Here is a 113,006-nt window from a genome sequence, read left to right as displayed (position 1 = left end):
GGTGCCGTGACCATGACCCGGACGGGGAAGCGTGCGACCAAGGAGCAGCATGCAGCTGCTGACTACTTGGGCTCGCTCGACGACTCACTCGCGCGATGGGTGCAGTCGACTGGACCGATCGATGCCTACGACGCGCATCTGCCCGTTACGGTGGACAGTCCGCTCGAATGGTTCTCCTTCGCTGTCACCTCGCGGCAGCTCAGCAGAGCATCCAGCTTGGCGATCTACCATCGACTGGTCGCGCGATTCGGTGGCGCCATCACTGCAGAGCGTGTCGTCTCGACCGACGAGCAGACCCTGCGCGATGTCGGATTGTCTCACCAGAAAGCCAGGACGATCCGGGCACTCGCCGAACGCGTGGATGACGGTCTGCTGGAGCTGGACAAACTCGTGACCATGACGGATGCCGAAATCCACGCCAACCTCGTGGCCGTACCCGGTATCGGTCCGTCGTCCGCGCAACGGTTCATGCTGCATTACCTGCGCAGACCGGACATCTTCCCGGCCGGCGACCTTACTGTGCGCGAAGCGATCACCGCACTCGATCAACTGGACGGCCTGATCACGCCGAAGGCCGCGGAGCAGCGGGGTGAGCCGTGGCAACCGTATCGATCGTATGCCACGTCGTACCTGTGGGGCTTCGTGTGGGAGCTGCACACTGTCGTTCCTGGTGGTACGTCGTAGTGCTGCGTCATTTCACCGGCGCTGATGACGACGAGGAAATTCCTGTGCCTCGCTGACTTGGTACGCGTTACCGAGTCGATCTGACGCAGGACGCCCCCAATGGACTTTATAGTCCATATCTAGAGTCGGCCAATCATCGGGTTCCCGTGTGTGTCGCGTAGGTTGACACGTGCCGGTTCATGCCCGATGAGGTGCTTGTCGATGGCTTCGGTGATCAGCTTGTCGGCTCCCCGGACAGCGTGCTGGTAGATCATCGCGGCACGGACGGTGTCGTGTCCCATCCGTGCCATGAGGTCCTTGAGGCCCGCGCCTGAGCCCGCCACGATCATGTTGCCCGTGTGACGGAGATCATGGAAGTGCAGCCCCGGGACGCCGATCGCCCGTACGGCCTCCATCCAGCCGGACAGCTTGTCGGACCCGCTCCGGCGCATGGGGACGCCCTTGATTCCGCTGAAAATCAGCGATCCGGCTTCGGGTCTCACATAGAGCCGCAGGTGCTCTCGCAGAGCTGGGAGGATCGCCTGCGGGATGCCGACGATACGCTTGCCGGCCTTGGACTTGGGCGAGCCAAGAACCAGTTCACCAGTGGAGCGTTCCACATACGCACGCGGGCCGTCCCTGCGTCGAGATCGGGTCGGGTCAGTGCGGTGATCTCGCACCAACGCAGGCTCGCGAACGTGGCCAGGAGCACGAAGGCCCGGGAGCGTCGATCCTGCGCGCAGTCGGCCTGGCCGGTGTCGATCATCCGCCACAGCGCCCGCTCGGCTTCTGCTCGCGTCGGGAAGACCTCCGGGTAGGTCCGCGTCTCGCCATGCCGCTGAAACCGGATGCGGTTCCCCTCACCTCTCTTGAGCCCTCGAATGCTGCGGGCCGTGCCAGCCCGCCGCACCGACCACCGGCACGCCGCCGCATCAGTCCTGATGCCGACGAGCCGCGACATCGCCTCCCAGCAGCAGGCCGTTCAAGACGTCCGGCGTCAACATGACACCGGTCAACCTCGCCGCCAGCAGCAGAGCCCCATCTACCGTCGGCTGATCAAACTCCCACTCCCCGGTCTCCTCCGCCTCATCTTCGTCTTCGCCCCCCGGCTCGTACGCAGGGTCAAAGCCCACGTCCCTCATCACATTCACCAGACGACCCGGATCACTTCCAGAACGCCATGCGGGAATCATCGGGTCGAAAGCGGTCACCAGCTCTCCGTCAACGGCGTAGGCAAAGCGGTCGGTCGCATCATCATGTCGCCGCACCGACACGGCCTCGGTCCCGACTGACAGCGTCGGCAAAGCGTCCAACGCCGCCCAGCCGAACACCTCGATGAGCACAGTCCAGCCATCCAGTCGTCCCGCCAAAACCACGTCGGGGGGGAACAGCCTCGGATCCGTCAATTCCTCATATCGAAGAGGCCGGATACTCCGCTCTCCCACGCCCGCACGTCGAAGCGCCTCAGACTCGTCAAGCCCACGAACAAAGGTCAGGCACCAAATGCCAAGGAGCCCATAGTCATGGGCGATCCAAGCGACATCCTCAAAAGCGAGCTCCACGCGCCCACGCTCCCTGCCGTCCTTCGAACGGTGCTGCCAAAGTAGGGATCAACTCCCACAGCCACGTCGGGTCCACTGCGTTGTACGGCCTTGCACACCATTTGCCTCCGGCGGGGGCACTCCGGCTCCGGGATGATCGCGCGTGGGCCTGAGGTCCGTAAGTGGCTGAGGTGGAAGCCTGAGCATTTCGCCATCGACCCGGGACAAGCCCGAGCGGGCCAGGGCCACGGGTACCAGACGGGATGATCAGACACCGTGCCGGGGGGCTTTAGGCTGGGCGCTCTATCCTGCGACCACCTGGCGGTCTCTTGCTTCCGTTACCGGCGATTCCTCCTCGTTGGGGAGTGCCCCTGCTGACTCTGGCGGCTCTGGCGGCTCCCGCCTCGCGCACCATCTGGCGCCATTTCCCTAAAGAGGAGATCTACAGGACGGTGTTCATCCGCTGTCCTTTTGCTCTGGCCGAAGACGCTCCCGTATACGCTGGGCCACCTGGCTACGAGGATGTCGGCTGGCTGATGGAGATCAACTGGCAGGTCGTGTCCGCGGAGTCGTACGGCTGGCCCAGCCTGACGATGGCGCTGGGACTGAGCGCGACCCTCGCCCTTCGGAGCAGGTGGGGAACACTCGCCGGATGGCTGACGGCGGCCCTTTTCGTGGTGGTCGCCATAGTGTTCACCATCCCCGACGCCTTCGAGATCGTCTCGGACAACTGCGTGTACGCACTCCGTTTCGTCGGATGGGACCTGGTGGAGCGCGGGCCATTCCTGCATTACTTGGCCGGCGCAGTGCTGGTCCTTTTCCTGACGCAACTCCGGCGCGAGGGCGTGCACCTTAACGCCCTGTTGGAGGGAGCGTTACCGTAGCCCTGGTCCCCAGGACTTCCGATGAACAGCATGGCGCCTGGCTCTGAACTGTCCTGGTCCGTAGATCGGAGACCACGGACTGGAAGAACGCGTGCCCGTTCGGACAGCGATCAGCGGGGACTCGGTGGCACTCACCTCACGTACGCCCCGGTCAGTGTTTCCAGCTCAGGACACGTGATCTTGAAAGACTTCCCCAGCTGACAGCGCGGGTTCGATTCCCGTCACCCGCTCTCGACTCAAAAGGCCAGGTCAGGGGTGCTTTCCCGACCTGACCTTGAGCGTTTCTGAGCCTGTTGCCGATCTTGTGCAATTAGCGTGCGATTAGCCCGTAGTCTCGTCCGAGTCGTCATCGCGCTGCCTGAGCTGCTGATCGATGGCGTCCGTGATCGCTTGGTCAGCGCCCCTGACCGCGTCATCGGCAGGCGCACACCTCACCAACGGGTAGTCCAGCGATGACAACACCTTGTGATGGTCGTAGCCGCCGCTCTGATCGCGCAGCAAAACCCCAGCTCAGGGCACGGAATCGTGTTTCGAGCGGGACGCGGTACAGGCGTAGCGAATGGGAAACCGCCCAAAGATGCGGGAGTGAGGAGCTCACTGGAGCTTGGGGAGCTCCAGTGAGCACGCGCCGCCAGCGGCATCCATGTCGTTGAAGACCAGCGACTTGATCGTCACCGGCACCGTGCCCGAGGGCTGGCGGACGAGCCCGAGGTCGACGTAGTCGAAGTCGTGCAGGAGCAGGCCGTCGAGGATCAGGAGGTCGTTCTCGACCCCCAGCTCGTCGCGCAGGATCCGGCCGAGCGTCCGGGCGATGTCGCCCTCCACCACGAGGTAGAGCCGCTCACCGGCGGCGAGTCGTGACGACAGCCCCTTGACGATGCCTTCGCCGAAAGCACGCAGCCGGTGATACTCGGGGTCACCGCTCCACGACAGGGCGACGGCGAGATCGCCGTCGGCCTGCGTGAATCGGCCGAGGTGCTCCCTGAGCGCGTCGGCCATGGCTCCGGAGTCGACGGTGTCCCCGAGAACGTACGTGGGCCGCGCCACTGGGAGGTTGCGCCGGGGAAGGGTCCGCTCGGCCGAGTCGAGGTGACTGGTGATGCCGCTGAGCTGCACGGTGTACTGCGAGGCGCCGAGCACCGTCGCGCGGATGCGCTCGGCAGCGGGTAGCACGGGTGCGGGGAGGAGCCCGCCTTCCGCGCTGCGTCGCAGCTCACCGCCGAGTCGACGGCCGAGGTCGCCGAAGTCGGCGGTCTGGGTGCCGTAGAGGTACTCGGCCACGCCGCCCGAGAAGACGATGCCGTCGAGCCGCTCCGGGATGCTGAGCGGCTCCGTGAGCCACAGTCCCTCCGTGGCCTCGGTGTGCTGCCCATTGAGAACTTCCAGCAGCTCACCTGCCATGAGCACGGCCACGTCATCGAGCTGGTCGTCGGTCACCGGTGAGCTGAGCGCCAGGTCGTGCCCGGCCCGCAGAGCGTGTCGGCGGCCGCCGGGCTCGATCCGGGTGACCACGCCGTCGGTGACCGCGATGAGACGGCCGCCGACGTGGAACGCCGCCGTCTCGACGATCCGCCCGTCCTCCACCAGGGCAAGTTTGGTGGTGCCACCGCCGATGTCGATGTTGAGCAGGCGGCCGTGCTCCCGGCTCGACGCCCTGACGGCACCTGAGCCGTAGGCGGCGAGCATGGCTTCCATGTGATGACCGGCCATCGCGCAGACCAGGTCGCCCGCACGCTCGCTGACCACCTCGGCGATCGCCTCGGAGTTGCGGCGGCGGAGCGCCTCGCCGGTGAGGATGACCGCACCGGTGTCGATCATCTCGGGCGTGACCCGCGCCTCGGCGTACGCCTCGTCGAGGAGCACGCCGAGGTGGGCCGCGTCGATCTGCAGGTCCGCGCCGAACGGCGTCAAGTGGACCGGCGACTCGTAGAGCGACTCACGCCGGACCACGATGTACCGGCTGGTGAGGTCCTCGCTCAGCCGCCGGAGATGGAGCCGCGAGAACGCGAGCTGGGTGCCTGAGGAGCCGATGTCCACGCCGACGCTGTGCAGCGTGACGTTGTCCTGCTGCCAGATCGGGTTCTCGTCCAGCGGGACGTCGGGCTCGTGGTCGTGGTCGCGCCCAGCGCCGTCGACGTAATCATGGTGCCCGTGCCCGTGCCCGGCGCTCATGCGGTGGCGGTGCTCTCGCCCGGCATCGGCGGCAGGTCCTCGAGCTCGGCCGCGTAGGCGGCGTCCATCTGGGGGGTCAGCCCCTTCTGGGCGAGCGCCTTGGCGAAGGTGTCGCGGACGATGGGGGATTCATCGGCGTAGTCGATCTGATCACCGCCGATCCGCCGGCTGATCCAGGCCTTCGGCACGCCCTGGGCGTTGCGGATCGAGACCACCTCGTGCTTGAACGCCAGGTACCGGGCAGGACTGTCGCCGGTGTTGAAGTGCTGGTGGAACCACATGTTGGGTGGGACGATGAGCGTGCCCGGCTTCCAGTCGTAGCGCTTCGGCTCCTCGCCCTCAGGCCACATCAGGCTGAAGCCCTCACCGCTCATGATGATGACGTGCGCGCCCGGGCCGTGGCGGTGACCCTTCTTGTACGTCGCGATGGGGAACTGCGAGATGTGGCTGTTCATGGAGCCCTTGGCCATCATGAAGCGGATGTGGCCTCCGCCCGCACCGCGCTCCTTGGCGTGGATGAGCGGGAGGTTCACGGCGTCGGCGACGAAGTTCGTCTTGAGGAGCAGGCCCTCGACCTCATCCTTGTCGGCGAAGTAGTCGGGCTCGCCGTTGAAACGGCCGACGAAGTCGTGTGCGGTGCCGAAGACGAACTCCGGCTCGTCGTACATGTTCAGCACCGGGGGCATGTTCGTCGAGGAGACGAAGCGGGCGGCGGTGGTCCCCGAGCCGTTGAAGTGCTGGTGCCAGGTGTTGAGCGGAATCGCGAAGAGGGAGCCCGGGCCCCACTCGAAGGTGACCTTCTTGCCGGCGTCGTTCCATACGCTGGTCGAGCCGTTGCCGGAGAGCACCATGATCATCTCTTCGAAGAGCTGGCGCTGCGGGGCCAGCTTGCCGCCGGCGGGGATCTCGCACACATAGCAGTCGTTGGACGTGCGGGAGGCTTCGTGGTTGATGAAGACACCGCGCCCGCCGCGGCGATCCCAGGGTTTCAGCTCGACCGTGTTGAGGTCAGGGATGTAGTGGGCGGAGATGATGTCCAGACCCTCGTTGCGGACCCATGAGGCATACGGGGTGTTCTTCTCGCGGGCGAAGTTCTTCGCCATGCTGTCCGAAACGTGCGCATCTTTTGTCACCGAAACCTCCATTTTCATGTGGTACAACGGTAAGACCAATGTCTGCGTCACGTCAACAAACGCCCCGATCGAACGGGCAGGTGGGGCATCGCCGTCTGGGTGCGCCTGCTCCGGGTGTCGCCCGTCGAGCCGCTCGGCGCACACGCCGCGCAGGTTACCGCCCCGAAGTGCAAGGGACATACCATTAGCCCTGAATGCCCTACCATCGGCTACAACCTGCATGGGGTGCCTGGCAACGTCTTGCCCCACGATGGCCTTGAGGAGTGCGCAAATGGGGACAACGAGATCCGGGAGCAGCGCCGAGCCGTCGGAACTCTTCAGCCGTGTCAACGTCGACCGTGTCTCGCAGGTCATCGTCGACCAGATCAAACATCTCATCCGTGACGGGCGGCTGAGCTCTGGCGATCGCCTGCCCAGCGAACGCGAGTTGTGTCAGCGTTTCGGCGTCAGCCGGGTGACCGTGCGTGAGGCCCTGCGCGTGCTGGAGGCCAGCGGGCTCGTCACGATCAAAGTCGGTTCGCACGGCGGCGCCTTCCTGACCTCGCCTTCAGCGGAGCGCCTCGGTGCCGGACTCGCCGACCTCATCTCACTGACGCCCCTGACGGCGGCGAACGTCACCGAGGCGCGCATCGTCGTGGAACTGGGCATCCTTCCCCTGGTCGTCGAACGAGCGACCGAGGAGGACGTCGCCGATCTGCTCACCATGGTCGAGGAGAGCCGGCAGGCCGTCGAGAAGGGCGAATACGCGATCGAGATGTCGGCCGCGTTCCACACCCGGGTGGCGGCGTGCACGCACAACCCCGCCATCGAGATGCTGGTCCAGAGCTTCCACGGTCCCCTGCTGATGTCATTGCAGGAGTCGCACGTCGACGCGCCGATGGGACACCAAGGGACCGACGAGCACCGGGCGCTCACCTACGCCATCAAGGATCGCGACCAGGCGGCGGCTCGCGAGGTGATGACCAGCCACCTTGAGCGAACGGCTCACCGTGTGCGGCGCGACGGGTGACCAGCCCCTAGCGCGGCGAAACGGGGCCGGCACCGGCGGCCGTTGGTAATCATGAGAGGACGGGGCAATGACCGGGGTCGTCCAGCCGACCGATCGCATGGACGAGCAGGGCGTCTCGACGCCCCCTGATGCTGCCGATGGAGCGGCTCGGGGCGTCGCTGGCAGCCCACCCTGACTTCTTGCTGGTCGCGAGCTACAACCCGAGCTGCCAGGCCGTCGGCACCCGACTCGAGCCGCCCCACTACGGGCCGTCCCCGATCCCAAGCGGATCGTCGACCTGAACGTACGCCGACGAGACCGGCCCGGCGGAGTCCTCCACCGAGTACTCGCATGCCGCCTGAACTGCATGGATGGGATTCGGCAGAGACGCGAGGCTGCGGCCGGCGGATCTCACGATCGACTGACCGCGGGTCACTCCTCGCGCACGGCGCGTACCTTCCGCAACCACGGCAACACCACGAGGGCTGCGAGCCCCGCCGGGATCCCGGCCAGCAGGAGTCCGGCGCGTGCTCCCCACTGCTCGCACACCCACCCCGTGACGGGGGCTCCCAGAGGAGTGCTGCCGAGAAATACCAGGCTGTGCAGGGCGATCACCCGCCCCTGCATCGTAGGATCCGCCCTGATCTGCAACAGCGTGCGGGCGAGCGTGTTGAAGCAGATGTTCGCGATGCCGAGGGCGACGACCGCCGCCATCGCCAGGCCGAGTGCGGGAGCGGCCGCGACGGCGACGTTCACGCCGGCGAAGGCGAACGTCCACAACAGCAGGGACCACGCGGTGGCGTCCACGCGCGCGGCGCTCGCGAGGGCACCGAGCACCGCGCCCACTCCGAGGGCGGAGGTGAGCCAGCCGTAGATCTCGGCGCCTCCGCCGAAGGTCTCGCGGGCGAGCAGAGGGAACACAACCCGAAAGTTCTGGCCGAGCAGCGCGACCACGGCCACGAGAAACAGGCACGCGCGTAGCTCCGGGTGCTCCCATACATATCGCAGGCTCTGCCTGGCCTGGCCCTTGGCTCGGGGAAGGGCCGGGACCCGGTGTAACTCCCGAGGATTTATGCGCGCGAGCCCGAGCAGGACCGCCACGAACGACAGCGCGTTGACCGCGAACGCCGCTCCGACGTCGACGGTCGCGATCAGGACTCCGGCGATGGCCGGGCCGACGAGGCGGCCGGCGTTGTGCACCGCCGAGTTCAGGGCCTGCGCGTTCACATAGTTCTCCGGGGTGACCATCTCGGTGACGAAGGCCTGCCGCGCGGGCACGTCGAGGACGGTGACCAGGCCGAGCCCGAGGGCGAGTGCGTAGACCATCCAGAGCTGCACCAGGTTGCCCAGCACGAGCACCGCGAGGGCGGCCGCGAGGATGGCGCTGGCCGCCTGCGTCGCCATGATCGTGCGGCGCCGGTCGAGCCGGTCGACGAGGACACCTCCCCACAGGCCGAACATGAGGGTGGGCAGGAACTGCAGCGCGGTCGAGATGCCGAGCGCGACGGGTGAGTCCGTCAGTTCGAGCACGAGCCAGTCCTGTGCCACCCGCTGCATCCAGGTTCCGATCACGCTCACCGCGTGACCGGTGAAGAAGCGTCGGTAGTTGGGCACGGTGAGCGACCGGAAGACACGCCGGTGCGCGGTGCGGACGCGGGCGAGGAACATGTCATCTGCCGAACCCATGGCACCCCTTCCCTAGATCAGGCTAATGGTATTACCTTAGATCCTCACCAAAGAGTTTCAGGGCCTGGGGCCTGAAGGGCTATTCCAGTCTCACGGCCCTCGCAGACGCGGGTCGCCTGGCAACGAAGGGCCCGAATGTCGACGACACTCGTCGCGGTCGGCTTGGAGCGACGCGATTCCGGTGGTGCATGACCTCCGCGCGGCCGGGATCGAGGTCGTCGGGAATGATGAGCGAGGCTCTGGCGCTCGCCCGCAGATCCCGAGTCCTGGTCGCCGTGGCACCTCGCGTACCCCGAGCGGCCTGACCGGCGCAGTCGCGCCGGCCGGGGGCGACACGGCGTCCCGCTGGTCTGAGCGGCCCGCGATATGAGAGACGGCCGGACCTCTATCAAGAAAACCGCTCCGGGGCTTGTCCGCTGTGTAACGGTCCGGTAAAAGTATGGCTAAAGGGTTAGACCTTTAGTCCGACCGAGGTGTGTACTCGGGTAATTCGCTCAAAGGAGGCAAAAATGTGCGATGACCATCTGGCTGGAGCTCTCACCGGCGAGACGGGGAACTGGGACGGGCCGGAGATCGCCGCACGTGATCCGTGGCGCCAGCACTGCAATCTGGGCCAGATCGAGACGGGCGTCATCTGAGCACTATTTCTCGCGGGGGAAACAAAGTGCACCATCGCCGGGCCGGTGCTCGCACCGCCCAGTCGAGCTCGCGGGAGAGCATCCATGCATCACCAGAAATTCTTCGGATCGGTGGCGGTGGCCGCCGCTGTCCTCCTCCTAGGAGCCTGTGGCGCCTCGCCGACAGCCGGAGGGCCCATGCCGGCCGACGGGGCCGACAAGTCCAGCGCGAGGGCCCAGGAGGTTTACCACCGAATCAACGGGCTCACGGGTGACGAACGGACCAAGGCCCTCGTCGACCTCGCAAAGCAAGAGGGCACCCTCACGATCTACACCTCGAACACCGACCTGGACAAGGTCATCAAGGGATTCGAGAAGACCTACCCGATCGAGGTGAAGGTCTACCGCGGGAACTCAGAGTCGGTGCTTCAGCGCGTGCTCCAGGAGCAGCAGGCGAACTACAACGGCAACGATCTGGCTGAGACGAACTCCGGCGAGCTCAACGTCATGGCCAACCAGAACATGCTCTACCCGTACGAAGGCGCGCTGCGCGCCGCCGTACGCAAGGAGGGCCAGGCAGACGGCTGGACCGCTACCCGGTTCAACGTGTTCGTGGTGGGCTGGAACACCACCAGGGTGAAGCCCGGCGAGGAACCGAAGACGTTCGAGGAGTTCGCCGACCCGAAGTGGAAGGGACGCGTCTCCCTGGAGGTCGGCGACGTCGACTGGTTCGCCGCCATGTACAAGTACTACCTCGACCAGGGCAAGACGGACGCCGAGGTCCGTGACCTGTTCAACCGGGTCGTCGCCAACGCGAAGATCGCCAAGGGGCACACGGCGCAGGGTGAGCTGCTCTCGGCCGGGCAGTTCGCGGTGACTGCCTCCTCCTACAGCCACACGATCGACAAGGCCGCCGCCCAGGGCGCTCCGGTGAGCTGGCATCCGGCCTCGGGGACTCCGGTGCAGCCCATCGTGATACGGCCCAACGGCGTGGCACTGATGAAGACGGCGCAACACCCGGCAGCGGCGGTGCTGTTCGTCGACTACGAGCTCAGTGAGGGACAGAAGATCATGCACGAGTCCTTCCGGGTCGGGTCGATCCCCACGGCGAACGATCCTCTGGCCGGACTCACGACGATCTCCGTGCCCGAGAAGGAAATGCTCGACAACCCCAAGAAGTGGGACGCGCTCTACGAAGAGATCGTCCAGTCAGGCCGGGAGGTCAAGTGAACACCGCTCCCCAGTCGGGCCACCGTGGAGGCAGGCCCGCGAAGCGCGCGCTGGCCTCAGGGTCCGCACTCGTACTCCTGCTCTCAGGCTGCGGAGGCTCGCCCACGGCCACCGCACCACTGGCCGCGTCCGGCGGCGGGCCCACTGCGGCGGAGAAGCTCTACACCGAGGTCAACGGAATGACCGGCCAGCAGCGGCGCGACAAGCTCGTCCCGCTCGCCGAGAAGGAAGGCACCCTCGACCTCTACACGTCCATGACGAGCGATGTGGCCGACGCGGTTCTGAAGGCGTTCGAGGCCCAGTTCAACGTCAAGGTGAGCATGTACCGCGCCGGGTCGGAGACGGTGCTCCAGCGGGTCGTGCAGGAGCAGAAGGCCGGCTACCAGGGCAACGACGTGGTGGAGACCAACGCGACCGAGCTGTTCGACCTGAACACCGAGGGCGTTCTCGCCGATTACGACAGTGAGCGGCGCCGCATGGTCCCGGAGGCCGGTCGGCAGCAAGGATGGACGGCGACGCGGTTCAACCTGTTCGCGCCGAGCTGGAATACTGGGCTGGTCACCCCAGAGCAGGCGCCGAAGACCTGGGAGGATCTTGCCGACCCCAAGTGGGACGGCAAGCTGGCCATGGAGATCAGCGACTCCGACTGGTACCTGACCCTCTTCAAGTACTGGGAGAAGCAGGGCAAGACCGACGAGGAGATCAACAAGATCTTCGAGGGCATGGCCAGCGGCGCGAAGATCGTCAAGGGCCACACCGTGCAGGGCCAGTTGTTGTCCGCCGGCCAGTTCTCGCTCGCCGCCTCCAACTACTCCTACATCGTCGAGCAGGCCAAGGCCAAGGGCGCGCCCGTCGACTACCTGCCCTTCGTCCAGCCGGTCATCGCCCGGCCCAACGGCATCGGGCTGATGAAGACGGCCAAGCATCCGGCCGCGGCCATGCTGTTCACGGACTGGCTGCTCCAGGAGGGCCAGGCGCTTCTGGTGAAGCAGGGGCTCACCCCGGCCATCGTCGAGGGAGACGACCCACTCAAGGATGTGGAGATCATCCCGATCGACGTCGAAGAGCTGACGAAGAACGGCGACGAGTGGAACAAGCGCTATGACCAGGTCATCTCCAACGGTGAGCAGGTCGACGGAAATTGAGTCACCAATCGCGCGGCGGCACCGGTATCGGTGGTGCCGCCGCGCCCTTGATCATCGCAGACTGGTTCAGAAAGAGGTGAGGCATGACCACGGCATCTCCCGCCGTCGCTGCCCGCAAGGGGGCCACGCTCGGATGGCTGCGCCGGTTGGGGACCCCTAAAGTAATCATCATTGTCGTGGTCGCCGGCTTGATCGGCTATCTCGCGCTCGTGCCCCTCTATTACCTGATCTGGGGCACCTTCTTCGATGCCAACGGCTTCACCCTCGGCGGTTTCGCGCGTGCCTACGGTGACCCGCGCGTCGGCGACATGATTGGGAACTCGCTGTGGTTCGCGGTAGGAGCGGCCGTGCTGTCGCTGTGCGTCGGCACCGCGCTTGCCTACCTCAACGTGCGGACGGATGTCCCGTTCAAGGGGCTTTTCTTCGCGGCCTCGATCATTCCATTGATCATTCCGGGGATTCTGTACACCATCGCGTGGATCTTCCTGGCGAGCCCGGACATCGGCCTGCTCAACAAGGTTGTTGAACCGATCTTCGGCCCAGGTTTCTTCGATATCTTCACCGTGTGGGGGATGGTCTGGGTCGAGGGCCTGCACCTTTCTCCCATCGTGTTCCTCCTCATGGTCGCCGCCTTCCGGTCGATGGACCCCTCCCTTGAGGAGTCGGCCCTGATGTCCGGCGCCAGCAGGTGGCAGGTCTTCCGCAGGGTCACCATGCCGCTGACACGCCCGGCGATCGTCGCCGCGGTGCTCATCATGGTCGTGCGCAGCCTGGAAAGCTTCGAAGTTCCCGCCCTGCTCGGCCTGCAGAACGGGATCTACGTCTTCACCAGTCGCATCTACTTCGTTCTGCGCTCCTACCCGCCGGACCTCGCCGCGGCCGGCGCGCTGGCGGTGGGCCTTCTGGTGTTGGCGTTGATCGGCGTTACGATCTCCAACCTCGTCGGCAGGTCGGGCAAGACCTACCAGACCGTGACCGGCAAGGGGTTCCGTCCTCGTCCGATGGAGCTCGGCAAGTGGCGGCCGGTCATGGGAGGCGCCATCGTGCTGTACTTCTTCCTCACCGTCGTCGGGCCGCTGCTCGTGCTGCTCTACACGTCCCTGCTGAAGTTCTACCAGGCGCCGTCGGCCGCCGCCTTCGCGTCGATGTCCCTGGACAACTATCGCCAGCTCTTCGACATGTCCGACGCGATGACAGCATTGAAGAACTCCCTCGCCCTCGGTCTGGGGTCGGCAACGCTCGTCATGATCCTGATGGCGGTCGGCGCCTGGATAGTCGTGCGCTCGCGCATTCCCGGGCGGCAACTCGTGGACCACTTCTCGTTCGTCCCGCTCGTGATCCCCGGTCTGGTACTCGGGCTCGCGCTTTCGTTCGTGTACCTGCGCAGCCCTGTCCCGATCTACGGCACGATCTTCATCCTGCTGATCGCCTACTGCACCCGCTACATGCCGTACGGCATGCGTTACGCGGTCACGTCGATGCACCAGATCTCGGCTGAGCTGGAGGAGTCCGCACAGGTGAGCGGCGCGAGCTGGTGGCAGACGTTCCGCAGGGTGCTCCTGCCGCTCCTGTCGCCCGGCCTGCTGGCCGGGTGGATCTACATCCTCGTCGTCTCGTTCCGCGAACTGTCGAGCTCGATCCTGCTCTACAGCCCCGGCAACGAGGTCCTTTCCATTCTCATCTTCGAGCAGTACGAGAACGGCCAGTTCACCGTCCTTGCGGCACTCGGTGTCGTCATGGTGCTGACCCTCGCCGTGCTCGTCGTCATCGCCTACAAGCTCGGCGCCAAAGTCGGGCTCCGGCAGGACTGAACAACGCGCTCTTATCAGGAGGACAGGTGCTCCGCATCAACAACCTCGTCAAGACCTTCGACGGAGAGCGCCGCCGCCGGCGTGACTCGCGCGCGTCCTCGGCACAGGACGCCCGGGTGTTCGCGGTCAACGACGTCAGCTTCAACGTCGAGAACGGTCAGCTCTTCACCTTGCTCGGACCCTCGGGTTGCGGCAAGACGACGACGCTGCGCTCGATCGCCGGGCTGGAACGCCCCGACTCGGGGACCATCGAAGTCGGCGATCGTGTCCTCTTCTCCACCGACGAGGGGAAGAAATCGGTGAACGTCCCCGCGAACGAGCGGGGACTGGGCATGGTCTTCCAGTCCTATGCCATCTGGCCGCACATGTCGGTCTTCGACAACGTCGCCTTCCCCCTGCAGGTGAAGAAGCGCGGCGACCGGCTGGGCCGTAAGCAGATCTCCGACCGGGTGATGCGCGTGCTCGAGACGATGGAGCTCGCCCACCTGGCCGACCGCCAGGCCACCAAGCTGTCCGGCGGTCAGCAGCAACGGCTCGCCCTCGCCCGGGCGCTCGTCATCGAACCCCCGCTCCTGCTGCTCGACGAACCGCTGTCCAACCTCGACGCGAAACTGCGGGAGTCGCTGCGGTACGAGCTGAAGAGGGTGCAGCGCGAGCTCGGCATCACCTCGGTGTACGTGACGCATGACCAGGTCGAGGCCCTGGCCCTCAGCAACGCGATCGCGGTGATGCAGAACGGCAACATCGTGCAGCTCGGCCGTCCCCGCGACATCTACGAGAACCCCAACTGCAGGTTCGTCGCCGAGTTCATCGGTACGTCGAACTTCCTGACCGGCAACGTAGTGGCCAAGGATGGTGATCGATACACCGTCAACACCATCGACGGGCAGCTCGCACTCGACTCCGCCATGACCCTGCCCCTGGGCACCGACGTGATCGTGTCCGTGCGGCCGGAAGCGTTGGAGGTCAGCACCACCTCCCGGGCGGGCGAGGTGCCCAACGAGTGGAAGGGTACGGTCCTGACCCGTGCCTACCTCGGAGACAGCCTCGATCACGTGGTGGGTGTCGGCAAGCATGAGCTGCGGACTCGCGGGAACCCCTCGACCTCGATAGAACCCGGGACCGAGGTCTATCTGCGGATGGATCCCGCCAAGCTCGTGCTCGTCCCCGTCGACTGACCGTACCTCCGATCAGTGAATCGGCGGGCCCTGCGCTCTCCGGGCCTTCGGGCGTGAACAGGAGTGCGTGATCAGAAAGGTGGGAGACACCGCGTGATACCCGCGATCATGCGGAACCGCGACTTCACGCTGTACTGGGCAGGGGTCGTCCTGTCCCAGATCGGCACCCGCGGCACCGTGGCGGCGAATTTCTACCAGGTCTACCAGCTCACCGGCTCTGTCGCCTACACCGGGCTGGTCGGCGCCGCGCAGGCGGTCGCGCTGCTTGTCCTCAGTCCGCTGGGCGGGGCGCTCGCCGACCGCCTGGACCGGCGCCGCCTGCTCCAGGTCGCGCAGGCCGTCGCGTTGCTCGTCGCCGTTGCGCTCTCCTGGCTGACGCTGATCGGCGAGGCCGAGGCCTGGCACGTCGTGATCTCCGTGGTGCTCACCACAGCCGCGGCGACCTTCGACCAGCCGGCCAGGCAGGCGCTGATCCCCGCTCTGGTGCCGAAGAACCAGATCGGGCAGGCGGTCGCGCTGCTCAACCCGTCGCGGGAGCTGGCCGTGCTGGTAGGCCCGCTCCTGTCCGGCGTGCTCATCAGCCTGGCCGGGCCTGGACTGATGTACGTCATCGACGCGGTGACCTACGCGGTGCTGGTCGGAGTGCTCGCCACGCTCCGGATCTCCAAGCTGGAGTCGGCTGCGGAGCGCCGCTCGATACTGGGATCGATCGCCGAGGGCGCCAAGTACATCGCCCACCGGCCGCTCATCTACAACCTCATGCTGCTCGACCTGTCGGCGACCGTGTTCAGCGCCTATCGCGTCCTGCTGCCGGCGCTCGCGCTGGATGTGTTGCACGTCGGCGCGACCGGATACGGAGTGCTGTCCGGTGCCCCGTCCGCCGGTGCGTTGATCGCGACATATGCGGTCTTCCGTACGGTGCAGCGAAGTCAGAGGCAGGGCCGGGTCCTGTTGGTTTCCACGGTCCTCTACGGCATCTCCGCCATTCTCCTGGCGCACTCGCCGGGCTTCCTCCTGGCTGTGCTCGCCGCCCTGCTCCTCGGCGCCTTTGACGCCATGGCGACCACGATCCGGCATGCCGCGGTCCAGATCGACACCCCGGATGAGATCCGGGGCCGGGTGACCGCCTTCTACCAGATGTCTTCGCGGGGAGGCCCGGCGATCGGGGACGTCGTCGTCGGGGCGGTGGCCGGTGCGATCGGACCTGTGGCGGCACTCACCATCGGAGGGCTGGGTCCGATGGTCGTCGCGGGGTGGTCATGGCTGCGGGGCGGCGTGGTGCGGTCCTACACCGGACTCGTCAAGGCCGATGGGGAGCGAGTGGCGGAGTCGTTCGACGAGAACCCCGAAGAGAAGCGGCGCTCCACGCCGGGGACATGACCGTCAAGGTGGAGAGCGGACGCCTCGCGTGGCCGCGGTGCAAGCGCCCGGTGTCGTGCGACGCCTTCGCCGCGCCTGAGCCGTAGGCGGCGGGCATCGCCTCCATGGTGTGGCTCGCGATCGCATCGCCCGGCTCGCCCCCGCGCTCGGCTCAACGCCCTTGGTCCGCCACCGCCAGGGCACCCACAGCGGCCGCCTCCGGGTCAAGGTAGCGGCCACCGCGCAGGACCGGCTTCAGATCGTCGTCGAGGTCATAGCGCAGGGGAATGCCGGTCGGGATGTTCAGCGCCATGACCTCCTCACGGTCGAGGCGGTCGAGGTGCGCGACGAGTGCCCGCAGCGAGTTGCTGTGCGCCACGACAAGCACCGTATGACCGGCGCGTAGGTCAGGAGCGATGACGTCGTACCAGTAGGGCAGCAGGCGGGCGACGACGTCAGCGAGTGACTCGGCCCGGGGCACGAGGTCGCGGGGTAGCCCGGCGTAGCGCGGGTCGCTTCGCACGTGCCACTCGTCGTCCGGGTCGCCCGGCGGCGGCACGTCGTACGACCGGCGCCAGAGTCGGAACCGCTCCTCGCCGTATTCTTGGAGAATCGCCCTTTTCTCCTTGCCCTGCAGTGCACCGTAATGCCGCTCGTTGAGCCGCCAATGCCTGCGGGCCGGGATCCAGACCCGACCGGCCGCCTCCAGCGCAAGATTCCCGGTGCGCACCGCGCGTGTGAGCAGGGAGGTGTGCACCACGGTCGGCAACAGTCCGGCCTGGTGCAGTAGTCGCCCACCCTGCCGTGCCTGCTCCTCACCGAACGGCGTCAGGTCGACATCGACCCACCCCGTGAACAGGTTCTTGGAGTTCCACTCGCTCTCGCCGTGCCGAAGGAGGGCCAGTCTCATCGTGGCTTGCGCACTCTGCGCCGGTGCGTCATCAGACGACCGCCGACTCCAACGGGAGCGAACAGCTCCTTGGGTGGCCGCTTCGGCTCGGCGCGGGTGCACGCGTGCGGTCGTAGTCGCCGCAGGCGGAGGTGAGATGCGGCCGGGACATGGGTCTACCTGCCTTCCGCGGTCAGTCGCGCGTGCCGACGGGGGGAGACGCGCCGGGTGGTCGCCACAGGAACAGTTACAGCCGCATTCCGCGACGACCCCGGGACGCCGTGCTTGGCCGCGGTCGCCATGACCGTGTCGCCGACAGTCGCGTCTACGGCGTACTCGCGACCGGCGCTGTCGATGGAGATACAGGTCGAGAATGCGCCGGCGCAGCTCAGGGTGCGATATCCGCTGCACCTGACGCTGCCCGAGCCGACGGCCGTCAGGCCCGGCTCCGCGACCGTCCGCCACGCACAACTCGGGGCGTCGCGGAACAGGGGCCGGGCCGACAGCACGATCAACTCAGCTCACACGGTGATCCGTTAACCAGCCGGCCACCTGGTCGAAGGTCGTCTTCACTGTGTCGCCGTACTGCCCCGGGAGCCTGCGGTAGTGACCGGTCATCGCCGTCATGAGCGGCGGCACCGTCCCGCCTTCGATGTTCGCGGGCATGGAGAGGGGGACGGCTCCCCAGTCGATGCCCTTGAGCGTTGGAGCGAGGCGCCCTTCGTCCGCGAGGTCACTACATCGTAGGCGAGGCCGGCTCGAGGTAGTGGACGGTGTCGTAGCCGAGGTGCTTGAAGACGCGGTTCTGCGCGTTGAACAGACGCAACGGAGTCCCGTCCGCCGCGAAGATCTGACAGACGTGATTCTGCGGGACATAGAGCGTGTCGCCCCGCCTGATGTCATAGCGCTTCGGCTCAAGGGCGATCCTCGCGTAGTACTTCTCCGCAATCTCCGCCTCGACCTCCCACTGAAGCGCGTACCCGTCGCCGTCGAGCACGTAGTAGACCTCGTCGGCCATCTTCCAGTACTTTCCGCTGTGGCCGCCTGCGGGGATGTCGAGCTCGAAGGCGTCCACGCTGAAGATCCGGGCGTCCGTGCGCTCTGGTGACGACATGACGCGGACCCGCCCGAGCGGGGTCTGCTCCCAGGTCGTGTCCGCAGGAGAGATCACCTTCTTACGGTCGAGCACCCCCGGCGTCCAGATGCGCGACCAGTCCTCACGGGGACCGAAACGCTCCTCCTGCTCGACCGGTCCCGACCGGCCCTGCTGGATCAGCCCCATGAACATCCACGTGCACTTCGCCTTCACCACCAGCGCGACGGCCCGCTCCTGGTACGGGTTGAAGTGCCGGTGCACGGAGTCGGTGTGCACGAAGACCAGGTCGTCCTTGTTCCAGTCATAGCGCTGGTCGTCGTGGATCTCATAGCCCCGGCCCTCCAAGATGTAGAAGGCGGCCTCGTTCTGGTGGCCGTGGCCGTGATTCGACGACTCCGGCGGCAGCTCCACGAAGTGCACCTGGATCGTCTGGGTGAGGAAGTCCTCGTCACCCGGACCGATCCGCCACCAGGTCCGGCTCTTCGCGCTGTCGCCCGAGTGCCCGACCTTCGCGTCGTCCACGACGACGCTGTCGTCACGTACCCGCTCGACTGCCAATTGGCGGCGGCGGAACTCTCCGAGGCCGTATGTCTGCGAGATCAGTCCGCGCACGAACACTCGTCCGCTCTTGCCCATGGGTCCTCCTGTTTTCGGTCATCGTCCTGCTCGGGCGCCGGTGTGCCACCGGTACCCGTGTCACGGTTGCTTCGATTCGGCCAGTCGAATGGTCTCCGTGTCCACGCCTGCCCGTCCCTCTTCGAGACTCCGCCGGGATTCCCCCAGCGGATTCAGACGGTCAGGCAGGAGGCCGCCGAAGAGACGCGCGTTGTCCTGTACGTGCTCGTCTGCCCCTTCGGGCTCCGGTCACCGACTATCGCGTCGACGGGGCAGAGCGGGTCAAGTGTCCGGGGAACAGGTCGAATGACCACGGCCGCTTCGTCGACCGAAGTGGCCGCCTCGCCCGGCGCGAAGTGCTCCAGCCCACGACCGAGGAGCTCTTGCCCGGGGGGTCGGCCCGAGGAGGTCCGCGATGATGTGGCTCATGTTCTCCGGGTAGATCGCGCTGATCCGCTCTCCGGGCTCCTTCAACGAGTCCGGGATCCCCGTTGCCGGGCCACGGAAGCCGGCGTAGTACGCGCCGGAACGCCTCACGGGGCCGCCGCCTACGACCGAACCCTTGACTTCGAACGCGTGCGTATCCATCTCCTCATCTCATGGGATCTGACGCATTAGGGTCAATGGTATTACCTTCCTACCGGAGCCGCAATGGCCGTCCGGACTGCAGCCATCGCCCATCTGCCACTCCAAGGATGGGCGCGGTGCTCCTCGCGATCCGCCACCACACCCGCTTTCTAGCGGAGTCGCCGGAGCGGGCGGAGTTGTCAGGTGTCGACGACGATCGAGTCGTCGCGTACTCGTGCGCCAACCTGGAGGTTGAGCGCCGGAAGGTAATAAGGTATAAATGTTAGACCTTTAAGGAGGTGCGGCGGTGAACTCCAGTGACCCGGAACGCGTTGGCACGCTGATCGTGGGCGCCAGTCAGGCTGGGCTGCAGGTGGCGACCAGTCTTCGGGAGCTTGGCGCGACCGATCCGATCACGCTGATCGGCGGCGAGGCGCGCCCGCCCTACCAGCGGCCACCGCTGTCCAAGCGGTTCCTCCAAGGCGATCTCCCCGAGGACCGTCTCGCGCTGCGCGGCGAGGGCTTTTACGCGAGCAACGCGATCGAGCTGATCTGTGGGGAATGGGTCGAGACCATCCGTCTCACCGATCCCGTCACCGGTTCGGGTGAGGCGCTGACGCGCGGTGGCCGGCGGCTCGCCTTCACCGGGCTCGCCCTGACCGTCGGTGGCACCCCACGGCGCATGCGCGTACCCGGTCACGGTCTGGCCGGCATCCACTACCTCCGAGACGTCGACGACGCGCTCGCGCTGCGCCACGACCTGGAGGCCGCCGAGCGCGTCGTGGTCGTCGGCGGCGGATTCGTCGGCCTCGAAGCCGCTGCCGCTGCGCGAGCCGCGGGCAAGGACGTCACCGTGGTGGAGGCCGCCGACCGGCTGATGGCGCGTGCGGTCGCGCCCGCAGTCTCCGGCTTCTATGCCGACGCGCACCGGCGCCGTGGCACGGCGGTGCGCCTCGGCGCGACGGTGACCGCGTTCACCGGTGACGAGCACGTACAGGGCGTGGAGCTGAGCGATGGCGCCACCCTTCCGGCGGACGTGGTGGTCGTGGGCATCGGCCTGGAGCCTCGCACCGAGCTCGCCGAGCAGCTGGGACTGCGGGTGGACCGCGGTATCGTCGTCGACGCCGACGCGAGGACCAGCAACCCGGCGATCGTCGCCGCCGGCGACTGCACCGTTCTTCCCCATCCGCTGACCGGGCAGGGCCAGGTGCGGATCGAGTCGGTGCAGAACGCCGTGTCGCAGGCGCAGGTCGCCGCCGCCTCGCTGCTCGGGCTCAGCAGAGAGACACGTTCCGTGCCCTGGTTCTGGTCGGATCAGGCCGATCTGAAGCTGCAGATCGCCGGCCTGTCCGCGGGCTACGACTACTGCGTCGTGCGTGGCGATCCGGCGACCGAGCAGTTCTCGGTGTTCTACTACAAGACCGGCCGACTCATTGCGTCGGACTCCGTCAACGCGCCCCGTGACTACATGGTCGTGCGCAAGGTGCTCGGTGATGGGGGCACGCTGCCACCCGACCGGGTCGGTGACGAGTTGGTCTCCCTCAAGGACCTGATGAGCCCCTCGACCTCGACCGCGGTCGCCTGAAGGCCCGCGCGTCAGCCGACGTCCGCGAGACCCTGCAGCTCCAGGAGCCCCACGTGGTGGCGCCACAGCAACTGTTCGTTGAACGCTGCACCGAGATCGGGCAGGTGCTCACGGTCCTGTTCGGTCACCGCGGACGGCGCGGCACCCAGCTGGGCCAGCTCGACGCTGACCCGCAGCAGTTCGTCGAGCGCGAGCAAATGGCTCAGCACCTGTGGTACATCCTGGCCGACCGTTGCGACACCGTGGCCACGGAGCAGAACGACAGCGGACCCGCCGAGGACGCGGGCGAGCTCTCCGCCCGCGGCGGCGGTGCGGACCAGGCCGGCATGGGGGTAGACGGGCACGCCGCCGTCGGCCAGCCGGAACGCCGGGATGTCGTAGGCGCCGAAGATCGGGCGGATCGGCACCTCCGCGAGCCCGCCGAGAAGGGCCGAGCGGGGATGGGCGTGCAGCACGGAGGCGATGTCCGGGCGTGCGCGCAGGATCTCGGCGTGGATCCGATACTCGTTGGGCAGCCGGTAGCCGTCGCCGACGTCGCCCTCGTCGTCGAGGGAGACGAGCCGGACGTCGGACACGGTGGTGAAGAGCAGGCCGCGCTCCTGAGGGCCGCGGCAGCGGACCAGGACCCGGTCCGGGCCGACGCGCAGGCTGATGTGTCCGAGCAGCGGCGTGGTCAGCCCGGCCGCCGCCACGATGCGGCAGCCGAGGGCCACTGTCCTGCGCAGCTCGTCGAGTTCGTCGGCCATCATATGACGAACGCTTCCAGGCTCTCCGGGGCGAAGATCGCCTCCGGCTCGCGAAGCCGGCGGGACAGGCCCTGCTCATGGTGATAGCGCAGGAACGTAGCCAGCACGTGCTGGTTCGCCTGCACGCCGTACGACCAGTAGTCGGCGCCGAGCAGGTCACGGGCCTGCTCGATCTCCTGGATCAGCCACGGCGTCATGAAGCGCAGCGCGGAGGAATCGTAGATGCGTCCGTAGGCGTCGTCGCGCGCGGCCACGAAGGCCTTGTAGAGCGACTGCGCCACCCAGCGGTGCTGTTCGTAGACGTCGCGGCGGATGACGACGACGTGCATGATCGGGAAGATCCCCGTCGCGGCGAAGTAGGCACGTTCCGCCCCGACGACGTCGGGGAAGAGCCGCTTGACACGAGGGTCCCGCCGCTGGAACGGGCTCGGCACGCGAGGGGTGTAGAGGGCGTCGATCTCGCCGTTCGCGAGCATGTCGGCCAGGGTCCGGCCGGGCGGCGCCGTCTCCGTCCGGAACGGTGTCTCGACCCGGCCCTTCTCGATGCGTCCCGGCGACTCCTGGCCGCCGGAGACGTAGGTGACCGAGTCGAGGGGCACGCCGTGATGCTCGGCGAGGATGCCGCGGATCCACACCCCCGCGGTCAGCTGGAACTCTGGGTTGCCGATGCGCTTGCCGCGCAGGTCGGACGGCTTGTCGATGCCGGCGTCGGCGTTGAGGTAGATGCCGCCGTGCCGGAACATCCGTGAGGTGAAGACGGGCAGCGCCACGAACGGCGGTGTCTCCGCGTCGAGCGTGGCGACGTACGTCGACAGCGACATCTCCGCCACGTCGAACTCGCGGTGCCGCAGCATCCGGAAGAAGGTCTCCTCGACTGGAAGCCGCAAGTAGGTCAGATCGATGCCGTCAGGGCGGATGCTGCCGTCCTCGAGGGCACGGGTGCGGTCGTAGTCGCCACAGGCGAGTGTCAGCGCCAGCCGGCCCATGTCAGGCTCCCATCGCGACGCGCTCGAGCCGGGTCGCCAGCCGCGGGTAGACCCGCCGCGCGTTCGCCTCACAGACGGCCGCCAGTTCGGCGGGGGACAGGCCCGCGGCCTCGACGTACCTCAGTGTGTCGTCCCACGCGATGCCGGTCTCGGGGTCCGCGCCGCGTACCGCGCCGAGCATCTCCGAGGCGAAGAGCACGTTCGCCACCGGTACGACGCGGGTCAGCAAGTCGATCCCGGCCTGGTGGTAGACCGCGGTGTCGAAGAAGATATTGCCGAGCAGCTCGGCGGGATCCTGCCAGCCGTAGCGGATCGCCAGTCCCCGGTAGCGGCCCCAGTGGTAGGGGACCGCGCCTCCGCCGTGCGGGATGACGAAGCGCAGGCCGGGGAACCGCCGGAAGAGCTCGCTCTGCAGCAGCTGGACGAAGACGCTCGTGTCGGCGTTGAGGTAGTGCGCGCCGAGGGTGTGGAAGTTCGGGTTGCACGCGGTCGAGACGTGCACCATGGCAGGGACGTCGAGCTCCTGCAGCACCTCGTAGACCGGGAACCACGACTCGTCGGTCAACGGCAGCCCGGACCAGGTGCCGGACGGGTCGGGGTTGAGGTTGCAGCCGACGAAGCCCAGCTCCTCGACCACACGGCGGAGCTCCGCGATCACGCCGTCGAGGTTGCCGTCGGGCGTCTGCGGCAGCTGCGCGACCGGGGCGAAGTGCTGGGGATAGAGCTCGGAGACCCGGTGGACCAGGTCGTTGGACACGCGTGCCCAGGCATCGGCCACCGCGGGGTCGGGAACGTGGTGCTCCATGCCGGAGGCCCTGGGAGACAACAGCATCACGTCCCCGCCGCGTTCACCCAGGATGCGCAGCTGGTTGCCCTCGACGCTCTCCCGCAGCCGGTCGTCGGAGATCGGGGCCGGTACGGCGTCGCCGCCGGCGAGCTGGGCGTTGCGGAAGGCCTGGAGCGCGGGCGGGGCGGTGGTGTAGTGGCCGTGGACGTCGATGATCACGCTTCTTGCTCCCTGCGGTAGGTCTCGTAGCCGACGTAGCGCAGCCCCTTGCGCTCGAGCCGCTCGCGCATGGCGTTCACGTCCAGCCCGAGCTCGCCGGCGGCGTACCGCCGGTGCGAGTGCGCCTCCTTCTCCTCGCGCGCCTTCGAGGCCGCGAGCACGGTCGCCGCCTCAGCCCGGCGGACGACCACCACGCCGTCGTCGTCGGCGACGATCACGTCACCGGGCTCGACCAGTCGTCCGGCGCAGACGACCGGCACGTTCACCGCGCCGAGGGTCTCCTTGACGGTGCCCTCGGCCGAGACGCACTTCGACCACGTCGGGAAGCCCATCGCCTCGAGCTCGGCGACGTCGCGCACACCGGCGTCGATCACCAGGCCTCGCACCCCGCGGGCCTTGAGCGAGGTCGCGAGCAGCTCGCCGAAGTAGCCGGCATCCGATGGCGAGGTCGGGGCCACCACGACGACGTCGCCGGGCCGGCACTGCTCGACGGCGACGTGGATCATCCAGTTGTCGCAGGGCGGCACGCTGACCGTGACCGCCGTGCCGGAGATGCGGGTGCCGCGGTAGACCGGGGAGATGGAGGACGCCAGCAGCCCGGTGCGGCCCTGCGCCTCATGGACCGTGGCGACGCCGTACTTGCCGAGGCCGTCGCGCAGGTCGGCCGGCGTGCGCGGCGGATCGGTGACGACGATGCCGTTCAACGCGTCACCGCCCCGCCGGCCTGGCCGATCAGCTCGGGCATGAGCGAGATGTGGATCGCGTCCTCCTCGGTCTCTCCGGCCAGCACGCGGATGGCGTGGTCGACCTGGTCGATGCCGTAACGGTGGGTGGCCAGCTTCTCCAGCGGGAAGCGGCGGGCGGCGAGCTGGTCGAGGGCGAGCTCGCAGGCCTTGAACGAGTGACCGCGAGCGCTCTTGACGGTGATCGCCTTCTCGGTCAGCTTCTTGACCGGGAAGTCGGGGAAGGCGGCCAGCTCGCCCTGGATGAGGAGCGTGCCCTCCCGCCGTACCAGCGCGTCGATCCCGAGCAGCACGGGTCCGGTCCCGGCGCGCGAGGTGCAGTCAAGCACGAAGTCGACCCCACGGCCGCCGGTGAGGTCCATGACCTTCTCCAGCGGGTCCTGCTGCAGGATGTCGATGACGTCGTCGGCGCCGAGCTCGCGGGCCAGGTCGAGCCGCGTCTTGTCGCGGGTGGTGCCGCTGACGATGATCCGCGAGGCGCCGGCCTGCTTGCAGGCCACCACCTGTGAGAGGCCCTGCTGGCCCGGGCCCTGGATCAGCACGGTGTCGCTGTAGCCCACTCCGGCCGCTCGCAGCGCCCACTCGATCCCGTTCGACAGCGGAGTGACGAGACCGGCGAGCTCGGCGGTGACGGTTTCGGGCACACGGTGGAGCACGGCGTTCCAGGGCAGGTACATGTACTCACCGAAACCGCCCCACAGGGTGCCCGGGTTCTCCGCCGAGGTGTAGCCGTAGCGGCGCGCGTCGGGGTTGGTGCGCCAGTCGGTGGCCTCGCAGTGGCGGTATTCGCCGATGCGACACCACTCGCAGGTGAAACAGCCGACATAGTGCTCGACGAAGACGCGGTCGCCCTCGGTCAGGCCGTGTCGCTCCTTGAACCGGGCGCCGGCCTGGGCGATCACGCCGACGTTCTCGTGGCCCATGATCACCCGGCCGTGGATCATGCTCGGCGGGCTGGCGTACATCTTCACGTCGGTGCCGCAGATGCCTGCGACCTCCACCTGCAACAGGGCCGAATCCGCGTCGATCGCCGGGAGAGGGAACTCCTGCATCTCGGTCGTGCCAGGCGCGACGCGCACCGCCGCGTGCACCGTGTCGCTCATGTTTCTCCTTATGGCCAAATGGTAATGCCATTAGTACCATAGGCCGGTGCGTTATGTAACTCTCACCCGAGCCCAGGGCAACAACCGAGCCGTCATCGACGGGAGCGTCGTCCCCCAGGGCTTCCCGCTCGAGTTCGCCCAGGAGGCGGTCCTCGTCCACGGCTTCCGCAAGATGGTCCGCAACCTGGCGTACGACGTCAGCGAGATGGCGCTGACGACCTACCTGTGCGCCCGCGAGCACGGCGTCCGCTTCACCGCGCTGCCGGTCTTCCTGGTCCGTGGCTTCCACCACGGCGCGATCCTGGTGCGCCGCGACGGCTTGATCACCGGTGCCAAGCAGCTGACCGGCAGGCGGGTCGGCGTCAACCGCGGCTACACGGTCACCACGGGCGTCTGGGGCCGGGCGATCTTGGACGCCGAGGGCGGGCTCGACCTCGACTCGGTCACGTGGGTGCGCTCCGGTGACGAACACGTCGCCGGCTACCGCCCGCCCGCGAACGTCGTCTCGGCCCCCCCGGGCCGCACCCTGATCGACCTGCTGAAGGCGGGTGAGCTCGACGCGGTGATCGGCGTCGACCCGGACGACCCGGACGTCACGCCGCTCATCGCCAACCCCGGGGAGGCCGGCTTCGCCGCCCTGCGCGAGCGCGGCCTCTACCCGATCAACCATCTCGTCGTCGTCAAGGACGACGTCCTGGCCTCCGAGCCCGGGATCGCCGCCGCCGTCTTCGAGGCCTTCGCCGAGTCCAAGCGACGCTACGTCGAGCGGCTCCGCTCCGGGACGGTGGAGAACGCCACCGACCGGATGTACGCCCGTGTGCTGGCCGAGACCGGCGCGGACCCGTTGCCGTACGGGCTCGAGCCCAACCGGGCCGTCCTGGAGGAGCTCATGGGCCACGCCGTGCGGCAGCACATCCTCGCCGCGCCGGTCCGGCTCGAAGACCTCTTCGCGCCCTCCACCCTCGACCTGGCGGGCTGAGACATGCGAGTCGCGATCGCGGCTGACCACAACGGCGTCCTGCTCAAGAGCCGACTGGCCGACTGGCTCATGGCGCGCGGCCACCTGGTCGACGACCTCGGTGCCCACACGACCGACATCGTCGACTATCCGCCACTGTGCGCCGAGGTCGGGCGGCGGGTGGCCACGGGGCACGACGACCTCGGCATCGTCATCGGCGGAAGCGGCCAGGGCGAGGTGATCGCCTGCAACAAGATGCGCGGCGTGCGCGCCGGGCTGGCCTACAGCCGCTTCGCGGTCGAGATCTCCCGTGGCAACAACGATGCCAACGTGATGGTGCTCGGCACCAAGGTCCTCGGCGACGACGAAGCCGAGGAACTGCTCGCGCTCTGGCTGGGCACGCCCTTCAAGGGCGGTGTGCACGCGGCCCGCGTGGCGCAGATCAGCGCACTCGAACAGCAGGGCTGATCATCACCTGTCGTGGGACCGGAGGAACTCCAGGATGCGGGCCGGTGCCGTCTCCGCCGTCTGCTCGGCCACCGGGACGTCCCAGTACTCATGGACGGGCAGGCACTCCTCTAGGTAGCGCGCGGCCGAGGGCGCGTGCGAGGCGTCCTGGCCGGGCACGATCAGCGCCGGCACGTCGAGCGCCATCAGCTCCTCCGGCTCCACACCCGGGACGGTGTCGCGGTCGAAAAGCCCGCGCATGCTGCCCGTCACGATCAAGTCGTACCGGGCCTGGTCAAGGGCGGCGTAGGCCGCGGCGAACACCTCGTCGGTGCGCAGCGGAGCCGCCCACGGACCGACGCGCGGGTCCTTGCTGAAGCCGGCCGTCGTGACGCGGGCCAGCTCGACGACCGCGCCCAGCCCATGCTCGGCGACGAACGCGAGGTGCCGCACGAAGCGGCGGTGCTGGGCCATCCGGTAGCGGGGCCCGCCGGCGGGGGAGAAGAGCACCATGCCGCGGACCCGGTCCGGGGCCTCGACGGCGAGCGCGGCAGCCGTCGAGCAGCCCACGCAGCCCCCCATCGTGTGGGCGGAGTCGATGCCGAGGTGGTCGAGCAGGCCGAGAGCCTGGCCGACGTACTTCTCCCAGGTGAGCCGCTCGACCTTGCCGCCCGACTGGGCGGCCTCCCGCCGGTCGAAGACCACGCAGGTGTAGTGTGGCGCGAACGCGTCGACGAAGCCCAGGTCCCGGTAGCGGCCGAAGCTGGTCCAGTTCTCCAGGCCGGAGTCGAAGCCGCCCGGGCTGAACATCAGCAGCGCCGGACCCTCGCCCACCGTCTCGTAGCGGGTACGGATGCCGTCGAGGTCGACGAAGGGCATGGAGGCTCCTAGATCTTGATGCCGCCGCGGATCTGCCGACCGGCGCGGATGTCGGCCGCGCACTGGCTGAGCGCGTCGTAGGCGAGCCGGGCGACGTTGAGGTAGGTGTCCGGCTCCCTGTCGAGGTTGTCGGCCGAGTATCCGAGCGCCGCGGTCGTCATCCTGATCCGGCCGTCGAGCCACGGCCCGCCGCCGAAGCCGCCCAGCACGGGGATCGACACCGCCTCGACCACGGCGGGCCCGACGACGGGACCGGAGTTGGTGAAGTTGAGCGCGACGGCGCCGGCCGACTCCAGCCGCCTCGCCTCGCCGACCAGCTCGTCCAACATCTCCTCGGGAACTTGCACGGAACTGGCCGCCGAGTACTCGATGCCGTACTTGAGCGCGGTCTGCGGAGTGATCCCGAACTGCGCGAAGACGGGGATGCCGGCGCGGGTCACCGCTTCCACGGCCTCGGGGAAATCCGCGGCGCCGTCGAGCTTGACCAGGTCCACGCCGGCCTCCTTGACCAGCCGGATGGCGGCGCGGACGGCGTCGGCCAGGCCCTGCTGAAGCGGGCCGAACGGGAAGTCGCAGCTCAGCAGCGCGCGGCTGACGCCTCGCCGCACCGCCTTCGCGACGACGAGCATCTCCTCCATCGTGATCTCCAGCGGATGCGGCTGACCCCAGAGGTTAACTCCGACGGTGTCGCCGACGGAGACCATCTCGACGCCGACCCGGTCGGCGATGCGCGCCATCTGGTAGTCCCAGGCGACGAGGCACACGCTCTTCTCGCCGGCGGCCTTCATCGCCTGCAGCGACGGAACGGTCACCTTGCCGGGAGCGGCCGCGGCGCTCATGCGCGGGTCGCCCTGAGCAGCTCGAAGAGGTCGTCCTCCTCGGCGGGGACCAGCAGGATGCGGGCATAGGGCCGGAGCGCGAACAGCGCCTCACTGGTCAACTGCCCCGGCGTGACGGCCAGGCCCGCCGTCATGATGCCGCGAACCTTGCAGGCCGCACCGATGGTCGCGGCAGCCTCGGTGTTCTCACCAGTGGTGGAGACGAGTACGAGGGTGTTGCTGTCCTCCAGCTCCCCGATGAGCGGCACCCTCTCCCCGGACATGGTGACGAGGCTGTGCCCTGGGTCGACGGCCGAGTAGAACCTCGCCTGCGCCCACTGCATCTGCGCCGCCTGGCGCACGATCTCCCCGGCCGCGGCGTCCAGTGCCACCACCCGGGTGTTCCGGGCGGCAGCCAGGGGATAGTCGATCCGGAAGGCCGCCTCCTCGGCGGTCGCCGCGCGAGCGCAGCTACTGACCAGGCGGGATTGTGTCATCGGTGTACTCCTCGGGATGTCAGACAGTGGTCTGCGGGACGCCAGGCTTGGCGACCATGGCCTCGCCGATGCCTTCGACGAACGACTGGTCGGCCGGCAGCACGATGGCGACGGAGCGCACCTTCTGGTCCTGCGTGCGGTTGCCGACCGGCTCGGCGCCCTCCTGCGCGAGCGCCAGCGCCGCCTTGCGGAGCTTCTGACGTGCCTTGATGATGCCGGCGTCGGTGGCGACCAGGCGCTCCTTGGTGCGGTCGACGATCGGGCCCATCGACTCCTGCAGCGAGGCGTCCTGGAGGGCGATGCCCTTGATTCCGGAGTACGTCTCGCCGCGGCGCTGGGCCTCGCGGTCCATCAGGTAGTCGTTGTCCTTGTTGGCGAGCGGACGGTAGTTCTCGTCGTTCGCGCTGTGGACGCCCATGCCGGCGCGCATGGCCGCGACCTCGGCCTCGGTGAGTGGGCGGGTCGGGTGGTAGTCGAAGCTCCAGGCCCAGCAGTTCTCGTCGTCGATCGGCACCCAGAAGTGGCCGTGCATCGGGTGGTCGCCGCGCGGCGGCACCATCGTGAAGTTGGGCAGCACCCACGGCGTCACCCGCCAGTAGTAGTGGCCCTCCTCGGCGTTGCGCCGGGCGCCGATCAGCAGGCCGCCCTCGTAGTCGACGACCTCGAAGAACGGCTTGAGGTCGCCCTTGTTGTAGGCGTTGCCCCTCGACCCCTTGAACAGCGGGTCGCTGTCGAGGCTGCCGGAGTGCAGGAAGGTGACGTGGCTGGAGTCGATGCCGCCCTCGAGGGCCTGCAGCCAGTTGCACTCCTGAAACCGCTTCGAGGTGTACGCCTGCCCCTCCGGCACGGTGATGAACTCCCACTCGGGCAGCGGCGGCCGCTTGTCCGGGTCGCCGAGGTAGGCCCAGAGCACGTCACCGCGCTTGATCATGGGATAGGACTTCAGCTTCACGTTGGCGCAGAAGTTGCTGCTCTCGGGCTCGCTGGGCACCTCGATGGCCTGGCCGGTGTAGTCATACTTCCAGCCGTGGTAGGGGCAGCGCAGGCCCCCTTCCTCGTTGCGGCCGAACCAGAGCGAGACACCGCGGTGGGCACAGAACTCGTCCATCAGGCCGTAGCGGCCCTCGGAGTCGCGGAAGGCGATCAGCCGCTCCGAGAGGACCTTGACACGGACCGGCGGACAGTTGTTCGCCGGGAGCTCCTCCGCCAGCAACACCGGCTGCCAGTAGCGGCGGAACAGATCGCCCATCGGGGTGCCCGGTCCGGTCTGGGTCAGCAGCTCGTTGATCTCGGTGCGCAGCATCCTATGGTCCTTTCACGTTAACGGAATAACTATCAGACCATTCACGGTAATGGTCAAGAGGAAGCTAGGCCTGGCTGGGCGGCACTTCGACGACGAGGCCATCGAGATCGTCGGTGATCTCGATCTGGCAGCCGAGCCGGCTGGTGGCGCGTCGGTCCTCGACACCGAGGTCGAGCAGATCGTCCTCGAGGTCGCCGGGGCCTGCGACTTGATCGGCGAAGTCGTCGCGCACCCAGACGTGGCACGTGGCGCAGGAGTTGTTACCCCCGCACTCGCCGATGATCCCCGGCACGCCGTTGCGGACCGCGGCGGACATCACCGTCTCTCCGACTGCGGCATCGACGACGCGCTCGTCGCCCTTGGCGTTGACGTAGACGACCTTCGGCACGTACGACTCCTTCCGGGATAATGGCCTAACCAATATACCGAGGTTGGTATCGGGTAGGTCAACCTGTGCCACGCGCGAGAGCTGACGTGCCGAGGTGGGCTGCCTACGGCTGTTCCGCCGGGACCTGGGCGGCGGAATATCGGCGGACCTGCTGCCGCGCAGGTAGTGGAGGCCCGCATAGGCGATCGAGACGAAGCTGTCCAAGGACGACGCGGCGACCGGACCCAGGAAACCGGCGACCCGGCCGATGTCGATATCGCCCAACGCGGGCCCGCCACGCGAGGCCATCTGGTAGATCGCCGACACCCGGCTCCGCATCGCATCCGGAGCCACCAGCTGCACCGCCGCCTGGCGTATCGTCGTCGCCAGCGCGTCGAAAGCGCCTCAGCAGGCGGGACGTGAGTGCGAGCGGCAACCAGGGCGATCGGGCCGGCGCCAGGGTGGCGACGCCGTAGCCGGCCGAGGCCGGCACCGCCAGAGCGGCGACGACGACACCGACCAGTAGAGGGTGAAGTCGCCATGACGCAGGGCCGGTGGCCGTTTCATGACCGCTCTCCGCTCGCGGTGTCGCGAAGAGCTCGACACGGGCGCAATTTCGATAGTGCTCGTGGACTTCCTAGGAATTGGTTAGACCATTACTTGGTAGCATGTAGGCGGGGACGAGCGAGATCGACGGACGAGATCGTGAAGGGGGCGCCGGCATGGCCAATGCGTCAGTGGGGCCATCGGACGGGACGCCGGGCAAGAGGAGCACCGCCGACCTGTTCAGCCCGGTGAGCGTCGATCGCATCTCCGAGGTCATCGTTGAACAGATGCGGCTCCTGATCAGGGAGGGCAAGCTCGTCCCTGGTGATCGGTTGCCCAGTGAGCGGAATCTGTGCGAGCGATTCGGGGTCAGCAGAGTGACCGTCCGTGAGGCTCTCCGCGTACTCGAGGCCAGTGGCCTGGTGCAGATCCGCGTCGGGGCGCGGGGCGGCGCCTTCGTCACCCGTCCGTCGAGCGAACGCGTCGGGAAGGGGCTGGCGGAGCTGCTGACCCTGACCCCGATGACCGCCCTCGACGTCACAGAAGCCCGCATGGTCGTCGAGCTCGGCATCCTTCCCTTGGTGGTGGAGCGCGCCACCGAAGAGGACGTCGCGGAGTTGCGCGTCCTGGTCGATCAGGGTCTCAGCGCGCTGGAGAACGGCTCCTACACCATGGCGATGTCGGCGGCCTTCCATGTGCGGGTCGCCTCCTCCGTGCACAATCCGGCGATCGAGATGCTGGTGCACACGTTCCACGGCCCCCTGCTCATGTCGCTCCAGCAGGCACAGGTCGCCGCGCCGTTGATGGGCCTTCGGGGAGCCCACGAACACCTCGAGCTGGTTGAGGCGATTGAGCAGCGGGACGTCGAACGAGCACGCGACGTCATGACCCGCCATCTCCAGCGCACTGCCGATCGCCTGGCGAATCCGGACGGCGAGGAGTAACTCTGCCGGGATCAGCCGGCTTCGGCCAGGGCCGCGCCATGGCACGGATGGTCCCGAGCCCGGCGCGGGGGATTCTGTCTGGCCAACCGGACCACCAGATCACGCCGCCCATCCGGGATCGGTGGACGTCCGGCCGTGTTCGGGAGCGTTTGGAACGAACGTCACCTGCGTCACGCCCTGCGCGACTACGAACGGTTCTATGACGAGCACCGAGCCCACCAGGCCCTGAACCAAGCGGCCCCCGCTGCGTCCCGTTCCCGGATCCGATCAGGGATCCTGAGGCTGTCCTCCGATCACGACGTCACCTATTTCCGCGCGCTCGGCACCATGATCACCTACCCGGGTCTCCGCCGCCGAGGTCGGGAAGCATGTCCGCGACCGAACTCGTGATGAGCAGGTTCGATTTCCGCGCGATGAAGGGGCTTACAGGTCAGGGCCGGGCATGGCTCGTTCAAGCTCGATCAGGGCTAGAGCAGGGCCCTCGCCGAAGTCGTGGTCGTGTCTCCTGCCGGTCTCGGTGAAACCGTTCTTGGTGTAGAAGCGGCGAGCCTGAGCTGAGTCCCGAAGGGTCCACAGATGCACGCGGTCATATCCGGCGTCCCGCAGCTGGTCCAGGGTGGCGGTCAGCAAGACCGCCGAGAGGCCGCTGCCCCAGACGTCCGGGTGGGCAAAGAAGGTGTGGATCTCCGCCAGGCCGAAGCGGGAAGAGGAGTCTCCGAAGCGGGCGAAGGCGCCCGGGCGACCGTCCAGGAGCGCGAGCAGGATCGTGTTGTTGCCCTCGTCCGGGATGGCGTGCCACTTGGTGCGTCGCTCCTGGATCCCGGCGGCGGCCACTTTGGGCGTGCACAACGGGCCGTGCGAGATGCCCCAGGAGGTCGCGTGGATCTCGCCGAGGACGTCCCCGTCGCCGGGTCTCGCCTCGCGAATCGTGACCATGCCGCGCATGGAGTAGACCCTATCTACCTGCCCTACCTACCACTCACCGATGGAGCAAGCGCGACCCTTGACCCGAATCACGGGCGCTAGTCGCCGGTCCCTGGCAGCCACCGGGAGCCGGGAGAGGAATGGGCTAGGCGGTCGTTGACCAAGTGCTGTCGCTCCATCGAAAGACCGCGAGCCGTCATAGCCCTGTGAAGAAGATCAGCATTGAACCCCTGCGCCGCCAAGTGGTCGAGGAGAGGCTCGTATCGATCGGGCCGATCACGCAAGAGTTCTGTGGCCAACCGCAGTTCCAGGCGCACCACAGGAACACGATACGAGCCGCACTTGATCAGGACGTAGTGTTGCCACGGGCCACGACCAATGCACTCCATCCCATCGGAATCGGTCTCCTGCTCAACCGTGCTGATTTCTAAAGGGACCCCGTTCACCTCGTACCTAGTGAAATACTGCGAACTCTCGGGGAGCCAAGATGTCGTATACAGGCAGGGGAAGGGCGAAAGGGCGGCAGCGAACGCGTCCACGTCCTTCCGTCGAGCCACCAAGAGGTCGACATCCCCGACGGGGAGCTGAACGCCTTGCAACAGAGCGGCACCTGTGCCACCCACGCGGTACATCGGGTCGGCGCCCACAGCCCTCAGGGCGGTGAGAGTCGTCTCCAACGCCGACGCCACGTCCTCCAGACGCAGAGATGCCTCACCGTCTCCCATGACGATCAGCGTATGCGTTACGAGCCTCCGAGGTCATTGTCGGGCCATCAACCCTGGAGACGAGGGGTCGATCACGGTCACTCGTGACCGGTATCCCGCCTGGCTCCGAGCCGCGACGTCGAGTAATCCTTGCAGTTCGCAAGCTGACAGCTTCGATTTCCGTCACCCGATCTCACGGTAAAAGCCCGGTTCAATTCGGGATCTGGGCTTGATTTTGTCTGGGCGTGATTTCGCAGACCTCTGCTGAGCAGGAGTCGTCACCCGTATTCGTCCACGTCCAGCTCAGCGCGGGTCGAGATCAAGAACTGCAGCACTCGGCGGTCCAGATGCCAGCCGAGCAGTTGATGCTGCCCCGCTATCTTCTCGAAGCCCTGCTGGGGCGAGCACAAGTCCTCTTCCTCACCGTCTTCGTCGTCGAGGTAACGGACCACCTGCAGAACTGCGCACGAACCATCATCACCCTGGTCCTGGTTCAGTTCCTCCGCCAACTGGCCAACGGCCTGGCTGAACGGTTCAACCCGATCGACCACGTGAGCGATCATCTCGTCGATCGTCAGCCCTGGCTCGCGACACACGATCTTCCATGCATGCGCAACGGGACGGGGCGGCTCTGCTGTCCGACTGCCGCGGACTGTGGTCTCGTCCGGCTCAAGCCCGATCCGAGCGGTGATCTCCGTGGCTTTCCTGGTCTCGGTCTTCAGGGCGAAGTAGACATATTGGCGAACACGCACACGCTGACCCTAAACGATCTGCCGCCGCTCACCCGTATACATAGGAGCGTCAGGCGGACAGAGGGCGGGCGTCGCGCAGGAGGCACTGGATCGCGGGCTGATCGCCGGGTCATCAGTATCGGAAGTACGCGTGAGGGCCCGAACCGGCACTCCGCATGGTGGTGACATCCTTTACCGGTGTTCTCGTCTGATCATGTCGGCGCTGTGTTCTTCGATGTCGATGGCACCCTTGTCCCAGGGACAAGCTCGTCGGTCTTCCTGGCCGGCTTCCTCGGCCATCGGGACGCGTTGGCCAAGGCCGAGGACGATTACGCCGCCGGCGTCCTGGACAATCGGCAGGTCTCCGAGCTGGATGCAGCGGCCTGGGAAGGCGTGCCCGAAGATCGGGTCTCCGGCTGGCTCGACGGGCTGCCCTTGGTCTCGGGCATCACGGAGACAGTGGCCTGGTGCCGGCAGAACGGGCTGGTGCCCGTGCTGGCCACCCTGGCCTGGTCACCGGTCGGCAGCTACCTGGCTGACCGCTTCGGCTTCCACTCCTTCAGTGGACCTCGGCTGGAGAGCACCGACGGCCGGTTCACGGGCCGTGTCGCCCGCCACTTCGACGAGTACGACAAACGAGACTTCGCCCTCGCTCTGGCCCAAGAGCTGGGGTTGGCGCCCCACTCGTGCGGAGCCGTTGGAGACAGCCGCTCGGACCTGCCACTGTTCGCGTCCGTCGAGTTGAGCGTGGCGTTCAACGCCTCGGCAGGAGCCCGGGCGGCCGCGACCGTCACGGTGGACGGCGACGACCTGCGAGGCGTGCTTCGCGTGTTGAGGCGCTTGGTCACAGCCACTCGTTGATCGGACGTGATCAGTCCGTCCTCTACCGCCGTGTTGCAGATGGCCTTCAGGAGCCGGTGCGATCAGGCGGGTTCGAGGTGGTCGGCGAGAAGGCGGAGGGTGATCGCGAACCGGCCGCGGAGGCGCAGCAGTGCAGGCCGGCGCGAGTGCGGCGGGATCATGCGTAACCGTGCGGCCTCGGCTCGCTGCTCAGCGAGGTACGCGCGGCCCCACTCCTCATGCATGGCATACATGGAGAGCTCCTCAGGGTTCTTCGGGGAATGCGTGGTAGAAGATGAAGATCGGGCGAGTGTCCGGCGGAGCCTCGCTCGATTCGACGCGCGATCTGGTCAGCTCGCGCCACGGCTGCAACACGGCATGGAGCTGGTCGGCGAGCTGCGCGAGCTCATCCTTGGTGAGCCTTAGGTGGTGGCTGCTTCCGAAGGACGCGTTGCGCCAGTCCTCGGGAAGCGTCATGTGCGTGCGTTCGAAGTCGCGCAGCCGCTCGAACTGGTCGATCACCCACTGTGAAGTCCACGCCTGCAACGCGGCTCTGGCTTCCGGAGCCTCGAAGTCACTGTCCGCCAATGCCCACCCGCCCATGGCGGGCCGCACCCAGCGTTCACAGCTGTCCCGGGCGAGCTCCGGCACGTCCTCGATCAGGTCGTGTTTCTGCATGTGCCGCAGGTGATAGCTGACCTGGCCGGGGTCGGTATTCATCCGCCTGGCGAGCTCGCTCACCGTGACCGGGCCGATCCGGAAGAGGAGGCTGAAGAGCTTCACCCGAAACCGGCTGGTCAAGACCTTGAGCACGTCCGGGTCATCGATCTGTCGCATGGCCATGACGGTAGGACCAGCAGGTGAAGATGCTCAAGACGTCTACTGGATCTTGAAATCACGCGTTGCCGGCGTCGAGGCCGGTGGCGGGCATGACTGCTGGCCGGCTTCGCTGGATTGCGGGGCATGAGAGCCGCGTCACACGCGCTTTTCAGCGGTATCGCCAAGTAGGCGGATCGTTCGCTTTCGTCCTGCCCAACGCCGTGCTGGACCGCGGATACCTCGTCGGCGCGTGGGACCGGATCCAACCGCTTGCTTGATCCTGAGCCGCAGTGTCTGGCACCAGGTGACACCCCACCCGCGGACGTCGGCAGATCACCCAGGCCGCACGCCACGCTCGTGGTGCTGCCTGTGCTCGGCCCCAGCAGAACTGTCGAAAGTGGCCACCAGGACCAGCGCACGGAAGTGCCGCTCTGTCGCGCCCGACAGGGTGTAGATCTTCGCCACCTTCGAACATGCAGGTAGAAGGGCGGTCAGAGATCGTGAAGCCTCGCGGCGGCAGCGGCCACGGAGCGTCACGGAGTCCAGTAAGTTTCCGAAGCTCGATCGCCGGTTACCGAAAAGTCATATTCGGCGCGGTACGGCTCCGTCCTGCCAGCGGTAGAGGTCGCGCAGCAGAGAAATCTCGGCACCGTGATGGATCAGCTCCCTGTTGACGTGCAGGACGATGCCCTCCATGGGAAACTGCTCGGGCCCCACCGTGGGCGGATTGTCCAGGTCAGCGTCCGAGAGCTCGCGGACCCCCGCGTTCCATCTCCCATACATCTCATCGAGCTGTCTTAGCGCCTCGTCAGCGGTCCCCGCGTAGGCGAACGTCTGGAAGTCGACGTCCTGGCCGCCGAAGTGCCATCCGACCCGATACCCCAGGCACGAGACGATGATGTGCGCCAGCCGCCAGGCAATCGTGGTCACCGGCGCCGGCACCGGGTCAGGGGACGCGGAGTCCACCGTCCACTCTCCCGAACCTGCCGACATCGGTGCGGCCGACGTGCGACGTGGCCGGATGCTCCAGCAGCCGCGCACCGGCTCCCAGAAGTACTCCTCATCGGTAAGACCGTCCAGCCGCGGCCGGAGGTTCTTGCGCCAGTGCCGGTCCAGCTGCTCCGCGAGCCGCTCGCTTCTTGTCATTTCCGCACCCTACAGATGCTGCGACCCTCCCGGACGCCGTCGACGGCCGTGGGCCGCGAGCTGCGTATCCCAAGGGCTCAGCGTTTGATCTCCTCCAGAAAGTAGGCCCACTCCTCCGGCTCGAACTGTAGGACCGCTCCACCGCTGTTCTTGGAGTCCCGGACGAAGACGGCCGCGGGATCGACCCAGGAGTTCGTGTCTTCGCCGGTGCTGTCGAGACGGTGTGGCAATGGTGTCGCAGGGTGCCCGACGAACGTCCGCGGTCACCGCAGCAGTGGAATGACCTCGGCGAACGTCTTCATGTGATCCTCCAGGACGCTGACGTAACTGATGCCGAACTCGTCGCGGTAACGCAGCAGGGTGTCGGCGATCTGCCGCGGTGAGCCGACCAGGACGCCAGGCAGCTCGGCCAGTTGCTCAGGCGACATGCCCGAGGCCGCGCTGATCACCGAGAGATCGATGTCGGCCACGCGGTTGCCGACGCCGGCCACGAACAGATTCAGCTCGATGTCGGCGATCCGCTCGCCTGCTGCGTCCCGGACATGCTGAACGCGGGCATCGAGAGCCTGCTCCGGGGTGCCCGCGCCGAAGCCGGCCCCGATCGGGAAGCTGATGATGTCGGCGCTACGCGCGGCCAGCGTGAGGATGCGCTCTCCCGCACCGGCCAGCATGATCGGCGGTCTCGGCATGTCGGGCTGGGCCGCCAGCAGCTCCCGAACCTCCGTGAGGACTTCTTCGAGCTTGCGCAGACGCGACCCCGGCGTGCCATACGACAAGCCCGCCGCCACGAACTCCTCCGGCACGTAGCCGGCTCCCAGACCGAGCTCGAGCCGGCCGTCGGTGAGCCGGTATGTGTCGGCCACGTCCCGGGCGAGGTAGGCGGGGCTCACCACGCCGGCGTTGAGCACGTACGTCCCCAGCCGCATGCTGGTCACATCGGCGGCAGCCACCAGCGCAGGGAACGGCGCCACCATGCCGAGGTGGTCGGGCACCTGCAGGACGTCGAACCCCACATCCTCGACCTCCCGGACTCGCGCACGCCAGGCCGATCGTGAGGAACCGACGCTGAGCAGACTGACCCCGAAACGGAACGATCGAGTGTTCATGACAACCTTCCACAGACGCCTACGTGTATACGCATCCCACCTGAAGGCCCCGAGTTCGATGGAGATCCCAGCGGTTGATTCCGGCGAGTTGACTGGGGTGTGTCAAGCGTAGTAGACGGCCGTGTACTGCTCGGTGGGAGGTGCTCGATCACCGAGTGCGGGCCGGGTGGCGGCGACCCATGCGCCCCACCCGCCGGTGGCCCTGCGCGCCTGATGGCTCGCCGGGCTTCCATCGCATTCAAGCCTCGCAGCCGGGCGCAGCTAGCCGTTGGCGTATCGGACTCGTCCCGCCAGCACGCTGAGCAGCAACACCGCGATGACGATGGATGCCAAGGCGAGGCGGAGCCCGATCGCGCCGCTCAAGGCGCCGATCAGCGCCGGCGCAGCGATCGCGGCTCCCGGCATCTGCCCGATCTCCACCATCGAGACCCCCTCGCTCGACGACAGACCCTCCTGGCTCCCGGCAAGCGTGTAGACGCTCGGATTCACGCCGGACATCCCGACCGCGAGCAGGACGAACCCGGTGACCGCCGCCACGGGACTGCTGATCACGAGACAGACACCGAATCCCGCCGCCGCGAACAGCGTGGACATCCGGACGACGCGGACAATGCCGAGGCGTGCCGTGGCTCGGTCCACGGCCAGCAACGCCACGGTGCCGGCGGTGGCGGCGGCGGTGTAGGACATCCCTCCGGCGACTGAGCCCGCACCCATGGTGTCGGACACATAGATGGCGTTCCAGAGGATTGCCGACTCGGACACGTACCCGGACAGGAACGCCATCGCGGTGATCGGGAGCATCCGGCGGTTGAACCTTCTCCGCAGCGACATCCGGAGCGTGCCGTTTCCCTTGCTGCTGTCCTCGGGCAGCCATCGAGCCACCGCCGCCAAGCACAGTGCGAGCACTCCGCTTGTGACGGCGAACTGCATCCATGGCCGCACGTCCAGGGCTGCCGAGAACGTCCCGGTGACTCCGCCGATCAGCGTCCCCGCTCCGAAACAGGCATCGAAACCGCCCATGAGAGGCCTGCGGTAGCGGCGTTGGACTTCGAGCGCGAGTGCGCCCATGGGGATGTCCATGATGTGGGCGACCAAGGCCCACGTCGTCAGGCCGAGCACCACTGAGGGAAAGCTGGTCGACAAGGCCGTCAAAGGCACGGTCAGAAGGACGAGGCCGGCTCCCGCAACGGCAAGCAGCCGGCTACGGACGCGCCCAGCCAGCAGGACGATCGCGCAGAGCCCGATGATGTTGCCGGCGCTCGGGATGGTGTTGGCCAGTCCCCAGAGAGCGTCGTCCGCGCCCACCTGTCGGCGCACGTCGGGGACTCGGGCAGCCCATCCGCCGATGGGCATGCTCATGATCACATAAAGCAGGGCCACGGCCAGGCGTGCCTGCCGATTTCCGCGCCGTTCTCCAGTTCGTCGCAGGCTTTCTGAGGCGTCGATAGGACTTTTCCTCGCCAGTGTCGCGTCCGCCTGGTTGTGGCATGTGCGGGGAATATCCGTGGCCGGACCGGTCGCGTAGGAAATGCTTGCGCACGTCGGCGGGATTACCTAAGAAACGCTACGAACGGACCATGGGTCCCGTCAATCCCCACAGGCATCATCGTGGCGTGGCCGATCGCCGGCCTTGACCCCGGGACGGGCAGCACGGTCTTGCTTGACACTTCGCCCAATAGATCATCCGACCGTACGAACGCAGCATGGTCGGATCAGGCGGCCCATGATGGATTCGTGACTCGATGAGTGGACCTTCTCCAGAGAGAAGAGCATCAAGCTCGAAAATCGCATCCGTGATGTCTTCGTCGAGCCCGCTGGTGCGGCGCCGAACCCAGAAGCGCAATTCCATGCGATCACTCTCCACGCGGACTGCGATGGCGATGACCTCAGGAGAAATGAGACCCAATAATGCCTGAACCCGCATCCAGAACTATCGCGTTCTCTCGCTCAAGTCCCGCTGAACTGGTCATGGCGCGCTCCCAGTCGGTTCGACCGGCGTGACCACAGCGTACGAGGCGCTCATGCCGGATCGTGGTCCGCAGCCTCAGCCCCGCCAGCCCTTGCCACGGTGCTTGCCGGCCTGTCATTCACGGCGTTTCGGAGGCTGTCGGGGCGGTCATCACGAAGACGCCCGAAGCGTTGCCGATCCGTCCGGTGGCCAGGAGCGGGCCGCCGGGGACGGCCGACAGCGAGGTCAGTTCGCCTCCGGCCGGAACCCTGGTCCAGTGACCGTAGAGGTCGCGGTGGGCGAGGGCCGAGTCGGAACCGTTGAGATCGGTGGAGCCGAGAAACCAGTGGCCGCCCCTGCCGTCAGGGACCGGCGGGACGCCACGGATCATGCGGCCGGCCGTCGCGGAGGTGTGCTCGCTACGCCAACCAGAGCCTGTCCGGTACGGACATCCCGATCTCTCCGGTGATCCAGATGCCGGACGGATCGGAGTTGACGGCGGTCAGCCGGGGGACGAGCGGGCCGGGCGGGACCTCGTCGGACGGAGGCGGCGCCGTCGGGAGCGCCGGGGTCACGTCGCCTCGGGTCCAGACCTCGCCGTCGAAATGGTGCACGCACCGGGTGATGCCGTCGAGGGCCCAGATGTCGGAGGCGGAGCGGGCGCTGACCCGGAAGGGGCAGAACGACAGGCTCTGTTCCACCCACGTGGCGCCGTCGTAGTGCCAGGCCTGGTAGCGGCCGAAGATCCACACGTCGTCGTCAGCGGTGACCGCGAGGATCCCGCCCGCACCGTGCGGCTTATGAACGATCGTCCAGGCGCTTCCGTCCCAACGCAGGAGGTAGCTGCTGTCCTGGTCACTGGCCGATGCCCACACGTTGGAAGGAGCAGACGCGGCAACCGAGCCGAGGCTGCCGACGCCGACCGGGAAGTCGCTTTTCTCCCAGCGCTCGCCGTCCCAGTGAAAAGCTGTGATGCGGTGTGGGCCGTCGACGACGGGGAGCCAGGCGGCGATGCCGAGGATGTCCCAGCCGAAGGCCCAGGCATCGTTCTCACCGGTGGCGATGACCTTTCCGTAGGTGACGGACGGCTGGCGGGCCACCAGTTTCCAGCGGTCGTTGCCGGCCGGGCGGACGGCCCGCCACAGCCGGAGACCGGCGGTGGCTGCGGCCGCGGCGGCGGCTGCCCACACGAACCACAGGCCGGTGGCGGGCGACTTCGACAACATGATCGAAGCGTAGGAAGGCCACCAGAACGGCGCATGAGTATGCGTACTCAGGCGGATGCTGGTGAGTCGGCGCGGCGGCGACCCATACGCCGGAGCTGAACGCGCATGAGTCCCGAACGAAGATCAGGCACCGAGACGACGCGCTTGCCGGGCTGCTCGGACCCTGTTCGTGCTATCGCGGAGGCAGAACGCAGAACTCGTGGCCGTCGGGATCGGCCATGACCACCCAGCTGACGTCGCCCTGGCCGATGTCGATGCGCGTCGCCCCCAGGGAGACGAGCCGGTCGACCTCCGCCTGCTGATCACCGCCGGCGGGTGGAGCGAGGTCGAAATGCAGCCGGTACTTCCCGGTCTTCGGCGTCAGTGGCGGACCGCCCCAGGTGACCTTGGGGCCGCCGTGTGGCGAGCGAATCGCGGTCTCTTGGTTCTGATCCCACACCAACGGCCAGCCCAGCGCTTCGCTCCAGAAGTACCCGACCTCCTGCGAACCGTCGCACGCGAGCGCTCCGATGAATCCGCAGTCGGCGAGGAAGTTGTTGCCCGGCTCGATGACGCAGAACTCGTTGCCTTCAGGGTCTGCGAGCACGACATGACCCTCCTCCGGGCGTTGACCGATGTCGATGTGCCGGGCACCGAGCCCGAGCGCCCTCGCCACCGTCTGCTGCTGGTCCTCGAGGGACGTGCTCGTCAGATCGAAGTGCATCTGGTTCTGGCCGGTCTTCTGCTCCTGGGTCGGAAGGAATCGGATCCGGAACCCGGTGTCATCGCTCGGCAGGAGCGCGACGCCGTCCTGGGCGTCGTCGGTCATCTCCCAGCCCAGGACGCCGGCCCAGAAGCGCGCGAGACGTGGCGGGTCGTGCGCATCGAAGCAGAGCGCTTGGAGCTGACAAGTCATTCCGCTCCGCACCTCCGATCTGCTGAAAGCCGCGGACAGGCACGTCTTCCGTGCCCATGGAGAAAGATAACGGCAGGCGCCCGGTGCCGGGCCGGGCAGGTGTCCTGAAGGCCGGCGGCGCATGCCCGGTGGCAGGCAGAACGTGATGTGTCCCTGAGCCCCGCACTGTGCATCACGCCAGTACGCATCCCTGGCACACTCTCCCCTCGTGGGAGTTCTGTATGACTACTTCAGCGCAGCCACGGACGAGGAGGCAGCCGCCGTTGTCGACTGGGTCGGGGGGCCGGCGTTTCCGCCGCCCGGCGCGGAGCAGAAGGACAACATCGATCTCAACGGCATCGACCCGTCCGTGATGCTGGGAAAGCTCGAAGCATTGCTGGTCGGCCAGTCCTACGACGAAATCGCTGAGCGCCAGGGTGTTTCCGCGGTGAGGTTCGAGGAGTCCGGGGAGAAGGGCGTGGTCACCATCGCCGACGAGTTCACCGCGGTTCTCGCGGCGGCTACCGATGAGCGGCTCATTGCCGTGGCTGGGCCTTGGTCAGAGATAGAAGAGTTCCATGGTTTGGCCGATCCCAGCCTTCTCCACCAACCACTTCATGACTTGCGCGACCTGGCGGCGCGGACCAGGCGGCGGGGGCACCGTCTCTACTGCTGGATGTCCATCTGACCGCGGGGGAGCGGACGGCGGGCCGGTCCTGGGGGATAGCATCCCGGTCGTGGCGGACTGGGGGCTTCGGGCGGCTTCGGTGGCGGATGTTGAGGCGGTGGCCGAGCTGCGCGCCGTGGTGCTGAGGCCGGATCTTGAGCGGCTCGGGCGGTACGACGAGCAGCGGGTGCGGCAGCGGCTGCGGGACGCGTTCACGCCGGAGCACACGTGGATGATCGAGGTGGATGGAGCCTTGGCCGGGTGTGTGGCGCTGCGGCCGGCGGAGCACGCCTGTTGGCTGGAGCATTTCTATCTGGAGCCGTCCTGGCAGGGCAGGGGGATCGGTTCTGCCGTGCTGAGCAGGATGTTGGAAGGGTGTGACCGCGAGGACGCCGTGGTTCGGCTGAACGTGTTGCAGGGCAGTTCGGCGCGCCGGTTGTACGAGCGGTATGGGTTCACGGTGGAGACCGAGGACGAGGTGGACGTATTCATGGTGCGCCGGCCTTCTTCGTAGGGCGATCGGGTCAGCGTGGCGTGAAGCGGGGCCGGTGCGGTTTCCTCGTCGATTCATGAATCTCCGCCGGCCCCAAGGCTCCTGGTCTGTGCTCGGGCTGCGCACAAATGTCCCGTGATGAGCGGTTGCTTTGTCAGCGGCCAGGACATCCGTGCTGATGGCGAAGGCGTGACGTTCGCTCTGATCGGTAGTGGTTTCATGATCGCCTCGCACTGAAGGTGATTGCGCCACGTTCTGTCGGTGGCGGGTTCTAGGGTGCCGTCGGCGGGATGTCGTGGTCGAGAGGGGTGCCGATGGGGGTCAGGCCTGGATGCTGGTGTACGCGGAGGGCGACCCTCGGCCGATCCTGGCGGCTGCGCCGCCGCTTGATCGGGAGGCGACCGGTGCGCTCGTCCGGCGGCTGCATCCTGGGCGGCGGATCAGTGAGACGGGGGACGGCACCTTGCTCCATCAGTCCGCGCCCGAAGAAGGCCGGGTGTACGCGGCGTGCCTGCCCGGCCTCGCCATCGTGTGCACCGAGGAAGCGTTCCTCGTGGAGCCGTCCGGACTTGACCGGCGTTTCCTGGACGAGGCCGCGGGCCGGACGACCTACCTGGTCGCGACGCACAGCGGGGGTGACTGGTTCGCGTACGCGATCTGGGACGGCGACGGTGGTTTGCGGCGCTCGTTCAGCGCCTCCGGCAGTGACGGGGTGTCCGAACTCGTCGGCGAACCGCTGCCCTTCGAGGCTCCGTACCTGGATGGCGACGGTGAGCCCGACCCGTACGAGGCGACGAGCCTCGGGGACGATGCGATGCGTGAGCTGTTCGGCGTCACCTTCGGCGACGTCGCGTGGGAGAAGATCTCACTTGCGGGGTTCGAGGTGACATAGGAGCTCGCCGCGTTGGCGATCTCGCTGCCTATGGCGTTCCGAGCAGGCCGAGTTGGCGCATCTGCGCGGCGACGTCGACGACGCCCCAGACCTCGGCGAGGCGGCCGTCTGCGAAGCGGACGATGAAGATCTCGCTGTACGTGATCGACTTGCCGGTTGGCGGGAGGCCCATGTAGTCGCCCAGATGGGTCCCCGTGACCGTGTTGCGGCACACGATCTTGTCCCCCTCGGTGATCACGTCTTCGACCGTGACGTGAATGTCGGGGAACGCGCGCAGGAGCATCGTCCATACCTGCTTGAGGGCCTGTGCTCCGCTTGCGCCGGCCGGCACCGGCGCGTGGAAGATCAGGTTCGGGTCGGCGACCTCGTCGATCGTCTTCGCGATGAGCTCAGCGTCGCCGCTGTTCGTCGCGTCATGCAGGCGGCTCAACGCCGCTCTGTTACGGGCTGTTGGCATGGTCCGTCCTCCTCGGAGCTCCGGATCCCTGGATCCCGTACACCAGACGACAGATCCGGCCGATTTGTGACATCGAGGGGCCGTGTCACACATCGCCAAGGAGAAGACCGCCGGCGTGCCGGGGACGCGCGGCTGCCGGGAAGCTGACCGCCGATGGCGTCAACGTGGTGACGGTCCAGCTGGACGTGACCTCGGACAAGTCGGTGACCGACGCCGTACGGCTCGTTCAGGAGCACACCGATCGGCTCGATGTGCTCATCGACAACGCCGGGGCGCCGGGAAAGGGTGTTGCGCCGGCCGACGGAATTCACTCCGTCCACGACACCGACGTGTACGGGCCGATCAGGGTCACGCATGCGTTCCTGCCCCTGCCGCAGGCGGCGGACCCGCCCATCGCACATTCGCCGCGACCGACATGAACCATCACACCGGCGAGCTGACGGTCACCGAGGGCACCGATTCGATCGTCAGGCTCGCGACGATCGACGCGGACGGGCCGACCGGGATCTTCATCGATCGTCTCGGCCCCGTCGCGTGCGCGTGATCAGGGCGGTGCACCGACCGGCGCGACGGTGTGCGTTCGGGATGACCGACGCAGTCCCGGCCGGGAGTGACCAGGCGCAGCGTGCCGGTGATCTCTCGGGTGTGAACGTCGCGCTCCAGCGCGTGCCTTTCAGGCCAGTTCGAGGGCGGACTCGGTGTCGAGGGCTCCGTCGCGCGATGCCGCGTGGATACCGGCACCCGATTCGTCGGAGTGCACGACGCTGTGTCGCCTGTTGTGTGATCCCCGGCAACGGGCATGATCTGTGCGGATGGTCGGGGGCGCGGCGAGTCGGCGTTTCGGTGCGGGCTACAGTGCCGCTCAGCGCTTGGCATCGCGCCTGCGTACTGCGGAAACACCGTTGATTGTCGGGGGACGAACGATGACTGACGACGCTTTGGGGCGTCTGGCACTGGCCCGTACGGCGCAGAGCCGCGTGGAGGAGCTCGCGACCGGCGCGCAGGCCCTGGCCCTGCTGACCTTGGTGCACGAGCGGGGATGGACGGCCTTTCTCGCGGAGCCGCGCGGCCTGGACCAGTTGGCCGCCTTTTCCCGCCTGCCGGTCGACAGGGTCGCGAACGTGGTGGGCGCTCTGGAAGCCCTGGGCTTCGTCGAGCAACACGACGGACAGGTCCGGCTGAGCCCGGCCTACGCGGAGTTGTCGGCCGACGATGCCATGACGGACCTCGGCAACGTGCTCGACAGGGCGGAGCTGATGATCCGGCTGGTGCGTGCGGCGGCCGAGGACGCGGGTGACGTGCGGCTCGGCAACGCCGACGCGCTGGTCATCGCCAAGGTGGTCGGCGGGCGGCCCACGCCGGTCACCCAAGCGGTCTTCCAGCATCTGTACGCCGAAGTCCCGGAGTACGCCGACGCGGTCCGCGATGGCCGGCTGCTCGACGTCGGTTGCGGGGTGGCCGGCGCGACGCTGGCCTCGGCCTCGATGTTCCCGAACATGCGGGCGGTGGCGATCGAGCTCGTGCCCGCAGTCGCGGCCGAGGCGGAGAACCGCGCCAAGAACCTCGGGGTGGCGGACCGCGTGGAGGTGCGCTGCATGGACGCACGGGATCTCGACGAGCGGGACGCCTTCGACGCCTGCTTCTGGGCTCAGCCGTTCTTCCCGGAGCCTTTCCGGGCCGGGACGCTGCGCATGATCCGGCGAGCTCTGAAGCCGGGAGCGCTGCTGATGATCCAGGAAATGGAGAGCGAGCCGCAGGACGAAGCCCAGCGGGTCCCCTTCGCTCTGCGCCGCCTGGTCTACGAGGGGCAACGGGTGCCGTTCGCCGCGACCGCCGAGCAGCTGGTCGCCGAGGCTGAGGCCGCCGGTCTGGTGCCGCACCGTATGGTCCCCACCAATTTCGGGCGGATCGTGCTCATGCGCCGGCCGGAGGAGGGCTGACCCAGCCGGACCGGACGACGGCGGGGGGAGAAGGATCTGAGCGCGGTCGCCGCGTCACGGGCGCGGCGCACCGTGTCGCCGACGCGTACGACGTGCGATGCGTTGTTTCCGCCGGTCAGAGGCTCCTCGATCATGCTCACTCGGTGCCGCTCGGCATGGTTGGCGCTATGTCACAAAGGGGATTATTGATCTCACTCGGAGTAGTGACCCTGGAGGCATGATGCGTCGGCTGGGAGCCGATCTCCCGCTGGTGGGGATCGCCGTGGGGTTGCTGCTCGCGGTGCTGGTGTGGGGGACGCTCTTCACCGAGTCGCTCACCACGGCCGGGGACGCCGCGCTCGCCTGGGTCGTGGGCAATTTCGGCTGGTTGTTCGTGGTGGCCGCCGACTTCTTCCTGGTCCTCGCGGTCGTGCTCGCGCTGAGCCGGTTCGGGCGGATCCGCCTCGGGCGGGACGACGATACGCCGGAGTTCAGCAACCTCGCCTGGACGGCGATGATGTTCAGCTCCGGCATGGGCATCGGGCTGATGTTCTACGGCGTCGCCGAACCCATGACGCATCTGTTCAGCCCGCCGTCCGGTCTGGGTCTCAGGCCGGGCTCGCCTCAGGCCGCGCAGACCGCGATGGAGTACTCCCTGTTCCACTGGACCCTGCACCCCTGGGCCATCTACGCCGTAACCGGCATGGCCCTGGCGTACTCCACTTTCCGCATGGGGCGCGGGAACCGGTTCAGCGAGGCGTTCACCCCGCTGTTCGGGGGCCGGCCGAGGCCGGCCGTGGGGCGGGCGCTGGATCTGCTGGCCACCGTGGCCACGGCCTTCGGCACCGCGACCAGCCTGGGGCTGGGCGCGCTCCAGGTCGAGTACGGCCTCAACGAGCTGTTCGGGATCAGCGGGCGGGGGCTGGAGGTGGTCGTCATCGTCGTGCTGACGGCCGGGTTCGTCCTCTCGGCGGCCACCGGGGTGCATCACGGCGTGCGCATTCTCAGCACCCTCAACGTCTATCTGGTCGCTCTGCTGGCCGCGTTCATCTTCGTCTTCGGCCCGACCGTGGCGATCCTCAATTTGATCCCCGCCTCGCTCGGAGGATATCTGAACGACCTGCTCCCGATGGCCTCACGGACGGGCGCATTCGTCGACAAGCAGTGGCTCAGCAACTGGACTCTCTTCTACTGGGCGTGGTGGGTGTCCTGGGCGCCGTTCGTGGGCGCCTTCATCGCCCGGATCTCCCGGGGCCGTACGATCCGTGAGTTCGTCGTCGGCGTGCTGCTGATTCCGTCCGGCGCCAGCCTGCTCTGGTTCTCGATCAGTGGCGGCAGCGCCGTGTGGCTGCAGCTGACGGGTGCGGCGGACTTCGCCGGGAAACTCGCGGAAGGTTCGGAGGCGGCGATGTTCGCGCTCCTCGACGCCCTGCCGCTCAGCCTGCTCACCACCGTGATCACGGCGGTCCTGGTGGCGCTCTACTTCATCACCAGCGCGGACTCGGCCTCTTTGGTGCTCGGTTCGCTCTCCACCAGGGGCTCGCTGCATCCGCCCAGGACCCTGGTCGTGATGTGGGGTGTGCTGGTCGGGGCGGTCGCGCTGGTCCTGCTGCTGGCCGGCGGGCTGCAGGCGCTGCAGCAGGCGACGATTCTGGTCGCGTTGCCGTTCGTGGTGGTCATGCTGCTGCTCTGTCTGGCGCTGGTGAAGGAGTTGCGCGAGGATCCCGGCGCCGGCCGTACGTTCACCGCCACCCCGCACGGGTTGCGGGAGGCCCTGCGCCGGGTCAGCAGGGAGGACGATGGCGACTGAGCCCGTCCAATGATCCTCCTGGTTCGGCCGGCACGCCGAGCAGCCACCCTCAGTCGAGGCAGAACTCGTTGCCCTCGGGGTCGGTCATCACGATGAAGCCGGCGCTCATCGGCGGAGCGGGTTCGTGGCGGCGTACCCGCGTCGCTCCCAGCGCGACGAGCCGGTCGCACTCGGCCTCCAGCGCCGCCATCCGCTCCGCTCCCTCCAGTCCGGGAGCCGCGCGGACGTCGAGGTGGACGCGGTTCTTGGCGGTTTTGTCCTCCGGCACCTGCTGGAAGAACAGCCGCGGGCCGTGCCCGTCCGGGTCCTCGACGGCCGAGGCCGTGTTGCGCCGGTCCTCCGGCACGCCCGCCCGCGCGAGGAAGTCGTCCCACGCGGCCAGCGGGTCGGCGCCCTCGGGCAGGTCGACGCCGGGCGGGCCGGGGTGGACGTAGCCGAGCACGTCGCGCCAGAAGGACGACAGCGCCCGAGGGTCGTGGGCGTCGAAGGTGACCTGGATGTGGCGGCTCATCGGGCGCTCCCGTTCGTGTGCAGGTAGAGGTCGCGCAGCAGGCAGACCTCGGACAGGTGGTGGATCAGCTCGCGGTGGATGTGCAGCACCAGGTCGGCCATGGGCGCCTCGGGGTACGGCTCCTTCTCGCCGACCGGGACCCGCAGCCCGGCCTCGCCGAGCTCCCGCACCCCGGCCAGCCAGGCGTCGAGCTGGGTCTCGAGCTGGTCGAGCGCGCCGGCCGCGGTGCCGGCGTACTCCCAGGTCTCGTACGACGCCGGCGGCGCGCCGAAGTGCGCCGCGTTGCGCGCGGCGAGCACGCCGACGATGACGTGACCGAGTCGCCAGGCGATCGTGGTGAAGGGCGTGGGTACCGGCTCGGGGAAGGCGTAGTCGATCGTGAAGTCACCGGAGCCGGCCTGCATGGGTGCCGTCGAGCTGCCGCGCGGCCACACGTTCCAGGCGTCGGGCACCGGCGACCAGAAGTACTCGTCGTCGGTGAGGCCGTCGAGCCGGGGCCGCAGCTGATGGTTCCAGTGGAACTGGATCTGCTCACGCAGCGTCCGGTTCCAGTCGAGTTCGTCTGCGTTCATGGAGGCACTCTGGCACTGCTGGCGGACAGGATCGGTCCGCTATCGTCTGGCAGGCTGGAGTGTCATGAACGGTGCGGAGCGCGGTACGACGGAGCGGGTGCTCACCCTGCTGGGGCTGCTGCAGCAGCGCCAGGTCTGGACCGGCCCGGACCTCGCCGACCGGCTGGGGGTCACGCCGCGCACCGTACGGCGTGATGTCGAGCGGCTGCGCGCGCTCGGCTATCCGGTGCACGCCACCCAGGGTGTCGGAGGCGGCTACCAGCTCGGCCCCGGGCACGACCTGCCGCCGCTGCTCCTCGACGACGAGGAGGCGATCGCCACCGTGGTCTCGCTGCTGGCCGGCGCGAGCGGCGCGGTGGCCGGCGACGCCGCGCTGCGGGCGCTGACCAAGCTCGACCGGGTGCTGCCGACCCGGCTGCGGCACGAGGTGCGGGCGCTCTCCGGCTCGGTGGATTCCTTCGGCGCAGGACGTACGCCGGTCGACCCCGAGGTGCTCATGACGCTGGCCAGAGCCTGCCGCGACGAGGTCGAGGCCGGTTTCGACTACCCGTCAGGGAACGAGGTGCGACGGCGGCGGGTCGAGCCGTACCGGCTGGTCACCTCCGACCGGCGCTGGTACCTGCTCGCCTACGACCTCGACCGCGACGACTGGCGCAGTTTCCGCGTCGACCGGATGGCCGATGTGTCGGCGCGGACCTGGCGTTTCCGCCCGCGCCCGGCGCCCGACGCGGCGACGTACGTGCAGGAGGGCGTGGCGAGCCGGGTCTACCCGCACCAGGCGCGTTTCCTCGTGCACGCGCCGGCCGAGACGGTGCGCGCGCAGGTTTCGGCGTCGGCCGCCGTCGTACGGCCGCGGGGCAGCGAGCGCTGCGAGGTGATCAGCGGCGGCGCCAATCTCGACTTCGTGCTCATGCACGTGCTGGTGCTGGGGCACGACTTCGAGGTGCTCGACCCTCCGGAGCTCGGGACACGCTGCCGGGTGCTGGCCGAGAGGCTGCGGTCGGCCTCAGTCGGCGGCGAATGACCTGCTGATCTGCCTGGTGCTCTGCTTGACGCGCTCGCCCAGTTCGGCGCCGCCGTCGGCCGGGCGGCGGTGCGGGGGAGGAACACGCTCAGGGAGGCGACCGGCGTGCGGCCGGAGAAGATCGGCGCGGCCACGGAGAAGATGTCGTCGCGCAGCTCGCGGTCGGCCACGGCGTAACCGCGCGTCCGGACGACCTCCAGCTCGGCCTCGAGCGCGTCGCGGTCGGTGATCGTCGCCTCCGTGTACTCGGGGAGCGTGCCGCGCAACGCCTCGGCCAGCTCGATCGGGCTCAGGTGGGCCAGGATCGCTTGCCGTTCGCGGTCGCGTGGCAGGGCGAGCGCTTGCCCACGGGCCAATGGATGCGTACGGGCTGGGTCGACTCCATCCTCTCGATGATCACCACTTCGAAGCCTTCCCGCGCCGCCAGGTGCACGGACTCGCCGACGCGGTCGCGGAGCTCGGCCATGACCGGCAGGGCGGCCTCGCGTACGCCGATGTCGCCGGGGTCGGCGAGTTCATCGGCCGCTATCGGCCCGGCGACACGCTGGGGCCGCTGGTCACCGCTCAGCAGCGTGTGGAATCCGCCGTGCGGCTCGTGCTGGTACTGCCTGCACGGTGAGGCCCATCTCTGCGAGCACGCCGCCGACCGCAGCACGCGGCCACACGGCTCGGACGCCGACGGGACAGACCTGTTCCCCGGGTTGTCCACCGGGGCGTTCGCCCAGGAGACCGTGCTGCCCGCCGCCGCCACCCGGCTCGTGCCGGACGGCCTGTCGTTCAGCCAGGCCGCCCTGCTCGGGTGCGCGGTCACCACGGGCGTGGGCGCGGTGTGGACGACGGCCGGCATACGCCCGGGTGATTCGGTCGTGGTGATCGGCCTGGGCGGCGTCGGCCTGTCCGCCGTACAAGGGGCACGGCTGGCGGGAGCCGGCTCGATCATCGCCGTCGACCGGGAGGCGGGCAAGTTCGACCTCGCCCGCTCCCTGGGGGCGACCGAGACGCTCGAGGCGGGGCCCGACGTGCGCAAGCGGGTGCGCGCGCTCACCGGTGGCCGGGGCGCCGACCACGCCCTCGACTGCGTCGGGCTGGCGGCGACCATCCGGGACGCCTACGGCATGACCCGCCGCGGCGGCCGGGTGACGATCGTGGGCATCGGGGGCAAGGACCAGAAGGTGGAGTTCTCGGCGCTGGAGTTGTTCCACTTCGCGCGTACGATCACCGGCTGCGTGGCCGGCTCGCTCGATCCCGACCGGGACCTGCCCCGCCTGTACGAGCACGCCGTCGACGGCACTTTGGACCTGGCGTCTCTCATCAGCCGGGAGACGGACCTGCACGGCATCGACGCGGCGTTCGACGACATGGCGGCAGGCCGGGTCGCGCGCGTGCTCGTCCGCCCCAACGCGTGACCGGAGGGACAGCAGACATGGTCATGGTCCGAACGCCTGACGGCATCGAGCTCTACGCGGAGGAACACGGCACCGGCGCGGCCGTGCTGTTCGTCCACGAGTTCGCCGGCGACCACCGTGGCTGGGCGCCGCAGGTCAGCGCCCTTTCCCGGCGGTACCGCTGCATCACGTACAACGCCCGCGGCTACCCTCCGTCCGATGTGCCGGAGGATCCGGCCGACTACAGCCAGCGGCACGCCGTCGCGGACGCGATCGCCGTGCTCGACGCGCTGGAGGTCGAGCGGGCCCACGTGGTGGGGCTCTCGATGGGCGGGTTCTGCGCGCTGCACCTGGGGCTGGACCACCCGGAGCGGGTCCGTTCCATGGTGGTGGCGGCCTGCGGATGGGGCTCGCTTCCCGACCGGCGCGGCGAGTTCCGCGCGGAATGCGAGCACCTCGCGCAGTCGCTGCGCGGCGAGGGCATGGCGGCGGTGGCCGAACGTTACGCGCTCGGGCCCACCCGCGTGCAGCTGGCGAACAAGGACCCGCTCCGCTGGCGCGAATTCGCCGGCCACCTGGCGGAGCACTCCGCGACCGGCTCGGCGAACACCCAGCTGAGCGTGCAACGCGAGCGCCCGCCGCTCTACGAGCTCGCCGACAGACTGGCCGTGGTCGACATCCCCGCCCTGATCATCGCGGGCGACGAGGACGAGGGCTGCCTGGAACCGGACCTCATGCTCAAGCGCACCATGCCGCGCGCGGGCCTGCTGGTGCTGCCCAAGACTGGGCACACCGTCAACCTGGAGGAGCCGGACACGTTCAACCGGGCCGTCCTCGACTTCCTCGCCGCCGTCGAGCTCGACCGGTGGGACAGACGCGACCCGCGGGCGCGCGGGCTCAGCTCCACCGGGCTCGGACGATGACCCCTCACCTGCGGCTGGACACCCGCGGGCCGATCGCCACGCTGACGATCGACCGGCCGGCCAAACGCAACGCCATGAACGTGGAGATGTGGTCGGCGCTCCCCTCCCTGGTCCAGGAGGTGGCCGCCGACGACGGTGTCCGCGTGCTCGTCGTACGCGGGAACGAACACTTCTCCGCGGGCGCGGACATCGGCGAGTTCGAGACGCACCGGCGCGGAGCGGCGGCGGCGCGCCGCTACAGCGAGATCGTGCACACCGCAGAACGCGCGCTCGCCACCCTGCCCAAGCCCACGATCGCCGCCGTGGCCGGGTTCTGCCTGGGGGGCGGTTGTGAGCTGGCGCTCGCCTGCGACCTGCGCGTCGCCTCGGAAGACGCCCGATTCGGGATCACTCCGGCCAAACTCGGCATCGTCTACAGCCTGACGTCCACCAAACAGCTGGTCGACGCCGTCGGGCCGGCGTGGGCCCGGCAGATCCTCTACACCGGCGACCACCTCGACGCGGCCACGGCGTTGCGGATCGGCCTGGTCAACGAGGTGCACCCGGCGGAGCGGCTGCTCGCCCGGGCGTACGAGCTGGCGGAGATCACCGCGAGCCGGGCCCAGGTGTCGGTGCGCGGCAGCAAAGAGATCATCGACCGCATCCTGAACGGTCAGCACGCGGACGACGACGCGGTCCTGGCGCTGTACGACGCCTCCTACGCCAGCCCCGAATACGCCGAAGGCGTCGAGGCCTTCCTCGAGAAACGGCCGCCCCGTTTCCCGTGATCGTTCGTCTGCTACGGCGGGCGGCGGCTCGGCGCGGGCAGCCGCCTCGTCGGTGGGTTCTCTGTCGGTGGCTTCTGCGACTATCGGCGTGTGATCGATCACTATCGCCGGCTCTTCCAGCAGCAGCAGTGGTTCGAGGACGCGCTCTGCTGGATCGTCGTGCGGCCACTCGACGAAGAGACCACAGCGGACGATCTCCTGTGGCGGCTCAACGGCGGCCGTGACCCCGAAGAGCGGGTCATGACGTACCCCAGGGAGGAGGCCTTCGAGGAGGAGCAGCCCGTGTTCTTCGTCCACGAGGGCGAAGGGGCCTACGGCTTCCTGGAGTTCTCGCACGGCTTCGCCCCGGCCGACCACATCCTTGCCGAGCTCAGCAAGGAGTCACGCGTGTGGATGACGACCTGGCACTTCAACGGCGGCTACACGATCCTCTACGCGGCCGACGGCCGGGTCAGGGCGCAGATGCGCAATTTCATCTTCACCGAGCACGCCACGGGGGAGGGCGATCCGAGCGTTCTGGCTGATTTCCGCGCCATGCTCGACGGCCTGGACCCGGAGGATCACCGAGGCAAACGCAGCGCGGCGTTCGCCTTCGTCGAGGCGCAGACCGGGATGGGCATCGAAAGTTACTGGCTCGACGTCGAAGACGCCCCCGTCATCGTCATGGACGACTGGCATCGAAGTTGAGCTCGACGAGATCGACCGTCGAGCACCGCCTGCCAGTCCTCGACGGTCGTTCCTTCCACGACCACGTCGGGCAACCGCCCGTTGATGTGAGGCTCGAAGAGCAGTTTCACGTCATCCCATAACGAGTCCGGCACGGCACCCCTCGTGGTCGGAAGCCGATGGCCGGCGGATCGATAAGGTCGGGATCATGAGCGTCGAGGTGGAGATCGCACGCGAGGCGGCCCCTGATGTCGTGGCCGCGCTCGGCCGGCTTCTGCCCCAACTGTCGACGACCGCGAAAGCGCTCGATCACGAGGCCGTCGCCCGGCTGCTGGCCTTCTCGTCGAACACGGTGCTGATCGCTCGCGTTCAGGGAGAGATCGTGGGCACTCTGACCCTGGTCACCTTCCCGCTGCCCTCCGGCCTGCGTGCGCGCATCGAGGACGTGGTGGTGGACGAGCGCGCTCGCGGGCGCGGCGTCGCGGCGGCGCTGACGGACCGTGCCCTCGCCCTGGCGAGACAGGCAGGAGCCCGAACCGTCGACCTCACCTCACGCCCCTCCAGGCAGGCCGCGAACCGCCTGTACGAACGCGCCGGCTTCCATCGGCGAGACTCGATCGTCTACCGCTTCGTCCTGGACGCCGCGGCGCGATCCGGTGCGTTTCAGGGCCTTAGGGTCCAGTGAACGTTTGCCCCCGGCGACGTCATATCAAAGGAGAGGGTGGGATACCGTGCCTGCGGTGGCTCGAACCACGTGACCGGAGGAGTCGATGCTGGGATGACGGCAGGGCGGCCGATGCCTACACAGGACGACGTGCTCGGGTACTTCAACACGCTGTCGAACTGGGGACGGTGGGGCGACGACGACGAGCTCGGCACTTTGAACCACATCACCGACGACGTCCGGCTGGCGGCGGCACGGGCCGTGCGCCACGGCAGGAGCGTGTCGTGCGCATGGGAGGTTGCCGCACCGGAAGACATGGAGCGGTCGACGACGACGTGCCCGTGCGCCGCCGACATGCCGGGTGCCGAGCACATGCCGGCGCCCGGATTCCGCAACGACCGGCGCTGGGGCTTTTCGTCCGAGCGGCTCGGCGTCACGTTCCACGGCAACACCCTCACCCACGTCGACTCGCCGTGCCACATCTTCTGGGACGGCACGATGTACAACGGGCGGTCGCACTCGCTGGTCGACGCCGCGACGGGATCGGCGTGGGCGTCCGTCACGGCGGCGGCGAACGGGATCATCACGCGTGGCGTCCTGCTGGACATCGCGAGCGTGCGGGATGTGCCGTGGTTGGAACCGGGGCAAGGGGTGTTTCCCGACGATCTCGAGGAGGCCGAGCGTCGCCAGGGCGTGCGGGTGCGATCCGGCGACGCGGTACTCCTGCGAACCGGCTATGGCCGCGCCCGGCACGAGACCGGTGCGGCCGGCGGCTTCACGCAGGCCGGCTGGCATGCGTCCTGCCTGCCGTGGCTGCATGAACGGGAGGTCGCACTGATCGGCGCTGACACCCCCCAGGACGTTCAGCCGTCGGGGTACGAAGACGTGTTGATGCCGGTTCACGCCGTGAGCCTCGTCGCCATGGGTCTGTGGATGCTCGACAACTGCGACCTGGAGGCGTGCGCGGCGACGGCTGCCGAGCTCGGCCAGTGGGACTTCCACCTCGCAGTCGCGCCGGTCCGCTTCGCGGGTACGTCCGGCAGCCCGGTCAACCCGATCGCCACCTTCTGACCGCGGTTCACGAAGATGTGCGACGCCCATGAAGGACCCGGCCCCGCGGTCGCGGCCGGTGAGGACAGGCCCGCGCCCTCCACCTGATCGGAGAACTCGTCGGCGACTCCCCGACGTCGCCGCCCTGCCCAGCGCGCTGGACACAGTGGCGATCGAGCCGATCAGCAAGGGGCAGCGTGATCAAGGCTCACTGGGAAAGGTCCAGTAAGTACCGGGAGAACTGGCTTGTGGTTTTCAGCACGGCGGGATCCTGTTGAGGTGCGGGCCATATCTGAAGGTAGTAGTCGTCTACGCGATAGCTCTCTTCGTCCATTCCTCGGGCGTGATATCGCAAGCGGTATTTCCCCGGGCCGGCAGGCAGACGAAGGCTGTAGACCTTGTCCTCATTCCAATCCATCGCCCATCCGGCCAGGAATGCCTCGCCCGACGGCGACTCGAAACCGATCTCCACGATGTCCTCGTAGCCGTCGAGGTCAGCGCCCGGGTCTCGATCGGCGACGGCCACCGTGAAGGGAATCACTCCCCATTGAAGGGCGATATGCATGCTGGCGAAGCCTCTCCCCTCCATCGCGATGAGCCCGACGGAATGGGAGGGGAAGTCGTCTGACCCCTCGCCTCCATTGTCCAGGAGATGGATCTGGCCGCAGTCCTCCACCTCCACATCCATCCGCTTGATCTGCACGACAGGAGTTTCGTTTCCGCTCATGGGCGGGAAGCATAGAGTCCGTCAGCGACAGTTTCGGCTCTCATGATGAAAGGCGCTGCGCTCGGCCTGCCGATGACCGCTCCCACGTCCGGAAGGTGGGACTGTCATTCCTACCGAAAGGAGTTCTCTGGTTGTGGCGCCGGCCACGCACCACAGTTGACCCATGAGCATTTCCTCCTTCCTCGGCAACAAGCCCGTTCACCGTGTCGGCTTCGGAGCCATGCAGCTCTCCGGCCCCAACAGCTTCGGCCCGCCGGCCGATCCGGAGGCCGCCAAGGCCGTGCTGCGTCACGCCGTCGCGCACGGGGTCGACCACATCGACACCGCCCAGTTCTACGGCCCCGACGTCGTCAACGACCTCATCCGTGAGGCGCTGCACCCCTACCCGGAGAGCTTGCGGCTGGCGACCAAGGTCGGTGCCGTCCGCGACGAGCAGGGCGCCTGGCTGCCCAGCGGCGAACCGGCCGACCTCAAGCGCCAGGTGGAACAGAACCTGCGCTCATTGCAGGTCGAGCGGCTGGACCTGGTGAACCTGCGCCGGTTCGAGCGAGACATCCCGGACGGCACGGAGCCGCCGCTGGCCGACCAGCTCGGCGCCCTCGCCGAACTCCGCGACGAGGGCAAGATCGACATGATCGGCGTCTCGAACGCGAACGCGGACACCGTCCGGGCCGCGATCAACATGGCCGGCATTGTCGCCGTGCAGAACGCGTACAGCATCCTGAACCGCGCCGACGACGCCATCCTGGAGCTGTGCCGCGAGCACGCCATCGCGTTCGTCCCGTACTTCCCGCTGGGATCGGCATACGGCAGTGGCGGCCCGAAGTATCTAGCCGCCGACCCGCACGTGAGCGCGGTCGCGAACAAGCACGGCATCACCCCGACGCAGGTCGCACTCGCCTGGCTGCTCGCACGGTACGAGCGGATGCTTCTCATCCCCGGCACCAGCTCGATCGCCCACCTGGACGAGAACCTCGCGGTCGGCGCCCTCACCCTCGACGCCGAAGATCTGGCGCTGCTCGACGCGGTCGAGCCCATCCCGCTCGGAGCGTGAACCATGGTCAGCGCCGGGTGACGGCTTCCTCCAGGATCGAGCGGAGCGGGGTGGCCGGGCGCTGGAGGAGGCTCTCGAGGTCGGGGCCGGTGGTGGCGAACTCGCCGCGGCGGGATGCGTGGAACATGCCGAGCAGCATGTCGGCCCGATCCGCCGGTACGCCGTGGGCGGCCAAGGTGGCCGTCCACTCGGCGTCGTCGGCGACGACGCGGCGGATGACGCGTCCGGTGAGTTCGGTGAGGATGCCGGCGACGTCCTGAAGGTCGAGGGCGACCGGCGCGGTCAGCGGCGGGGTCGGGCCGTCGAACCGGCCCTCGTCGGCCAGGATGATCGCCGCCGCTTCGGCGAGGTCGGCGTGCGCGGTCCACGAGACGGGGCCGTCGGCCGGCGCGACCAGCTCGCCGGTCTCCAGCGCCTGGCCGAGCAGGAGGCGGACGGTGTCGGCGTAGAAGCCGTTCCTGAGCGCCGTGAACGGCGTGCCCGTCTTCGACAGGTAGCCCTCGGTGGCGGCGTGGTCGGGCATGGGCGCGAAGAGCGAATCCTCGGCGGCGCCCTGGTGGCTCGTGTAGAGGATGCGCCTCGCGCCGGCGTCGCGCGCGGCTTCGACGGCCGCGACGTGCTGGGCGACGGCTGCCTCGCCGCTCTGGTTCGTCGAGACGATGAGCACCTGCGTGGCGCCCTCGAAGGCGGTGGCGAGGGAGCGCGGGTCGGTGAAGTCGCCGCGCCGCACCCGCACCCCGCGTGCGGCGAGGTCGGCGGCGCGGTCGGTGTCGCGAACGCTGACGCCGACCTGGCCGGCCGGGAACCTCTGGACAAGCCGCTCGACGATCTGGGAGCCGAGCAGGCCGGTTGCGCCCGTGATGACGATCATGATGTGGACCCTTCATTCGGTGTTGTAACCGCTGATATTAACAGTGTTAGCAACATCGATAGCAAGTGTGCGTTACCCTTGGCAGCATGGTCGAGGCCAGGTCAGGGAGCGCCGGCAGACACGAGGCGCGAGTGAGGATCGTCGAGGTCGCTGCACGACTCCTGCGCGAGCAGGGCGCAGCCGCGGTCACCACCCGCGCGGTCGCGCAGGCGGCCGGCATGCAGGCGCCGACCATCTACCGGTTCTTCGAGGACAAGGACGCGCTGCTCGACGCCGTCGCCGAGCACGTCTTCACCGCCTACGTCGCCGAGAAGGCGCTCGCCGAGGCCGGTGACGACCCGGTGGCGGATCTCCGGGCCGGGTGGGAGACGCATATCGGCTTCGGTCTCGCCAACCCGGCGCTGTTCGGGCTGCTCACCGATCCCAGCCGTACGACCCATTCACCGGCGGCGGTCGCCGGGCTGGAGGTCCTGCGCGGCCGGGTGCACCGCGTCGCGGCGATCGGGCGGCTGCGGGTCACCGAACGGCGCGCCGTCGAGCTCATCCACGCCGCCGGCACGGGCGCCGTCCTCACCCTGCTGTCCATCCCGCCGGCCGACCGGGATCTCGAGCTCGCCGACGCGATGTACGAAGCGGTGATGCGGGTGGTCCTCACCGACGCGCCGGCGCTCGCCGTCGACGGCACGACCGCGGCGACGGTCGCGTTCCGGGCCCTCGCCCCGAAGCTGCCGATGCTCACCGACGCCGAGCGCGCCCTGCTGTCCGAGTGGCTGGACCGCGCCGACGACGCCCCGGCCGTCCTCGACGCCTGACGACGCCCCGGCCGTCCTCGACGCCTGACGTCGCCGTTCGTCCTGCATCCGTGACCGCCGCAGCCTGAAGCCCGGAAATCGTGTTGTCGTGGCCGATCCGGCGTGCTGTGATCGGCGAGAATGCCGCCGACGTCGAAGGAGGGGTGATGCGCCGACCGGACAGGGCGGTGCCGGCAGCGCTCTGATCACAGGGGACGGCGCCGACGCCAGTGAGCGCGGGACGACACCTACCGCTGGCAGCTGAGGAGGCTCGGCTGACAGTGACCGGGACAATCCACCGAAACCCGGTCGAGGTCCGGATCCGGCGGCTGAGAGACGCCCCGATGAAGCAGGAAGCGGAAGTAATCGCCGACCTCTGAGGAGGGGGAACGGCGGTGAACCGGTCCCTCGCCCGCGTCAAGCCTGGGAGCTGCCCGAACGCCAAGCGCGGACGAGCAGCGAGAACGAACGGAACCCTGCACTCCGATTGAAGATCACTTCTTCGATCCGGAGGCAGAGCCATCAGCAGGTCCGCCCAGAACCAGGGCTTCACGTGCGAGAACTGCGGAGCGAGCGTCGCACCGCTGACCAACGGGAGCTACCGCAACCACTGTCCGGCGTGCCTGTGGTCCAAGCACGTCGACCTCGCTCCCGGCGACCGGGCCTCGGCCTGTCGCGGAATGATGCGCCCCGAGCGTGCAGAGCACCGCGCCGGCAAGGGACTCGTGCTGGTCCACCGGTGCGTCGTCTGCGGCTTCGTCCGCCCCAACCGGGTCGCCGACGACCCGGTGCAAGGCGACGACATTGAGGCGATCGTCGCGCTCATGTCCTAGCCGGGTAGCACCACGGTGCGGCGCCCACGAGATCACCCTCGTGGACGCCGCACCCGGCCGCGTCAACCACGCCGAGCCGGTCAGGTGCGATCGGCGTTTCGCAGATGGCGCACTGCGCCGATTTCGGCGGCGTTCTTCATCAGTTCGAGGTTGGCCCAGGCGAACACGTGGCCGAGGGGGAGGGAGCCGTCGGCGAACCAACCGGTTCGTTCGGTGGAGTCCAGGTCCGCCTCGCTCAGTGCGTCCAGGGCGGTGGTCCACTGGACGTGACATTCGTTCAGCCAGCTGACCGCCGAGGCCACGTCGCCGGGCCACGGGGTCAGGGCGGCGGCTTGCGACCAATCGAGCGCCGCATCGGGTTTTCCGAAGCACTGGGTGTGGGCGTGGCTCCACCAGAAGCCGATGTGCCACATCACCCATCCGACGGACAACGCCGGGATCGGCTCGGGCTCCGGCACGGCCCAGTCCGCCGCCCAGTCCGCCGCCCAGGTGCCGTCCGGCCGCCGGCGAACGCTCCAGCAGTTGGAGGCCGGCTCCCAGAGAGCTTCTTCGTCGCTGACGTGCTTCAGGTGCAAGGACAGCAGCGACCAGGACACATCCAGCTGCCAGCGCAGCCGCTCCAGTTCGGGCATGGCGGGAACCCTAGCCGCCGAGCAGGTCGAGGACAGGGGTCAGGGAGTCCGGGCGGGCGCCGACGGGGAGCGGGTCGACGAGGTGCACCGGGCATCCGAGCGCGGCGGCGCCGGTGTCGGCCTCGCGGTCGTCGCCGACCATGAGGACGGTGTCGGGCGACAGCCCCAGCGCATCACACGCGACGTGGAAGATCTGGGGGTCGGGCTTCTTCGCGCCGATCTCGTACGAGAGGACGAAGACGTCGACGTACTGGGTGAGGTCGTGGAACGCGAAGACCGGGCGCAGGTCCCAGCCGATGTTGCTGACGACCGCCGTGGGCACTCCCCGCCGGCGCAGCGCCGCGAGGACGTCGTGCGTGTCCGGATAAGGGTGCCAGGCCTCGGGGCGAAAGGTGCGCTCGTAGAGGGCGTCGGCCAGGGCCGGGTCGGGAAGCCCGGCCTCGCGGGCCAGCGCCGTGTAGCAGGCGCGATGGCACTCATCGGTCAGGTCGCGGTCACGCCAGAGATCGGCCAGATGCGGGGGCACCTCATGAGGCGTGGGCCCGCCCGGCTGCGCGCCCATGCGCCCCAGACGGTCGGCGCACGCGGCGATCTCCGAGTCGTCGAGCCCGCCGTGGACGTCCAGGGCGCCCCGCAACCACTGCTCCACCGGCTCGATCCGCAGCAGCGTCCCGGAAAAATCGAACATCACACCCTTGATGGACAACGCGCGCCTTTCGTCAATGTGTTGACCGGCTGAATGGGGGGCTGAACGGCGCACGCGATCACGACGGCATCACCGCCCTGCTCAGGCGCTACAGAGGCATGAAGCGACAGTCAGCGCCGGTCGCGTGACCGCATGACCAGTACGACGATCACGATCGCCAGCACCACGACGGCGAGAATCACCAACTCGGCCCAGCCCACGCCGAACATGGGGTTTCCTCCCAGCCGATCTTCATGAGATCGACTTTACGTTCCTGACGGCCCGATCGCGTAGCGTCGTTCTCCCGGAACGGGCCTCCACGGGACGGTGGAACCCCTGGCACGAGATCGTCAGGACAGGAGCAGCCGGGCGACGGCCCGCCCTGACGCGCCGCTCACGCCCGGCCCCGGCCAGGCGGCGGCGCCGATCAGGAAGAGGCCGGGCACGGCGGTGGCGTAGCCGCCGCGATGAGCCGCCACCGGCCGCTGGGTGAACCCCTGGGTCAGCGCGTTGTGGCCGGCGGTGCCGTCGCCCGGCCCGGCGTTCGGGTTCGCCGCCGCGAGGTCCGCGGGGCTGAGCACGTGCCGGGCCAGGATCATGCCGGTCAGCCCGGCCACGTGCCGGCTCGCCTCCGCGACCACCCGGTCGGCGAACCGTTCGCTCACCTCGTCCGTCCATCGGCCGTCGGCGGCGATCTCCTCGGCGGCGTCACCCACCGGACGCAGCGGCGCCTCCAGGACCTGGAGCCGCACGACCGCCGAGCCGGCCGGAGCCCGTCCGGGATCGACCGCGGTGGGCTCGTGCCAGGAGATGGAGGGATGGCCGGGCAGCAGGCCGTCCTCGGCCTGGCGCACGGACCTGATCAGCTCGCCGACGCCGTGGCCGAGGTTGACCGCGCCGCCCCGGTCGAGGCGGGGATCGGTGAAATGCGGCTTGCGGGACAGCGCCAGGTTGACCTGGAAGCAGCCGCGCCGGTAGCGGAACCGCGCCGCCTGGTCGCGTACGCCCGCCGGGATGCCGGGGGCGTAACGCAGGAGCCTGGCGTACAGCTGGTCGGGGGCGGCCGTGGCGACGACGGCATGGGCGGCCGTGTACACCGCGCCGTCCGTGGTGCGCACGCCGGCGGCGCGTCCCCCGCCGACCAGGACCTCGTCCACCTCGGCCCCCGTGATCACCGTCCCGCCGTGCCGTTCGACGAGTGCGGTCAGTACGGTGGCCAGCCGCCCGCTGCCGCCCTCGGGCGCCGGGTTGCCCGCGCTCAGCGCGGCCGCGAGCACCGCAGCCCACAGGGCGCCGCCGGCGTCGTGCGGGGCGATGCCCACGTGCAGCGGCCACGGCAGCAACGCCGAGCGCAGCTCCTCGGTGTGGAACCGGTCGGTGATCAGGTCGAACGCGCTGCCGGTGACGAGCTCCTGGAAGGGCAGCGCGCTCGTGGCGCCCTCCTCGTACAGCCCGTCCAGCAACACGCCCGCCTCGGGCGTGGTCAGGTCCATGCTCAGCAGCGGGAAGAGCGAGCCGAGGTGCTGATCGAGGTCGGCGAACAGCCCCGTCCATCCCTCGTACTCGCCCAGGCGGTCCAGCTCCGCGGCCAGTTCGGTGGGATCGGTCGGGATGACCGCGCTGCGGCCGTCGGCCAGCGACGCTCCCGCGGACACCCCGCCCTGCAGGTAGCGCAGGCCCAGCTCGGACAGCTCGTCGCCGAGCTCGGCGAAGACCGGTCCGTGGGCCAGGACGGGGTGGAGCGCGGAGTAGGTGTCGTGCAGGAAACCGGGCAGCGTCAGCTCCTCGCTGCGGACGAAGCCGCCCGGTGTCTCGGAACGTTCCAGCAGTGCCACGCTGCGGCCGGCCTTGGCCAGGTAGGCGGCGGCCACGAGCGCGTTGTGCCCGGCGCCGACGAACACCACGTCGAAGGACGAAGGCACGCCGTCACCTCCCGCGCCGGGTGACGAGATGCGCTGCGGCGCCCCAGGACCCGTCGGTCACCAGAGCGGACAGGTGCTGTGCCATGGGACGACCCTTCTCGGTTGCGAGGGTTTTCCACAGGCACATTACGAGGCCGCGGGCTGCCCGGCGAAGGACGAGCCTGGGGTTGGCAACCCCAGTCAGACCTGCTTGAGGAAACCTGCGTCGACGGCGAAGTCGGCGCCGGTGGTGCTGGCCGAGCGTGGTGAGGCGAGCAGGGCGATCACGTCGGCGACCTCCTGGGGGTCGACCAGGCGGCCCGTCGTCAGCTTCATCATGTCCGGCGCCACCTTGGTGATGACGCTCTCGCGGTCGGTGCCGGCCTGGGCGGCGATGATGTCGGCCGCGCCGCCGCTCTTCGTCCACCACGCCGTACGCACCGGTCCGGGGGAGACGGTGTTCACCCGGATCCCCTGGGGCGCGAACTCCTCCGACAGCGCCTTGGTCAGGTTGTTCAGACCGGCCTTGGCGGCGTTGTAGTCGACGTTCATGGGGGCGGGCAGGCGGGCGTTGCCCGAGGAGATGTTGACGATCGAGCCGCCGCCGCGGGCGAGCATCGGCGGGATGGCCGCCCGGATGGCGCGTACGACCGCGAACAGGTTGAACTCGAACATCACCCGCCAGTCCTCGTCGGTGGGCGCCATGAACGAGAAGCGCGGCAGCGCGACGCCGGGCGGCGGTCCGCCGGCGTTGTTCACCAGGATGTCGAGCCCGCCGAACTCGCGCACGGCCCGGTCCACGATCCGGGCGGGGGCCTCGGGGTCCATCAGGTCGGCCGCGACGTGGAGCAGATCGCCGCCGAGCGCCGCCAGCTCGGGGCTGCTGCTCCGCGAGACGGCCACCACGCGGGCGCCTTCGCCGAGGAGGGTACGGGTGACGGCCAGCCCGATGCCCTGGGAAGCGCCGGTGACAACGGCGATCCGGCCGGAAAGCTGCAGATCCATGAAGTGTTCCCTTATTCGAGTGAATCGTTCGAAGGGAACGTTACGGATAGGCGTGTGATGAAGGCTGGCGTGATCCAGACTGGCAATTACCGCCGATTTCGGACGTCGCATGAGGAATCTGGGAGGCAGCATGGTCGACAGACCGCGGATGACTTTGACGGCCACCGTGCTCGGGGCACCCGACGCCCGCGCACTGGCGGCGTTCTACCGGCGGCTGCTCGGCTGGACGGTCAGGGACGACGAACCCGACTGGGTGGCGCTGCGCGCCCCCGACGACAGCACCGGGCTGTCGTTCCAGACCGAACCGGACTACGCCCGGCCGACGTGGCCGTCCGCTGCGGGGGAGCAGCAGATGATGATGCACCTGGACATCGAGGTGGACGACCTCGACGCCGCCGGAGCCCACGCGGCCGCGGCCGGGGCGGTGCTCGCGGACCACCAGCCCCAGGACCACGTGCGGATCTACCTCGATCCCGCCGGCCACCCCTTCTGCCTGTTCCGAAGGGAATCCTGAACGGGTCACGCCGCGTCCGGCCCGGTCGGCACCTCCCTGAACAACTGCGATATTGGCCCGGATCACCCGCTGCGGTTATGTCATTCTGATGCCGGGCCAGGCGGCCAAGACGGTGAAGGTTCGGGCATTTGGGGAGAATATGGTCGACATCGCTGCAATTCACGGCATCAACATGCATCGGTCACAGCGCTCGGCGATGCAGCAAAGTTGGCACACGGCGATCGTGGACGGCCTGGCGAACATTCGCAGTCGGCACACCGGAACACTGTCACTCGAGTGCGCCTTCTACGGCCACGAGTACAACGACGGCAAGGCCGGCGGAGAGCCGGAATACGCCGCCATCGACATCGCCCCGGGCCTTGAGGAGGAGTTGCTGATCGCCATCGGCGACGGGCTCGAACAGGACGAGGGCGGCGACAACGAGGGGACCAAGCTCTATCTGCCGGGCATGGTCCAGCGCGCCCTGGCGGCGATTCAGCGCAGCGACCTGTTCGACGGCCGGGACAGCCGGGCGATCGCGTTCGTGAAACAGGTCAACCGCTACTTGACCGACCCCGATTTCCGCAAGCTCGTCCACACTGAGGTGTCGGCGGTGATGGAGCAGTCGCCGCGGGTGGTCATCGCTCACTCGCTGGGCAGCGTGATCGCCTACGAGTGGCTGCGGGAGAACGAGCCGGAGAACCCGCCTGCGCTGATCACCCTGGGATCACCCCTGGGGTTGGAGCCCGTGCGGCGACGCCTGCTCCAGCGCCCTGGGCCGCTCGGATGGCCGGGGCAGGCCCGCTCGTGGACGAACATCGCCGCCCGGCACGACGCGGTGGCCATGGTGAAGAAGCTGGCCCCGTTGTACTCGCCGGATGTCCGGGATCTGCCCTGCGACAATCCCCGCAGGTCGGCGCACTCCGCGCTGGTCTACCTGGCGAACGTCCGCACTTCCCGCGCCATCGAGGTGGCGCTGGCATGAGACCGCGAGGGATCTTCTGTCTCTCGGGGGTCGGCAAGCACGACGACGGCGTCTGCGAGAGTTACGGCCTCGACGATCTCGACGGCGTGCCGATGGAGCTCAGCACCATGCGGCAATGCCTGACCTCACTCGGTCTGCGGGAATACCTTCCCTTCACCTCGGAGGAACGCAGGCACGATGTACTCGCGTCCGGCCTCTGCGCCCGCGAAGCCCCTGTCGATGCCGAGACCCTGGTCATCTACTGCACCGGGCACGGCCTGTTCCAAAGCCAGCGGTTCCGGTTGCTGTTGCCGGATGGAACCCCGTTCGACCCCGCCTCCCTGATCGTGAACCTCGAGCACGAGAAGTGGAAGGCACTGCGGGAAATCGTGCTCATCATCGACGCGTGCTCGGCCGAGCCCGGCCTCGACGCCATCCTGCAGGAGGCGCGGAAGGTCAACACCTGGACGTCGACCGTGGGGTTCTGGGGGATCGGTGCGAGTCGTCGCCTGGAGAGGGCCCGGCAGGGACTGTTCGCGACCGCCTTCAAAAAGATCGTCGACCGGGCGGTACAACCGTCCTGGACCAAGCGCTACCTCAACCCCGCCGACATCGCGGAGAAGGTCAACGAGGAACTCAAGGGGGCTCAATCCGTCTGGATCACCGGCGGTCACTCCGCCGGGCGGTGCCGGGCGCTGCCCAATCCCCGTTATCAGAGCTCTTCACCACCGCGTGGCTTACCACTTCCGGCCGATTGGGTGGCAAGTGCACGGGGAGTCGCGGCGGCGGACCTGCCCGGGTTCTTCTTCGGGGGCCGTGCCGCCCTGCTTGGCGAGCTGCGCGAGCACCTGATGGGTGCGGACGGTGATCCCGTCGCCGTGGTCACCGGGAGCTCGGGGGCGGGAAGGAGCGCACTGCTCGGGCACCTCGTCCTGACGCTTCACCAGGACACGCGGCGTTCGATGCCGGCTGAGGTCACGTCTGCCTGGCCGGCGCTGCCGCTGTCCGTGGCCGCGGGCAGAGGAGATCCGTCCCAGGTCACCGCCATGCTGCTCAGGGAACTCGCCGGTGCGAACGGCGGACGAGAACTCGCCGATGTTCTGCGGTCGGCGCCCGAACCTCTCGCCCTCGTGCTGGACGATCTGGATGAAGCCACCGAACCGGAGGTGTGGTCGCGATTCTTCGCAACGCTCCGGTCGGCGCCGCGCGTCCGTCTGATCGTCGGCCTGCCCGCCTCGTCGCGGATCCCTGTCGAGGCGGCCTCCCGGGTCCATGACCTCGACGATCACTTGGACGAGTGCGTGCAGGACGTACGGAAGTACTTCCGGCTCCAGGTCGAGCTCGCCGTTCCAGGCGCCAGGGGACAACAGCTCGACCGGGCGGTCGACGCGCTCGCCGCGCGCACGGGGGCGGAGTGGGCGGTGGCCGTCACCGTGACCGCCCTGCCGCGTCTCCCCGCTGGTGAGACCTCCGTCAGCAGGTACGTGGACCAGGCGACCAAGGCGCTGGACGCGGCCGCGCATCGGGTATGCCGGGAGCGCGTCGGCGCCGTACTGGGGGAGAAGGCGAAGGGCATCGTGTCGGCGCTCTCGGCGCTGTGCCAATACGGAGACGCCGTCGCCCTGCCGGCGTTGGAGTGGGCTGCCGCGGCTTCGGCTCCAGGTGGGCCGCGCGTCGGCGTTCAGGACGTCATCACCGCCGCGGGCCTGATGCGCTCGCTCGTGGAATGCCGACCCGCCGCGGACGGGTCCGCTCGCTGGCATGCTCGCTTCGGCCATCCGGAGGGCGGCGGCCACCAGAAGCCGGAGGAGTTCCTGCAGCGCCTGCCCCAGGTCGCCGACTGGCGGACGACGGACTGGCGGACGGTCGATTCCGGTGTCCTGACGCTGGTGTCGCGCGCGGCCGCGCTCGGCCTGCTGCCCGGCAGCCTGCTGGACGATCCCGTGTTCCTGCTGGATGCTCCGCCGGTGGTGGTGTCCAGGGCGTTGCAGCAGCTCCGTGCCCGGGGGGATCGCGGGCCGCGCTCCCACATGTGGTCGCTCGTGCCGCACAACGCCTCCGTCGCCGACCGCGCCCTGATGTTACGCATCGGAGCGGAACGCTTCTCGGTCCTGCCCCTCGTGACCGCGTTCCGGACGTCGCGGCGCGCGGAGCCCGGGAATCACCGGCAGCACTCCGTGGACGTCGAGTGGGTGCAGCCGGACAACGCGCGTACGACTCGCGTGACGCACATGACGGTCACCTCCGCAGACCCTCACGCGGCGATCGTCACCGTCCAGGACGACGATTCACTCGCCTTCTGGGATCCTTCGGACGGCACCAGGCTGCGCGGGCAGGTAACCGTTCCAGGAAACCCGCGAGACGTTACGGTCGCGGTCGTGCGAGGCAGAGCCGTCGCGCTGGTCTCGACATGGAGGCGGGAGATCTGGCTGGTCCCGTGCCATGAGGACGCGCCGCCGACGGCACTGCCGGAGCTCGTCCCACCGTGCGGCGCGGGCGGCACCGGCAGCCGGCTGGTTCCGCTGCTCCTGTCACTGCATCCGAGCGGCGGTGTGGTCGTCGCGTCGGGAGCCACCGCGTGGGACGGCACGCTGGGCGACGGGGAACCCGTACGCAAGCTGGCCACCATGGATACCGAGCTGGTCGCCGTCCGTACGGCGGGGCCGGACTCCGCACCTGTCGTGTGGTTGACGTCCGCGTCCGGCCACATCCGCTCACTGCGGCTGGGGGGATCGTCAGGCGGGTCGGTGGCGCCGTTCCCCGTCCCGCACCGTCCGCTCACCGTCGCGGTGTCCGAGAGCGGCAACCAGGGGCTGATCCTCGATGCTTCGGGAGATCTGCACCTGCGCAGCCTGGGCCGGCAGAGCGTGGTGCTGACGAAAGCTCGCCGTGCCGAGACGAGGGCCGCCGCGCTCGACGATTCGACGGCGGTCGTCGGTGGATCGACCGGCCGCTCCGGCTGGCTGGAGATCCACGATCTGACCCGCGCCGCGGCCCCGGCGCGGCTTCCGCTCGACGAGCCCGCGGTCGAGGTGGCTCTGCACGCAGGAAACCGGCTGCTCGTGGCGCGCACGTGCGGCCTGCTGTCGATGAAGCTTGTAGGAGCGATGTGACGGAGAACATCCGCGCCTCGGCGCCAGAACGTGACCGGCTGACGGCGGGCCTCGTCCTCGCCAGGGCCATTCTCGCTGATCCGATACGAGCGGGCGATGCGGTCTGGCGACACCTGACCTACTTCGACGCCTCCGTCGTCCGGCCGCTGCTCGAGCACCCGCCCGATGCCGAGCGGGAGCAGGTCCTTCGCTGGGCCGGCGCGCTCGGCGGCGCCGCGGTGTTGATGGAGCTGGCCGAGGCGGCGATGGACGCGGGGACGTCCGACGACGTGGTGCAGGACCTGATGACACTGGCGGACCTGGTGGCGGGGACGGAGCCCGAGGGAGACCTGCCCGGCGCTTCCCGAGCGGAAGTACTGGTCGGCGGCCCCGGCGGGGAGTTCGTCGTCCTGACCGTCGACGAACAAGGCGACCCCCGCTGGAGTTCGGCCCTGGAGGCGACGGAGCGGCCGGCGGTCGAAGCCGCGGTGGACGCCGTCCTGTCCGCCTATCCGAGCAGGGAGCCGGCGGCTGCGTCCTGGCCCTTCAAGCCCCACGTGCGCTGGCCGAGCCCGGTCGCCCTCTCGGAGGCGGCCACCGACCTGCCGATGGCGCTGTGGCTGCTGAGTGAGATCTTCGGCCTTGGCCCTTCGCCACTGGTCAGCGCCGGGCGCTACGACGGCACGAACTTCCAGCCCTTGTCCCCGTCCGAGCTGGATCCGCGCGTGGACGCCGCCCGAGCAGTGCGCAGAGACCTGCTGGTGCCCACGGCGACGGGCTGGCAGTGCCACCCAGGCGACGGCTCACCTCCCCGGAACCTTCCCGCGCCACGAACACTGGACGGCGCCGCGTCGATCGTGTGGGGCGAGCAGTGGTCGCAGAAGAAGCGCGACGCGCACAAGCAGGAGCTCGACCTGCTGGGCTGGCACTTCGTCGACTGGAGCCGGACACCCGAGGACCAGCCGATCCCCGACTGCACGATCAGCCAGGTGCGGCAGCTGGAGCGCCACTTCCTCGACAAGAGCGGCCCCGGGACGGTCGCGATGCTGGGCGGCACCAGGCACAGCGGCAGGAGCGTCATTGTGCGTCGGCTGGCCGCGGGCCTGGCCCGGCGGAAACGGCCCTGGACCGTACAGGTGATCACCGGAGCCACCCGCGAACTTCCCGACCGGCACAGCGCCCTGCGGATCGCTGGCCACGCTGTGTCATCGGCGGCCCACCCCGCCGATCAGTCCGGTCGCTGGCTGCTGGTCTTCGAGGATCTGCAGCCGACCGGTGACGGCAACGCCTCCGAAGTGCTCCGCTTCGTGGCGGAACAACTCCGGATCACCGTCCTGGGAGTGCTGGAGTACGCCGAGAACTCGTCCGTCGACTGGGACACCGACAACGCGTACGTGGCCACGGCGGTGGTCGGCCAGGAGGCGCGCAGGCGGTTCGTCGAGGACCTCGCTGCCGCTGACACCTCACTCGACCCGGATCCGGCGATCGCCGCGCTGAACTCCGGTGTCCCGGTCGACCTCCGCATGCTCACGAGGCTGATGAGCGGCGACGCCGACCTCGCCTCGCGCCGATCCGCCCGCTTCCGCGAGTTGTGGCAAGAAGACCGCGAGGCACTGGTCTTCACCGCGGCGGTCAGCCTGGTGTCCGGGGACGTCGAGGAGCAGCGGCTCGACACGATCAGTGACGATGATCGGTGGCTCTTCGGCATCGGACCCGGGCGAGGTCCGGGGACCCTACGGATGACCAGCGCGAACGACTGCGTCGCGATGCTCGCCCTGCAGGCAGCCGAGGACAGGCCCGCTGGGCGGGGGGAGCCGCGGTGGAAGGCCATCAACACCGTGCTCACCCAGCACCTCGGACCCGACCTGGACCGTTTGCTGCGGGCCGGCGACAAGCTGGCGGTCGAACGGCTGCATGGTGTCCGGCTGTATCACCAGAGCGCGTGCCGCTCGTTGTTGAAGGCCGCGGGCGAGGACGGATCACTGGACGAATGGGTGCTGACAGCGCCCCTCCTGAGCGTCGCCCGCATGGTGGAGCTCAGCGATCTCATGCCCGACCGTACGGCGCAGAAGGTGGTCACGCAGATGGCCACCAGGGCGTGTCGTGGGAGCACGCAGTTTCCCCCCGACCAGCTGCTGGCCCTGATGCGCGCCTGCCAGCAGGTCGAGTATCTGCTGGCGGGTGATGTCATCGACGAGCTCGTGGCCTGGTTCATCGACGGGGTCAGCCAGGCGTTCGACGAGGTCGAGGGGCGCCCGGACGAGCGTTTCGCGATGCTGTCCGCGCTGGAACGGCTGAACCGCGACGACGCCGCCGGCCTGGTGGCGGAGCGCGCCCTCGACGTCCTGGACGGTCTCGCCGTCCGCGTGGAGGACTACCGGCTGGTGCGAAGAGTGGACCAGCTGTATCGCCGGGCGGCCAGGAAGACGTGGCACGAAGCGCCCTATTTCCCGGTGGACCAGGAAGAGCCCGTGCAGCAGTTGCTCGAGCGCAAGCCGGACTCGACCGACGGCATCGGAGTGTTGTTCGAGGCGATGAATCTGAGGCTCAGCCTCGTCGATCACGACTGGGAGATCACGTTCCCGGCGTACAAGACCGCGCTGAACCAGGCGTTCAGGTCCGCCACGGCGTCTGAGCTCGTGCTCGGGCTGCAAGGGATCCGCGCGCCGATCCCGCAGTTCGGCACGTGGCTGCTCACGAAGTGGAAGGAATTCCCTGACCTCGTCAGAGAGCTGCTCATCACCCAGGCGGGCGCCACCGACACCGCGGCGCTGATTCACGCGGTGGCCAGAGCGAACGTGTACACGGCGTACCGCATACTCAACGACGGCCCCTCCGGCATGCTCGTTCGCGTGCTCGCGCGGCGGGCCGGCGAAGCGAGGGACGCCAAAGGCATCGGGCAACTTCTCTCCGCCGCGCGGTCGGTCGAAGACCTGTTCAGGGAAAGCGGCAGCGTCTTCTCGACGGAGATGGCCGAGGCGGTCGGCGCCGACCGGATCATCGAGTTGCTCAACTACGATCCTCGAACCTCGGTCCGCTACCACGTCATCAAGGGGGTGTGGGACGCACAGGCGAGCTACCGGAGTGAGGTGCTGAGCGACGCGCTGTCGGTCGTCGTCGACGCCGTGCGCCGGGGGCGCAAACAATGGGGCCCCGAGATCGCGTTGCGGCTCGTGAGCGAGCCGCACCTCGGGGCTGTCGCTCTCAGCGAGCTGCGGAACAAGCTCCGCAGGCAGGACCTGCTCTCGGGTATGACATCGGCGACCACCGCGCATGCCCGTGCCGTGTTCCACCGGCTGGGCCGGGTGGTTCATCCGGACCTGCCGGCACTCTTCCTGCAGCAGTGGGAGCTGACGCCCTTCGTCGAAGGTCTCGCCACGTCGAGCCCGACAGCGGCGCTGGAGGTGTGCGCCGAGGTCGCGCGTACGCTGACCGACGCCGACGTACCGGCTGTCGGCCGCGAGATCGCCGCAGCGACCGGAGGAGCGGACCAGTGGGCGCGCCGTCTGCGCATGGTGCGCAACGAGGAGGCCTTCGTCCAGGCGATCCGTCACCTGACAGCGATCGACCGGGGCACCGCCGGCGACACGCTCGATCGGCTGCGAGACACGCCCAGCCACGTCACGATCGGCGGTCGCGTCGCGGACATCCTGATGGCGCGGCTGCGCCGTGCGCTGCTGGGGGAGCCGACCTGCGCGCCGGCGATGCTGCGCGCCATCCACGACGTGCGTCCGCAGCTCGCGAGGGATCTGCTGGCGGACGTATCGGCCGACCAGCACGCCACCTTCGTCTTCCGCGGTGAGATCCAGCAGATTCAGAATCCGGTCACCCAGTCGACCGCCGCCCGCGACCTGCTGAGTGTCGGGGTCACCCGCGAGTTCGGCAGCGCCTGGATCGACCCGGTATACCGCGTCCGCATCCAGGGGTTGCCTCGCTTCAGCAGCCCTCGCGCGATTACGGCGCTGCTGAGGATGCTTTCCGCCTGGGACGCCGGCTGGGGATTCGCCGCGGCCGGAGAGGTGAACGTCCAACGGGTCATCGGCCGGTTGGCGTTCGCCGGGAGCACGGATGTGGTCGATGCCATCGAGCTGGCGCGCACGATGGCGGCCCTGGGGAACACGGCCGGTGCCCAGCGGCTTCTCGAGGAGCTGGCCGGTCACGACATCGCGCGGCTCGCGGAGCGTCTCGACGTCGCCTCGCTCTGCGCGCTGGTGGACGTGCTCGGCGAGATGATCCCCGAGGCGGTGCCGCGATTTTCGCGGGCACTCGCCACGGCGCTCCAGTCTCTCGTCGGCCAGCTGGTCGTCAGTGACGAACGAGCGCACTGGCTCCAGGCCGGACGGGCGTGCCGGATACTGAACCAGGCGGGAGCGCCTTCGGCGTCCGTCGGCGAACCGCCGATAGCGCCCAACGTCGCCTATGCGCCGGCCGTCGCCTGGGCGGCGACCGGACTGAATCAGCCCGGCTGGGGCGCCGACGCGCTCGGGCGCGCGGCAACGCGCCTCACGTCGCTGCGATCGACGCCGGACGCCACGGATCTGGCATGTCTGCTGTCGGCGACGGGCCAGGGCTGCGCCCCCGAGCTGCGGCGAAGCCGGACCGACTGGGATGTCGGGCAGGCGCCTCTGTGGCTGTTGCGGATCTTGTACGCGGAGGAGGCCACGGATCCTTACCTGAGTTCGGTCCTCTCCGCGTGTGAGCCCGCGATTCGTGAGCGCGTGAACGCGGACATCAACCGACCTCTTTGGGACGCCAGCCGATTGCGACTGATGCTCGACGCCCGTAACTTCCTGAGAAGCCGGCCGGGGAGCCAGACCCCTGGAGATCGTGCAATCGAGTGACCCTCCGGCGCTCTTGATCTGCCGGGGGCACTCACCCGGCGGTGTCGGGGACGTAGCTCAGGTTGAGGACGCCCGTCTGGAACGTCTCCGACGTGACCAGCTTCAGCGGGTGGGTCGGGGTGTCTTCGAACAGGCGCCGGCCGTGGCCGACGGCGATCGGGTGGACGAGCAGGTTCAGCCGGTCGAGCAGGCCGTTGGCGAGGAGCCAGCGTACGGTCGTGGCCGAGCCGGACATGTTGATGTCGCCGTCGATCCGCTCCTTGAGCGCGCGCACCCCGGCCGCGACGTCACCGGAGATGATCGTGGTGTTCGCCCAGTCGGCCTTCTCCAGGGTGTTCGACAGGACGTACTTGGGGAGCTCGGCGAAGGTCCTGGCGATGTCCGGGTCCGCGTCCGTGGTCGTCCAGTACGACGACCACTCGTCGTACAGCTTGCGGCCCATCAGCATGGCCGCCGCGCTCTGCATGCCGCCCTCGACCGCCGCGCCCATTTCATCGTTCCAGTACGGGAAGTGCCACTGGTCCGGCGATTCCACTACGCCGTCAAGAGAGATGAAAAAGCTGGAAATGATGTTGCCCATGGCTTCTGTTCCTTCAGCGGCTGTTCGCGGGCATCTCCCGCGCGCGACAAGAGACTAGGGGGAACGAGCGCTCCCGGTCTTGTACAGAAGCGACAGCGTCGATCTCCCGTGGCATCGTGAGGGGATGGCGACGACATGGGATGAGAGATTCGCCGAACGGTACGCGGAATGGTCGGCGCACATGACGGCCGACATCGCGTTCTACGTGGGGCTCGCGCGGCAGACCGACGGGCCGGTGGCGGAGCTGGCGGTGGGGGACGGACGGGTGGCGATCCCCGTCGCGCGGGCGGCCGGGCGGCAGGTCGTCGGGGTCGACGCCTCACCGGCGATGCTCGCCCGGGCCCGTGCCCGCGCGACGGCGGCGGGAGTGGCGCTCGACCTGCGTGCGGGCGACATGCGTGAGTTCGCCCTCGACGAGCCGGCGGCGCTGGTCTACTGCCCGTTCCGGTCGTTGCAGCATCTGCCGACCTGGGCCGACCGCCGCCGTACGTTCGAGCGGGTCGCCGCCGCGCTCCTTCCTGGCGGGCGGTTCGCCTGGAACGCCCTCGCCTTCGACCATCACCTCGCCGCCCGTGCCGACGGCGCGCGGGGGGAGACGCCCGTGCCGCACACCATCCGGTACGCGGTGGGCGACAACCGCATCGACCTCGTGCTCGACGACGGCTCGACCAGCTCGTCCTGGTGGGCGACGAAGAACGAGTGGCTGGGGCTGATCGACGTCGCCGGGCTGGAGCTGGAGGCGCTGTACGGCGGTTTCGCCGGCGAGCCCTGCACCGAGGACAGCCGCGAGTACGTCTTCGTGGCCCGCCGTCCCACCGGTACCCGCCGCCGCCGTCCGCGCTCGCCCGGCGCCTGAGTCTCGTCCGGTGAGCCGCGTGAGGTGCGGTGCCGGGCGAGCCGCGCCGGGGTGGCAGGGGAGGGCCCGTTCACCGGATCACCTCGTGGTGCGGCCACTCCTCGGTGATCACCTGGGCGAGGAGGTCGTGGGAGCTCTCGACGATGTACGGCACGTGCTCCGGGTCCTTGACGACGGCGCGGGCCGGGGCGGCCAGCAGGTCCGCGCCCCAGGGCTCGATCGCGTTGGCCACGAATCCGGACAGTTCGAAATCGATGTACTCGGGCGCCGTCCACACGTCATAGGCCGCCTGCAGGTCCGCCGGGTGCACGCCGAGCCATAAGGCGAACGTGGCGGAGAATCCGTGGGAGAGCCGGACCGGCAGCAGGCACCTGACGAAGGCGCCGACGTTCTCCACCGCCATCATCACGTCGTTGCCCCAGCGGCCGGCTTCCCGCTCGGCGGGATCCAGGGCCAGCACCGGGTCGGGAAGGCGGAAGCGGATCTGGCGGTCACGTCCGTCGAGCGGTGCCCCGCAGGCGCACAGGGCGCTGTCGGTCATGCGTAGTTCCCTTCCCGAGGCGGCGTACCCGATCGTAGGGGTGTTCGCGGCGCCCCGCCTTCGGCGGATACCGAACGGCATAAGGGAAAAATCCCGATGCATGGCGGATTCCACGGATGCGCCGGGAGCTGGCATCGATGACGATCACGGGCCTGGCGTCGGAGCCTGGGCATGGTGACGGCCATCGCGGGACGCTCCATCGAAGAGCCACGGTACGCGTACGACGGAGAACAGGGCGATGGCCGCGCCACCAGTGTGGTGCGCGGCCGGGCGCGACGGAAGGGAGTTGCCCATCGGTGACCCCGACTTGTTGCCCCACCCCGCTCCGCCGCGTTCGCTGTGCCGCGTCCCGCCCGGCGGACGCAGGCGGGACACCGCGTCGCCGGCCGGTGGGGGCCCGGGAGCCGGCCGGGTCGGCGAGCGGAGGCGGGAACCGTACTTTCGGCCGGTACGGAAGCCGGTCGCCGCCTTCTAGCGTGGCCCGTGTGCGGGAGCGGTGGGTGGATGCGGCGGTCGGGGCGGCGGGCCTCGTGGTGCTCGCGTTCACGGCGTACCGGATCGCGGAGAGCTGGGGTGGCGGGTACTGGCAGTTCGGGTGTGCGGCCGGCGCGGTGGTGTGCGGGCTGGCGGTCGTACGGCGGCGGGGGCGGTTGCGGGCGGCGGTCGCCGGATTGCTCGTCGCGACGCTCGCCATCGCCGTGGCTCGGGTCGCGGGGTTGCCGGCCGAGCCAGGGCCGGGCGTCGTGCTCGGGTCGTCCGTGCTGGTCGCGTCGGCGGTCAGGGTGCTGCCGTGGCGGCAGGCGGCCGGTGTCGCGGCGGGCGGGCTCGCGGTCGCCTGCGGCAGCGTGCTCTCCGGGTCCCCTCATAACGCCGTGCTGCTGCTGAACTGCGCAGGCTGGCTCGCCGCCGTCGCCGCCGGTCTGGGGCCGCGGCTGCTCGCGGTCCGCCGCCGTGCCGCCGCCGACCGGGTACGCCGCCACGAACGTCTGGAGCTGGCCAGGGAACTGCACGACGTCGTCGCCCACCACGTCACGAGCGTGGTGCTCCAGGCGCAGGCCGCCCGTGTGGTCGCCCGCCGGCACCCGGAGAAGGCGGCCGACTCCCTCGACGCCATCGAGACCGCCGGAGCGGACGCCCTCGCCGCGACCCGCCACGTGGTGGGTCTTCTCCGTGAACCCGCCGCCGCGCCGCCGGGGGTGTTCGCGGGGTTGCGTCCCTCGGGGACGAGAGAGAGGAACGGTGCGGGCTCCGCCGGGTTCGACGCTGCTGAGGCGTACGGCGGGGGCGGCGCCGATGACGGTCTCGGTGGCGCGCTGTCGGGCGGGTTCGGGCTCGCGAGCGTCCGGGAGCTGGTCAGCCGGTACGCCGGGCCTCCGGTGCGGTTGTCGCTCCCGGAGGGGGAGCCGGAATGGTCGCCCGGCGTGGCCGGTACCGTCCACCGGATCGTCCAGGAGTCCCTGACGAACGTCTCCCGCCACGCCGCGGACGCCGCCTCCGTCACCGTCGCCGTCCATGACGCCGACGGCATGCTGATCGTGGCGGTCACGAACGGGACGGCCCAGGACCGCCCACGCCGCGGCGGCGGCTACGGCCTGCTCGGAATGCGGGAACGCGTCGAGTCCCTCGGCGGCACGCTCACGGCCGGCCCACGCCCCGAGGGCGGCTGGTCCGTCAAGGCCGCCCTCCCCGCGAGGCCTCCCCGATGAGCATCACGGTGCTGCTTGCTGATGACGAGCCGGTGATCCGGGACTGTCTGCGGGTCATTCTGGAGGATCAGCCCGGTATGCGGGTGGTCGCGGAGGCGGGGGACGGCGCGGAGGCGGTCGCGCTGGCCCGCAGGTTGCGTCCGGACGTGTGCCTGGTCGATGTGCAGATGCCGGGGCTCGACGGTATTCAGGTCACCGCTGCGCTGGCGGGGCCGGACGTGCGCGATCCGCTCCGGGTCGTCGTGGTCACCACCTTCGACCTCGACGCGTACGTCTACGGCGCCCTGCGTGGTGGCGCGGTCGGGTTCGTGCTGAAGGACGCCGGCCCTGACCTCCTCGTGGAGGCGGTCAGGGCCGCGCACGCCGGTGACGCCCTCATCTCGCCGCAGGTCACCCTCCGCCTGCTCCGCCACCTCACCGCCGAGGCGAAGCCGAAGAGCCGCGTCCCGGCCAGGCCGCTGTCCGAACGCGAGACCGAGGTGGTGCGGGCTGTCGCGAAGGGCCGGACGAACCGGGAGATCGGCACGGAGCTCGGCATCTCGCTGAGCACCGTCAAAGGCCACGTGGCGGCCGTCCAGGCGAAGCTCGGCGCACGCAACCGGGTGGAGATCACAGCCTGGGCCTGGGAGCACCGTTTGGTGAGCACCTGAGCGGACCCCTGCAGAAGGGCTCACATCTGCTTGACGGGCATCACGACGATCTCCGGCAGGTTGACGTGGCGCGGCTGCCCGACGGCGAAGGCGATGACCTGCGCCACGTCGTCGGCGGTGAGCGGGTCGATGCGCTTCCTCATGTCCTCCGTCCAGGCGACCCCCATCTCCGAGCCGGACAGCAGCTCGGTGAGGACCATCCCCGGCCGCAGATCGGTGACCCGCACGTCGTGCGGCGCGAGCTCCATCCGGAGATGCCTGGACAGATGGCTGACGGCCGCCTTGGTCGCCGCGTACACCGGCGCTCCCGGCTCCACCTGGGTCGCCGCCGCCGACGAGACGTTGACGAGGTCGGCGGCGCCGCCGGCGGACGCGGCCGCGACCAGCTCGGGCAGCAGGGCGCCGGAGAGGCGGAGCAGCCCGGTGAGGTTCAGGTCGATCTGGCGCTCCCAGGAGTCCGTCGGGCCGCCCAGCACCGGGCCGGGTGACAGGATTCCGGCCGCGTTCACGACCAGGTCCACGCCGCCCAGTTCCCTGGCCGCCAGCCGAGCACCGGCTTCGACCGTGTCCGCGGCCAGGTCGAGGACGATCGGCACGGCGAAGCCGCCCGCGTCCTTGATCTCCGCGTGCAGCGCGTCGAGGCGGTCCTGACGGCGGGCCACCAGGGCCACCCGCGCGCCCTGGGCCGCGAGCAGCCGGGCGGTGGCCGCGCCGATCCCGGAAGAGGCCCCGGTCACGACCGCGCGCCGACCGGCAAGAGAGGACTGAGAAGTCATCGCATTTCTCCAGTTGATGGGGTTCGGCAGAGATGCTGCTGCACGTCGTACGGGGACAGGGAGGACTCTGGTGAGGGTGGTACTGGCAGGGTCAGGGCGGCGCGTCCGGAATGTCCGATACTGAAGGGTGTGGACGTGAGGAAAGAGCTGGGAGAGTTCCTGCGCTCGCGGCGCGCACGCGTACGGCCCGAGGACACCGGGCTTCCCCTGTACGGGGAGCGCCGAAGGGTCACCGGGCTCCGCCGCGAGGAGGTGGCCCTGCTCGCCGGGGTGAGCGTGCCGTACTACGTGCGCCTGGAGCAGGGACGTGCCGCCAATGTCTCCGACGAGGTGCTCGGCGCGATCGCCCGGGCGCTGCGGCTGGACGAGACCGAGCAGGCCCACCTGCGCAACGTGGCCCGCTCTCTGCGCCGCCGTACGGAGCCACGGCCGTCGCGGCGCGTGCGGCCCACGATCCAGCGGCTGCTGGACGCGTGCGGAGGGCCCGCGTTCGTCATGGGCCGCCGTACCGAGCTGCTCGCCTGCAACCGCCTGGCCGCGCTGCTCTTCTTCGGCCGCACGGAGCCCCCCCTGCCCGCCGAAGGTCTCAACTGCGCGCGCCTGGTGTTCCTCGACGAGTCCGTCCGGGCCCTCTACCTCAACTGGGAGGACAAGGCACGCGAGACGGTGGCGTTCATCCGGCTCGACGCCGGTCGCCATCCCGGCGACAAGGAGCTCGCCACGCTGATCGGCGAGCTGTCGATGCGGAGCGCCGACTTCCGCCGCCTGTGGGCGGAGCACGACGTCAGAGAACGCTCGAACGGCGAAGTCCGCGTGGACCACCCGCTCGTCGGCGAGCTGGTCCTCGACTACGAGAGCCTGAAGGTCGGCGACGACCCCGACCAGGTGCTGGTCACCTACCTGCCCGAGCCCGGCTCACCCAGCGACGAGGCCCTCCGCTTCCTGGCCAGCTGGCACAGCGGCCCTCTCCAGCCGCAGAACGCCGGACACTGACGTTCTCCCAGCGCCGGATCTAGGACCTCCGTGCCCGCGTGAAGGATCCGGAAGCGACCGGGTTCCGCCGGGTCTCGATCGGCTGATTCGTCGGTCCGCTCCGCTCCAGGTGGCGATGGTGGGGTATTCATGCGCCCGAATGACGATTCGGCTGCCCTTTGCCCGGATGATCGCAGAGTGAACGCCGCCGAGAGTAGCCGAGCCGGGAATCCGGCCTTCCGGGAGCACCACGGGGCTCACGCCGAGAAACCTACACGGACCCGACAGAAGCGTCCATATATCGAAAAAAGGCATTTTTCGATATATGGAGATGGAAAATGCGCGGAGTTGTGACGGCCATGACTCGTTGATGGTGAGGAAGCGTTTCAGTGTTCACCCAAGCGGGTAAAGCCGACGTGAATTCTGAGCTGCCTGTTTCCAGGAGCCACAGATGTCCCGTATCTCACTCACGCCGGCCGCCCGCGAGTCTCTGCGCGACGACGAAGTGGTGTTCTTCGACTGGCACGTGACCGGCCTCTGCTGCGCGGACGCGGGAGAGTTCTCGCTCAGGCCGTTGCGCCGCTCCCGGTTGCCCCGGCGCTCGCGCCGCCTCGGGACGACCGATCTGGTGTACGCCCATCCGTTCGCCTGGGTGCATCTCGCCGAGCTCCCCGTCACGATCGACTGCCGTCCGCTGTGGCGCTGGCGGCGCTTCACCTCCGATCTGCCGCCGGACGCCGGACTGCGCTGCTGCCTGGGCCGCCCCCTGTATGGCCCCGCCTCACCTGGAGGTAACCGTTGAAGCTGCGTTCCATCCTCATCTGGACGGCGGTCGCCATCGTCGGCGGCGTGGGGTGGGCGATGCTCGCCCTGTCCAGAGGAGAGAACGTCAACGCGGTGTGGCTCCTGTGCGCCGCGCTCGGCTCGTACGCCATCGCCTACCGGTTCTACGCCCGCTTCATCGTCAAGAAGGTGCTGCGGGCCGATGACCGCCGGGCCACTCCGGCCGAACGGCTCGACAACGGCGTCGACTACCAGCCGACCGACCGCCGCATCCTGTTCGGCCACCACTTCGCCGCGATCGCCGGGGCCGGGCCGCTGGTCGGGCCCGTGCTGGCGGCGCAGATGGGCTACCTGCCCGGCACCATCTGGATCATCGCGGGGGTGATCTTCGCCGGGGCCGTCCAGGACATGGTGGTGCTGTTCTTCTCGATGCGCCGCAACGGGCGCAGCCTCGGGCAGATGGCCCGCGAGGAGATCGGCCCGGTCGGCGGCGCGGCGGCGCTCATCGCGGTCTTCGCCATCATGATCATCCTGCTGGCCGTGCTGGCGCTGGTCGTGGTGAACGCGCTGGCGCAGTCGCCGTGGGGTGTCTTCTCGATCGCGATGACCATCCCGATCGCCCTGTTCATGGGCTTCTACCTGCGGATGATCAGGCCCGGCAAGGTCGTCGAGGCCAGCGTGATCGGCGTCGCGCTGCTGCTGCTGGCGATCGTGGCCGGCGGCTGGGTGCAGGAGTCGAGCTGGGCGCCGTTCTTCACGCTGAGCCCGTCCGCCATCGCGCTGTGGCTCATCGCGTACGGGTTCGTCGCCGCCGTGCTGCCCGTCTGGATGCTGCTCGCGCCGCGCGACTACCTGTCGACGTTCATGAAGATCGGCACGATCGTGCTGATCGCGATCGGCATCGCGGTCACCATGCCGGTCATGCAGACCCCCGCCTTCACCGACTTCGCCTTCACCGGCGACGGGCCGGTCTTCGCCGGGTCGCTGTTCCCGTTCGTGTTCATCACGATCGCCTGCGGCGCGTTGTCGGGGTTCCACTCGCTGATCTCGTCCGGCACGACGCCCAAGATGATCCAGAAGGAGAGCCAGGTCCGCCTGATCGGGTACGGCTCCATGCTCATGGAGTCGTTCGTGGCCGTCATGGCGATCACGGCGGCCTGCGTGCTCACCCCCGGCCTCTACTTCGCGATGAACTCCCCGGCCGGCGTCGTCGGCACCACCGTGCAGAGCGCCGCCGAGGCCGTCACGAACATGGGCTTCATCATCACGCCCGAGCAGCTGCAGGCGGCGGCGACGGCCGTACAGGAGGAGACGCTGATCGCCCGGACGGGCGGCGCGCCGACGCTGGCGGTGGGCATCTCCCAGATCTTCTCCGGGTTCCTCGGGGGCCAGGCGCTGCAGGCGTTCTGGTACCACTTCGCGATCATGTTCGAGGCGCTGTTCATCCTCACCACCGTCGACGCCGGCACCCGCGTCGGGCGCTTCATGCTCCAGGACACCATCGGCAACCTGTGGAAGCCGATGGGCCGGGTGAGCTGGTGGCCGAGCGTCTACATCTCCAGCGCCGTCGTCGTGGCGGCCTGGGGTTACTTCCTCTACCAGGGCGTCAACGACCCGCTCGGCGGCATCAACCAGCTGTTCCCGTTGTTCGGCATCGCCAACCAGCTGCTCGCCGCGGTGGCGCTCACCGTCGCCACCACTCTGCTGATCAAGAGCGGGCGGCTGAAATGGGCCTGGGTCACGGCGGTGCCCCTGGCCTGGGACGTCGCCGTCACGCTGACGGCGAGCTGGCAGAAGATCTTCTCGCCCGACCCGGGGCTCGGCTTCTTCGCCCAGCGCGACCGCTACCAGACCGCGCTCGACCAGGGCCAGTTGCTCGCGCCCGCCCGGACGGAGGACGCGATGCGGCAGATCGTGATCAACTCGACCGTCGACGGCATCCTGGCGGCCCTGTTCGCCATTCTGATCATCGTCGTCATCGTGGACGCCATGCGGGTGTGGGTGAAGGCGATCAGATCGCCGGAGCCGCTGCCGAGCACGGAGGAGCCGTTCCAGGAGTCGAAGATCCTCGCGCCGTCCGGCCTCATCCCCACCCGCGAGGAACGGGAGGCGATGGCCAGGGCCACAGCGGGGAGCTGAGCGTCAGGGCGCGAGCCACCGCTCGGTCGGCCAGGTCTCGCGCCTCCAGGCGCTGTCCCAGAACATCCACTCGTACGCCGCCGCCCGGCAGTACGCCCGCTCCATGGCCGCGCGGGTGTCCGGCCCGGCGGCGGCGGCGAGCCGGTCGGCGACGGCCTTGGCCTGCTCCACGGAGGCCGCGAAGCCGGGGTCGGAGTAGGTGGAGATCCACTTCCCGTACGGGTGGCCGTCCAGGTCGCCGGCCCTGCCGAGCAGCGCCGTGCCGACGTCCTGATAGATCCAGAAGCACGGCAGCACCGCCGCCGCGATCACCGGGTACGGCGCGGTGAGCGCGGTCGCCTGCAGGAACGACGCGTACGCCAGGCACGTCGGCGACGTGGCGACGCCCTCGGCGTCGGCGCCCAGGTCGGCGACGTAGCCGGCGTGCAGCAGGCGCTCGGCGGCCAGCGCGGTGTGCGCGCTCTGCGCGTAGAACGCGGCCTCCGCCGGGTCGCCGGCGCGGGCCGACGCCGTGGCGAGCGTCTTGGAGAACGCCTCCAGATAGCGGCCGTCCTGCACGATGTAGAACGCGAACCGCTCGGGTTCGAGCGTGCCGTCGCCGAGTGCGACGTTGAACGGGTGGTCGTGGATGGCCTTCATCAACTCGGCCGTGCGCTGCCACATGTCGTCGCAGAACATGACGTCCCTTCGCTAGTGCGAACTAGAGCAGGTTCGACGGGTGTGATCTCAGCCCGGACGCCCGGGCACCCCGCGTCAACGCGCCGACTGTAACACGGGATTAGCCGGACATCTTGTACGTCAGCCCTCATGTGGGTTGTTACCTGGCGATTCATTCCAAGATCAGGCAGTTACTCCTTGATCAACATCCAGGTTTCGGCTGCCGTTAACCCGGCCTGATATGTCCCTTTGTAACGTTCGTCCCAGTCACGCGCCCTCCTCCCCGTGCGATCCCGATCGGGATCAGGACGCGGTCGGTGATCAGGCCCTGACCTCCTTCCCTCTGCACGACCATGTCCGAGGAGACGCATGTCCACGGAAACCCTGACGTCCGCCGGCGCGCCCATCGACGCGTACGGCACGCCGCTGATCGACGCCGCGGACCTCGTCCCCGGAGCCCGCGTCCTGATCAAGGACGAGACCCGGTACGCCTCCGGCAGCCACAAGGAACCCGCGGCGCGGGCCGTGGTGGCCCGCGCCGCCGCCGACGGGTACCGCCATGTGGTGGTCGCGACGTGCGGCAACTACGGCCGCGCGATGGCGATGGCGTGCCGCGCTGCCGGCATGACCTGCACAATCGTCCTGCCCGAGGGCTGGAGCGACGGTGGCGCGTGGATGCGCGCCGCGGGGGCTCACGTGCATCTGGTGCCCGGCAGCTACGAGGACGCCGTGGACGAGTCCCGCCGGGTGGCCGCGGAGGAGGGCGCGGTCGACGGCAACGTGGACGGCCCGTACGCGGACGCGGTGTTCGAGGGACACGGCGTGGTGGTCCCCGCGCTGCGGGAGGCCCTCGGCGAGCCGCCCGCGGCGCTGTGGGTCCCGGTGGGCAACGGCACCACGACGATCGCCGTCCACCGGCGGATGCGGGCACTCGGCTGGTCCAGCGTGATCAACGGTGTGTGTTCCGCGGGCAACAACCCGGTGGTGACGAGCTGGCCCGGCGAGTACCGGATGTTGCCGCCGGACGCCGTCACGGCGTCGGACCACAACCAGCCGCTGGTCAACTGGCACGCCCTGCAGGGCGCCGAGGCCATGGCGGCCATCGCCGACACCGGCGGCGCGGTGTTCGGGGTCCACGACGAGCAGTTGATCGAGGCCAGGGCCGCGCTCACCCCGTACGGTGCGAGCCCGACCGCGGCCGGGGCGGCGGCCCTGGCCGGGCTGCTCGCGCGCGCCCGCGCGGCGGGCCCGCTGTCCGGAACCCACGTCGTGCTGCTCAGCGGACGCTGACCGTACCTGCCGCACCTGATCGGGGAAACGATGACCGCACTGACCGGAGGCGGCCCCGCGCTGCTCTTCGCGCGCACCAAGGTGACCCGGGACGACCAGCGGGTCTTCGTCGCCAAGCTGGCCGCGCTGGCCGTGCTGACCGCCGTGGGGGTGGTCCTCGCGCTGCGCCCGGAGTTACCCCTGGTCGCCGTGGGCGTGGTGATCCTCGCCGCGATGTACACGCACGCCGTCGAGTTGCAGCACCAGTGCCTGCACCACTCGGCGTTCCGCAGGCCCTGGCCGCACCGGCTGGCCGGCGTCCCGCTGGGCCTGCCCCTGATGGTGGTCTACAGCCACTACCGCCTGCGTCACCTGCAGCATCACCGTTATCTCGGCACGCCCCAGGACACCGAGTTCTTCGGCTTCGACACCCGGGCACCGCTGACCGTGTCACACCTGGTACGCGGGCTGCTCGACTACCGGCGGCTCGCCTCGGTCCTGTGGGAGGTGCTGCTCGCCGCCACGGGCCGCTGGACGTACGGGTTCGGCGCGGTCAGCCCGGCCATGCGCCGCCGCATCGTCGTGGACCACCTGGTCCTGGGCGGGGCCGTCCTGGCCGCGCTCGGCGTCGCCGTGGCCGGGTACGGCCAGTACCCGCTCCGGCTGTGGGTGCTGCCCCTCCTGCTCGCGGTGCCACTGCACTTCCTCGTGGAGCTGCCCGAGCACGTCCTCTGCGACACCGACAGCACCGATGTGCTGCGCAACACGCGGTCGATCAGGGGGAGCCGGCTGAGCACCTGGTTCACCAACGGCAACAACCTGCACATCGAGCACCATGCCGCGATGAGCGTGCCGATCAACCTGCTGCCCGGCCGTCACGAGGAGACCCGCCGCCACGCCGTCCACGTGGAGCGTACGTACGCGGACTTCTACCGCACCCTCTGGGCGGCCCTTCGCCGGCCGCACGGGAGAGGTGAGGCATGAGCGACATGCGCATCGCCGGCCCGGCGGAGGCGTCCCACGGTTCCGCCACGGGATCGCGGGACGCGGCCCCGGCCTTCGACGTGCTCGCCGCCGTCGCCGAGCAGGCACACCGAACGCCCGGCGCCCCGGCTCTGATCGACACGACGGGGCAGACCTCGTACGCGGCGCTGGTGGCGGAGGTGGACCGGCTGGCGGGCGTGCTGGCGGCCGCCGGGGTCGGGCCCGGTGACCTGGTCGGGCTGTGCCTGCCGCGCGGGCGGGCGGCGGTGACGGCGCTGCTCGCGGTGTTGCGCGCCGGGGCCGGGTACGTGCCGCTCGATCCCGGCTATCCGGCGGCGCGGCTGGCGCTGATGCTGGAGGACACGCGACCCAGGGTCGTCCTGGTGGACGCCGACCCGCCGCTGCCCGCCGGCACCCCGGTGCTGCGCCTGGAAGAGGCCGGCCCGGCCGACGCGCCGCCGCCCGCCGCCGCCGCGTCTCCGGACGACGCCGCCTATGTCATCTTCACCTCCGGCTCCACCGGCCGTCCCAAGGGCGTGCTGGTGCCCCGGCGCGGCTGGTCGCACTTCTGCGAGGTGGCCCGGGACGCGTACGGCATTGGGCCTGACGACCGCGTGCTCCAGTTCGCCTCGCTCAGCTTCGACGCGAGCGTCCAGGAGATCTTCCCCGCGCTGATCGCGGGCGCGGCCGTCGTCGTCCGCGACGAGGACATGATCAGCCGGCCGGACCTGTTCCTCGACCGCTGCGCCGACCTCGGCGTCACCGTGCTCGCCATGGCCACCGCGTACTGGCGGGAGCTCGTGTCCGCGATCGACAGGCACGAGGCGGCGCTGCCGGCGAGCGTCCGCATGGTGATCATCGGCGGGGAGGCGGCGCATGCCCGGACCGTCGAGCGCTGGCGCGCACGGGTCCGCCCCGGCGTGCGGCTGCTCAACACCTACGGCCCGACAGAGACGATCGTCACGGCGACCGTCGCCGACCTGACCTCCTGGTCCGGTGCCGACCCGGTGCCGATCGGGTTTCCGCTGCCAGGAGTGACCTGCCGGGTCGTCGGGCCGGACGGCACCGAGGCCGCCGCCGGGCAGCCGGGCGAGCTGCGCATCGGCGGCGCCGCCTTGGCCACCGGCTACCTGCGCCGGCCCGAGACGACGGCGGAGCGGTTCGTCCCGGGGCCGGGCGGAGCACCCGAGTACCGCACCGGTGACCGCGTACGGCGGCTGCCCGACGGGACGCTGGAGTATCTGGGCCGGCTCGACCGGCAGGTGAAGATCCGCGGCTTCCGGGTGGAGCCCGCGGAGGTGGAGGCGGCGCTGCGCCGGCTCGCGGGCGTCGCCGACGCGGTGGTGCTGGCCGACGAGAGCGGCGGGCAGACACGGCTGGTGGCACACCTGATCGCGGAGGACGGCCGTACGGACGCGACCGAGGTGCGCCGGCGCCTGCGCGAGCAGGTGCCGCACCACCTCGTGCCGGCCGTGATCCGCTGCCACGAGTCCTTTCCGCTCACCCTTCAGGGGAAGGTCGACACGGCCGCGCTGGCGGCCGTGTCGCCTTCCGTGCCGCCTTCCGTGCCGCCGGTTGCGGTCGACGGCGACGTGCCGGGCGGGGACCCGGGCTCGGCGGAAGGCTCGGGCGACACCGCCGAGGCGCGCGTCCGCGCGCTGTGGGAGAACCTGCTCGGCGTCACCGGCATCGGGCCCGCCGACGACTTCTTCGCGCTCGGTGCCGACTCGCTCCAGGCCATCCGCCTGATCAGCCGGCTGCGCCGGGAGTGCGGGGCCGAGCTGGCGCTCAGCGAGCTGTATGCGGCTCCGACGTTCGCGGACATGGTGGCGGCGGTCCGCGCGGCGCCCGGCTCCGCCGGGGACACGCAGGCGGGCTCCGCACCCGGCACACCGGAGGCCCGGGACACCCCAGGAGGACCGGCTGAGGGCGGACCGGACGACGAGCCGCGGGTGCTGCCGCTCACCGGGATGCAGCGGACGTTCTGGATGGCCGAGCAGCTGACCGCCGACCTGCCGGCGTACACCCTCGGCATCCGGTACAGATGGGCCGGCCCGGCTCGGGCGGAGCTGATCGAGGCGTGCCTGGCCGAACTGGTCCGCCGGCACCCCGCGCTGCGGGCCCGCTTCCCGTCCGAGGACGGGGAACCGGTCATGATCGTCGACCCGCCGGGCACCGTGCCCCAGACCGTGCCCCAAACCGTGCCGCTGACTGTGATCGACCTGCGCGACCTGCCGCCGGGGGAGCGGGCGGCGGGCGCCGCGCGGGCGCGTCGGCAGGCCGTACGGGAGCCGCTCGACCTCGCGGCGGGCCCGCTCGCGCGCATGGTGCTGCTGCGCACCGGCGGCGACGACGAACTGCTGCTCGTCGTCCACCACCTCTGCTTCGACGGCTGGTCGGCCGGCGTGTTCGCGGACGAGCTGGCGGAGCTCTACCACGACCTGGCCGAGGGCCGCGAGCCGGTCGAGAGCCGGCGGGACCGGCCGGCGGAGCCCGGCCGGCGCAGGCCGCCAGGCGCCGACGACGCCTACTGGCGGGACCGCTTCTCCGATGCCGACCTGGACGTGGAGTTCCCGGCCGACCGGCCGCTCCCGGCGGCGCGGTCGTTCGCCGCCGAGCGGATCTCCCGCGAGCTTCCGCCCGATCTGCTGGACCGGCTCCGCTCCTGCGGGCGGGAGCACCACGCCAGCCTCTTCATGGTGCTGCTGGCCGGGGTACAGGCCGTGATCGGCAGGTACACCGGGCACGACGACGTGACGGTGCTGGCACCGGTCGCCGGGCGGGACGCCGACTCGGAGCACCTCGTCGGCGCCGTACTCAACATCGTGCCGCTGCGCGGTGACGTCGGCGGCGATCCCACGTTCGCCGACCTCCTCTCCCGGGTCCAGGAGGCGGTCGTACGCGACCTCGAGCACCAGGACCTGCCGTTGCCGGACATCATGGCGGCGATCGGGCGGGCGCAGGCCGGCAAGGTCAACCGGCTGAGCGGGATCAGCGTGACCGTGCACAACACCCCTGCCCCGCGCCGCCCGCTCCTGCGGTACGCCGGTGACGAGCCGCCGGCCGCGATGCTGGTGGATCTCGCGTTCGGCCTGCACTTCACGGTGGACGGCCCCGTCCTGACCGTCGACTACGCCACCGAGCTGTTCGACGCCGAACGCGTCGAAGCCCTCGGGGACCACCTGCTCACCCTGCTGGAGGCGGCGGCCGCGGCGCCGGCCACCCCGGTGCGCGACCTTCCCCTGCTCACCGCGGCCGAGCGGGACCGCATCGTGCGCGAGTGGAACGACAGCGCGATCCCGCTGCCCGCGGCGGACACCGTTCACGAGCTGTTCGAGCGGTGCGCGGCGGCGGCGCCCGACGCGCCGGCGCTCACCGCCGGCCCGACGACCGTCACCTACCGGGAGCTCGACGAGCGCGCCAACCGGCTCGCGAGGGTGCTGCGCGGCCACGGGGTGCGCCCCGGCACGCGGGTGGCGATCTGCCTCGACCGGGGCATCGAGCTCTTCGCCGCGATGTGGGCGGTGCTCAAGGCGGGTGGCGCCTACGTGCCGCTGGACCCGGCGTACCCGTCGGAGCGGCTCGCGTACATGGTGCGGGACAGCGGCGCGTCCGTGCTGGTCACCCGGCTGGACCTGCCCGCCGCCCCGCCCGCGCCGGACGGCGCGGCGGTCGTCGCCCTGGACCGGGACGCGGCCCGGATCTCCGCGGAGAGCGGCGAGGACCTGGCGGCGACGGCGGGGCCCGCCGACCCCGCCTACGTCATCTACACCTCCGGCTCCACGGGCCTGCCCAAGGGCGTGGTCGTCACCCACGCCAACCTCGTGCACGCGGTGGCCATGTGGCAGCACGCCTACGCCCTCGACCCGGGCTGGACGTACCAGCAGGCCGCCAGCTTCTCGTTCGACATGTTCGTGGGCGAGACGCTGCGCGCGCTGTGCACCGGCGGCAGGCTTGTGGTCGTGCCGCGCGAGGTGCTGCTCGATCCGGCGGAGCTGTACGCGCTGATGCGCGCGGAACAGGTCAACTCCACCGAGCTGGTGCCTGCCGTGCTGCGCAGTCTGCTCGCGCACGTCGAGGCGGTGGGAGAGCGGCTGGAGTTCGTCCGGCTGCTGATCGGCGGTGGCGAGAAGTGGCAGGTGCGGGAGTACCTGCGGGCCCAGCGGCTGGTGGGCCCCGGCAACCGGGTGGTGAACGCGTACGGCGTCACCGAGGTGACGGTGGACAACGTCTACTTCGACGGCGACGTCTCCGCCCTGCCGCCCGACGCGCCGCTGCCGATCGGCCGGCCGTTCCCGAACAACCGCGTCTACGTCCTGGACGCGTACGGCAGGCCCGTCCCGCCCGGCGTGGTCGGCGAGCTGTACCTCGGCGGCGTGGGCGTCGCCCTCGGGTACCACGAGCGGCCCGAGCTGACGGCCGAGCGGTTCCTCATCGACCCGTTCGTCCCGGACGGCCGCATGTACCGCACCGGCGACAGCGCCCGGTACCACCGCGACGGCGACGTCGACTTCCTCGGCCGGCTGGACGATCAGGTCAAGGTCAACGGCTACCGGATCGAGCTGGGAGAGGTGGAGGCCGCCCTGGCCGGGCTGCCGGAGACGCTCGCGTCCGCCGCCGCGGTGCACACACTGCCATCGGGCCTGGCCCAGCTCGTCGGGTACGTGGTGCCGAGACCGGGCGCCGACGTCACCGAGGCCGCGGTCCGGGAGGCCCTGTCCGCCACCCTGCCGGTCCACATGGTGCCCGCCCGGCTGGTGGTCCTGCCCCGGCTCCCGCTCACCCCCAACGGCAAGCTCGACCGTCGGGCGTTGCCGGCCCCGCCCGACGCGGCGCCGTCGGCGGCGGGCGCCGCCCCGCGGACCGCCACCGAGCGTCGCGTCGCGGCCGTCTGGTCGGAGATGCTCGGCGTCGACGACTTCGGCGTCGACGACAGCTTCTTCTCCCTCGGGGGCGACTCCTTCACCGCCCTGCGGCTCGTCCGGCGGATCGACCCGTCACTGGCGCTGGTGGAGCTGTACCGGCAGCCCACCGTACGCGGCCTTGCCGCCCTGCTCGACCAGCGGTCGGCCGAGCCGCGCCCGCGACGGCTGCTGCACCGGCTGACCCCGTCCGACGCGGGCCAGGGCGGCGTCACGGTGGTGACGATCCCCTACTCCGGCGGCAGCGCGATCGCCTACCAGCCCCTGGCGGCGGCGCTCCCCGCCCACTGGGCCCTGTACGCGGTCGAGCTTCCCGGCCACGACCAGAGCCGGCCGGACGAACCCCTGCTGCCCGCCGCCGACGTGGCCGAACGCGTTCTCGCCGAGCTCCGCTCGCTGTCCGGACCGGTGCTGCTGTACGGGCACTGCCTCGGCAGCGCCGTCACGATCGAGGTCGCCCGGCGGGCCGAGGAGGCGGGCGTCGAGCTGATCGGTGTCGGCCTCGGCGCGAGCTTCCCCACCGCCCGGTTGCCCGGACGCTTCTTCGACTGGTTCCACCGGCTGGTGCCGACCGACCGGTTCACCTCCGACCGCGAGTACGTCTCCTTTCTGCGCGCGCGGGGCGGCTTCACCGATCTGGACGGCCCCGAGCAGGAACAGTTCGTGCTGCGTAACGTCCGGCACGACGCCCGGGACGCCGAGGAGTACTTCACCGCCGCCTACCAGGGGGCCGGTCAGGCGCGGCTGCGCGCTCCGGTGCTCAGCGTGGTCGGCTCCCGGGACCGCGTCACGGAGCTGTACGAGGAACGGCACCGCGAGTGGGAGCACTTCGCCGACACGGTCGAGCTGGCCGTCCTGCCCCGGGCCGGTCACTTCTTCGTGAAGACCCACGCGGAGCCGCTGGCCCGGACCCTGGTCGAGCACGCCGAGCGGTGGCGGGGCGGGAACGCGCCGCGGCCGGGCGAGGACGAGGGACCCGCCCCCGCACGGGTACGCGACCGCGCGCCCCGTCAGGTGGCCCCTGCCCTGTCCCGGTTCGCGTTCGTGGCCCTGGGCCAGTTCGTCTCGATGATCGGCAGCAGCCTCAGCACGCTCGTCCTGAGCATCTGGGTCTACCAGCGCACCGGCTCCATCACGGAGTTCGCGCTGATCAACGCGATCGGCATGCTGCCGGGAATCGTCGCCGGGCCGGTCGCCGGCGCGGTGGCCGACCGCTGGGACCGCCGGCGCATCATGCTGCTCAGCGACACCGCGGCGGCCGTGGCGATGGGCGTGCTCGGCCTGCTGGTGTTGGCCGGCGGCCTGGAGATGTGGCACGTCTACCTGGCCGTTTCGGTCACCTCGGTCGCCGGCGCCTTCCAGCGTCCCGCCTACGTGGCCGCGGTCGCGCAGTTGGTGCCGAAGCGCTACCTCGGCCATGCCAACGGCATCACCCATCTCGGCATGGGCGTGGGGACAGTGGTCGCACCCCTGATCGGCGCCGGTCTGATCGACGTCATCGGCATCGAGGGCGTCCTCGCGCTGGACGTGCTCAGCTTCCTGCTGGGCGCCGCCACGCTGCTCGCGGTCAGGTTCCCCGACATGCTCTTCCGTCACCGCGACGAGAGCTTCCGCAAGGAGATCATCGCCGGCTGGCGTTACATCGCTCACCGCCCGGCCCTGCTGCGTGCGATGCGCTTCTTCGTCGTCCACCACGTCCTGTACATGATCGGCTTCTCGGTGATCGTGCCGATGCTGCTGACCGAGCGGTCCACGGCGATGCTGGGCACGGCGCTGGCGGCGGGCGGTCTGGGCGCCCTGTGCGGCAGCCTCGTCATGGGCCTGTGGGGCGGCACCGCCCGGAGGGCCACAGGGCTGATCGTGGTGCTGGGCGTGTCCGGTGTGGGGATGTCCGTCACCGGCCTCGCGAGCCCGTACCTGTCCGTGATCGGCCTGTTCACGATCTGGTTCTGCGACTCGGTCGCCGAAGGACACTGGCTGGCCCTGGTGCAGGCGAAGGTCGGGCTGGAGCTGCAGGGCCGGGTGCTCTCCCTGTTCATGATGACGATGACGCTGACGATGCCGCTCGGCTATCTGGTCATGGGGCCACTGGCGGAGCGTCACGTTCAGCCGCTGCTCGAACCCGGGGGCGCCCTCGCCGGCAGCGTGGGTGCGGTGATCGGCACCGGGCCGGGTCGTGGTCTGGCGCTGCTGGTCGTCCTCAGCGGCCTGCTGCAACTGCTCTGGGTGATCGCCGGCTGGCGCGACCGTCGGCTGCGCTTCATGGAGGACGAGCTCTCGGACGCCGTGCCGCCCGCGGAGCTCGGCGAACTGGACGACCTGCAGCGGGAGGCCGACGCCGGGCTGGCGAGGAGAGCCCGGCTGTGACGACCGACGAGCAGGCCGACCCCCGGGTGCGGGCGTGGGAGCCGATGTGCCGGGCCGTCGCGCTGCTGCTCGGCCCGTACGCCGAGGTGGTCCTGCACGACCCGGGCACCCGTCGGGTCCTCGCGATCTGGAATCCGCTGACCGCCCGCGCACCGGGCGCCCCGTCGTCGATCGGCGAGCTGGACAGTCTCGATCCGGCGGCCCGGGACGTGTTCGGGCCGTACGAGAAGCTGCTCGCGGACGGCCGGCGCCTGGCGTCGGTCAGCGCGGTCCTGCGCGACCCGGACGGCGGTGCGGCGGCGGTGCTGTGCGTCAACGTCGACCGCACGCCGCTGGAGCAGGCCGCGGCCGCGCTCGCGGCGTTCGCCGCGCCGAGCGTGCCGCGGCCGGAGCCGCTGTTCGCGGACGACTGGAACGAGCGCGTCCGGCACATCATCGGCGCGTACGTGCGCGCCTGTGGCCGTCCGGTGGAACGCCTGACCCGCGCCGACCGGCTGGCCGTGCTCGCCCGGCTGGAGGAGGCCAAGGTCTTCACGGTACGCCGGGCGGCTCCGGTCGTCGCGGGGGCTCTGCGCGTCTCCCGGTCCACCGTCTACGGCCTGCTGGCCGAACTCCGGGCACCCGACGGGATCAGCCGGGCATCTCGGGCGGCAGGTGGCTCCTGTCGTTGAAGAAGAGCAGGACCGGCGGGCGGCCGGCGGCGTAGCGGATGGCGGTGAGCGCGGCGTTGGCGTGGTTGAGCCCGAGCCAGCGCGCCTCGGGGGCGTCCAGAGCGTGCCTGACCAGCCAGGCGATGAGGAAGTTGTGGGTGACGACCAGCTCGTGGCGGGTCTCGTCCGACGGCCCGGTGAACCGGGCGACGGCCTCTCCGGCGAGCTCCGGCTTCACCTCCTCCGGCGGGAACTGGGCGAGGAAGCCGAGGTAGTGGTCGGCGGCCTGCGGCGGCAGCTCGTCCCGGCGCGGCACGTACGGCACGTAGTCGCCGGCGGGTTCGCAGGCGTGCACCGGGACGCCGGGAAGACGCGCGGCGGCGATCCGGGCGGTCTCGGCGGCCCGGGGGAGCGGCCCGTGGTGGACGGCCGCGAGGGGGACATCGCGCAACCGCTCGCCCAGCAGCGCGGCCTGGCGCCGGCCTGCCTCCGTCAGCCCGCTCTCGTCGGGGGTGGCTTCGCCGTGGCGGGCGAGGTAGAGGTAGCGGGTCAAGGCAGCGGGCTCCTTCCGTACGGGTTCCGCCATTGTGCCGTGAATCGTTGACCACACGTTCGAATGTCGGCATCGTAGGGCGGGTGGCCGCTGACGAGACGCGCGACGGGGTTGCTCTGACCAACCTCGACCAGCCGCTGTTCGACGGGGCGGGGGCGACCAAGCGCGACCTGGTCGACTACCTCGACGCCGTCCGCGACCGCATCCTGCCGGTGCTGCGCGACCGGGCGCTGTCGGTCATGCGGGTGCGTCCGGGCCAGGAGCCGTTCATGCAGAAGAACCTCCCCAAGTACGCGCCCGACTGGATCAGGTCGGTGTCGTTCTGGGCGGAGGCGTCCCGCCGGCAGGTGACGTACGCGCTGTGCGACGACCGCAGGACGTTGCTGTGGTTCGCCAACCAGCGGGCGGTGGAGTACCACCCGGCGCTGTTCGTCGGCGATCACGCCACCCACATGGTGCTCGACCTCGACCCGCCCGAGCACGACGACTCCTTCACGCCGGCCGTGCGGGGGGCGTTCCTGGTGCGGCGGGCGCTGGCGGACGCCGGCCTCGCCGGGGCGGTCAAGACGAGCGGGGCCAAGGGCGTGCACGTCTTCGTGCCCGTGGCGGCGGGCGTCGCGCCGGAAGACCTGGCCGCGGCCACCCGTGCCCTGGCCGCGCGGGCCGAGCGGCTCGATCCGGAGCTGGCGACCACGGCGTTCATCCGGGAGGACCGGGCGGGCAAGGTCTTCCTCGACTCCACCCGCGCGGGCGGGGCCACCGTGGTGGCCGCCTACAGCCCGCGCATCCGGCCGGGGGCGCCGGTGTCGTTCCCGGTCGCGTGGGACGACCTCGACCGGGTGACGCCGGGCGACTTCACCGTCCATACCGCGCCCGGCCTGCTCGCGGACGCCGACCCGTGGGCCGAGCAGATGCCCGCGCCGCAGCGCCTGCCCGACGACCTCGTCGCCGAGGGTCACACCATTCCGGTCGCTCGCGTCCAGGCCATGCACGAGGGCAAACGCCGCGCCCGCGCCCGCCGCGCCGAGTAGACAACCTCAGAGAATTTTTGCCAGGTTACGTTCCGTTCGCGGTGGCCCGGCGGGAATGTGCGCATTAGCTGTCCACCCAAGGGATCCGTATGCGCAGATTCGTCATCCTCATCAGCGTGCTCACCTCGCCGCTGGCCCTGACCACGCCGGCCCACGCGGCCGGGCCCGGCGACGAGTTCGCCGGGCAACTCGTCGAGCGGGTCACGGGCGCCGCCGCCGAGAAGCACCTGAGGGCCTTGCAGGAGATCGCCACCGCGAACGGCGGCAACCGCGCCGCGGGCACGCCCGGCTACGTGGCCTCCCGCGACTACGTGGCCGGCATCCTGCGCGAGGCCGGATACGAGGTGACGCTCGAACCGATCCAGTTCGTGCGGAGCTGGAGCGAGACGACCCCTCCGGTCCTGAACGTGACCGGCCCCGCCGCGAAGTCGTACGCGGCGAACCAGGACTTCCGTACCTTCCGCCCCTCCCCGGCGGGTGACGTGACCGCGCAGGTGCAGGCCGTGGACCTGACGCTGCCGCCGAGCGCGCGGACGAGCTCGACCAGCGGGTGCGAGGAGTCCGACTTCAACGGGTTCGTGGCCGGGCGGATCGCCCTCGTCCAGCGTGGCACCTGCCCGTTCGTCGAGAAGGTCGTCAACGCGGACGCCGCCGGCGCCGCCGGCGTCATCGTCTTCAACGAGGGTCAGGAGGGACGTACGGAGTCCGAGCCGCTCGACATCGGGGAGTGGCGGGCCGGCATCCCGATGGTGTACGCCGACTTCGCCGTCGGCCAGGAGCTGGCCGCCACGCCGGGCACGACCGTCCGGCTCAAGGTCGACGCCGCGCTCGCGCTCGCCACCGACCACAACGTGCTCGCCGAGTCCCCCTCCGGCGACCCGGGCAACGTCGTCATGGTCGGCGCCCACCTCGACAGCGTGCCCGAGGGGCCCGGCATCAACGACAACGGCTCGGGCAGCGCGGCGATCCTGGCGGTCGCCGAGGAGCTGGCGAAGGTCCAGGTCACGAACAAGGTCCGGTTCGCGTTCTGGGCCGCCGAGGAGCTCGGGCTGCTCGGCTCCGACCAGTACGTCGGGTCGTTGCCGCCGGCCGAGCGCGACCGCATCCGCCTCTACCTGAACTTCGACATGGTCGCCTCGCCGAACTACGCGTACAAGCTGTACGACGGCGACGACTCCGACCGCGCCGGCGCGCCCGCGGGCCCGCCCGGCTCGGACCTGATCGAGGCGCAGCTCGCGGCCTTCTACCGCGCCCGCGGCCTGACCAGCGTCGGCACCGACTTCGACGGCCGCTCCGACTACGGCCCGTTCATCGCGGCCGGCATCCCGGCGGGCGGCATCTTCACGGGAGGCGAGGGCCTCAAGACGACCCAGGAGGCGACGCTGTTCGGCGGGACGGCGGGCGCCGCCTACGACGCCTGCTACCACCGCGCGTGCGACACGATCGTCAACTACGCCGCCACGGCGCTCGACGTCAACGCGGACGCGATCGCCGACTCCACGGCCCGCTTCGCCTTCGACCTGAGCGCCATCCCGACGCGCACCCCGGCGGGTTAGGAGGGGAAGCCCCCTCGGGGATGCCGGACCACCGTCGCGCTCGCGAACGTCGAAGCCCGCTTCCGCCCCTCATGAGCCGTTGACGCCGCGTCAACGGCAAGAGCGGCCTCAGGTGTGACATCGTGCACATTGTCCAGATATGTGCATCTATGCACATAGATCGGCCCTGAATCCGATTTATCGTCGTTGCGGCCTGGGTGAGCCGGGCCATGACGACGGAACGGGAGGGCCGCGTCCCCGTCCGCACCGGGGGCGCGGACCGTGCGGTCAGGGGGCAGGGCATGGACAAGATCGGCAATCGGGTGGTCGACCACATCGTCGGCTACCTCGCGGCGGCCGGCGTGGAGTACATCTTCGGGGTCGACGGCGCCAACATCGAGGACGTCTACGACGCGGCCCACTACCGCGACGACATCACCGCGGTGCTGGCCAAGCACGAGTTCTCGGCCACGACGATGGCCGACGGCTACAGCCGCGGCGGCTGCGGGCTCGGCGTGGTGGCCGCGACCTCCGGCGGCGGGTCGCTGAACACCGTTCCCGGGCTGGGGGAGGCGCTGGCCAGCCGGGTACCGGTGCTGGCGTTGATCGGCCAGCCGGAGTCGGCGCTCGACGGGCTGGGCTCCTTTCAGGACACCAGCGGACGCAACGGCGCGCTGGACGCCGAGGCGCTCTTCTCGGCGGTGTCGGTGTTCTGCCGGCGGGTGCTGGAGCCGCGGGACATCGTCTCCGTGCTGCCCCAGGCGGTCGCGGCGGCCCGTACCGGCGGCCCTGCGGTGCTGCTGCTGCCGAAGGACGTCCAGCAGGCCGTGATCGACGTCGCCGGCGCCGGCAGCCCGGCGCAGCGGGTCGGGACCCGCCTCGACGACCCGCGGGTGCTCGTGGAGGCGTTGCGGTCCGCGGCCGGACCGATCACGATCGTCGCCGGTGACCAGGTCGCCCGCGACGACGCGCGGCTGGAGCTGGAGCAGCTGCGGGCGACGTTGCGCGCCCGGGTGGCCGTCGTCCCCGACGCCAAGGACGTCGCCGGCACCCCCGGCATGGGGGCGTCGGCGGCGCTCGGCGTGACCGGGGTCATGGGGCACCCGGGGGCCGCCGACGCGGTCGCGGGATCGGCGCTGTGCCTGCTGGTCGGCACCCGGCTGACGGCGACCGCGCGCTTCGGCCTCGACCTGGCGCGGGTGCCCGTCCTCTCGATCGGTTCGGCGGCGCCGTACGTGCCCGCCACGCACGTCGCGTCCGGCGACCTGCGCGTGTCGCTGGCGCTGCTGGCGCGGGAGTTGTCCGGCGACGCGCGGCAGCGGGTGCCCGAGCCGGTGCGGCACACCGAGCTGGTGCCGCCGCCGCACGACGGCCCCGGCGTGCGCTACCGCGAGGCGATGGCGGTGCTGGACGCCGGGTTGCCGGACGGTGCCGACGTCATCGTCGACGCGGGGAACATCGGCGCCTCCGCGATCCACTATCTGCCGGCACGCCGCGACGGCCGGTTCGTCGTGGCGCTCGGCATGGGAGGAATGGGCTACAGCTTCGGAGCCGCGATCGGCATGGCGTTCGGGCGCGGGCGGCGGACCGTGGTGATCGCCGGGGACGGCTCGTTCCTCATGCACGGCATGGAGATCCACACCGCGCTGCAGTACGGGCTGCCGGTGACGTTCGTGCTGTTCGACAACCACGCGCACGCGATGTGCGCGGTCCGCGAGCGGCTGTTCTACCACGGCGCCTACAGCTACAACCGGTTCCGCCCGAGCCGGCTGGGGGCGGGGCTGGCCGCGATGTTCCCCGGTCTGCCGGCGGTGGACGTGGACGACGCCGCCGGACTGGCCGGTGCGCTGCGGGCGGCGCTGGAGGTGAACGGCCCGTCGGTGGTGAGCGTCGAATGCTCGCCGGACGAGATCCCGCCATTCGCCGGTTTCCTGCGCGCGGCGGAGAATGCTTGATCAATTGCGTCGGACCCGGTGACGACCGGCCAACCGCTTTTCTATGGTTGACCGCGAAAAAGCGGCAAACGCCTGACCGCGCTGCGGCTGCTGATTAAAGTGGAATTTCCCATCTCAACGCGATATTTCGTGATATCCGCAGCGCGAGGAGCCACGCCCCCCTGTGAATCACCGCGTAACCGACGAGGCCATGGTTCAAGCCCTCTACCGCCAATACGGCGCCCCCCTGATGGCCTTCGCCGTCCGGCTTACGGGCGGCGATCGGCGCTGGGCCGAGGACGTCGTCCAGGAGACCCTGGTACGCGCCTGGCGCAACCTGCATGATCTCCGTACCGACTCCGGGTCGCTCATGCCGTGGCTGGCGACCGTGGCGCGCCGCGTCGTCATCGACGACCGGCGCCGCTCGGGTTCGCGCCCCCTCGACACGGTGGAGGACATCGCCGACCGGGCCGAGCCCGTCGCCGCCGAGGACGAGCGATTACTCAGGGAGATCATCGTGACCGACGCGATGATGTCGCTCTCCCCGGCGCACCGGCAGGTCCTCACCGAGACGTTCCTGCTGGACCGGTCGTTGCAGGAGGCGGCGGAGATCATCGGCGTGCCGGTCGGCACCGTGAAGTCCCGGGTGTACTACGCCATGCGGGCCCTGCGCGTGGCGCTGGAGGAAAGGGGGGTGACGCTGCCGTGACAAATGCGCGTCACGATGGAACGGGGGTGACGCCGCGATGACGGAGGTCCATCACGAGGACGTGGCCGCGTACGCGCTGGGCCTGCTCAGCGAGGAGGAACGCGCCGCGTTCGAGCGCCATCTGAAGAGCTGCGGGAGCTGCGCCGGCGAGGTCGGCTCGTTCGCCGCGATGGGGGAGCTGATCAGGGGCGTGCACCCCGATGACCTCCTGCCCCACCAACCCGAGCCCCAGGTGGAGTCCCTCCTGGTACGCCGGGCCGCGGCCGAGCGGCGGCGCCGCCGCGTCAACCGCACGTTCACGACCGCCGCCGCCTGCCTCGTGGTCGCGGCCGGCGTCTTCGTCGCGGTCGGTTCCGTGACCGGCGAGCCCAACCCCGACAGCATCCACAGCCCGGCCGCCGCCCTGCTCATGACCGGCCGCACCTACACCGTCACCGACCCCGCCAGCGGCGTGACGAGCGTCGTCGGCCTGGAGGACAAGGGCTGGGGCACCCACGTGGCGCTGGAGCTCAAGGGTGTCAAGGGGCCGCTGCAGTGCCGCCTGCTGGCCGTGGGCGACGACGGCCGCTCCGAGGTCGTGGCGAGCTGGGGCGTGCCCGGCAAGGGGTACGGCGTGCCAGGATCGCCCGACCCCCTGCTGCTGCACGGCGGCACCAGCCTCAACCAGGACGAGCTGAACCACTTCACCATCCAGACCGTCGACGGCCGCATCCTGGCCACCGTCGCGGTGTGAGGTACCGCGACCACCTGGTCGCCGGGCTGTTCGCCGTCGGCGCGCCGCTCCTCGGCCTGCTCGTCGTGGTGGGCGGCACGGCGCTGAAGGCGTTCGGCCCCGAGGCCCTGATGGGCGACGGGCTGGTCCGGCTGCTCGTCGACCTCGTCGTCTTCTTCGCCGGGTACGGCGTGGTGCTGTTCACCCAGCTCCGTTATTTCAACGTCCTGGTGTTCTTCGGGGCGTTCTGCACCTTGTTCGTCGGGATCAACGGCATCGCGACCTCCGTGGAGCAGCAGGTCCTCAGGCAGCGCGGCGAGATCACCGCCTGCACGGTGCGCGACGTCGAAAGGCGCGAGTGGACGTCGACGGACAGCCAGGGCCACCCCACGACCCACGTCGCCTACGACTACGGGCTGGCGTGCGCCGATCCCCGGGTCGAGCGGATGACGACCGGCAGCCGGGTGGCCGAGCGGGGCGAACGGATCGACGTCGCGCACGACCCGGCCGCTCGTCTTGAGCCGCGACCGGCGGCGTCGGCGGGCGACCCGGGGTCTTCGCTGAGGCAGGGCGTCATGCTGTTCGCGATCGGCGTCGTGCTGCGGTTGTTGAGCGAGATGGGCGTCCCGCCGTTCCGCGGCGCGGGATCGCCGCACGGCTGGAGCCGGCGCTTGCGGCGGCGTCGCAGGTCGTGAGACGGGTCAGGCCGGGTGGCGCACGGCGGTGAAGTGGGTGGTGAACCAGTCGCGGGCGTGACCCGCGACGGCCTCCAGCGCGCCGGGCTCCTCGAACAGGTGGGTGGCGCCGGGCACGACCGTGAGCCGGTTGTCGGCGCGCAGCCGCCGCTGCGCCTCCTCGTTCAGGTCCAGCACGACCGGGTCGCGGCCGCCGACGATGAGCAGCGTCGGCGCGCGTACCGCGGCCAGCCGGGGCCCGGCCAGGTCGGGGCGGCCGCCGCGCGAGACGATCGCCGCGACGTCGTTGCCGGGCTCGGCCGCCGTCCACAGCGCCGCCGCCGCGCCGGTGCTGGCGCCGAAGTACCCGATCGGCAGCCCCTTGGCCTCCGGCTGCTGCCGCACCCATTCGGTACGTTCCAGCAGCCGTTCCGACAGCAGCCCGATGTCGAAGACGTTGGCCCTGTCGGCCTCCTCGTCAGGCGTGAGCAGATCGAACAGCAGCGTCCCCAGGCCCGCCTCGTTGAGCGCTCCGGCCACGAAGCGGTTGCGCGGGCTGAGCCGGCTGCTGCCGCTGCCGTGCACGAACACCACCATGCCCACAGCGGTGTCGGGAACGATCAGATCGCCGGACATCTCGATGCACCTCCATCCACCGGCCGCTACCCCGAGACCGGCAGCTCTATTCGGCGCACGACTGGGCATGGCACAAGGACAAAGGGGCATAGACGGGGGCAGACATGGACAGCGAACCGGGGCGCGGCCGTACGATCGCCGCGTCCCCGCTCGAACGCGTCACGTCCGGCTTGATGACGGGGCTCGAAGGCCTGCGGACCATGGGCGTCGAACGCTGGCTGCGCATGGAGCGCGAGGCGCTGGCCCAGACCGTCAAGATCACGGGCGCGTGCGTGCTGAGCTGGTGGCTGGCCGCGTACGTGCTCAAGGTCGAGATCCCGGTGCTCGTGCCCATCGGCGTGCTGCTGACCATGTCGGCGACCGCGTACAGCAGTCTGGTGCGGGGCGCCCAGCAGGTCGGGGCCGTGGTCACGGGCGTGGCGGCCGCGACGGCGGTGATCTGGCTCCTCGGGTACAACGCGGTGACCCTGGCCGTGCTCGTGGTGGCCGGCCTGGTGCTGACCCGCCTGCTCAACCTGCCCGCCCAGAACGTGCAGATCCCGATCACGGCGCTGCTGGTGTTCGCGCTCGGCAGCACGTACGGCTTCGAACGCCTGGCGGACGTGCTCGTGGGCGCCGGCATCGGGATCGCGGCGAGCTTCCTCATCATGCCTCCGCGCTTCGTCGACAAGGCGTCCCACGAGCTGGCCGCGCTCTCCGACGAGCTGGCCGACCTGGCCGAGGACATGGCGGAGGGCCTGCGGAACGGCTGGGACGAGGACATGGCGAGCGACTGGCTCGCCCGCGCCCGCACCCTGTCGCAGCGCCTGGAGGACACCGAGGAGGCCGCCGAGGAGGCCGCCGAGGCCGTACGCCTGTCGCCGCGCCGCAGCCGCTACAACGAACGCATGGACCAGGTGGCCGATGCCGCGACCTGTCTCGACCACGCCTGTCACCAGCTCAGGGGCATCGCGCGGGGCCTGGTGGACCTGATCGCCGGCGTCCGCGGCCTGCCCGGCGAGCGCGGCGCGGACATGCCGGAACTCCTCGCGGACGAGCTCGCCTCCCTCTCCCGCGGCTTCCGCGCGTTCAGCATGCTGCAGCACGGACGCGCGAAGCCGTCGGACCTGGACGACCTGCGCGCCGCGCTGAACGAAGGGCACCGGCAGCACGAGCGGCTCGCCGAGGTGTTCATCCACACCGGCCACATGGAGCTGCGGCTGCTGCAGGGCGCGCTGCTCGACGACTGCGCCAGGATCCGCCACGAGATCGACCCCGACACCGGCCCGCACAAGGCCGCCTTCCCGCACGCCTGACCGAGGACAGCACGGCGGATGGTCGTTCAAGAGCCTGCGCACCCCTTAGGGCTCTTTCGATCAGCATTCGGGAGCGCCGACGGGCTTCAGCCGCTCAGAGACCGTCTGCGGGCGCGGATCCCGGTGTGATGGTCCACGGGATGTCTTGGTCGCCCGGTTGGCCAGGGCTGAGCGTGAGATGCGCGCAGCGGCGACCTTGGTCGCGCAGCGGATTCGTGACGGACGTGATGCGAAGCCGCTGGCCGGCCGGTGACGCATCCCAGCCGAGGTAGGCGGCGTCCGGGTGAGTCTCCCGAAGGGCCTGGTGGGCTCCCAGGGCGAGTTCGTCGCTCATGGCGATGACGAGCGCATCGGGGCTCAGCCGGGGGGCGAGCGCTCGGGCCGCTGTGACGCCGTCTCGTTGACTGTTGCGTGCCACGACGGCGACCGGTGTGCTCGTCCAACTGAGCCCGGCCTGTTCGACGGCGGCGCGGTAGCCGCGCAGACGGGCGTCGGTGACGGGATACCGTGCGCGTGGCGGCAGACCGCCGCCGGTCGTCGTCATGCGCTCGCGGTCGCGATCGAGAGGAAAGGAGATCACCACGGGCGTCCGGCCTGTGCGGAGCCCTTGGGAGGCGATCGCCAGCGCGGCCCCGTAGTCGTCCTGGGTGACACAGGTGATTCCTCGGCGTGGCGGACCGCCCTGGATGGCGGCGGGGCGGGGGTCGCCGGCGACCGCCGCCAGCACCGGATCGTCCTCTGCGGTGGTCCACAACACGAAGCCGTCGACTGCCGCGGACAGCACCCGATCGGCGTCGGCGGCGTCGCCCCGCGTGGGGATGAACGTGAGACCGAGACCTTCGTCGACGCAGACCTCCGCGACCCCGGCCAGGAACTCCGCCGCTTGCGGATCGTCGAACGCGTACGTCAGGTGCTCGCTGAAGACCACCCCGATCTGTTGCGTTCGACCGGATTTGAGCGCGCGACCCACGGCGTCGGGGCGATACCCCAGCTCGCTGGCCGCGCGGTGCACGCGATCCCGGGTGGCGGCCGCGACCCGGGCAGGCCGGTTGAAAGCGTAGGAGGCGGTCATGGGGGACACCCCCGCACGAGCCGCCACATCCTTCAGCGTCACGCGTCTGCGGTTGGTCGGCACGGGGCCATCCTAGTTGTGTAACGTTACACATATGTCCTCCTTGATCGTTCACCCCATCGGAGTGTTCCGTGCGGCGCCTTTCCTGGGCTTCGCCGGATTCGGCGCCTTCTGGGGGGTGTGGGGTGCCGCCCTGCCCCTGCTGCGCGCCCAAGCCGGTGTGAGCGATGCGCAGTTCGGTGTCGCCCTGCTCCTCGTGGGCGTCGGAGCTCTGCCCGCCATGCTGATGACCGGGCGGCTCGTCGACGCGCTCGGGCTGCGCGTCGCCGGAGTGCTGCTCGCACTGCTGGGCGTCATGGGCGTCGTGCTTTCCGTCGCCTCGGTCCACTACGTCGGGTTGTGCGTCGGCATCCTCGCGGTGGGAGCCAGTTCTGGAGCGGCTGATGTGGCGATCAACACGCTGGCGGCGACGGTCGAGAAGCGGACGGGACGCCCGGTCCTGGCTCGTTCGCACGCGGCGTTCTCCGCCACGGTGGCGGTCTCGAGCCTGGGTGCCGGCGCGCTTGCCGCAAGGGCGGGCAGCCTGCCGGCGATCTTCGCCGCGGCCGCCGTGGTCGTCGTCGCCCTCGGTCTGGCCGTCGTCGCCGCGACGCGCTCGGCGCCCGCTCAGGACGCTGCCGCGACGCGCTCGGCCCCCGCTCAGGACGCTGCCGCCGCGACGAGCCAGGGCCCGCCGACGCACGCCGGTCGCGGGTCCTGGCGGATCGCGCTGCTCGTGATCGGGGCGGTCGGCGCGCTGGCGTTCGCGGCGGAGAACGCCTACCAGACCTGGGCTGCCGTCCTCCTGACGGACGCGTTCACCGCCTCGCCGGCACTGGCCGCCGTCGCGCCGGCAGTCTTCGCCACGTCGGCCGCACTGGCTCGCCTCGCCACCGCGACGATCACCATACGCCGGCCGATCGCCACGCTGGTCGCGGCAAGCACGATCGCCACGGCCGGAGGCCTCGCAACGGCGTTCGCCGCCACGCTGCCGCTCGCACTGGTGGGCATCGTCGCCGCCGCCGCGGGCACCTCGACACTCTTCCCCACCCTGTTGTCCTATGGGCTTCGCCCGGTTTCCGACGCGTCACGGGGACGAGCCACATCCGCCATCTCCACGCTCGCCTATCTCGGCTACGTCGCCGGCCCGGCATACTTCGGCCTGCTTGCTGACACCACCGGAGTGCAGAAGGCGTTCCTCGGCATCGCCGCACTCACCGCCGTGCTCCTGGCGACCATCCCGGCCGTGTCGGCGCTCAGGCGAGCAGGTGCCGTCCGCTCCCTCGACGGGAAGCCGCTCTCGATCCGCACGTGACCGGACGCGATTCTCTTTCCGTGCACGTCAACTCCCGGAGCCCTCAGCCGCGACGCCGGCCCGGACGCGCGAGTGGCCGTCTCGTGGACACCGCCGCGGCCGCGCGATGGCCGGTTCGGGCAGCGCCACCACGCTGTCCCAGTCGGGTACCGCGTGCAGCGTCACCGATCCACCGGATGTTCTGCGACTCGAAGTCCCCGTGTCCCACCACGGGCTCCATCCGCGTGGCGAGCAGCCGGCCCCCCGCGCGCCGGCCGAGGTCGTCGAGCCGGCCCGGGCCCTGGCCGGTGTTCAGCCCGATGTCCAGGTCGTCCGGCCACGGCCCGCCCGGTGCGAGCGCGTGCCGGCACTTCACCCAAGCCCCGATCAAGGGCGATACTGCCCGAAGGTCGGACTTCGGGGAGTATCGCGCCAGGGGGCGCGCGGCGCTGCTGGAAGGTCGGGCCACCCATGAGGAGCCCATGATCGAGGGCGGCCCGAGATGGGGAGCCTCAGCCGTCTTCCGCCACGAGGGCGAGGTCGTCGAACGTCTGACCGCGCCGGCCGCGGCCGTCCCGGCCACGGGCCACCGGCTGCACGGCGGCTCAGACCTGCACCTGACGTTCAGGACGCTGGAGCCGTACCGTCTCCACATCCCTGTGGGCGACCCGCTGCGGCGCGCGTACGGCGAGGCGCTGACCGAGGCGGTCGAGGGCCTGCCCCCGGCCCGGATGCGCCTGAAGGGCCTGAGCCCGCACCCGGGCGGGGTCGTGGTCCATGGTCACCCGCAGGACGACACCGCGGACGCGGTGCGCAAGCGGTTCGCCCACGCGCTGCAGACCCGAGGCGTGCGGGACTACGAACGGGGCCGCGTCCGCGACCGCCGGCACGTGAGCCTCGTCCACTTCGCCGGTCCGCTCGGGAACCCCAAGGAGCTCGTCGCCTGGTGCGACGCCCACGCCGCCGCCGACCTCGGCACGACGGAACTGGTCACGGCCGAGATCGTCCAGTACCTCCTCACCGGGACAGGCATCCGCCCGCGGAGCCTGGAGAGTGCCCGCCTGACCAGGTGACCTCAGGACAGCGCCATCTCAGGACGGGCCATCTCAGGACGGGCCATCTCAGGACGGGCCATCTCAGGACGGGCCATCTCAGGACGGGCCATCTCAGGACGGGCCATCTCAGGACAGCAGGTCCACGCCGATCCCGGCGCCGCGCCGCTCCGCCTCCTCGTACGCCGCCCAGGACAGGCAGAGGTCCTGCCACGGGAGCCCGACGGGCGCGTACACGGTCAGTCCGTCGCCCGTGCGGCCAGGATGGTCGCCGCGGAGCACGTCGCCCAGGATCGCGTCGGCGGCCGAGGCGGGCAGGCCGGCGGCGGCGAGCGCGCCCATGGCGGCGGCCGGCTCCCGGTCGTCCACCACCAGCAGCGCCGCGCGCAGCAGGTCGGCGGCCAGCTCCTGCTTGCCGGGCTCGTCCGCGCCGAGTGTGGTGAAGTGCTGCCCGGGACGGGCGTCGGCCAGCCCCAGCAGCGGCGCCCGCGACCACGTGGCCAGCAGGACGATGTCGGCCCCCGCCGCCACCTCACCCGCCGACGCGGCGACCTTCCCGCCGTGGCGGTCGGCGAAGGCGGTCGCGCGGTCGGGATCGGTGTCGTGGACGACGAGCTCGCCGCGCCGGCCCAGCGCACGCAGCCCCCGCACCATCAGCTCGGCCTGGGCCCCGGCCCCCACGACGCCGATCACCGCGCCGGGGTCGGGCCGGCTCAGCAGGTCCGTGCCGAGCGCGGCGGCCAGCCCGGTGCGCCACGCCGTCACGGTGGCCGAGTCGAGCAGGGCGAGCAGCTCGCCGTCGGCCCCCGAATGCAGGCAGATGACCCCGCGCAGCGCCGGCCGGGCGTTCGGGAACTTGGCGTTCACCTTCACCGTGTACGCCTCCACGCCCGGCAGCACCCCAGGGATCAGCGCCGTCGCCGTGCCAGGGAACGGCAGGTCCGTACGGATCCGCTGCCCCGCCACCCCGGCCGCGCCGGCGGCCATGAACCCTTCGCGCAGCGCCGCCAGGCACGCGGAGATGTCGAGCACGGCTTCGAGGTCGCCACGGGTCAGCACTCTGGTCATCCCGCCATGATTCCAGCCCCCTCACGCCGGCAGCAGCGCGGCCAGGAACTGCAGCAGGTGCCAGGCCGCGTACGCGCTCAGCGAGCAGAACGCCCACTCCTTGCCCCTGCTGATCCGGGAGATCCAGCGCAGTTCCTCAGCGGGTTCGCGCCGGGCGCGCAGGCTGCGGGTGACGAAGTACGCCGACACCAGCCACGCCGCCCCCGACCCCATGATGAGCGCGGTGGAGAGGGCGAGCAGGACCGGTGGCTGTCCGGGGTCCAGCCCGGGGGTGAACTGGCGGAACCAGGCCCCCAGCACGCCGGCCAGCAGCACGGCGGTGATCCGCCGGTCCTTGCGGGCCTGTCGCTTGAGCCACTGAAGGTCGCGACGCAGATGGTTCTTGAGCACCGGATCACCTCCGAGGTGAAGTAGCTGGTGCGAACCAGCTAATGGGAGGCTCCGGGAAAGATCTGCGACCTCATCTCCGAGAATTCACGACTTTTGTCGAAATTTCAGGCCAAGTCCCGTAAGTCTTCCGCCGCCCTGCGCGCCTCGAAAACGTCGCCGACCTCGTCCAGCGTGCGCACGGCGTCCCGGAGATGGACGACCGCCTCGTTCTTCCGTCCGAGCCGGGCACGGACCAGCCCGAGCGCCCGCAGCGCGCAGCCGAGGTCGCGCCGCGTCCCGCATTCAAGATGCACGTCCCTGGCCTGCAGGGCGTGCTCCAGGGCCTCCTCGGGGCGGTCGAGGTCGAGCAGGACCATGGCGAGCGTGGTCAGCGCCGCCGCCCAGCGGTCGCGGGTGCCGGTCTCGTGCTGCAGCTCGACCGCCTCGCGGGCCGGCTCCAGCGCCGCGGCCGGCCGTCCCGCCGTGTGCAGCGCCTGCGCCACCGACAGCAGCGCGCTCGCCCGGTTGTCCCGCAGCTCCTCCCTGATCGCCAGCGACGCCCCGGCCGCCCGCAGCGCCGACCGGTGCCGCCCCAGCGACAGGTACGTGTACGCCAGCGTCTCCTGCACGTCGGCCTCGGCCCGCCGGTTCCCCTTGCCCTGCACGATGTCGAGGGCTTCCAGCGCGTACACGAAGGCCACCTGCGGCTGGCCCTGGCGGCGCCGCACGCGGGCGAGCCGGTTGAGCATGCGGGCCTCGACGGGCTCGTCGCTGGTCACCCGGCCGATCGTGAGCGCCTGGTTGAGATAGTCGTCGGCGCGCCCGTAGTCGGCCAGGCGCCAGTAGACCAGCCCGATGTCGCCCAGCGTCTCGGCCTTGCCCTGCTCGTGGTGGAGCTCGACCTGCACCGCCAGCGCCTGCTCGTAGTAGTCGAGCGCCTCGTCGTAACGGGAGCCGTTGCGGGCGACGCGGCCGAGCGCGCACAGGGCCCGGCCGATGCCGTACTGGTCGCCGGTCGCGGTGTAGCCGGCCAGCGCGAGCTCGGCGTCCCGGCGAGCCTCGTGCTGCAGGCGCAGCACGTCGTAGATCTCGGCGAGGCAGAGCAGGGTCTCGGCCTCGGCGTGCTCGTCGCCCAGCTCGTGGCAGATCGACAGCGCCTCCAGCCCTTCCGACAGGGCCGCGTTCGGCTCGCCCAGGTTGCGCTGGATCGTGGCCAGCGTGATCAGGCTCTGGGCGGTGCCGCTGCGGTCGCCGATCCGCCCGCGTACGTCGAGGGCCTGGCCGGCGTACTGGAGCGCGAGCTCGTAGCGCTCCTGCGACAGGTGCAGGCGGGAGAGCGTGTGCAGGCCGCGGGCGACGCCGGACAGGTCGCCGATCTCGCGGTGCACGTCGAGGGCCTCGCCGGCGCAGCGCAGGGCCTCTTCGTTGTGGCCGGCGATGCCGTGCACCTCGGCCAGCTCGTTGAGCGCGCGGGCGCGTCCCACGCTGTCGCCGAGCGCGGTGAAGTCGGCCAGCGCCTCACCGACGAACCTGGCCGCCAGCGTGGACGGCCCGATGTCACGGTGGATCGAGCCCAGATGGCCGCGCATCAGTGCGATCGCCCGCCGGTTGCTCACCTGCATCGCCGAGGCGAGCCCGACCTGCTGGACCTCCAGGTTGTTCGCGTAGTAGCGCAGCCGCCGGAACGGCTCGAACACCGCCTCCGCCAGCCGCCAGGCCATCCCGTGCGCGCCGTTCTCGCCGGCCAGCCGTACGGCGGAGACCAGCGAGCGGCGCTCGGCCTCGAACCACTCGCCCGGCGTGTTCGGATGGATGGCGACGGCCAGGTAGTGGTCCAGCAGCCGCACCCGCGCCTCGCGCACGCCCGCCTCGGCGTGCCGGCCCAGCTCCCTGGCCAGCCGCTTGACCAGGTCGTGCACCCGGTAGCGGGGCCCGGGCAGCGGCTCGACCAGGTACGCCCGGTGCAGCCCCTCCACCGCGGCCACGGCCTCCTCCACCGGCACGCCGAGCGCCGCCGCCAGCACCTCGGGCGCGAAGTCCCGCCCCGGCAGCAGCCCCACGTGCCGGAACGCCCGCCGCTGCGCTGGGCCCAGCGACTCGTACGCCAGGTCGAGCGCCGACCGGAACGCCTCCTCCGGGTCGCCCGCCAGCAGCCGGTCGGGCAGCCGCAGCTCCTCCACCCGCGACCGCACGCTCATCCCCGGGTTCTCGGCCAGCTTGGCCGCCGAGATCCGCAACGCGAACGGATGGTAGGAGCACACCCGAGCCAGCTCCGCCAGCGCGTCGCGGTCGGCCGCCCGCGGCGAGTCCTCGCCGAGCACCGCCACCAGCAGCGCCACCGCGTTGCCCGGGTCGAGCACCGACAGGTCCATGAGGTCGGCGTGCCCGGTGGCGCGCAGCGGCGCCATGCGCGTCCGGCTGGTCACCAGCACCACGCAGTCCTTGCCGCCCGGCAGCAGCGCCCGCACCTGCGCGGGGTCGGCGGCGTTGTCGAGGATGAGCAGCAGCCGCCGCCCGGCGATCCGGCTGCGGTAGAGCAGCATGAGCTCGGCCTCGTCGGAGGCCGGCATGTGCTCGCCGACGCCGAGCGAGCGCAGGATCTGGCCGAGCGCCTCGGCGGGGCTCATCGGCGGCTGCGTGGGCGACTGGCCGCGCAGGTCGATCACGATCTGCCCGTCGGGGAACCGGTCGGCGTGCAGGTGCCCCCAGTGCGTCACCAGCGCGGTCTTGCCCACGCCCGGCAGCCCCTGCACGACCATGGTGTTCGTCCGCCGCGGCCGTTCCAGCCAGGCGGTGAGCAGGTCGAGGCTCTGCTGGCGGCCGGTGAAGTCCGACACCTCGGCGGGGAGCTGGCGCGGCTTCGGCACCTCACCCACGGGCAGCGGCTCGGCCGGACCGCCGGGCCGCGTCAGGAACGGCGTCACCTGCCCCTTCCACGGGGCGGACAGGTGCTCCCAGCTCCCGGCGGCGGCGCGGAGCGCGGCCGGGTCGGCGATGCGCAGCCGCTTGTACCTGGGCCGGACCAGCCAGCCGCGCCGCCCCCACTGCGTCAGCTGGCGCTGCACCACGTCGGGGGAGCTGCCCACGAGGTCGGCCAGCGTCTCCATGGACAGCGGGGGCGCCGACTCCGAGGCCAGCCCGTAGCGCTCGTCGAGGTGCAGCAGCCACACGGCGAGCCGGGCGGCGACGGGGGCGCGGGCCAGGGCCTCGTGCCTGCGGGCGGCCATGTTCCTGGCGAAGAGCTCCTGGACCAGCGCGGTCACCACGGCCGGGCCGGCGGCGGCGTGCTCGCGCAGCCGGCGCAGGTCGATCGGCCAGACGCGCACCTCGGTCAGCGCGTCGACCTTGACGCGGTCGGCGGGGCTCCAGAAGGCCAGCTCGCCGACGAGGTCGCCGCTGCCGCGCAGGTCGTGGACGGCCTCGCGGTCGCCGGCCGGGGTGTATTCGCGGGCGTAGCCGTAGTCGATCAGGTAGACGCGGCCGGCCGGCCGCAACGGGGAGCAGATCGTCTCGTTACGCCGGAACACGTGCGGGCGGGCGCCCTCGTCGACCAGAGACCTGAAGACGCTCACCCCGGACACCATCCCTCCAGGACGGCGGTGTCCTCACTTATGACACGTCGGAATCTGTGTCACATCAGTGGACTGCAGCGGAACGCCGCTGTCAATCCCGGGAGTCAGACGTTGGCGGTGTCGGCGCGGTCGGGGACGAAGCGGTAACCGACGTTGCGGACGGTGCCGATGAGGGATTCGTACTCGTTGCCGAGCTTGGCGCGCAGCCGCCGGACGTGGACGTCGACCGTGCGGGTGCCGCCGAAGTAGTCGTAGCCCCAGACCTCCTGCAGCAGCTGGGCGCGGGTGAAGACCCGGCCCGGGTGCTGGGCGAGGTATTTGAGCAGCTCGAACTCCTTGAAGGTGAGGTCGAGCACCCGGCCGCGCAGCCGCGCGGTGTAGGTGGCCTCGTCGATGGACAGGTCGCCGCTGCGGATCTCGTCGGGGACGTCCTCGGTCGCGGCCTGCGAGATGCGGCCGGTCGCCATGCGCAGCCGCGCCTCGACCTCGGCCGGCCCGGCGCTGTCGAGGAGCACGTCGTCGACGCCCCACTCGGCGGTCATCGCGGCCAGCCCGCCCTCGGTGACGATCACGAGGAGCGGGCAGTCGATGCCGGTGGTGCGGATCAACCGGCACAGGCTCTTGGCGTGCACCAGCTCCTTGCGCGCGTCGACGAGGACCGCGTCGGCAGGCGGGGTGTCGATGAGAGCGGACGCCTCCGCGGGAGAGACCCGGACCGTGTGGAGCAGCAACCCCAGCGCCGGGAGCACCTCGGAGGACGGCTCGAGGGCGTTGGTCAGCAGGAGCAGGTTGCTCATTACGGCCTCCTCAAACGCGCAAGGACCCGGAGGCTACGTCGCCCAGGTCCTTAGGTGAGGATATCCCACGGGTTAGTGGCGTCCATTGCGCGTCCAGCACGTGAACAGCGCGTCTCCTGAAACAACCCCGTTAAGGGCGGCGCACAATAGGGTCATATCGATTGTGAGGATGGCATGGCCACAGGAATAGTGCGTTATTGGGCCGCCGCCAAGGAGGCGGCCGGAGTCGCCGAGGAGTCGTTCGATGCGGCGACTCTTGACGATCTCATGACGAAAATCACACAAAATCGCGCTGAACTGGCC

At 69.8% G+C, this 113,006-nt stretch carries 105 protein-coding genes, 1 pseudogene and 1 riboswitch (1 of these 107 running past the window's edge); of the genes and pseudogenes, 55 read left to right on the top strand and 51 right to left on the bottom strand.

Annotation, left to right across the window (positions count from 1 at the left end):
- The first annotated feature begins 12 nt into the window (after positions 1-12).
- Complete coding sequence (locus tag ACIBP6_RS39600; protein ID WP_397060268.1) at positions 13-684, top strand: DNA-3-methyladenine glycosylase family protein; 672 nt, start codon at positions 13-15, stop codon at positions 682-684.
- Positions 685-803: 119 nt separating this feature from the next.
- Here the strand turns inward: ACIBP6_RS39600 and ACIBP6_RS39595 are convergent, their stop codons facing one another.
- A complete protein-coding gene (locus tag ACIBP6_RS39595; protein ID WP_397059414.1) occupies positions 804-1,283 on the bottom strand; it encodes a tyrosine-type recombinase/integrase in 480 nt (159 codons plus the stop codon).
- Between the two features lie 312 nt (positions 1,284-1,595).
- A complete protein-coding gene (locus ACIBP6_RS39590; RefSeq protein ID WP_397059412.1) occupies positions 1,596-2,225 on the bottom strand; it encodes a DUF6461 domain-containing protein in 630 nt (209 codons plus the stop codon).
- A gap of 344 nt (positions 2,226-2,569) precedes the next feature.
- Between ACIBP6_RS39590 and ACIBP6_RS39585 the strand changes: the two genes are divergently transcribed.
- Positions 2,570-3,088 (top strand): hypothetical protein, encoded by a 519-nt coding sequence (locus ACIBP6_RS39585; RefSeq protein WP_397059411.1) that lies wholly within the window; start codon positions 2,570-2,572, stop codon positions 3,086-3,088.
- A gap of 594 nt (positions 3,089-3,682) precedes the next feature.
- Here the strand turns inward: ACIBP6_RS39585 and ACIBP6_RS39580 are convergent.
- Both ACIBP6_RS39580 and ACIBP6_RS39575 read right to left on the bottom strand, forming a co-directional pair.
- Entirely contained in the window at positions 3,683-5,260 is a 1,578-nt protein-coding gene (locus ACIBP6_RS39580) for an ethanolamine ammonia-lyase reactivating factor EutA (protein ID WP_397059409.1), read from the bottom strand.
- Positions 5,257-6,537: a hypothetical protein gene (locus ACIBP6_RS39575; RefSeq protein ID WP_397059407.1), complete on the bottom strand. Its 1,281-nt coding sequence runs from the start codon at positions 6,535-6,537 to the stop codon at positions 5,257-5,259. Before ACIBP6_RS39575 ends, ACIBP6_RS39580 begins: the two co-directional genes overlap by 4 nt.
- Positions 6,538-6,613: 76 nt before the next feature.
- Between ACIBP6_RS39575 and ACIBP6_RS39570 the strand changes: the two genes are divergently transcribed.
- On the top strand, positions 6,614-7,402 hold the full coding sequence (locus ACIBP6_RS39570; RefSeq protein WP_397059405.1) for a FadR/GntR family transcriptional regulator: 789 nt from the start codon (positions 6,614-6,616) through the stop codon (positions 7,400-7,402).
- Positions 7,403-7,813: 411 nt separating this feature from the next.
- Here the strand turns inward: ACIBP6_RS39570 and ACIBP6_RS39565 are convergent, their stop codons facing one another.
- Entirely contained in the window at positions 7,814-9,067 is a 1,254-nt protein-coding gene (locus ACIBP6_RS39565; RefSeq protein ID WP_397059403.1) for an MFS transporter, read from the bottom strand.
- Between the two features lie 509 nt (positions 9,068-9,576).
- Between ACIBP6_RS39565 and ACIBP6_RS39560 the strand changes: the two genes are divergently transcribed.
- The 6 genes from ACIBP6_RS39560 (at position 9,577) to ACIBP6_RS39535 (ending at position 16,428) form a co-directional block, all read left to right on the top strand.
- A complete protein-coding gene (locus tag ACIBP6_RS39560) occupies positions 9,577-9,705 on the top strand; it encodes a hypothetical protein (protein WP_397059402.1) in 129 nt (42 codons plus the stop codon).
- A gap of 177 nt (positions 9,706-9,882) precedes the next feature.
- Positions 9,883-10,914 (top strand): ABC transporter substrate-binding protein, encoded by a 1,032-nt coding sequence (locus ACIBP6_RS39555; protein WP_397059400.1) that lies wholly within the window; start codon positions 9,883-9,885, stop codon positions 10,912-10,914.
- On the top strand, positions 10,911-12,059 hold the full coding sequence (locus ACIBP6_RS39550) for an ABC transporter substrate-binding protein (protein ID WP_397059398.1): 1,149 nt from the start codon (positions 10,911-10,913) through the stop codon (positions 12,057-12,059). Before ACIBP6_RS39555 ends, ACIBP6_RS39550 begins: the two co-directional genes overlap by 4 nt.
- A gap of 83 nt (positions 12,060-12,142) precedes the next feature.
- Complete coding sequence (locus ACIBP6_RS39545) at positions 12,143-13,870, top strand: ABC transporter permease (RefSeq protein WP_397059397.1); 1,728 nt, start codon at positions 12,143-12,145, stop codon at positions 13,868-13,870.
- Positions 13,871-13,896: 26 nt separating this feature from the next.
- A complete protein-coding gene (locus ACIBP6_RS39540; protein ID WP_397059395.1) occupies positions 13,897-15,048 on the top strand; it encodes an ABC transporter ATP-binding protein in 1,152 nt (383 codons plus the stop codon).
- A gap of 108 nt (positions 15,049-15,156) precedes the next feature.
- Positions 15,157-16,428, top strand: coding sequence for an MFS transporter (locus ACIBP6_RS39535; RefSeq protein ID WP_397059393.1), 1,272 nt, complete (start codon positions 15,157-15,159; stop codon positions 16,426-16,428).
- Between the two features lie 151 nt (positions 16,429-16,579).
- Here the strand turns inward: ACIBP6_RS39535 and ACIBP6_RS39530 are convergent, their stop codons facing one another.
- The 3 genes from ACIBP6_RS39530 to ACIBP6_RS39520 form a co-directional block, all read right to left on the bottom strand.
- Entirely contained in the window at positions 16,580-17,317 is a 738-nt protein-coding gene (locus ACIBP6_RS39530; RefSeq protein WP_397059391.1) for a phosphoglyceromutase, read from the bottom strand.
- Between the two features lie 495 nt (positions 17,318-17,812).
- A complete protein-coding gene (locus ACIBP6_RS39525; protein ID WP_397059390.1) occupies positions 17,813-17,962 on the bottom strand; it encodes a hypothetical protein in 150 nt (49 codons plus the stop codon).
- Between the two features lie 70 nt (positions 17,963-18,032).
- On the bottom strand, positions 18,033-19,028 hold the full coding sequence (locus ACIBP6_RS39520) for a cupin domain-containing protein (RefSeq protein WP_397059388.1): 996 nt from the start codon (positions 19,026-19,028) through the stop codon (positions 18,033-18,035).
- Between the two features lie 853 nt (positions 19,029-19,881).
- Between ACIBP6_RS39520 and ACIBP6_RS39515 the strand changes: the two genes are divergently transcribed.
- Positions 19,882-21,159: an NAD(P)/FAD-dependent oxidoreductase gene (locus ACIBP6_RS39515; RefSeq protein WP_397059387.1), complete on the top strand. Its 1,278-nt coding sequence runs from the start codon at positions 19,882-19,884 to the stop codon at positions 21,157-21,159.
- A gap of 11 nt (positions 21,160-21,170) precedes the next feature.
- Here the strand turns inward: ACIBP6_RS39515 and ACIBP6_RS39510 are convergent, their stop codons facing one another.
- Genes ACIBP6_RS39510 through ACIBP6_RS39490 form a run of 5 tightly spaced genes read right to left on the bottom strand, consistent with a single transcriptional unit; the run spans position 21,171 to position 25,743 of the window.
- Complete coding sequence (locus ACIBP6_RS39510; protein ID WP_397059385.1) at positions 21,171-21,908, bottom strand: class II aldolase/adducin family protein; 738 nt, start codon at positions 21,906-21,908, stop codon at positions 21,171-21,173.
- A complete protein-coding gene (locus ACIBP6_RS39505; protein WP_397059383.1) occupies positions 21,905-22,891 on the bottom strand; it encodes an ABC transporter substrate-binding protein in 987 nt (328 codons plus the stop codon). The genes ACIBP6_RS39510 and ACIBP6_RS39505 overlap by 4 nt, the downstream gene beginning before the upstream one ends.
- Before the next feature lies 1 nt (position 22,892).
- The gene (locus ACIBP6_RS39500; protein ID WP_397059381.1) at positions 22,893-23,897 is read right to left on the bottom strand and encodes an amidohydrolase family protein; all 1,005 of its coding nucleotides are present in this window, start codon (positions 23,895-23,897) and stop codon (positions 22,893-22,895) included.
- Positions 23,894-24,601 carry a 4-carboxy-4-hydroxy-2-oxoadipate aldolase/oxaloacetate decarboxylase gene (locus ACIBP6_RS39495; RefSeq protein ID WP_397059379.1) on the bottom strand — a complete coding sequence of 236 codons (708 nt, stop codon included), beginning with the start codon at positions 24,599-24,601 and terminating at the stop codon, positions 23,894-23,896. Before ACIBP6_RS39495 ends, ACIBP6_RS39500 begins: the two co-directional genes overlap by 4 nt.
- Positions 24,598-25,743: a zinc-binding dehydrogenase gene (locus ACIBP6_RS39490; protein WP_397059377.1), complete on the bottom strand. Its 1,146-nt coding sequence runs from the start codon at positions 25,741-25,743 to the stop codon at positions 24,598-24,600. Before ACIBP6_RS39490 ends, ACIBP6_RS39495 begins: the two co-directional genes overlap by 4 nt.
- Before the next feature lie 46 nt (positions 25,744-25,789).
- On the opposite strand from ACIBP6_RS39490, the gene ACIBP6_RS39485 reads away from it, so the two are divergent.
- Together ACIBP6_RS39485 and ACIBP6_RS39480 are read left to right on the top strand one after the other, a co-directional pair.
- A complete protein-coding gene (locus ACIBP6_RS39485) occupies positions 25,790-26,722 on the top strand; it encodes a hypothetical protein (RefSeq protein ID WP_397059375.1) in 933 nt (310 codons plus the stop codon).
- Between the two features lie 3 nt (positions 26,723-26,725).
- Positions 26,726-27,169 (top strand): RpiB/LacA/LacB family sugar-phosphate isomerase, encoded by a 444-nt coding sequence (locus ACIBP6_RS39480; protein ID WP_397059373.1) that lies wholly within the window; start codon positions 26,726-26,728, stop codon positions 27,167-27,169.
- Positions 27,170-27,172: 3 nt separating this feature from the next.
- Here ACIBP6_RS39480 and ACIBP6_RS39475 read toward each other — a convergent pair whose 3' ends face one another.
- From ACIBP6_RS39475 to ACIBP6_RS39455, 5 genes are all read right to left on the bottom strand, one after another.
- Entirely contained in the window at positions 27,173-28,027 is an 855-nt protein-coding gene (locus tag ACIBP6_RS39475; protein WP_397059371.1) for an alpha/beta fold hydrolase, read from the bottom strand.
- Between the two features lie 8 nt (positions 28,028-28,035).
- Positions 28,036-28,866 carry a 3-methyl-2-oxobutanoate hydroxymethyltransferase gene (locus ACIBP6_RS39470; protein ID WP_397059369.1) on the bottom strand — a complete coding sequence of 277 codons (831 nt, stop codon included), beginning with the start codon at positions 28,864-28,866 and terminating at the stop codon, positions 28,036-28,038.
- Positions 28,863-29,342, bottom strand: coding sequence for a hypothetical protein (locus tag ACIBP6_RS39465; RefSeq protein ID WP_397059367.1), 480 nt, complete (start codon positions 29,340-29,342; stop codon positions 28,863-28,865). Before ACIBP6_RS39465 ends, ACIBP6_RS39470 begins: the two co-directional genes overlap by 4 nt.
- A 19-nt stretch (positions 29,343-29,361) precedes the next feature.
- The gene (locus ACIBP6_RS39460; RefSeq protein ID WP_397059365.1) at positions 29,362-30,645 is read right to left on the bottom strand and encodes an aromatic ring-hydroxylating dioxygenase subunit alpha; all 1,284 of its coding nucleotides are present in this window, start codon (positions 30,643-30,645) and stop codon (positions 29,362-29,364) included.
- Between the two features lie 64 nt (positions 30,646-30,709).
- Entirely contained in the window at positions 30,710-31,375 is a 666-nt protein-coding gene (locus tag ACIBP6_RS39455; RefSeq protein WP_397059363.1) for a 2Fe-2S iron-sulfur cluster-binding protein, read from the bottom strand.
- Positions 31,376-31,734: 359 nt separating this feature from the next.
- Between ACIBP6_RS39455 and ACIBP6_RS39450 the strand changes: the two genes are divergently transcribed.
- Complete coding sequence (locus ACIBP6_RS39450) at positions 31,735-32,502, top strand: FadR/GntR family transcriptional regulator (protein WP_397059361.1); 768 nt, start codon at positions 31,735-31,737, stop codon at positions 32,500-32,502.
- A 423-nt stretch (positions 32,503-32,925) separates the two neighbouring features.
- Here the strand turns inward: ACIBP6_RS39450 and ACIBP6_RS39445 are convergent, their stop codons facing one another.
- The 3 genes from ACIBP6_RS39445 to ACIBP6_RS39435 all read right to left on the bottom strand — a co-directional run bounded on the left by ACIBP6_RS39445 (position 32,926) and on the right by ACIBP6_RS39435 (position 34,882).
- On the bottom strand, positions 32,926-33,447 hold the full coding sequence (locus ACIBP6_RS39445) for a GNAT family N-acetyltransferase (protein ID WP_397059359.1): 522 nt from the start codon (positions 33,445-33,447) through the stop codon (positions 32,926-32,928).
- A 77-nt stretch (positions 33,448-33,524) separates the two neighbouring features.
- Positions 33,525-34,151, bottom strand: a complete 627-nt coding sequence (locus ACIBP6_RS39440; RefSeq protein ID WP_397059357.1) for a hypothetical protein — start codon at positions 34,149-34,151, stop codon at positions 33,525-33,527.
- Positions 34,152-34,408: 257 nt separating this feature from the next.
- Positions 34,409-34,882: a DUF4279 domain-containing protein gene (locus ACIBP6_RS39435; RefSeq protein WP_397059355.1), complete on the bottom strand. Its 474-nt coding sequence runs from the start codon at positions 34,880-34,882 to the stop codon at positions 34,409-34,411.
- 177 nt (positions 34,883-35,059) lie between these two features.
- On the opposite strand from ACIBP6_RS39435, the gene ACIBP6_RS39430 reads away from it, so the two are divergent.
- Positions 35,060-35,722, top strand: a complete 663-nt coding sequence (locus ACIBP6_RS39430) for an HAD family hydrolase (protein ID WP_397059353.1) — start codon at positions 35,060-35,062, stop codon at positions 35,720-35,722.
- A gap of 62 nt (positions 35,723-35,784) precedes the next feature.
- Here the strand turns inward: ACIBP6_RS39430 and ACIBP6_RS39425 are convergent, their stop codons facing one another.
- From ACIBP6_RS39425 to ACIBP6_RS39385, 9 genes are all read right to left on the bottom strand, one after another.
- Positions 35,785-35,955: a hypothetical protein gene (locus tag ACIBP6_RS39425; protein ID WP_397059351.1), complete on the bottom strand. Its 171-nt coding sequence runs from the start codon at positions 35,953-35,955 to the stop codon at positions 35,785-35,787.
- A gap of 10 nt (positions 35,956-35,965) precedes the next feature.
- Positions 35,966-36,538, bottom strand: a complete 573-nt coding sequence (locus tag ACIBP6_RS39420) for an ArsR/SmtB family transcription factor (protein ID WP_397059349.1) — start codon at positions 36,536-36,538, stop codon at positions 35,966-35,968.
- 564 nt (positions 36,539-37,102) lie between these two features.
- Positions 37,103-37,666 (bottom strand): DinB family protein, encoded by a 564-nt coding sequence (locus ACIBP6_RS39415; protein ID WP_397059347.1) that lies wholly within the window; start codon positions 37,664-37,666, stop codon positions 37,103-37,105.
- Between the two features lie 77 nt (positions 37,667-37,743).
- Positions 37,744-37,896 (bottom strand): DUF397 domain-containing protein, encoded by a 153-nt coding sequence (locus tag ACIBP6_RS39410; RefSeq protein WP_397059345.1) that lies wholly within the window; start codon positions 37,894-37,896, stop codon positions 37,744-37,746.
- A gap of 33 nt (positions 37,897-37,929) precedes the next feature.
- A complete protein-coding gene (locus tag ACIBP6_RS39405) occupies positions 37,930-38,772 on the bottom strand; it encodes a TIGR03621 family F420-dependent LLM class oxidoreductase (protein WP_397059343.1) in 843 nt (280 codons plus the stop codon).
- 261 nt (positions 38,773-39,033) lie between these two features.
- A complete protein-coding gene (locus ACIBP6_RS39400) occupies positions 39,034-40,152 on the bottom strand; it encodes an MFS transporter (protein WP_397059341.1) in 1,119 nt (372 codons plus the stop codon).
- 707 nt (positions 40,153-40,859) lie between these two features.
- On the bottom strand, positions 40,860-41,111 hold the full coding sequence (locus ACIBP6_RS39395) for a hypothetical protein (protein WP_397059339.1): 252 nt from the start codon (positions 41,109-41,111) through the stop codon (positions 40,860-40,862).
- Positions 41,112-41,139: 28 nt separating this feature from the next.
- Positions 41,140-41,946: a hypothetical protein gene (locus tag ACIBP6_RS39390; protein ID WP_397059337.1), complete on the bottom strand. Its 807-nt coding sequence runs from the start codon at positions 41,944-41,946 to the stop codon at positions 41,140-41,142.
- Between the two features lie 172 nt (positions 41,947-42,118).
- Positions 42,119-42,841 (bottom strand): VOC family protein, encoded by a 723-nt coding sequence (locus ACIBP6_RS39385; RefSeq protein ID WP_397059335.1) that lies wholly within the window; start codon positions 42,839-42,841, stop codon positions 42,119-42,121.
- A 208-nt stretch (positions 42,842-43,049) separates the two neighbouring features.
- On the opposite strand from ACIBP6_RS39385, the gene ACIBP6_RS39380 reads away from it, so the two are divergent.
- The 3 genes from ACIBP6_RS39380 to ACIBP6_RS39370 all read left to right on the top strand — a co-directional run bounded on the left by ACIBP6_RS39380 (position 43,050) and on the right by ACIBP6_RS39370 (position 44,872).
- The gene (locus ACIBP6_RS39380) at positions 43,050-43,508 is read left to right on the top strand and encodes a hypothetical protein (protein WP_397059333.1); all 459 of its coding nucleotides are present in this window, start codon (positions 43,050-43,052) and stop codon (positions 43,506-43,508) included.
- A 49-nt stretch (positions 43,509-43,557) separates the two neighbouring features.
- Positions 43,558-44,001, top strand: coding sequence for a GNAT family N-acetyltransferase (locus ACIBP6_RS39375; RefSeq protein ID WP_397059331.1), 444 nt, complete (start codon positions 43,558-43,560; stop codon positions 43,999-44,001).
- Positions 44,002-44,311: 310 nt separating this feature from the next.
- The gene (locus tag ACIBP6_RS39370; protein WP_397059329.1) at positions 44,312-44,872 is read left to right on the top strand and encodes a DUF6928 family protein; all 561 of its coding nucleotides are present in this window, start codon (positions 44,312-44,314) and stop codon (positions 44,870-44,872) included.
- A gap of 28 nt (positions 44,873-44,900) precedes the next feature.
- Here the strand turns inward: ACIBP6_RS39370 and ACIBP6_RS39365 are convergent, their stop codons facing one another.
- Positions 44,901-45,329, bottom strand: a complete 429-nt coding sequence (locus ACIBP6_RS39365) for an ester cyclase (protein ID WP_397059327.1) — start codon at positions 45,327-45,329, stop codon at positions 44,901-44,903.
- 167 nt (positions 45,330-45,496) lie between these two features.
- On the opposite strand from ACIBP6_RS39365, the gene ACIBP6_RS39360 reads away from it, so the two are divergent.
- From ACIBP6_RS39360 to ACIBP6_RS39345, 4 genes are all read left to right on the top strand, one after another.
- Positions 45,497-45,748, top strand: a complete 252-nt coding sequence (locus ACIBP6_RS39360) for an SDR family oxidoreductase (protein ID WP_397059325.1) — start codon at positions 45,497-45,499, stop codon at positions 45,746-45,748.
- A complete protein-coding gene (locus ACIBP6_RS39355) occupies positions 45,745-45,873 on the top strand; it encodes a hypothetical protein (protein ID WP_397059323.1) in 129 nt (42 codons plus the stop codon). Before ACIBP6_RS39360 ends, ACIBP6_RS39355 begins: the two co-directional genes overlap by 4 nt.
- Positions 45,874-46,252: 379 nt before the next feature.
- Positions 46,253-47,269, top strand: coding sequence for a methyltransferase domain-containing protein (locus ACIBP6_RS39350; protein ID WP_397059321.1), 1,017 nt, complete (start codon positions 46,253-46,255; stop codon positions 47,267-47,269).
- Positions 47,270-47,486: 217 nt separating this feature from the next.
- Positions 47,487-49,058, top strand: a complete 1,572-nt coding sequence (locus ACIBP6_RS39345) for a BCCT family transporter (RefSeq protein ID WP_397059319.1) — start codon at positions 47,487-47,489, stop codon at positions 49,056-49,058.
- Between the two features lie 49 nt (positions 49,059-49,107).
- Here ACIBP6_RS39345 and ACIBP6_RS39340 read toward each other — a convergent pair whose 3' ends face one another.
- Both ACIBP6_RS39340 and ACIBP6_RS39335 read right to left on the bottom strand, forming a co-directional pair.
- Positions 49,108-49,569 (bottom strand): VOC family protein, encoded by a 462-nt coding sequence (locus tag ACIBP6_RS39340; RefSeq protein ID WP_132610595.1) that lies wholly within the window; start codon positions 49,567-49,569, stop codon positions 49,108-49,110.
- On the bottom strand, positions 49,566-50,141 hold the full coding sequence (locus ACIBP6_RS39335; protein ID WP_397059317.1) for a DinB family protein: 576 nt from the start codon (positions 50,139-50,141) through the stop codon (positions 49,566-49,568). The genes ACIBP6_RS39340 and ACIBP6_RS39335 overlap by 4 nt, the downstream gene beginning before the upstream one ends.
- A 64-nt stretch (positions 50,142-50,205) precedes the next feature.
- On the opposite strand from ACIBP6_RS39335, the gene ACIBP6_RS39330 reads away from it, so the two are divergent.
- A complete protein-coding gene (locus ACIBP6_RS39330; protein ID WP_397059316.1) occupies positions 50,206-51,165 on the top strand; it encodes a helix-turn-helix transcriptional regulator in 960 nt (319 codons plus the stop codon).
- Positions 51,166-51,293: 128 nt separating this feature from the next.
- Here ACIBP6_RS39330 and ACIBP6_RS39325 read toward each other — a convergent pair.
- Positions 51,294-51,631: pseudogene (locus ACIBP6_RS39325) on the bottom strand (IclR family transcriptional regulator); the annotation flags it as partial.
- Here ACIBP6_RS39325 and ACIBP6_RS39320 point away from each other — a divergent pair.
- From ACIBP6_RS39320 to ACIBP6_RS39290, 7 genes are all read left to right on the top strand, one after another.
- A complete protein-coding gene (locus tag ACIBP6_RS39320) occupies positions 51,521-51,784 on the top strand; it encodes a hypothetical protein (RefSeq protein WP_397059314.1) in 264 nt (87 codons plus the stop codon). The pseudogene ACIBP6_RS39325 and the gene ACIBP6_RS39320 overlap by 111 nt on opposite strands.
- Positions 51,738-52,571: a zinc-binding dehydrogenase gene (locus ACIBP6_RS39315; protein ID WP_397059312.1), complete on the top strand. Its 834-nt coding sequence runs from the start codon at positions 51,738-51,740 to the stop codon at positions 52,569-52,571. Before ACIBP6_RS39320 ends, ACIBP6_RS39315 begins: the two co-directional genes overlap by 47 nt.
- A 17-nt stretch (positions 52,572-52,588) precedes the next feature.
- Positions 52,589-53,473: an alpha/beta fold hydrolase gene (locus ACIBP6_RS39310; protein ID WP_397059310.1), complete on the top strand. Its 885-nt coding sequence runs from the start codon at positions 52,589-52,591 to the stop codon at positions 53,471-53,473.
- Entirely contained in the window at positions 53,470-54,240 is a 771-nt protein-coding gene (locus ACIBP6_RS39305; RefSeq protein ID WP_397059308.1) for an enoyl-CoA hydratase/isomerase family protein, read from the top strand. Before ACIBP6_RS39310 ends, ACIBP6_RS39305 begins: the two co-directional genes overlap by 4 nt.
- Positions 54,241-54,330: 90 nt before the next feature.
- Positions 54,331-54,927: a hypothetical protein gene (locus ACIBP6_RS39300; RefSeq protein ID WP_397059307.1), complete on the top strand. Its 597-nt coding sequence runs from the start codon at positions 54,331-54,333 to the stop codon at positions 54,925-54,927.
- Between the two features lie 187 nt (positions 54,928-55,114).
- Complete coding sequence (locus tag ACIBP6_RS39295) at positions 55,115-55,591, top strand: GNAT family N-acetyltransferase (protein WP_397059305.1); 477 nt, start codon at positions 55,115-55,117, stop codon at positions 55,589-55,591.
- A gap of 129 nt (positions 55,592-55,720) precedes the next feature.
- Complete coding sequence (locus ACIBP6_RS39290; protein ID WP_397059303.1) at positions 55,721-56,641, top strand: cyclase family protein; 921 nt, start codon at positions 55,721-55,723, stop codon at positions 56,639-56,641.
- A 187-nt stretch (positions 56,642-56,828) separates the two neighbouring features.
- Here the strand turns inward: ACIBP6_RS39290 and ACIBP6_RS39285 are convergent, their stop codons facing one another.
- Positions 56,829-57,347 carry a hypothetical protein gene (locus ACIBP6_RS39285; protein ID WP_397059301.1) on the bottom strand — a complete coding sequence of 173 codons (519 nt, stop codon included), beginning with the start codon at positions 57,345-57,347 and terminating at the stop codon, positions 56,829-56,831.
- Between the two features lie 163 nt (positions 57,348-57,510).
- Between ACIBP6_RS39285 and ACIBP6_RS39280 the strand changes: the two genes are divergently transcribed.
- Entirely contained in the window at positions 57,511-58,401 is an 891-nt protein-coding gene (locus tag ACIBP6_RS39280) for an aldo/keto reductase (protein ID WP_397059300.1), read from the top strand.
- A gap of 7 nt (positions 58,402-58,408) precedes the next feature.
- On the opposite strand, the gene ACIBP6_RS39275 is transcribed toward ACIBP6_RS39280, so the two are convergent.
- The gene (locus ACIBP6_RS39275; protein WP_397059298.1) at positions 58,409-59,272 is read right to left on the bottom strand and encodes an NmrA family NAD(P)-binding protein; all 864 of its coding nucleotides are present in this window, start codon (positions 59,270-59,272) and stop codon (positions 58,409-58,411) included.
- Between the two features lie 131 nt (positions 59,273-59,403).
- On the opposite strand from ACIBP6_RS39275, the gene ACIBP6_RS39270 reads away from it, so the two are divergent.
- Positions 59,404-60,084, top strand: coding sequence for a TetR/AcrR family transcriptional regulator (locus tag ACIBP6_RS39270; protein WP_397059296.1), 681 nt, complete (start codon positions 59,404-59,406; stop codon positions 60,082-60,084).
- Between the two features lie 500 nt (positions 60,085-60,584).
- Complete coding sequence (locus tag ACIBP6_RS39265) at positions 60,585-60,896, top strand: RNHCP domain-containing protein (RefSeq protein ID WP_397060266.1); 312 nt, start codon at positions 60,585-60,587, stop codon at positions 60,894-60,896.
- An 80-nt stretch (positions 60,897-60,976) separates the two neighbouring features.
- On the opposite strand, the gene ACIBP6_RS39260 is transcribed toward ACIBP6_RS39265, so the two are convergent.
- The 4 genes from ACIBP6_RS39260 to ACIBP6_RS39245 form a co-directional block, all read right to left on the bottom strand.
- Positions 60,977-61,528, bottom strand: coding sequence for a DinB family protein (locus ACIBP6_RS39260; RefSeq protein WP_397059294.1), 552 nt, complete (start codon positions 61,526-61,528; stop codon positions 60,977-60,979).
- A gap of 10 nt (positions 61,529-61,538) precedes the next feature.
- A complete protein-coding gene (locus ACIBP6_RS39255) occupies positions 61,539-62,216 on the bottom strand; it encodes an HAD family hydrolase (protein ID WP_397059292.1) in 678 nt (225 codons plus the stop codon).
- 347 nt (positions 62,217-62,563) lie between these two features.
- The gene (locus ACIBP6_RS39250; protein ID WP_397059291.1) at positions 62,564-64,135 is read right to left on the bottom strand and encodes a phytoene desaturase family protein; all 1,572 of its coding nucleotides are present in this window, start codon (positions 64,133-64,135) and stop codon (positions 62,564-62,566) included.
- Positions 64,136-64,315: 180 nt separating this feature from the next.
- The gene (locus ACIBP6_RS39245; protein WP_397059289.1) at positions 64,316-65,119 is read right to left on the bottom strand and encodes an SDR family NAD(P)-dependent oxidoreductase; all 804 of its coding nucleotides are present in this window, start codon (positions 65,117-65,119) and stop codon (positions 64,316-64,318) included.
- Positions 65,120-65,249: 130 nt separating this feature from the next.
- Between ACIBP6_RS39245 and ACIBP6_RS39240 the strand changes: the two genes are divergently transcribed.
- The 3 genes from ACIBP6_RS39240 to ACIBP6_RS39230 all read left to right on the top strand — a co-directional run bounded on the left by ACIBP6_RS39240 (position 65,250) and on the right by ACIBP6_RS39230 (position 74,509).
- On the top strand, positions 65,250-65,633 hold the full coding sequence (locus ACIBP6_RS39240; protein ID WP_397059287.1) for a VOC family protein: 384 nt from the start codon (positions 65,250-65,252) through the stop codon (positions 65,631-65,633).
- A 52-nt stretch (positions 65,634-65,685) separates the two neighbouring features.
- A complete protein-coding gene (locus tag ACIBP6_RS39235) occupies positions 65,686-66,597 on the top strand; it encodes a hypothetical protein (RefSeq protein WP_397059286.1) in 912 nt (303 codons plus the stop codon).
- A 2,662-nt stretch (positions 66,598-69,259) separates the two neighbouring features.
- Positions 69,260-74,509: a hypothetical protein gene (locus tag ACIBP6_RS39230; RefSeq protein ID WP_397059285.1), complete on the top strand. Its 5,250-nt coding sequence runs from the start codon at positions 69,260-69,262 to the stop codon at positions 74,507-74,509.
- Positions 74,510-74,540: 31 nt separating this feature from the next.
- Here the strand turns inward: ACIBP6_RS39230 and ACIBP6_RS39225 are convergent, their stop codons facing one another.
- On the bottom strand, positions 74,541-75,089 hold the full coding sequence (locus ACIBP6_RS39225) for a dihydrofolate reductase family protein (RefSeq protein ID WP_397059283.1): 549 nt from the start codon (positions 75,087-75,089) through the stop codon (positions 74,541-74,543).
- 181 nt (positions 75,090-75,270) lie between these two features.
- Here ACIBP6_RS39225 and ACIBP6_RS39220 point away from each other — a divergent pair, with 181 nt between their 5' ends.
- A complete protein-coding gene (locus ACIBP6_RS39220) occupies positions 75,271-75,945 on the top strand; it encodes a class I SAM-dependent methyltransferase (RefSeq protein ID WP_397059281.1) in 675 nt (224 codons plus the stop codon).
- A 70-nt stretch (positions 75,946-76,015) separates the two neighbouring features.
- Here ACIBP6_RS39220 and ACIBP6_RS39215 read toward each other — a convergent pair whose 3' ends face one another.
- Entirely contained in the window at positions 76,016-76,486 is a 471-nt protein-coding gene (locus ACIBP6_RS39215; RefSeq protein WP_397059279.1) for a DUF2199 domain-containing protein, read from the bottom strand.
- Between the two features lie 485 nt (positions 76,487-76,971).
- Between ACIBP6_RS39215 and ACIBP6_RS39210 the strand changes: the two genes are divergently transcribed.
- Entirely contained in the window at positions 76,972-78,192 is a 1,221-nt protein-coding gene (locus tag ACIBP6_RS39210) for a sensor histidine kinase (RefSeq protein ID WP_397059277.1), read from the top strand.
- On the top strand, positions 78,189-78,842 hold the full coding sequence (locus ACIBP6_RS39205; RefSeq protein WP_397059275.1) for a response regulator: 654 nt from the start codon (positions 78,189-78,191) through the stop codon (positions 78,840-78,842). Before ACIBP6_RS39210 ends, ACIBP6_RS39205 begins: the two co-directional genes overlap by 4 nt.
- A 20-nt stretch (positions 78,843-78,862) precedes the next feature.
- On the opposite strand, the gene ACIBP6_RS39200 is transcribed toward ACIBP6_RS39205, so the two are convergent.
- Positions 78,863-79,618, bottom strand: coding sequence for an SDR family oxidoreductase (locus tag ACIBP6_RS39200; RefSeq protein WP_397059273.1), 756 nt, complete (start codon positions 79,616-79,618; stop codon positions 78,863-78,865).
- Positions 79,619-79,753: 135 nt separating this feature from the next.
- Here ACIBP6_RS39200 and ACIBP6_RS39195 point away from each other — a divergent pair, with 135 nt between their 5' ends.
- The 3 genes from ACIBP6_RS39195 to ACIBP6_RS39185 all read left to right on the top strand — a co-directional run bounded on the left by ACIBP6_RS39195 (position 79,754) and on the right by ACIBP6_RS39185 (position 83,512).
- Positions 79,754-80,611, top strand: coding sequence for a helix-turn-helix transcriptional regulator (locus ACIBP6_RS39195; RefSeq protein ID WP_397059271.1), 858 nt, complete (start codon positions 79,754-79,756; stop codon positions 80,609-80,611).
- A 430-nt stretch (positions 80,612-81,041) separates the two neighbouring features.
- The gene (locus tag ACIBP6_RS39190; protein WP_132618406.1) at positions 81,042-81,392 is read left to right on the top strand and encodes a hypothetical protein; all 351 of its coding nucleotides are present in this window, start codon (positions 81,042-81,044) and stop codon (positions 81,390-81,392) included.
- The gene (locus tag ACIBP6_RS39185; protein ID WP_397059269.1) at positions 81,389-83,512 is read left to right on the top strand and encodes a carbon starvation CstA family protein; all 2,124 of its coding nucleotides are present in this window, start codon (positions 81,389-81,391) and stop codon (positions 83,510-83,512) included. The genes ACIBP6_RS39190 and ACIBP6_RS39185 overlap by 4 nt, the downstream gene beginning before the upstream one ends.
- Positions 83,513-83,515: 3 nt before the next feature.
- Here the strand turns inward: ACIBP6_RS39185 and ACIBP6_RS39180 are convergent, their stop codons facing one another.
- Complete coding sequence (locus tag ACIBP6_RS39180) at positions 83,516-84,190, bottom strand: TenA family protein (protein ID WP_397059267.1); 675 nt, start codon at positions 84,188-84,190, stop codon at positions 83,516-83,518.
- Positions 84,178-84,273, bottom strand: a riboswitch (TPP riboswitch). Its footprint overlaps the gene before it by 13 nt.
- A 265-nt stretch (positions 84,274-84,538) precedes the next feature.
- Here ACIBP6_RS39180 and ACIBP6_RS39175 point away from each other — a divergent pair.
- Genes ACIBP6_RS39175 through ACIBP6_RS39160 form a run of 4 tightly spaced genes read left to right on the top strand, consistent with a single transcriptional unit; the run spans position 84,539 to position 94,382 of the window.
- Positions 84,539-85,459, top strand: coding sequence for a pyridoxal-phosphate dependent enzyme (locus ACIBP6_RS39175; protein WP_397059265.1), 921 nt, complete (start codon positions 84,539-84,541; stop codon positions 85,457-85,459).
- Positions 85,460-85,489: 30 nt separating this feature from the next.
- Positions 85,490-86,422, top strand: a complete 933-nt coding sequence (locus tag ACIBP6_RS39170) for a fatty acid desaturase family protein (RefSeq protein WP_397059263.1) — start codon at positions 85,490-85,492, stop codon at positions 86,420-86,422.
- Complete coding sequence (locus tag ACIBP6_RS39165) at positions 86,419-93,711, top strand: amino acid adenylation domain-containing protein (protein ID WP_397059261.1); 7,293 nt, start codon at positions 86,419-86,421, stop codon at positions 93,709-93,711. Before ACIBP6_RS39170 ends, ACIBP6_RS39165 begins: the two co-directional genes overlap by 4 nt.
- A complete protein-coding gene (locus tag ACIBP6_RS39160; protein WP_397059259.1) occupies positions 93,708-94,382 on the top strand; it encodes a transcriptional regulator in 675 nt (224 codons plus the stop codon). The genes ACIBP6_RS39165 and ACIBP6_RS39160 overlap by 4 nt, the downstream gene beginning before the upstream one ends.
- On the opposite strand, the gene ACIBP6_RS39155 is transcribed toward ACIBP6_RS39160, so the two are convergent.
- Complete coding sequence (locus ACIBP6_RS39155; RefSeq protein WP_397059257.1) at positions 94,342-94,914, bottom strand: histidine phosphatase family protein; 573 nt, start codon at positions 94,912-94,914, stop codon at positions 94,342-94,344. The genes ACIBP6_RS39160 and ACIBP6_RS39155 overlap by 41 nt on opposite strands.
- A gap of 83 nt (positions 94,915-94,997) precedes the next feature.
- Between ACIBP6_RS39155 and ACIBP6_RS39150 the strand changes: the two genes are divergently transcribed.
- The 6 genes from ACIBP6_RS39150 to ACIBP6_RS39125 all read left to right on the top strand — a co-directional run bounded on the left by ACIBP6_RS39150 (position 94,998) and on the right by ACIBP6_RS39125 (position 101,530).
- Entirely contained in the window at positions 94,998-95,945 is a 948-nt protein-coding gene (locus ACIBP6_RS39150; RefSeq protein WP_397059255.1) for a DNA polymerase domain-containing protein, read from the top strand.
- Positions 95,946-96,034: 89 nt separating this feature from the next.
- Positions 96,035-97,501: a M20/M25/M40 family metallo-hydrolase gene (locus tag ACIBP6_RS39145; RefSeq protein WP_397059253.1), complete on the top strand. Its 1,467-nt coding sequence runs from the start codon at positions 96,035-96,037 to the stop codon at positions 97,499-97,501.
- A 209-nt stretch (positions 97,502-97,710) separates the two neighbouring features.
- The gene (locus tag ACIBP6_RS39140) at positions 97,711-99,435 is read left to right on the top strand and encodes a thiamine pyrophosphate-binding protein (protein WP_397059251.1); all 1,725 of its coding nucleotides are present in this window, start codon (positions 97,711-97,713) and stop codon (positions 99,433-99,435) included.
- Positions 99,436-99,598: 163 nt separating this feature from the next.
- Positions 99,599-100,123 (top strand): sigma-70 family RNA polymerase sigma factor, encoded by a 525-nt coding sequence (locus ACIBP6_RS39135; protein WP_246075401.1) that lies wholly within the window; start codon positions 99,599-99,601, stop codon positions 100,121-100,123.
- Between the two features lie 37 nt (positions 100,124-100,160).
- Positions 100,161-100,856 (top strand): zf-HC2 domain-containing protein, encoded by a 696-nt coding sequence (locus ACIBP6_RS39130; protein ID WP_397059249.1) that lies wholly within the window; start codon positions 100,161-100,163, stop codon positions 100,854-100,856.
- Complete coding sequence (locus tag ACIBP6_RS39125; RefSeq protein ID WP_397059247.1) at positions 100,853-101,530, top strand: hypothetical protein; 678 nt, start codon at positions 100,853-100,855, stop codon at positions 101,528-101,530. Before ACIBP6_RS39130 ends, ACIBP6_RS39125 begins: the two co-directional genes overlap by 4 nt.
- A 6-nt stretch (positions 101,531-101,536) precedes the next feature.
- Here the strand turns inward: ACIBP6_RS39125 and ACIBP6_RS39120 are convergent, their stop codons facing one another.
- Positions 101,537-102,145 (bottom strand): dienelactone hydrolase family protein, encoded by a 609-nt coding sequence (locus ACIBP6_RS39120; protein WP_246075475.1) that lies wholly within the window; start codon positions 102,143-102,145, stop codon positions 101,537-101,539.
- A gap of 104 nt (positions 102,146-102,249) precedes the next feature.
- Here ACIBP6_RS39120 and ACIBP6_RS39115 point away from each other — a divergent pair, with 104 nt between their 5' ends.
- Positions 102,250-103,440, top strand: a complete 1,191-nt coding sequence (locus ACIBP6_RS39115) for an aromatic acid exporter family protein (RefSeq protein WP_397059245.1) — start codon at positions 102,250-102,252, stop codon at positions 103,438-103,440.
- Positions 103,441-103,534: 94 nt separating this feature from the next.
- Here ACIBP6_RS39115 and ACIBP6_RS39110 read toward each other — a convergent pair whose 3' ends face one another.
- The gene (locus ACIBP6_RS39110; RefSeq protein ID WP_397060264.1) at positions 103,535-104,539 is read right to left on the bottom strand and encodes a LacI family DNA-binding transcriptional regulator; all 1,005 of its coding nucleotides are present in this window, start codon (positions 104,537-104,539) and stop codon (positions 103,535-103,537) included.
- Between the two features lie 67 nt (positions 104,540-104,606).
- On the opposite strand from ACIBP6_RS39110, the gene ACIBP6_RS39105 reads away from it, so the two are divergent.
- Positions 104,607-105,866 carry an MFS transporter gene (locus ACIBP6_RS39105; RefSeq protein WP_397059243.1) on the top strand — a complete coding sequence of 420 codons (1,260 nt, stop codon included), beginning with the start codon at positions 104,607-104,609 and terminating at the stop codon, positions 105,864-105,866.
- Between the two features lie 461 nt (positions 105,867-106,327).
- Complete coding sequence (locus ACIBP6_RS39100) at positions 106,328-106,918, top strand: hypothetical protein (protein ID WP_397059241.1); 591 nt, start codon at positions 106,328-106,330, stop codon at positions 106,916-106,918.
- Positions 106,919-107,026: 108 nt separating this feature from the next.
- Here ACIBP6_RS39100 and ACIBP6_RS39095 read toward each other — a convergent pair whose 3' ends face one another.
- From ACIBP6_RS39095 to ACIBP6_RS39080, 4 genes are all read right to left on the bottom strand, one after another.
- Positions 107,027-107,965: an ornithine cyclodeaminase family protein gene (locus tag ACIBP6_RS39095; RefSeq protein ID WP_397059239.1), complete on the bottom strand. Its 939-nt coding sequence runs from the start codon at positions 107,963-107,965 to the stop codon at positions 107,027-107,029.
- Between the two features lie 21 nt (positions 107,966-107,986).
- Entirely contained in the window at positions 107,987-108,355 is a 369-nt protein-coding gene (locus ACIBP6_RS39090) for a hypothetical protein (RefSeq protein ID WP_397059237.1), read from the bottom strand.
- A 104-nt stretch (positions 108,356-108,459) separates the two neighbouring features.
- Positions 108,460-111,906 (bottom strand): tetratricopeptide repeat protein, encoded by a 3,447-nt coding sequence (locus tag ACIBP6_RS39085; RefSeq protein WP_397059235.1) that lies wholly within the window; start codon positions 111,904-111,906, stop codon positions 108,460-108,462.
- 104 nt (positions 111,907-112,010) lie between these two features.
- Complete coding sequence (locus ACIBP6_RS39080; protein ID WP_132619907.1) at positions 112,011-112,703, bottom strand: response regulator transcription factor; 693 nt, start codon at positions 112,701-112,703, stop codon at positions 112,011-112,013.
- A 174-nt stretch (positions 112,704-112,877) separates the two neighbouring features.
- Between ACIBP6_RS39080 and ACIBP6_RS39075 the strand changes: the two genes are divergently transcribed.
- Positions 112,878-113,006, top strand: partial view of a MoaD/ThiS family protein gene (locus ACIBP6_RS39075; RefSeq protein WP_397059233.1) — the 5' portion only. The gene runs 123 nt beyond the window's last position; only the first 129 of its 252 coding nucleotides appear in the window; its start codon is at positions 112,878-112,880; its stop codon lies off the right edge, out of view.

The organism is Nonomuraea terrae, from assembly GCF_044465245.1.
GTDB lineage: Bacteria > Actinomycetota > Actinomycetes > Streptosporangiales > Streptosporangiaceae > Nonomuraea > Nonomuraea terrae.
This window is presented reverse-complemented; position numbering and strand designations above follow the sequence as displayed.

Bases quoted from the DNA above. Each gene is read 5' to 3' on its own strand.
- ACIBP6_RS39600 (WP_397060268.1), top strand. From the start codon at position 13: ATGACCCGGACGGGGAAGCGTGCGACCAAGGAGCAGCATGCAGCTGCT.
- ACIBP6_RS39580 (WP_397059409.1), bottom strand. From the start codon at position 5,260: ATGAGCGCCGGGCACGGGCACGGGCACCATGATTACGTCGACGGCGCT.
- ACIBP6_RS39570 (WP_397059405.1), top strand. From the start codon at position 6,614: ATGGGGTGCCTGGCAACGTCTTGCCCCACGATGGCCTTGAGGAGTGCG.
- ACIBP6_RS39565 (WP_397059403.1), bottom strand. From the start codon at position 9,067: ATGGGTTCGGCAGATGACATGTTCCTCGCCCGCGTCCGCACCGCGCAC.
- ACIBP6_RS39560 (WP_397059402.1), top strand. From the start codon at position 9,577: ATGTGCGATGACCATCTGGCTGGAGCTCTCACCGGCGAGACGGGGAAC.
- ACIBP6_RS39555 (WP_397059400.1), top strand. From the start codon at position 9,883: ATGCCGGCCGACGGGGCCGACAAGTCCAGCGCGAGGGCCCAGGAGGTT.
- ACIBP6_RS39545 (WP_397059397.1), top strand. From the start codon at position 12,143: ATGACCACGGCATCTCCCGCCGTCGCTGCCCGCAAGGGGGCCACGCTC.
- ACIBP6_RS39535 (WP_397059393.1), top strand. From the start codon at position 15,157: ATGCGGAACCGCGACTTCACGCTGTACTGGGCAGGGGTCGTCCTGTCC.
- ACIBP6_RS39530 (WP_397059391.1), bottom strand. From the start codon at position 17,317: ATGAGACTGGCCCTCCTTCGGCACGGCGAGAGCGAGTGGAACTCCAAG.
- ACIBP6_RS39525 (WP_397059390.1), bottom strand. From the start codon at position 17,962: ATGCCCGCGAACATCGAAGGCGGGACGGTGCCGCCGCTCATGACGGCG.
- ACIBP6_RS39520 (WP_397059388.1), bottom strand. From the start codon at position 19,028: ATGGGCAAGAGCGGACGAGTGTTCGTGCGCGGACTGATCTCGCAGACA.
- ACIBP6_RS39510 (WP_397059385.1), bottom strand. From the start codon at position 21,908: ATGATGGCCGACGAACTCGACGAGCTGCGCAGGACAGTGGCCCTCGGC.
- ACIBP6_RS39505 (WP_397059383.1), bottom strand. From the start codon at position 22,891: ATGGGCCGGCTGGCGCTGACACTCGCCTGTGGCGACTACGACCGCACC.
- ACIBP6_RS39490 (WP_397059377.1), bottom strand. From the start codon at position 25,743: ATGAGCGACACGGTGCACGCGGCGGTGCGCGTCGCGCCTGGCACGACC.
- ACIBP6_RS39480 (WP_397059373.1), top strand. From the start codon at position 26,726: ATGCGAGTCGCGATCGCGGCTGACCACAACGGCGTCCTGCTCAAGAGC.
- ACIBP6_RS39475 (WP_397059371.1), bottom strand. From the start codon at position 28,027: ATGCCCTTCGTCGACCTCGACGGCATCCGTACCCGCTACGAGACGGTG.
- ACIBP6_RS39470 (WP_397059369.1), bottom strand. From the start codon at position 28,866: ATGAGCGCCGCGGCCGCTCCCGGCAAGGTGACCGTTCCGTCGCTGCAG.
- ACIBP6_RS39465 (WP_397059367.1), bottom strand. From the start codon at position 29,342: ATGACACAATCCCGCCTGGTCAGTAGCTGCGCTCGCGCGGCGACCGCC.
- ACIBP6_RS39460 (WP_397059365.1), bottom strand. From the start codon at position 30,645: ATGCTGCGCACCGAGATCAACGAGCTGCTGACCCAGACCGGACCGGGC.
- ACIBP6_RS39450 (WP_397059361.1), top strand. From the start codon at position 31,735: ATGGCCAATGCGTCAGTGGGGCCATCGGACGGGACGCCGGGCAAGAGG.
- ACIBP6_RS39445 (WP_397059359.1), bottom strand. From the start codon at position 33,447: ATGCGCGGCATGGTCACGATTCGCGAGGCGAGACCCGGCGACGGGGAC.
- ACIBP6_RS39440 (WP_397059357.1), bottom strand. From the start codon at position 34,151: ATGGGAGACGGTGAGGCATCTCTGCGTCTGGAGGACGTGGCGTCGGCG.
- ACIBP6_RS39425 (WP_397059351.1), bottom strand. From the start codon at position 35,955: ATGTATGCCATGCATGAGGAGTGGGGCCGCGCGTACCTCGCTGAGCAG.
- ACIBP6_RS39420 (WP_397059349.1), bottom strand. From the start codon at position 36,538: ATGCGACAGATCGATGACCCGGACGTGCTCAAGGTCTTGACCAGCCGG.
- ACIBP6_RS39415 (WP_397059347.1), bottom strand. From the start codon at position 37,666: ATGACAAGAAGCGAGCGGCTCGCGGAGCAGCTGGACCGGCACTGGCGC.
- ACIBP6_RS39405 (WP_397059343.1), bottom strand. From the start codon at position 38,772: ATGAACACTCGATCGTTCCGTTTCGGGGTCAGTCTGCTCAGCGTCGGT.
- ACIBP6_RS39395 (WP_397059339.1), bottom strand. From the start codon at position 41,111: ATGATCCGTGGCGTCCCGCCGGTCCCTGACGGCAGGGGCGGCCACTGG.
- ACIBP6_RS39390 (WP_397059337.1), bottom strand. From the start codon at position 41,946: ATGTTGTCGAAGTCGCCCGCCACCGGCCTGTGGTTCGTGTGGGCAGCC.
- ACIBP6_RS39385 (WP_397059335.1), bottom strand. From the start codon at position 42,841: ATGACTTGTCAGCTCCAAGCGCTCTGCTTCGATGCGCACGACCCGCCA.
- ACIBP6_RS39370 (WP_397059329.1), top strand. From the start codon at position 44,312: ATGCTGGTGTACGCGGAGGGCGACCCTCGGCCGATCCTGGCGGCTGCG.
- ACIBP6_RS39365 (WP_397059327.1), bottom strand. From the start codon at position 45,329: ATGCCAACAGCCCGTAACAGAGCGGCGTTGAGCCGCCTGCATGACGCG.
- ACIBP6_RS39355 (WP_397059323.1), top strand. From the start codon at position 45,745: ATGAACCATCACACCGGCGAGCTGACGGTCACCGAGGGCACCGATTCG.
- ACIBP6_RS39350 (WP_397059321.1), top strand. From the start codon at position 46,253: ATGACTGACGACGCTTTGGGGCGTCTGGCACTGGCCCGTACGGCGCAG.
- ACIBP6_RS39345 (WP_397059319.1), top strand. From the start codon at position 47,487: ATGATGCGTCGGCTGGGAGCCGATCTCCCGCTGGTGGGGATCGCCGTG.
- ACIBP6_RS39340 (WP_132610595.1), bottom strand. From the start codon at position 49,569: ATGAGCCGCCACATCCAGGTCACCTTCGACGCCCACGACCCTCGGGCG.
- ACIBP6_RS39335 (WP_397059317.1), bottom strand. From the start codon at position 50,141: ATGAACGCAGACGAACTCGACTGGAACCGGACGCTGCGTGAGCAGATC.
- ACIBP6_RS39330 (WP_397059316.1), top strand. From the start codon at position 50,206: ATGAACGGTGCGGAGCGCGGTACGACGGAGCGGGTGCTCACCCTGCTG.
- ACIBP6_RS39320 (WP_397059314.1), top strand. From the start codon at position 51,521: ATGGATGCGTACGGGCTGGGTCGACTCCATCCTCTCGATGATCACCAC.
- ACIBP6_RS39310 (WP_397059310.1), top strand. From the start codon at position 52,589: ATGGTCATGGTCCGAACGCCTGACGGCATCGAGCTCTACGCGGAGGAA.
- ACIBP6_RS39305 (WP_397059308.1), top strand. From the start codon at position 53,470: ATGACCCCTCACCTGCGGCTGGACACCCGCGGGCCGATCGCCACGCTG.
- ACIBP6_RS39295 (WP_397059305.1), top strand. From the start codon at position 55,115: ATGAGCGTCGAGGTGGAGATCGCACGCGAGGCGGCCCCTGATGTCGTG.
- ACIBP6_RS39285 (WP_397059301.1), bottom strand. From the start codon at position 57,347: ATGAGCGGAAACGAAACTCCTGTCGTGCAGATCAAGCGGATGGATGTG.
- ACIBP6_RS39280 (WP_397059300.1), top strand. From the start codon at position 57,511: ATGAGCATTTCCTCCTTCCTCGGCAACAAGCCCGTTCACCGTGTCGGC.
- ACIBP6_RS39275 (WP_397059298.1), bottom strand. From the start codon at position 59,272: ATGATCGTCATCACGGGCGCAACCGGCCTGCTCGGCTCCCAGATCGTC.
- ACIBP6_RS39260 (WP_397059294.1), bottom strand. From the start codon at position 61,528: ATGCCCGAACTGGAGCGGCTGCGCTGGCAGCTGGATGTGTCCTGGTCG.
- ACIBP6_RS39255 (WP_397059292.1), bottom strand. From the start codon at position 62,216: ATGTTCGATTTTTCCGGGACGCTGCTGCGGATCGAGCCGGTGGAGCAG.
- ACIBP6_RS39245 (WP_397059289.1), bottom strand. From the start codon at position 65,119: ATGGATCTGCAGCTTTCCGGCCGGATCGCCGTTGTCACCGGCGCTTCC.
- ACIBP6_RS39240 (WP_397059287.1), top strand. From the start codon at position 65,250: ATGGTCGACAGACCGCGGATGACTTTGACGGCCACCGTGCTCGGGGCA.
- ACIBP6_RS39225 (WP_397059283.1), bottom strand. From the start codon at position 75,089: ATGGGCAACATCATTTCCAGCTTTTTCATCTCTCTTGACGGCGTAGTG.
- ACIBP6_RS39220 (WP_397059281.1), top strand. From the start codon at position 75,271: ATGACGGCCGACATCGCGTTCTACGTGGGGCTCGCGCGGCAGACCGAC.
- ACIBP6_RS39215 (WP_397059279.1), bottom strand. From the start codon at position 76,486: ATGACCGACAGCGCCCTGTGCGCCTGCGGGGCACCGCTCGACGGACGT.
- ACIBP6_RS39205 (WP_397059275.1), top strand. From the start codon at position 78,189: ATGAGCATCACGGTGCTGCTTGCTGATGACGAGCCGGTGATCCGGGAC.
- ACIBP6_RS39200 (WP_397059273.1), bottom strand. From the start codon at position 79,618: ATGACTTCTCAGTCCTCTCTTGCCGGTCGGCGCGCGGTCGTGACCGGG.
- ACIBP6_RS39190 (WP_132618406.1), top strand. From the start codon at position 81,042: ATGTCCCGTATCTCACTCACGCCGGCCGCCCGCGAGTCTCTGCGCGAC.
- ACIBP6_RS39180 (WP_397059267.1), bottom strand. From the start codon at position 84,190: ATGTTCTGCGACGACATGTGGCAGCGCACGGCCGAGTTGATGAAGGCC.
- ACIBP6_RS39175 (WP_397059265.1), top strand. From the start codon at position 84,539: ATGTCCACGGAAACCCTGACGTCCGCCGGCGCGCCCATCGACGCGTAC.
- ACIBP6_RS39170 (WP_397059263.1), top strand. From the start codon at position 85,490: ATGACCGCACTGACCGGAGGCGGCCCCGCGCTGCTCTTCGCGCGCACC.
- ACIBP6_RS39165 (WP_397059261.1), top strand. From the start codon at position 86,419: ATGAGCGACATGCGCATCGCCGGCCCGGCGGAGGCGTCCCACGGTTCC.
- ACIBP6_RS39145 (WP_397059253.1), top strand. From the start codon at position 96,035: ATGCGCAGATTCGTCATCCTCATCAGCGTGCTCACCTCGCCGCTGGCC.
- ACIBP6_RS39140 (WP_397059251.1), top strand. From the start codon at position 97,711: ATGACGACGGAACGGGAGGGCCGCGTCCCCGTCCGCACCGGGGGCGCG.
- ACIBP6_RS39130 (WP_397059249.1), top strand. From the start codon at position 100,161: ATGACGGAGGTCCATCACGAGGACGTGGCCGCGTACGCGCTGGGCCTG.
- ACIBP6_RS39120 (WP_246075475.1), bottom strand. From the start codon at position 102,145: ATGTCCGGCGATCTGATCGTTCCCGACACCGCTGTGGGCATGGTGGTG.
- ACIBP6_RS39115 (WP_397059245.1), top strand. From the start codon at position 102,250: ATGGACAGCGAACCGGGGCGCGGCCGTACGATCGCCGCGTCCCCGCTC.
- ACIBP6_RS39105 (WP_397059243.1), top strand. From the start codon at position 104,607: ATGTCCTCCTTGATCGTTCACCCCATCGGAGTGTTCCGTGCGGCGCCT.
- ACIBP6_RS39100 (WP_397059241.1), top strand. From the start codon at position 106,328: ATGATCGAGGGCGGCCCGAGATGGGGAGCCTCAGCCGTCTTCCGCCAC.
- ACIBP6_RS39095 (WP_397059239.1), bottom strand. From the start codon at position 107,965: ATGACCAGAGTGCTGACCCGTGGCGACCTCGAAGCCGTGCTCGACATC.
- ACIBP6_RS39080 (WP_132619907.1), bottom strand. From the start codon at position 112,703: ATGAGCAACCTGCTCCTGCTGACCAACGCCCTCGAGCCGTCCTCCGAG.